The 115,343-nt window shown below is 55.3% G+C and carries 78 protein-coding genes and 1 pseudogene (2 of these 79 running past the window's edge); 53 read left to right on the top strand and 26 right to left on the bottom strand.

All coding sequences use genetic code 11. The features are described 5' to 3' along the window. Positions 1–1,664: the beginning of a CheR family methyltransferase gene (locus PSR63_RS19325; protein ID WP_274327320.1), read on the bottom strand. Its footprint begins 2,779 nt before the window's first position; the window shows 1,664 of its 4,443 coding nt (coding positions 1–1,664); its start codon is at positions 1,662–1,664; its stop codon lies off the left edge, out of view. Between the two features lie 625 nt (positions 1,665–2,289). Between PSR63_RS19325 and PSR63_RS19320 the strand changes: the two genes are divergently transcribed. The 6 genes from PSR63_RS19320 to PSR63_RS19295 all read left to right on the top strand — a co-directional run bounded on the left by PSR63_RS19320 (position 2,290) and on the right by PSR63_RS19295 (position 9,163). Beyond that, the gene (locus PSR63_RS19320) at positions 2,290–2,559 is read left to right on the top strand and encodes a hypothetical protein (protein WP_274327319.1); all 270 of its coding nucleotides are present in this window, start codon (positions 2,290–2,292) and stop codon (positions 2,557–2,559) included. A gap of 111 nt (positions 2,560–2,670) precedes the next feature. Further along, the gene (locus tag PSR63_RS19315) at positions 2,671–3,603 is read left to right on the top strand and encodes a DUF1559 domain-containing protein (RefSeq protein WP_274327318.1); all 933 of its coding nucleotides are present in this window, start codon (positions 2,671–2,673) and stop codon (positions 3,601–3,603) included. A gap of 171 nt (positions 3,604–3,774) precedes the next feature. Continuing rightward, positions 3,775–4,731: an outer membrane protein assembly factor BamB family protein gene (locus PSR63_RS19310; protein WP_274327317.1), complete on the top strand. Its 957-nt coding sequence runs from the start codon at positions 3,775–3,777 to the stop codon at positions 4,729–4,731. A gap of 279 nt (positions 4,732–5,010) precedes the next feature. After that, entirely contained in the window at positions 5,011–5,592 is a 582-nt protein-coding gene (locus PSR63_RS19305) for an RNA polymerase sigma factor (RefSeq protein ID WP_274327316.1), read from the top strand. A gap of 26 nt (positions 5,593–5,618) precedes the next feature. Then, positions 5,619–7,574 carry a serine/threonine-protein kinase gene (locus tag PSR63_RS19300; protein WP_274327315.1) on the top strand — a complete coding sequence of 652 codons (1,956 nt, stop codon included), beginning with the start codon at positions 5,619–5,621 and terminating at the stop codon, positions 7,572–7,574. 143 nt (positions 7,575–7,717) lie between these two features. Beyond that, complete coding sequence (locus PSR63_RS19295; RefSeq protein WP_274327314.1) at positions 7,718–9,163, top strand: DJ-1/PfpI family protein; 1,446 nt, start codon at positions 7,718–7,720, stop codon at positions 9,161–9,163. Between the two features lie 93 nt (positions 9,164–9,256). Here the strand turns inward: PSR63_RS19295 and PSR63_RS19290 are convergent, their stop codons facing one another. The 6 genes from PSR63_RS19290 to PSR63_RS19265 form a co-directional block, all read right to left on the bottom strand. Further along, positions 9,257–14,095, bottom strand: a complete 4,839-nt coding sequence (locus PSR63_RS19290) for a PVC-type heme-binding CxxCH protein (protein WP_274327313.1) — start codon at positions 14,093–14,095, stop codon at positions 9,257–9,259. A 372-nt stretch (positions 14,096–14,467) separates the two neighbouring features. Continuing rightward, the gene (locus PSR63_RS19285) at positions 14,468–15,745 is read right to left on the bottom strand and encodes a DUF1552 domain-containing protein (RefSeq protein ID WP_274327312.1); all 1,278 of its coding nucleotides are present in this window, start codon (positions 15,743–15,745) and stop codon (positions 14,468–14,470) included. 35 nt (positions 15,746–15,780) lie between these two features. After that, complete coding sequence (locus PSR63_RS19280; RefSeq protein ID WP_274327311.1) at positions 15,781–18,183, bottom strand: DUF1592 domain-containing protein; 2,403 nt, start codon at positions 18,181–18,183, stop codon at positions 15,781–15,783. Positions 18,184–18,340: 157 nt separating this feature from the next. After that, positions 18,341–19,777, bottom strand: coding sequence for an L-serine ammonia-lyase (locus PSR63_RS19275; protein WP_338000651.1), 1,437 nt, complete (start codon positions 19,775–19,777; stop codon positions 18,341–18,343). Between the two features lie 145 nt (positions 19,778–19,922). Then, on the bottom strand, positions 19,923–21,401 hold the full coding sequence (locus PSR63_RS19270; protein ID WP_274327310.1) for a DUF1501 domain-containing protein: 1,479 nt from the start codon (positions 21,399–21,401) through the stop codon (positions 19,923–19,925). Between the two features lie 52 nt (positions 21,402–21,453). Then, the gene (locus PSR63_RS19265; protein ID WP_274327309.1) at positions 21,454–24,507 is read right to left on the bottom strand and encodes a PSD1 and planctomycete cytochrome C domain-containing protein; all 3,054 of its coding nucleotides are present in this window, start codon (positions 24,505–24,507) and stop codon (positions 21,454–21,456) included. A 254-nt stretch (positions 24,508–24,761) separates the two neighbouring features. Between PSR63_RS19265 and PSR63_RS19260 the strand changes: the two genes are divergently transcribed. The 3 genes from PSR63_RS19260 to PSR63_RS19250 all read left to right on the top strand — a co-directional run bounded on the left by PSR63_RS19260 (position 24,762) and on the right by PSR63_RS19250 (position 31,932). Then, the gene (locus PSR63_RS19260; RefSeq protein WP_274327308.1) at positions 24,762–25,274 is read left to right on the top strand and encodes a sigma-70 family RNA polymerase sigma factor; all 513 of its coding nucleotides are present in this window, start codon (positions 24,762–24,764) and stop codon (positions 25,272–25,274) included. Next, positions 25,271–26,824 carry a LamG-like jellyroll fold domain-containing protein gene (locus PSR63_RS19255; RefSeq protein ID WP_274327307.1) on the top strand — a complete coding sequence of 518 codons (1,554 nt, stop codon included), beginning with the start codon at positions 25,271–25,273 and terminating at the stop codon, positions 26,822–26,824. Before PSR63_RS19260 ends, PSR63_RS19255 begins: the two co-directional genes overlap by 4 nt. 185 nt (positions 26,825–27,009) lie before the next feature. Then, entirely contained in the window at positions 27,010–31,932 is a 4,923-nt protein-coding gene (locus tag PSR63_RS19250; protein WP_274327306.1) for a DUF7133 domain-containing protein, read from the top strand. A gap of 71 nt (positions 31,933–32,003) precedes the next feature. Here PSR63_RS19250 and PSR63_RS19245 read toward each other — a convergent pair whose 3' ends face one another. Then, positions 32,004–33,035: a hypothetical protein gene (locus tag PSR63_RS19245; RefSeq protein ID WP_274327305.1), complete on the bottom strand. Its 1,032-nt coding sequence runs from the start codon at positions 33,033–33,035 to the stop codon at positions 32,004–32,006. A gap of 11 nt (positions 33,036–33,046) precedes the next feature. Further along, a complete protein-coding gene (locus PSR63_RS19240) occupies positions 33,047–34,048 on the bottom strand; it encodes an SPFH domain-containing protein (protein WP_274327304.1) in 1,002 nt (333 codons plus the stop codon). 243 nt (positions 34,049–34,291) lie between these two features. Between PSR63_RS19240 and PSR63_RS19235 the strand changes: the two are divergent. Then, a pseudogene (locus PSR63_RS19235) lies at positions 34,292–34,855 on the top strand (HAD family hydrolase). Positions 34,856–34,919: 64 nt separating this feature from the next. Here the strand turns inward: PSR63_RS19235 and PSR63_RS19230 are convergent. Together PSR63_RS19230 and PSR63_RS19225 are read right to left on the bottom strand one after the other, a co-directional pair. Next, positions 34,920–36,869, bottom strand: coding sequence for a glycoside hydrolase family 32 protein (locus tag PSR63_RS19230; protein ID WP_274327303.1), 1,950 nt, complete (start codon positions 36,867–36,869; stop codon positions 34,920–34,922). Between the two features lie 106 nt (positions 36,870–36,975). Continuing rightward, positions 36,976–38,424, bottom strand: coding sequence for a Gfo/Idh/MocA family protein (locus PSR63_RS19225; protein WP_274327302.1), 1,449 nt, complete (start codon positions 38,422–38,424; stop codon positions 36,976–36,978). Between the two features lie 387 nt (positions 38,425–38,811). Between PSR63_RS19225 and PSR63_RS19220 the strand changes: the two genes are divergently transcribed. The 3 genes from PSR63_RS19220 to PSR63_RS19210 are packed head-to-tail and all read left to right on the top strand — an operon-like array spanning position 38,812 to position 43,674. Then, positions 38,812–41,133: a DUF1592 domain-containing protein gene (locus PSR63_RS19220; RefSeq protein ID WP_274327301.1), complete on the top strand. Its 2,322-nt coding sequence runs from the start codon at positions 38,812–38,814 to the stop codon at positions 41,131–41,133. A gap of 3 nt (positions 41,134–41,136) precedes the next feature. After that, entirely contained in the window at positions 41,137–42,531 is a 1,395-nt protein-coding gene (locus PSR63_RS19215) for a DUF1552 domain-containing protein (RefSeq protein WP_274327300.1), read from the top strand. A 6-nt stretch (positions 42,532–42,537) separates the two neighbouring features. After that, positions 42,538–43,674 (top strand): hypothetical protein, encoded by a 1,137-nt coding sequence (locus tag PSR63_RS19210; RefSeq protein ID WP_274327299.1) that lies wholly within the window; start codon positions 42,538–42,540, stop codon positions 43,672–43,674. An 82-nt stretch (positions 43,675–43,756) separates the two neighbouring features. Here the strand turns inward: PSR63_RS19210 and PSR63_RS19205 are convergent, their stop codons facing one another. Both PSR63_RS19205 and PSR63_RS19200 read right to left on the bottom strand, forming a co-directional pair. Beyond that, positions 43,757–44,641 carry an alpha/beta hydrolase family protein gene (locus tag PSR63_RS19205; RefSeq protein ID WP_274327298.1) on the bottom strand — a complete coding sequence of 295 codons (885 nt, stop codon included), beginning with the start codon at positions 44,639–44,641 and terminating at the stop codon, positions 43,757–43,759. Between the two features lie 111 nt (positions 44,642–44,752). Beyond that, the gene (locus PSR63_RS19200; RefSeq protein ID WP_274327297.1) at positions 44,753–45,862 is read right to left on the bottom strand and encodes a hypothetical protein; all 1,110 of its coding nucleotides are present in this window, start codon (positions 45,860–45,862) and stop codon (positions 44,753–44,755) included. Positions 45,863–45,994: 132 nt separating this feature from the next. Between PSR63_RS19200 and PSR63_RS19195 the strand changes: the two genes are divergently transcribed. The 8 genes from PSR63_RS19195 to PSR63_RS19160 all read left to right on the top strand — a co-directional run bounded on the left by PSR63_RS19195 (position 45,995) and on the right by PSR63_RS19160 (position 55,264). Beyond that, entirely contained in the window at positions 45,995–47,482 is a 1,488-nt protein-coding gene (locus PSR63_RS19195; protein ID WP_274327296.1) for a metallophosphoesterase, read from the top strand. Between the two features lie 174 nt (positions 47,483–47,656). Then, positions 47,657–47,998: an ArsR/SmtB family transcription factor gene (locus PSR63_RS19190; protein WP_274327295.1), complete on the top strand. Its 342-nt coding sequence runs from the start codon at positions 47,657–47,659 to the stop codon at positions 47,996–47,998. Positions 47,999–48,098: 100 nt separating this feature from the next. Continuing rightward, complete coding sequence (locus PSR63_RS19185; protein WP_274327294.1) at positions 48,099–48,920, top strand: sulfite exporter TauE/SafE family protein; 822 nt, start codon at positions 48,099–48,101, stop codon at positions 48,918–48,920. Positions 48,921–48,937: 17 nt separating this feature from the next. Next, on the top strand, positions 48,938–50,362 hold the full coding sequence (locus PSR63_RS19180; protein WP_274327293.1) for an MBL fold metallo-hydrolase: 1,425 nt from the start codon (positions 48,938–48,940) through the stop codon (positions 50,360–50,362). 47 nt (positions 50,363–50,409) lie between these two features. Next, a complete protein-coding gene (locus PSR63_RS19175; RefSeq protein WP_274327292.1) occupies positions 50,410–51,168 on the top strand; it encodes a DUF1641 domain-containing protein in 759 nt (252 codons plus the stop codon). Positions 51,169–51,179: 11 nt separating this feature from the next. Further along, the gene (locus tag PSR63_RS19170; RefSeq protein WP_274327291.1) at positions 51,180–52,364 is read left to right on the top strand and encodes an NAD(P)/FAD-dependent oxidoreductase; all 1,185 of its coding nucleotides are present in this window, start codon (positions 51,180–51,182) and stop codon (positions 52,362–52,364) included. Between the two features lie 86 nt (positions 52,365–52,450). After that, a complete protein-coding gene (locus PSR63_RS19165; RefSeq protein ID WP_274327290.1) occupies positions 52,451–53,554 on the top strand; it encodes a DsrE family protein in 1,104 nt (367 codons plus the stop codon). Positions 53,555–53,617: 63 nt separating this feature from the next. Next, on the top strand, positions 53,618–55,264 hold the full coding sequence (locus PSR63_RS19160; protein WP_274327289.1) for an FAD-dependent oxidoreductase: 1,647 nt from the start codon (positions 53,618–53,620) through the stop codon (positions 55,262–55,264). Positions 55,265–55,330: 66 nt separating this feature from the next. Here the strand turns inward: PSR63_RS19160 and PSR63_RS19155 are convergent, their stop codons facing one another. From PSR63_RS19155 to PSR63_RS19140, 4 genes are all read right to left on the bottom strand, one after another. Continuing rightward, complete coding sequence (locus PSR63_RS19155) at positions 55,331–56,602, bottom strand: class I SAM-dependent methyltransferase (RefSeq protein ID WP_274327288.1); 1,272 nt, start codon at positions 56,600–56,602, stop codon at positions 55,331–55,333. Between the two features lie 14 nt (positions 56,603–56,616). Continuing rightward, positions 56,617–57,834, bottom strand: coding sequence for a glycosyltransferase family 4 protein (locus PSR63_RS19150; RefSeq protein WP_274327287.1), 1,218 nt, complete (start codon positions 57,832–57,834; stop codon positions 56,617–56,619). A 48-nt stretch (positions 57,835–57,882) separates the two neighbouring features. Next, positions 57,883–60,075 (bottom strand): serine/threonine-protein kinase, encoded by a 2,193-nt coding sequence (locus PSR63_RS19145; protein ID WP_274327286.1) that lies wholly within the window; start codon positions 60,073–60,075, stop codon positions 57,883–57,885. 461 nt (positions 60,076–60,536) lie between these two features. Beyond that, a complete protein-coding gene (locus tag PSR63_RS19140) occupies positions 60,537–61,181 on the bottom strand; it encodes an ester cyclase (protein ID WP_274327285.1) in 645 nt (214 codons plus the stop codon). A gap of 481 nt (positions 61,182–61,662) precedes the next feature. On the opposite strand from PSR63_RS19140, the gene PSR63_RS19135 reads away from it, so the two are divergent. Together PSR63_RS19135 and PSR63_RS19130 are read left to right on the top strand one after the other, a co-directional pair. Further along, a complete protein-coding gene (locus PSR63_RS19135) occupies positions 61,663–64,377 on the top strand; it encodes a DUF1592 domain-containing protein (protein WP_274327284.1) in 2,715 nt (904 codons plus the stop codon). Positions 64,378–64,450: 73 nt separating this feature from the next. After that, positions 64,451–65,854, top strand: coding sequence for a DUF1552 domain-containing protein (locus PSR63_RS19130; protein WP_274327283.1), 1,404 nt, complete (start codon positions 64,451–64,453; stop codon positions 65,852–65,854). On the opposite strand, the gene PSR63_RS19125 is transcribed toward PSR63_RS19130, so the two are convergent. Both PSR63_RS19125 and PSR63_RS19120 read right to left on the bottom strand, forming a co-directional pair. Continuing rightward, the gene (locus PSR63_RS19125; protein WP_274327282.1) at positions 65,851–67,101 is read right to left on the bottom strand and encodes a PQQ-binding-like beta-propeller repeat protein; all 1,251 of its coding nucleotides are present in this window, start codon (positions 67,099–67,101) and stop codon (positions 65,851–65,853) included. The genes PSR63_RS19130 and PSR63_RS19125 overlap by 4 nt on opposite strands. A 382-nt stretch (positions 67,102–67,483) precedes the next feature. Beyond that, positions 67,484–68,149: a hypothetical protein gene (locus PSR63_RS19120; RefSeq protein ID WP_274327281.1), complete on the bottom strand. Its 666-nt coding sequence runs from the start codon at positions 68,147–68,149 to the stop codon at positions 67,484–67,486. 236 nt (positions 68,150–68,385) lie between these two features. Between PSR63_RS19120 and PSR63_RS19115 the strand changes: the two genes are divergently transcribed. From PSR63_RS19115 to ccoS, 22 genes are all read left to right on the top strand, one after another. Further along, positions 68,386–68,709, top strand: a complete 324-nt coding sequence (locus PSR63_RS19115; protein WP_274327280.1) for an ArsR/SmtB family transcription factor — start codon at positions 68,386–68,388, stop codon at positions 68,707–68,709. Positions 68,710–68,719: 10 nt separating this feature from the next. Further along, entirely contained in the window at positions 68,720–69,589 is an 870-nt protein-coding gene (locus PSR63_RS19110) for a phosphate ABC transporter substrate-binding protein (RefSeq protein WP_274327279.1), read from the top strand. Beyond that, positions 69,576–70,427, top strand: a complete 852-nt coding sequence (pstC, locus tag PSR63_RS19105; RefSeq protein WP_274327278.1) for a phosphate ABC transporter permease subunit PstC — start codon at positions 69,576–69,578, stop codon at positions 70,425–70,427. The genes PSR63_RS19110 and pstC overlap by 14 nt, the downstream gene beginning before the upstream one ends. Then, the gene (gene pstA, locus PSR63_RS19100) at positions 70,414–71,310 is read left to right on the top strand and encodes a phosphate ABC transporter permease PstA (protein ID WP_274327277.1); all 897 of its coding nucleotides are present in this window, start codon (positions 70,414–70,416) and stop codon (positions 71,308–71,310) included. The genes pstC and pstA overlap by 14 nt, the downstream gene beginning before the upstream one ends. Further along, positions 71,307–72,065 (top strand): phosphate ABC transporter ATP-binding protein, encoded by a 759-nt coding sequence (locus PSR63_RS19095; RefSeq protein ID WP_274327276.1) that lies wholly within the window; start codon positions 71,307–71,309, stop codon positions 72,063–72,065. The genes pstA and PSR63_RS19095 overlap by 4 nt, the downstream gene beginning before the upstream one ends. Before the next feature lie 101 nt (positions 72,066–72,166). Further along, positions 72,167–72,688 carry a sigma-70 family RNA polymerase sigma factor gene (locus tag PSR63_RS19090; protein ID WP_274327275.1) on the top strand — a complete coding sequence of 174 codons (522 nt, stop codon included), beginning with the start codon at positions 72,167–72,169 and terminating at the stop codon, positions 72,686–72,688. A 2-nt stretch (positions 72,689–72,690) separates the two neighbouring features. Then, positions 72,691–74,328, top strand: coding sequence for a LamG-like jellyroll fold domain-containing protein (locus tag PSR63_RS19085; RefSeq protein ID WP_274327274.1), 1,638 nt, complete (start codon positions 72,691–72,693; stop codon positions 74,326–74,328). After that, positions 74,309–77,212, top strand: coding sequence for a PSD1 and planctomycete cytochrome C domain-containing protein (locus tag PSR63_RS19080; RefSeq protein ID WP_274327273.1), 2,904 nt, complete (start codon positions 74,309–74,311; stop codon positions 77,210–77,212). The genes PSR63_RS19085 and PSR63_RS19080 overlap by 20 nt, the downstream gene beginning before the upstream one ends. A gap of 31 nt (positions 77,213–77,243) precedes the next feature. Further along, positions 77,244–78,650, top strand: a complete 1,407-nt coding sequence (locus PSR63_RS19075) for a DUF1501 domain-containing protein (RefSeq protein ID WP_274327272.1) — start codon at positions 77,244–77,246, stop codon at positions 78,648–78,650. Positions 78,651–79,136: 486 nt separating this feature from the next. Then, positions 79,137–79,946 carry an AraC family transcriptional regulator gene (locus PSR63_RS19070; RefSeq protein ID WP_274327271.1) on the top strand — a complete coding sequence of 270 codons (810 nt, stop codon included), beginning with the start codon at positions 79,137–79,139 and terminating at the stop codon, positions 79,944–79,946. Positions 79,947–79,996: 50 nt separating this feature from the next. Continuing rightward, positions 79,997–80,383: a nuclear transport factor 2 family protein gene (locus PSR63_RS19065; protein ID WP_274327270.1), complete on the top strand. Its 387-nt coding sequence runs from the start codon at positions 79,997–79,999 to the stop codon at positions 80,381–80,383. A 200-nt stretch (positions 80,384–80,583) separates the two neighbouring features. Next, positions 80,584–82,668, top strand: a complete 2,085-nt coding sequence (locus PSR63_RS19060; protein WP_274327269.1) for a protoglobin domain-containing protein — start codon at positions 80,584–80,586, stop codon at positions 82,666–82,668. Positions 82,669–82,677: 9 nt separating this feature from the next. Further along, complete coding sequence (locus tag PSR63_RS19055) at positions 82,678–83,064, top strand: response regulator (protein ID WP_274327268.1); 387 nt, start codon at positions 82,678–82,680, stop codon at positions 83,062–83,064. 24 nt (positions 83,065–83,088) lie between these two features. Then, a complete protein-coding gene (locus tag PSR63_RS19050) occupies positions 83,089–84,441 on the top strand; it encodes a sigma-54-dependent transcriptional regulator (RefSeq protein ID WP_274327267.1) in 1,353 nt (450 codons plus the stop codon). 352 nt (positions 84,442–84,793) lie between these two features. Further along, positions 84,794–87,121 (top strand): cytochrome-c oxidase, cbb3-type subunit I, encoded by a 2,328-nt coding sequence (gene ccoN, locus PSR63_RS19045; protein ID WP_274327266.1) that lies wholly within the window; start codon positions 84,794–84,796, stop codon positions 87,119–87,121. 11 nt (positions 87,122–87,132) lie between these two features. Next, positions 87,133–87,306, top strand: a complete 174-nt coding sequence (locus PSR63_RS19040) for a hypothetical protein (protein WP_274327265.1) — start codon at positions 87,133–87,135, stop codon at positions 87,304–87,306. After that, positions 87,303–87,989, top strand: coding sequence for a cbb3-type cytochrome c oxidase N-terminal domain-containing protein (locus PSR63_RS19035; RefSeq protein ID WP_274327264.1), 687 nt, complete (start codon positions 87,303–87,305; stop codon positions 87,987–87,989). The genes PSR63_RS19040 and PSR63_RS19035 overlap by 4 nt, the downstream gene beginning before the upstream one ends. Then, positions 87,982–89,373: a cytochrome c oxidase accessory protein CcoG gene (ccoG, locus tag PSR63_RS19030; protein ID WP_274327263.1), complete on the top strand. Its 1,392-nt coding sequence runs from the start codon at positions 87,982–87,984 to the stop codon at positions 89,371–89,373. Before PSR63_RS19035 ends, ccoG begins: the two co-directional genes overlap by 8 nt. Beyond that, positions 89,352–89,597 carry a FixH family protein gene (locus PSR63_RS19025; protein WP_274327262.1) on the top strand — a complete coding sequence of 82 codons (246 nt, stop codon included), beginning with the start codon at positions 89,352–89,354 and terminating at the stop codon, positions 89,595–89,597. The genes ccoG and PSR63_RS19025 overlap by 22 nt, the downstream gene beginning before the upstream one ends. Before the next feature lie 2 nt (positions 89,598–89,599). Beyond that, entirely contained in the window at positions 89,600–90,385 is a 786-nt protein-coding gene (locus PSR63_RS19020; protein WP_274327261.1) for a sulfite exporter TauE/SafE family protein, read from the top strand. Positions 90,386–90,389: 4 nt separating this feature from the next. Next, positions 90,390–92,882: a heavy metal translocating P-type ATPase gene (locus tag PSR63_RS19015; RefSeq protein WP_274327260.1), complete on the top strand. Its 2,493-nt coding sequence runs from the start codon at positions 90,390–90,392 to the stop codon at positions 92,880–92,882. Continuing rightward, positions 92,879–93,034 carry a cbb3-type cytochrome oxidase assembly protein CcoS gene (ccoS, locus tag PSR63_RS19010; protein ID WP_274327259.1) on the top strand — a complete coding sequence of 52 codons (156 nt, stop codon included), beginning with the start codon at positions 92,879–92,881 and terminating at the stop codon, positions 93,032–93,034. Before PSR63_RS19015 ends, ccoS begins: the two co-directional genes overlap by 4 nt. Before the next feature lie 368 nt (positions 93,035–93,402). On the opposite strand, the gene PSR63_RS19005 is transcribed toward ccoS, so the two are convergent. The 5 genes from PSR63_RS19005 to PSR63_RS18985 all read right to left on the bottom strand — a co-directional run bounded on the left by PSR63_RS19005 (position 93,403) and on the right by PSR63_RS18985 (position 100,341). Then, positions 93,403–94,680 (bottom strand): hypothetical protein, encoded by a 1,278-nt coding sequence (locus tag PSR63_RS19005; RefSeq protein ID WP_274327258.1) that lies wholly within the window; start codon positions 94,678–94,680, stop codon positions 93,403–93,405. Beyond that, positions 94,677–96,020 (bottom strand): DUF1552 domain-containing protein, encoded by a 1,344-nt coding sequence (locus PSR63_RS19000; RefSeq protein ID WP_274327257.1) that lies wholly within the window; start codon positions 96,018–96,020, stop codon positions 94,677–94,679. Before PSR63_RS19000 ends, PSR63_RS19005 begins: the two co-directional genes overlap by 4 nt. Positions 96,021–96,072: 52 nt before the next feature. Next, positions 96,073–98,493, bottom strand: a complete 2,421-nt coding sequence (locus PSR63_RS18995; RefSeq protein WP_274327256.1) for a DUF1592 domain-containing protein — start codon at positions 98,491–98,493, stop codon at positions 96,073–96,075. 295 nt (positions 98,494–98,788) lie between these two features. Next, entirely contained in the window at positions 98,789–99,469 is a 681-nt protein-coding gene (locus PSR63_RS18990) for a response regulator (RefSeq protein WP_274327255.1), read from the bottom strand. Next, positions 99,466–100,341 (bottom strand): sensor histidine kinase, encoded by an 876-nt coding sequence (locus tag PSR63_RS18985; RefSeq protein WP_274327254.1) that lies wholly within the window; start codon positions 100,339–100,341, stop codon positions 99,466–99,468. Before PSR63_RS18985 ends, PSR63_RS18990 begins: the two co-directional genes overlap by 4 nt. 421 nt (positions 100,342–100,762) lie before the next feature. Here PSR63_RS18985 and PSR63_RS18980 point away from each other — a divergent pair, with 421 nt between their 5' ends. Together PSR63_RS18980 and PSR63_RS18975 are read left to right on the top strand one after the other, a co-directional pair. After that, entirely contained in the window at positions 100,763–102,136 is a 1,374-nt protein-coding gene (locus PSR63_RS18980) for an efflux RND transporter periplasmic adaptor subunit (RefSeq protein ID WP_274327253.1), read from the top strand. A gap of 52 nt (positions 102,137–102,188) precedes the next feature. Beyond that, positions 102,189–105,302: an efflux RND transporter permease subunit gene (locus tag PSR63_RS18975; protein WP_274327252.1), complete on the top strand. Its 3,114-nt coding sequence runs from the start codon at positions 102,189–102,191 to the stop codon at positions 105,300–105,302. On the opposite strand, the gene PSR63_RS18970 is transcribed toward PSR63_RS18975, so the two are convergent. Beyond that, positions 105,299–106,756, bottom strand: a complete 1,458-nt coding sequence (locus tag PSR63_RS18970) for a sigma-54-dependent transcriptional regulator (protein ID WP_274327251.1) — start codon at positions 106,754–106,756, stop codon at positions 105,299–105,301. The genes PSR63_RS18975 and PSR63_RS18970 overlap by 4 nt on opposite strands. Positions 106,757–107,072: 316 nt before the next feature. On the opposite strand from PSR63_RS18970, the gene PSR63_RS18965 reads away from it, so the two are divergent. From PSR63_RS18965 to PSR63_RS18950, 4 genes are read left to right on the top strand one after another with little or no spacing between them, the layout of a single operon-like run. Continuing rightward, positions 107,073–107,240 (top strand): hypothetical protein, encoded by a 168-nt coding sequence (locus PSR63_RS18965; RefSeq protein ID WP_274327250.1) that lies wholly within the window; start codon positions 107,073–107,075, stop codon positions 107,238–107,240. 2 nt (positions 107,241–107,242) lie between these two features. After that, positions 107,243–108,259, top strand: a complete 1,017-nt coding sequence (locus PSR63_RS18960; RefSeq protein ID WP_274327249.1) for a fatty acid desaturase family protein — start codon at positions 107,243–107,245, stop codon at positions 108,257–108,259. Next, entirely contained in the window at positions 108,256–109,641 is a 1,386-nt protein-coding gene (locus PSR63_RS18955) for a cytochrome P450 (RefSeq protein WP_274327248.1), read from the top strand. Before PSR63_RS18960 ends, PSR63_RS18955 begins: the two co-directional genes overlap by 4 nt. Continuing rightward, positions 109,638–112,871: a trypsin-like peptidase domain-containing protein gene (locus PSR63_RS18950; protein WP_274327247.1), complete on the top strand. Its 3,234-nt coding sequence runs from the start codon at positions 109,638–109,640 to the stop codon at positions 112,869–112,871. The genes PSR63_RS18955 and PSR63_RS18950 overlap by 4 nt, the downstream gene beginning before the upstream one ends. Positions 112,872–112,956: 85 nt before the next feature. Here PSR63_RS18950 and PSR63_RS28165 read toward each other — a convergent pair whose 3' ends face one another. Beyond that, positions 112,957–113,079: a hypothetical protein gene (locus tag PSR63_RS28165; protein ID WP_338000678.1), complete on the bottom strand. Its 123-nt coding sequence runs from the start codon at positions 113,077–113,079 to the stop codon at positions 112,957–112,959. Between the two features lie 302 nt (positions 113,080–113,381). Between PSR63_RS28165 and PSR63_RS18945 the strand changes: the two genes are divergently transcribed. Both PSR63_RS18945 and PSR63_RS18940 read left to right on the top strand, forming a co-directional pair. Continuing rightward, positions 113,382–114,443 (top strand): integrase core domain-containing protein, encoded by a 1,062-nt coding sequence (locus PSR63_RS18945; protein WP_274327246.1) that lies wholly within the window; start codon positions 113,382–113,384, stop codon positions 114,441–114,443. A gap of 790 nt (positions 114,444–115,233) precedes the next feature. After that, positions 115,234–115,343: the 5' portion of a hypothetical protein gene (locus PSR63_RS18940; protein ID WP_274327245.1), read on the top strand. Its footprint extends 691 nt past the window's final position; 110 of the gene's 801 nt are visible here — the first part of the coding sequence; it begins with the start codon at positions 115,234–115,236; the stop codon falls past the right edge of the window.

Genomic DNA, 115,343 nt, shown 5'->3' with positions numbered 1-115,343 from the left:
TTCAAGAAGCGGTCACCACTTCCACCGACGAACATCGGTTGCAGCTTCTCGTTTAGGATGAGCACGACCGAGCCAGTCGACTTCCAGAACATCTCTGCCGCGAGCTCTCGCAAACTCGGCGGCTGAGGACGACGGAAGTTTGGCCGACGCGGAGCAACCCGCTTCGGAGTATGCGGAGTCGCCAGGCTGAAGTCGTTCGATGCATTGTCGGTCGAACGCTGGAAGATCCGGGCATGTGCCTCGACGGGCTCAAACCCCTGGTCGAAGCGTCCAGCCGTTTCCGAATTGCCCAAGAGCAAATAGCCTTCGGGGTTCAACGCAAAATGGAACTTCCGCAGGATGTTTGCCTGAGCTTCTGGTTCGAGATAGATCAGCAGATTGCGGCAACTGATCAGATCGAGCCGAAAGAACGAAGGATCTCCTTTGAGGTCATGTGCGGCGAAGACAACCATTTCGCGAATCGACTTCGAAACACGATAGATGTCCCCTTCACGCGTAAAATACTTGCGTGCCCATTCAGGCTTGATGTCGGCAGCGATTGTTTCTGGATAGATGGCTGCTCGTGCCGTCTTGAGCGCATGATTACTAATATCCGTGGCGAAGATCTGAATACGAACATCTCGCTTATCGCCGATGGCATCAGAGAGCATCATCGCCATGGTATAGGCTTCTTCACCTGTGGCGCATCCAGGAATCCATACTCGAATGGGTTCGTTGGAACTGCGGTCTTCGATGAGCTTGGGCAACACCAACTCAGATAGCTTTTCCCAAACGTCCGCGTTCCGCATAAACTGCGTGACACAGATAAGTAAATCTTGGGCCAGTGCTTCAACTTCTTCAGGACGATCTTTCAGGCGATGAACATATTCGCGGATGCCAGAGACGCCTGCCAACCCCATCCGCCGCTGGACGCGTCTTAGCAGCGTCGTGTGTTTGTAATTGCGAAAGTCGTACTCAGCATGAAAATGGAGCAGGTGCTGGATCTCTTCCAGCTCCTCCAAAAACTGCGCAGGATCGATGGTCGAATCGTCGAACAGTGAGTTGTGATCGACGTAGCTTTCCAGCGACTTCGCTAATTGAGCGACTGGCTGAACGTAGTCAGCTTGTCCCGTTTCCATCGCATTAAGCGGCATCAAATCCTGACCGGCCTCGTGCGGATGTTGCACCATGACCATGCCGCCACACTCTTTGATCTCACGGATACCAAGTGTGCCGTCGCTACCATTGCCAGACAGAATAATGCCAACGGCATCCTGACGCTGATCTCGCGCTAAGCTGCGGAAGAAGTAATCAATCGGGTGCCGCCAGCCTCGCGACTCTGCTGATGGAGTGACCTGAAATACGCCCGATTGAAGCCCCACGTCCTGCCCCGGCGGAGCAACATACACGTAGCCGTTCTCGATGATCTGTCCTTGTTCGACAGAAACGACTTGCATCTCAGTATGTTTGGAAAGGATCTCGGGCAAGAGACTGTCATGGTCCGGCATCAAATGCTGCACGATGACGAATGCCATTCCCTGCGACTGTTCGAGGGCGCCAAAGAACTTTTTGAGCGACTCGAGTCCTCCGGATGACGCACCGATCCCGATTACCGAAAGCGGTTGTCGACCCTTGCCGGAAGTTCGACCTTCATTTGCGTCTCCGGTCGATTCTGCATGTGCCATAAAGTTCCAATGTTCGAACGACAACAGCCGTTCGTTATAGAGAGAGCCCGGGGAGCAGCGTCAGAATTCATGCTAAGACGGCAGACCTCAGGCTGAGCATAAATCCCCCGATCTAGACTCTCAGACCCTGAACCCGCATTGTGACAAACGCCGCAACTGCTTGCAAGCTTGCCAGTTAGTTTCACGACTGCCGTAAAGCTTGTATGGCAAAGAATATCAAACGATGTTTCGCCGCTGGCTCGGCACCAACTACTGCATAGCAAAAACTTGGATTTTGTTTTTATAAAAGCGCAAACAACGCCCTTACGAATGACTTAACATGATATGCCCGAAAGCATACACTTGAGGGAACTTATCTCCCCCAAATTGTTTATATCTTTAATAGTTGGCAGCGACAGATTTCCCCTTCCATTGCCGCTTCGGCAAGTCCCCATTCTTAGATCTCATTTTAGTTGAACTAATTCTTCCTTACGGAACCGAGGACACAGGCATGCGAACGCACCCATCATGCGCGCTATGGATTTTTTCATTTCTCGCTATATCACTACTTGGATGTGGCGGGTCGGGCAACCCAGTGGCTCCTGTGCAAGGAGTTGTCACACTCGACGGGAAGCCGGTCACAGACATGGTCGTCACCTTCACACCTGTGAAGGGAAAAACGGCTTCGGTGGGCGATGAAAACGAGCCCGGCAAGAGTGCAACCGGAAATACCGACTCCGAGGGCAAATTCACTTTGTCGACCTACGAGCGTAACGATGGCGCCTTAGTAGGTGAGCATATGGTGTCGGTGTTCGGCTCTGGCCCAGATCCAACGCCCCCGGGCAATCTACCTAAAGACTACACCTTGGAAGTTAAATCGGGATCGAATGATTTCGAGATCAAACTCACGAAGTAAATAACGCTTTCCACACGAGGCCTCAGTGAGAGAGACATCGTGCGAATACCTACAGCTATAATTCAGTCCTAATTTCTTCTTCTGTTTTCATATCTTCTTGGAGCAAAACTCATGAGCATCTCGATCGAGCGCAAGCGTGGCTTTACGCTTGTGGAATTGTTGGTGGTGATCGCCATCATCGGCGTTCTCATCGCTTTACTGTTGCCTGCGGTGCAGCAAGCCCGAGAGGCGGCCCGCCGCATGCAGTGCAGCAACAACCTGAAACAACTTGGTTTGGCTCTGCACAACTACCACGATACGTTCCTTAAGTTTCCGCCGGCAGCCATTAAAGAAAAGGTTCAGGACGGAAGCGGTAGCGCTCAGTCGACTGTCTGGAGTGCATTCATTCTCCCTCAGATTGAACAGGGCGCCCTCTACGACAAGATCAACGGTATGGGCTTTGGGATCGTCTGGGACGACGATGGTAACAACGAAGATATTCTTCGTGTTCGTTTGGATGCGTTCGAGTGCCCTTCGTCACCCGATACGGGGCAGGTGTTTGATGACGGTGGTATCACGGGTCGCCCGCGAGGCAGCTATGGTGTGGTCGTAACCGGGACCGTGGGCTATACCATTTCTAGCAACTCAACCAATAGTGAAAGCAAGCATCACATGGACGACGGTGGCGTTGGTCACTCTCGCCATAATGGTCCGTTCTATTACCAGAACATCTCGACCAATTTCCGTGACATTACCGACGGTTCTTCGAACACCCTTTTCGTTGGCGAACGTTATTCCGACAAGATCTCGAATCGAGCTCACATCTATGTTGGTACTTCCAACGGTCAAGACTCTCACTGCAAGTGGGGTGCATCGACGGGTATCCAGTTGAACACGCTCGATTCTGGCACCCAAGGGATGGCCGGCTTCCACAGTGCTCACCCAGGCGGCGCCCTATTCATGTTGGGTGACGGTGCGACTCGTTTCGTCAGCGAAAACATCGATCGCCTGATTTACGCCAGCATGGGTACTCGCAACGGCGGGGAAGTCGCTCAACTGCCGTAAACGCAAGGGCTCTCAATTTGACCACGAAAGAGGCGTTTTTCTGCGAGAAAGACGCCTCTTTTTCTTTGGACCCATGGAAGTTCTACTATGGCGGTCGGACTGCGTGTCTATACTCGAAACAGCACTTGTGCCCCCTCCCCTTCCCCCCTCGTGCCCATTAAGGAGAACTTCATGTTGCGAACGACGCTGCTTGTTACTCTGATTGCCATTGCTTTTTCTTTGTCCACGTCGATCCTGGAAGCAGGCCCGTTTCGCCTGGTGATGCAGGGCAACAATAAGCTGGCCATCGTTAACGAAGAGGGAGCGATCGAGTGGGAAATGCCCTGGGGCGGGATTCATGATATCCATGTCTTGGACAATGGCCATATCATGGTTCAACAGGGTGCCGCCCAAGTTGCTGAAATCGATCCCGATGCGAAGAAGGTCGTTTGGTCCTACGACTCGGCCAAGAGCAACGGCAACGAAGGGAAACGGATCGAAGTCCACGCGTTTCAGCCGTTGGCAAATGGCAACGTCATGATTGCCGAGTCAGGCGCCGGCCGAATCATTGAAGTCAATCGCGACGGCAAACTGGTCAAGAAAGTTCCCCTGAAGTTGGACAACCCGCATCCTCACTCCGATACGCGACTGGTCCGAAAGCTGGACAATGGCAACTATCTCGTCGCTCACGAAAACGATGGGCATATCCGCGAATACGACGGTGAATCGGGCAAAGTGATCTGGGACTATGAAGTCCCCATGTTCGATCAGGAGCCACGCGGCGGTCACGGTCCGGAAGCCTTCGGCAACAAAGCCTTCGCGGCCGTTCGTCTGGAAAACGGGAACACCTTGATCGCCACCGGCAACGGTCATAGCGTCATCGAAGTTACACCAAAGAAAGAAATCGTCTGGAAGATTGCTCAGAACGACCTGCCTGGGATCACGCTCGCCTGGGTCACCACCCTGGAAGTTCTGCCCAACGGTCACTATGTCATCGGCAACTGCCACGCAGGCCCCGACAACCCCCTGCTGGTCGAAGTCGATCCCAAGACAAAGAAGGTCGTTTGGCAATTCGACCAATTCAAAGTCTTCGGCAACTCGGCTCCCAACTCGCAGCTACTTAGCGTCGAGGGAGACGTGATTCGTTAACGGCGATCACCAATAGCTTGAATCTATCGCGGCTTGGACATCTTGCTCCGGCCGCTGACGATCATCGCCTGGGCATCTTCTTTAGCCCACCGGTTTACCATTCCGCGATCACCTTGGCTGTCGCGGAATTTCTTCTATAGACGCCTATCTTTCTCAGCGTGCGCAAGATCTCCGGTCTCTTCAAAAATTAAAGGCCGTCGGGGGGCAGGCCTTCAATAAGAAGTGTACGATAAAGGCGACATTCGATGATTCGCCCTGGCGTTATGTAGAATCCGCAAAATGGAAACCTCGGTCAGCTTTCTCGACTCGCTGCAACATACCTCCGACGAAGAGGCATGGGGGCGATTGGTGGGCATGTACTCGCCGCTGATTCGAGGTTGGCTCAAGCGGTACGGAGCCTCGCTGGATGACATCGAAGATATCACACAGGAAGTATTGACGGTTGTGTTCCGACGCTTCCCTGAGTTTCGACGCGAACCCCGGCCCGGTGCGTTTCGTGCGTGGCTGCGAACCATCGCCGCAAACTGCCTGAGAGATCATTGGCGCAAGAAGAACAAGCAGCCACCGGGGATTGGCGGAAGTGACTTTGGCCAGGTGGTTGCTGAACTTCAAGATCCCGAAAGTGGTTTGAGCGCCCAATGGAATCGAGAGCACGATCGCCACGTGATACAATACTTGCTGCAGGAGGTCCGTCCCGCGTTTACAGACAAAACGTGGTCTGCGTTCCAGCGATTCGCCCTGGACGGCCTCAGTGCCGACGACGTTAGCCAGGAACTCGGGATTTCTGTGAATGCCGTCTTCGTGGCCAAGTCGCGGGTACTTTCCCGCCTACGTCAACGCGGACTAGGGCTCATTGACTAAACACCAATACCATCGGCAATCGGCTCATGAACGAGACTAGCGCGACGCACCCCACGCGACACGAGCTCGAATCATTCTTTCATGGCACCCTTGCTGAGGCCGATCGCCAGCGGATTGAAGACCACGTGGGCCAGTGCGATACGTGCTGTGATGTCTTACGCACGATACCGCATGATCCGCTGGTGGAACGAATCCACGCTGCGACCAGCAGTATCGACGATGGCCTGACCCCGGTTGCCAGTACCACCCCGCTTTTCCAGGAGGAAGATGCCGGGACGATTCCCACCGCATTGCTCGACCATCCAAGGTACCGCATCATTCGGCAACTTGGCCAAGGGGGCATGGGTATTGTCTATCAGGCCGAGCACAAACTGATGGAGCGGCCGGTCGCACTGAAGGTAATCAGTTCGCGTCTGATGAAGAATGAACTGGCCGTCGAGCGTTTTCACCAGGAAGTAAAAGCGGCTGCCAAGTTATCCCATCGCAACATTGTGGCTGCTTACGATGCGGAACAAGCAGGCGACATGCACTTTCTGGTGATGGAATACATCGATGGCATCAGTCTTGATCAGCTGGTTGCCCGCCGAAAGCCGCTGCCGGTGTTGCATGCGTGTAACTACGTTTTGCAGGCTGCTCAAGGCTTGCAGCATGCCTTCGAGCGAGGCACGGTTCACCGAGACATCAAGCCGCATAACTTGATGCGGACCACGCGTGGAACGATCAAGATTCTCGATTTTGGATTGGCACGCTTCGCGACTCAGTCTGACCAATCTCCGGACGACCCGGGGCTGACGGCCGACTTTACCGCGCTTGGAACGCCAGACTACATGGCCCCCGAACAAGCACGTGATTCCAAGCGAGCCGACATTCGCGCAGACCTCTATAGCTTGGGCTGTACGCTCTATTTTCTGCTGGCCGGACAGCCTCCGTTTCCTGAGGGAACTGCATTTGAAAAAGTCCTTGGTCACTGCGAACGCCAACCGCAACCTCTGTCGGAACTTCGCGACGACATCCCGCCGGAAGTAATCGTCATTGTCGAAAAGCTAATGGCTAAGTCGCCGGATGATCGCTATCAGACCCCAGCGGAAGTTGTCGAGCAGCTCAAACCCTTTGGTCATCCAGACTCCCCCTACGCAAGCGAAGCCGCGTCGACTCAGCCAAGTATCCCGAACACGTTGCTCTCGGCCCCCAAAGTCGAGCAGAACAAAGAGAGTCAGACGCAGCGTCCGCAGTCTAAATCCCGACCGAAGGTCAGCCCCTTTTCCGCGTGGGTCCAAAAGAATCGGCTTTTGATCGGAGGCGGTGGTGCAATCCTCGGAGCCATCGTAGCTTTGCTGGTCCTGGGTGAATTTGGAAACGAGAACACGCCGACACCTACACCACCCAACCCGGATCCCATTACATCATCTGAAGGGAATGGTTCTCCGGTCCCCTCAACCTCTGAGGAGTGGATCAATCTTATCTCTCGGATCGATCTTCCAGCAAACGCCGTGGCAGGAAACTGGGAAGTGACGCCCGATGGACAATTGCACGCCGATGCAGCCGCCGGTGCCCGAATCATGTTGCCGTTCCTTCCGCCACGAGAGTATGACCTGGAAGTGCAATTTACGCGGAACAGCGGCGCGCAATCGATCGCGTTACACTTTCTCGCTGGTGAAGGAAACGCATCCTTCGATATCGACGGGTGGACCGAGAACCTCGGCGGCATTCAGAATATCGACGGCGAGAACATCCGCACCAATCCTACCCGCGTTGATAGCGTCGTCCTGGAAAATGGACGCCGTTACAGGGCAGAAGTCCGTGTTCGCCGCGATCAAGTCCAGGCATATCTCGACGGCCAGTTGCTGGCGACCTATGAAGGAGACGGCTCGAATCTGACACTTCTCGAGCTTTGGACTCTACCCGAAAAGTCTTTGGGGCTAGGGGCTTACGATAGCGACACGACCTTCCACCAGGTCCGTCTCCGGCCTGTTTCCAACTAAGAGCGCCCTGCCTTTTTGGGCGTCTTTCGTGTTTCTTTCATTTTTTTGCGTCCTGCGTGAAAGGTTTTCCGCCGGCTTGCCATTTATCCAGTAAGCCAGCGGAAACGCAACCATCATCACGGGAACAGACTTGGAGAAACACAATGTCACGATTCAACCTTTTCACTACCAGGAAGCCAGGTAAGAAGGCTTCTGCCCACCGCAAACATCGTCGATTGGGTCGCAACCTGCAGAGCCTGGAAGACCGTCGTATGATGGCCGGCGACGTTGCCACCGCCGAATTGATGCCGCTCGAGTCGGAGTATGTCGAAACATCGACAATCGACCCGGCCGCTCAGGAAAACTGGACAATCGACCCGATCGCTGATCTGGAAGCAACCAGTGGACAGACGCTTGAAACGATGTTGACCGTCAGCGGTGACGTAGAAACGGAAGCCCTTATTTTCTCGGCTTCTATTGTTTCGACCATCGAGCAGCAGCTGGATGCCCAGTATGACCTGGTCGAGTCCGACGACTATCACACCAATTGCCTTGGCAATAACGAACGCTGGATTCGCTCAGGCAACGGGGGCTGGTTCTACGTTATGCCATCAGGCGAGTTCTATCAGTGGCAAGGTTCCTTTGCCCATAGCACTCTGCTGGCGAACTTTGACTCAACCCATTACGACAATCCCGACCTGATCGCCGAGCCCGAAACGATTGACGCCAGCGTTCATGTCGATGGGGACGTTCTGGTGATCACCCCTGACGCCGACTACACCGGCAGCTTCCAGATCGAAATCGGTGCGACCGATGGGAACCATGCGACGAGCCAAACGGTGATGGTAGCCGTCGCCGAGTCGATCCCGGAAGAGACCGACACACCTGACGAAACGCCAACAGCCAACCAACCCCAACCAGTTTTGATGGTGATCGCCAATCAAGACTTCTACTACCAGGAATACGGCGACACGCGACAATCCCTCGAAGCACAGGGGCTAGAAGTTGTTGTGGCAGCAACCACGACGGAAGTAGCACGTCCGCATGCGAATTCCGGCCAGGGTGCCGACGGTGGATTTGTCACGCCTGACTTGGCTCTGACGGACGTTGAAGCGGAAGACTACTCCGCGATCGTCTTTGTCGGCGGCTGGGGAGCTTCCAGCTACCAATACGCATTCGAGGGAACCTACGACCACGGTGCCTACAACAGCACCGAGGCACTTAAGACCACGGTTAACGACCTGATCAACGACTTCGTCGAACAGGATAAGTACGTCGCTGCCATCTGCCATGGTGTTTCGGTGTTGGCCTATGCCGAAGTAGACGGCACGAGCCTATTGGAAGGCAAAACGGTCTCTGCATGGGCAGGCTCGGCTCCGAGTTCCGATCAGCAGATCTACACGACACGCCAGACCATTGAACTTAATGGTGGCACGATGGTCCAGTCCGGCTCGATCGGTGATCCAACGACTGTCGAAGATGACGTGATCGTCGATGGTCGCATCATCACGGCCGAAAACTATGACTCGGCGGCCATGTTCGGACGCGTGATCGGAGAATTAGTCAGCGAACCGGAATACGTCGATGCCATGTTCGCCGAGTGGGAATAGGAAGCGAGGGCAGCGTTGATCGCTGAGCCCTGTCAGACCGATGCGGAGGTAAGCAGCAAGACTTCGCATTGCCTGGCAGGGCTTTTTTCGTTGCTACTCAGCCTGACCATGATTGCCATGATTATGCAGATGCTTCAGATGCTCCGGCATCTCGTATCCGCCAGCTTCCAGGTAGGAATGAAGATCGTAGATCTCTTCCTTGGTCAGCGTGTTGAGCAGGCCGCCGGGCATCGGCGAGATCTTCGACGGAGCCATCTGCTCGACGTCATCCTTAGGAATGGTCGTCAAGCTGTTAGGCGTCAGAAGGTTGGTCGCCAGATGGTATGCCTGCTTGTCCTCTTTCACAATGACGCCGGTAATCACGCGGCCGCCGATGGTGAGGAACTGCACGTTTTGGAACTTCTCGTTGATCTGACTCGATGGATCAACCATCTGCTGTAAAAGGTCTTTACCCTTCAGCTTCTTAACCGACTCGGTCAGATCAGGACCCAGGTTGGTTCCATGACCGGCCACGACATGACATTGGTTACAGCGGGCTTTCACGAAAGCGGTCATCCCTCGAACGAGCGTCGCATCGTCTTTCTTCCGAGGATGGTCCGCAAAATCAGCGAAGTCCGTCATTTTCCATTCTTTGATCACCTGAGGAACGCTCGCATCCATAAGGGCCTGGGCACTGGCGTCATCTCGTGCGACGACCATCACGCCGTTCATGACCACCCAGTGACCTGGGAAGGTGCAAACGTAAGGATAGATGCCTTCCTCTTTGGGAGCATTGAATCGGAGCACAGCGATTTGCGCGGCCCGGGTTGGACCGATCATGGGAGTGTTCTCGATGATCAGATCCATCTTCTCTCGAGGGATGAAGTCTGAGTCGGCGTTGGTCGGATCCTTCGCCATCTCGTTCGCTGCCATACCCACCTCGGCTAGGGAGCCGGGCTGCACGATCACGAAGTTGTGGTCAGTCGCATCAGGGTTCGTAAAAACGATCTTCAGCGGCTGACCAGGCTTGACCATGAAGTGCTTGACGTCGAACAGCATTCGCTCTTCCAGACAGGCAATCTTCACTTCGCGAAGATCTTTCTGGGCGTCGAACTTGGCTTGGGCAACGGTTGGCTTCGGCTCTTTGATCTCGGTATCCTTCGCGGACTGCTTAAGGATACGAGCAATCCCGTACCGAGGATTACCTTCCCAGTGAGCCCGCATTGGCTTGGACATCAAGGCACACGTGATCGCGTAGGCCACGTGCCCTTCACGTGGATGCTTCAGGACATCCAACATCGCGGTAAACGCCGGCTTGCTTCCAATGTAAGTCGCGGCGACCGCGGCTTGCATGCGGACGATCCCATTCTCGTCGTTGGCTGCCGCCTTGAGACGCTGCTCCCACTGCGGTACATAGGGATACCAGTAGCGCAGCTGCTTGGTCGCGGCGGCTCGGGCATGATGATCGTCACATGCCAAGAGATCTTCAAGCACGCTAACCGCCACCGAAAGGTCTCCCTCAGGGGTTCCATCATCGGTCGGTACCATGCCGACCGCATCGATCCAGCGATAGGTCCAGATCGCTTCGATCTGATGATGGCGGAACTCGGAATCATTGGGATCGAGCTTCGTCACCCAGGTATCAAGCTGGCTTTTCACCTTCGCAGGGTCACGCTCGCCGAGTTCTCGCTTGGCCATGAAGCGTACGGCGTATTCAGGTCGTTTGAGAAGTTCGAGCAACTCCTCAATGGAAGCGTCTGCGATCTTGGGTGGATCTTGAAGGGGCATATCCTTGGCCGTAATTCGCCAGATACGACCGGAGTGGCGATCGCGACGTTCGTCACGCAAAGAATACTGCGCGTGTCCTTTGATAGGGTTGTACCAATCGCAAACGTAGAGTGCGCCACGAGGCCCCCATTGCAGGTCGACCGGAATGAAACTGAGGTTCCGCGAGAACAACAAATCGCCAACGTATTCCTCGGTGAAACCGAAGGGACCTTCTTTCCACTTCAAGATCTCGACACGATTGGTCGGCTTGTAGCGAACCTTGATAAAGCTGTCGTGCAGGTCATTCGGGAATGTCGACCAATCGACGATGTGGTGACCACAAACACCCGAGTAAGCTTGCAGTCCGTTCGGGCGATCGTTTTGCAGCGGATAAGGCGGATCAACCGCTTGATGGGCTTCGGCAAAAACCGGATGACTGGCCATGTGCTGGCCCCACTTGTCGAACGACACGCCCCAAGGGTTCGTACTGGGATACGATCCGAAACTGATCAAACGCTGCGTCTTCGGATCGAAGCGGAACCAGCCACTGTTCTGCTGCCGCACCGGGCCGTAGGGTGTCTCAACTTGCGAGTGATGAAAAATCGATTCGCGGAAGATCAAGTCACCATCCGGCGTCCAGGTAAAGTCGTGCAGCGAGTGATGCGAATCCTCGGTGCCAAAGCCGCGAAGGACGGTCTTGTGGACGTCTGCCTTGTCGTCCCCATCGGTATCTTTCAGGAAGGACAGGCACGGTTGCTCGGAAACGTAGACCCCACCATCGCCAAACTCGAAGGAAAGAGGAATGTGCAGGTTCTCAGCGAAAACAGTTGACTTGTCTGCCTTGCCGTCGCCGTCGGTGTCTTCCAGGATGACCAACTTATCGTTGGGCTCGTTACCTGGATAAACGTGAGGGTAGGTAGTCGAGCAACTGACCCACAGACGTCCCTTGGAATCCCACCGCATTTGGATCGGATTCACGATATCGGGAAATTCCTCTTCCCCAGCAAACAGATTGACCTCGAAACGAGGATCGACGTCAAACGCCTTCTTTTCGTCCTGCGCCGACATCCATTGGTTCGCACCGCGACTCTGCTTGGTCATCGGCAATGGTGGGACATTTGAGTCATCAACCTCCGCAGGCACTTGCTTCCCTTGAGCGAGAGCCCAGATGCGCTGATCGCGATTGGCAACCATCATGTCGAAGTTGCGCATCGCTGGCAGAAAGTCGAGGTAGCCGTAGTCCTTGTTGCGACCACCGGTGTAATAGAACGTGTTCAGCGGACGAAAGCGGCGGAAGAATTGGGTGTTCTTATTAACAATCGTGTTGAGCAGCGTCTTGCTGACTTCCGGTGGCTTCTCTTGGAATAGTTGCTCGAATAGTGCCGCGGAAAAGACCTGATCGCCTGCTTCGTTCAAGTGCACGCCGTTGATCGTCAGATCGGTACCTGGACTATCCATTTCGGCTGCCGTCGTCGGAAAGACATTCGCGAATGCCACGTTCTGCTCGGTGGCAACTTCACGCATGACATCGACATAAAGCTGAATGTTAGCGTTGTTCAGCGAGGCGGCAGGCACATTGTCGATGTTCTCGTTGGCGATCGGCGAAACCAAAACGATTCGTGCGGCAGTCTCGCCGTTGAATGACTTCGACTTGAGATCAGCCAGGTACTGCGACAGCTTTTGTCGGAACTCAGCCAAGCCAGCTGGTCCGGCAAAGGATTCATTGAAACCAAACGCCGCCAGGATGACATCCGCTTTCTCGTGAACCAGGTGCTGCTGCGTGTCGGCAAAGTTATCTGGCCGCGGTTGAACGTCGATGGCGTCGGCCGACCAAGCCAGGTGACGCACCTTCAATTGATGCTGCGGAAACTTCTTCTGCAACATCGCTTCGAAGTGGCCAAAATCTTGCGAACGCTCAAACAGTGTGTTCCCGATGAGAGCAACGCGATCTCCCTTCTCCAGTTTCAATGGAAGGGACGTAGGAACTGGTTCGGCGGTTTTGGGTCGGGGGGCCGTTTTCTCATAGATGGCGAACCCCGAGAAGTCTTCGTCGGTGAGCTTCCGTTGATTATCTAACTTGGTGTTTTTGGCATCTTTAACATTTTGCTTGCTGGCATCGCGTCCCTTATCACGACGCGGGGCCTTCATCGCTGTTTCTTTTTTTTTAACGTCCTGGGAATGATCCGGCAGGATCGGCGAATCCCATCCTTGAAGCTCCGCTGGCTTGACTTCCTTACGATGACCACCGAACCGGAACGTAACTGGTTGATAAGGGCCAACGAAATCAACGTTCAGGTCCGGCTTGATCTGTTGCTCCATGCCTGCTGCCCACAGGCAGCCGTTGACCATCATCCGGCGGAAGCCGTCGTTGAGTAGGTCTTCGGAAGCTCCATAGGTGGTCGTAAAGACACGTCCCGACTTGCCGCTTTTGGATTGGTAATCACGAACCCACACGCCCGGGCAAGGCTTCTTATCTTTGGCGGCCGGCGAATCTGGCTTCATGGTTTCCAGTGGCTGGGCCATCGCCAGGGTCGTGCTGTCTTCCATGGGTTCGGTCCAATAGCCACCAGCCTGAACCCAGGGATTCTTCACGCCACGCAGGACGGGATGATCCTTCTGATCGGGAACGATATCAAGCCGCGTGCTCATCACGTGGTTCTTGCCGTAGTGACCAGCCCACGTTTCTCCCAGAACCTGGCGACCAAATCCCAGAGGGTAGTCTTCCCCTTTGTAGTTGTAGCTGAAGCGAGCGAATTCCGAGTTGCCTGGAATCTTGAACGCATGAGTCGACGTTCGCATGCCAACCACAGGACCGCCTCGCTCCAGGTAATCGACGATCGGCTGCATCTGCTCTTTGGGAAAGTCCTGGAAACGCAGGAAGATGACCATCAGGTCAGCCGTTTCCAACGCCTCGGTCCCCGGCATGTAGCTGGAACCTGGCAAGATATCGCCTGACTTCTTGTCGATCGAGAACAGCACGGTGCATTTAAAGCCGTGATGCTTAGCGAGAATTCGAGCCAATGCGGGAAGCGATTCCTCCGAGCGGTACTCATGATCGCCGGCCAGGAAGACGATATGCTTCCCTTTGCCGATGCCCGAATCCCCTTCGTAAACGAGTGGATTGGCGTGAGAGAAAGTAACGCAAGAAATGACAAACGCAACTGCCAATAAAAGAGTGCGAATCATGCTGCAATCGAGGGGGTAATGAGTAGTTGGAAACAGAAGGCTAACGGTGGGAAAGCCGGCGTGAGTCGTTTTGTCAGCCGGGCTCAGGTTCATACTACCTGTGAAACGAGCATCCTGCCGAACTTTCTCGCGAAATTGTCAAATCAGCGGCATAACATCCCGTTAGAGGTCCGTTTTGCAACATGATTTTCGTATCTAAGCAACTTTTTGCTACTTGACCGAAATGCTCGCAGTAGAACCAGACTCAACCGGTGAATAGAATCATCGCCAAACGAACATTAGCCTGCAAACTGAGGGGCTCTCTTAGTGGCGGAATTGTGGCCCCAAATTAAAGACGAATTCAATAATCTCTATCTTGCCCTCAGCCGAGCGTTAAACGGCTGGCAGTTCCGTAAGGGTTCCGTTACCGGAAGAGAACTGATCCGCTTCAACGCCGACGTGCTGCAGGTAGCTGACCAGCAAATTGCAAAGAGGTGGAGCCTTACCTTCTTCGTAAGCGATATGCTGTCCGTGACGGAAATGCCCACCGGCGGCGACGATAGGCAAGTTGGTGTTATTGTGACTCGAGGCGTTGCCAAGATTGGAACCGAGCAGAATGGCCGTTTGATCCAACAACGAACGACCACCCTCTTTGGAGTCTTCCAGCTTTTGCATCAACTCGGCAAAAAGCCGCATCTCTTCCAGCTCGATAATCGTCAGCATTTCGATCTTGTCTGGGTCGCGACCATGATGGCTCAAGTTATGCCAACCGTCGTCGACACCATCGAGTGAAACCACCTCGTTGCCGCCGGGCGCGACGAGTGAAATGAACCGTGTCGAGTCGGTCTGAATCGCCAGGAAGATCATCTCGTACATCAAGCGTAGACGCTGAGTCAGTTCGGCCCGGTCATTGATGTCTTCGGGCTGCTTGCGGTCGACCATAGGCTTGGGCCGTTTTGCCCAAGACTCGGCTTGAACCAGACGCTGTTCCAGTTCACGCACGCTGGTGAAGTATTGGTCCAGCGTTTGATTGTCCTCACGGCCTACCTTTTTGGTGACCTTCTTCGTCTGGTCTTGAACCAGGTCCATGATGCTCTGGCCATCTTCGATGCGGCGCATCTGCTCTTCTTTTTCCTGCTGCGATCCTTCGAGAAAGAGCTTTGCAAAAAGCTTCGACGGACGGTTCTCTGCCGGAATCTGCACGCCACTGCGTGTGTAGGAAAGACTGTTATGGTCGACGGCCAACGTCAGCGAACCGAAGCGAGTCTTGTAGCCGAGTTGTTCGGCAGCCAGTTGATCGACCGAAATCGTGTTTTGAAAACTCGGCTGCCCTGGATGTGCGGCCCCAGTCAGGAAGCTCTTTTCCGCCGCGTGACCACCATCGACGTTCGGATGCATAATCCCCGAGATGACCGAGAACTTATCCCGCAGGCTCGCCATTGGCTTGAGGTAAGGAGTCAGCTCGTAATCTTTGCCGGCCTTCTCGGGAAACAGATTGGGCGTGTGAATCCCCAGCGGAGCACAGATGGCCAACATGCGACGGACGTCGCTCTGTTCACCTGATTCGTCTTTGGCCAGTAATCGAGTCGCCCCCATGCTGCTAAGCAGCGGCAGCCCCATCGCAATCCCAGAGGCACGCAAAAACGTTCGACGGCTAAGTTGGTTCGACATAGCGAATCCTTTAATTGCTCAGTGAGCCAAAAACTTTAGGGAGCGAGGAACAGGTCACTATCCACCACGGCCTGAATCATCGACTTGAGGCCATGGTCGTTCTTACTCGATGCGGCAACGATCTGCTCGACGGAATCTCGCTGGGGAAGTCCCATCCGGCGGCCGGTCGCGTAGATCAAGAGCTTCTCAGCGATTGCCCGAGCCACAAGGGACTCGTCATCGACCATTTGCTGACGAAATCCGGCGAAGTTATCGAACTCGCGTCCATCGGCCAACTCGAAGGAGGACTCCACATCGGGACCTCTGCGGTATGACTTCTGGTCCGGAATCCGCTCGCCTTCGCCAACCGATCGATAAAAATCACGATGCCCGCCAATGGCGTCGAATTCTTCCAGCGCGAATCCTGGGGGATCGATCCGCTTGTGACAACTCGCACAGGCAGCAATGCTACGATGCTTGTCCAACTGCTCGCGAATGGTTGTCGCACCACGAATATCGGGTTCCACCGCAGGCACCCCAGGAGGTGGTGGCGGAGCCGGGCGACCGAGCATCTTATCGAGTACCCACACGCCGCGAATCACCGGAGATGTGGTCGTGCCGTTGGCAGTCACCTTCAGCACACTGGCATGCGTCAGCACGCCGCCGCGGATACTTTCTTGCGGTAACGCCACCTTCTGGAAATGCTCGTGCCCTTCAACTTTCGGCAGACCATAATGCCCAGCCATGCGTTGGTTGAGGAACGTCCAGTCCGAGTCGACGAAGTTCACCACGCTCAAATCTTCCGTCAAAACGTGTTGGAAGAAGTGACGCGTTTCACCAAGCATTCCCTCTAAAAGCAGCGGGTCGTACTCGGGATAGAGCTTCTTGTCGGGTGTGGTGAATTCGATGTCGCGCAGGTCGAGCCATTGAGCAGTGAAGTCGTTAACCAGGTTCTCGATTTTGGGATCGGCAATCATGCGATTGACTTGCTGACGACGAACGGCCGGATCGCTCAACTTTCCTTCGGCAGCCAGTTTCAACAGCTGCTCGTCCGGCATCGTTGACCAAAGAAAGTACGACATGCGCGAAGCGATTGTGTAGTCGTCGACAACCGGCTCTCGGTTGAGAAGCAGGAACTGCGGTGAACAGAGCACGGACGTGACTCCCGTTCTTGCAGCCTGTTCAAAGGTACGGCCGCTGTCCAGTCGATTCTGAGCAAGGTCGATAAATGGCTGCATTTCTTCGTCGGATACCGGGCGACGAAATGCTCGCGGAATGAAGTCTTTCAGCATCCGCTCAAGGTCTTCTTTCGGCTGGGTCGACTCGACAATGTGCCCTTTGACATTCTTGCGGTGCCGCATCCAGATCGGCCAATGTTCTTTCATCGAGATGCTCTCGACGTCTCCAAACAGTTTCTTGGTTGCTTCAGAAGGAAACGCCTGATCGAGCGGACCGTACGTTTCGACCCAAGCGATTCCGACCCCGGGTCGTTTCTCATGTTTGTCGCGCCAAGTGACATGTTCTGGCCAAATGCGAGGAACGATATGAATCGTATCGCCTGCTTCCATGCGGCAAGTAAACTCGACAACTCGTGATTTTTCAGGAGTGCCCGTCGCATCGAAGATGCCAATAAACTCCTGCGTGTCTGGGCCAAAGAGAGACCCGACATACAAAGCGACGGAGATTGTTCGATCGTTTGGATCATGCGGCCAAATCGCCACGCGGCAACGGTAGACACCATCTTCAATTGGGTGCGCGTCATCAATCCGGGCCGGGGGCCAGCCTGGGGTGAACTTGACCAACGAACCGTCAACCTCGATGACGCCCCCTTTGTTCTTCTTGACCGAGTCGATATTCTCTTTGATCTGCATGAGCTCAGCACGGCGAGTTTCGGGCGAGAGAGGTTCGATCCGACGAATCGTCGCATCGAACGCGACATTGGCGGCCTTCAAGTACTCTTCCAACAGCACCGAGGAAAAGCTGAGTCCATCGATCCCTTTGTCGAATCCCTGGACCTTGCCATCTTCCGGCAACAGATCGACCAGAGGGACATCGATCCCCAGCAGGTCGTGCACCGTGTTTTCATATTCCTGGCGATTAAGTCGACGCAGTGAAATGGGCCGCGGAACAGCTTGAGTCACCGTTTCGACAATCTGCCCAATCAGTTGCTTCTTTTCATCAGCGGTGGGTTGTTCCTGATAGTCAGGCGGCATTTCTCCCCGCTCGACGGCATTGACGACACGCGACCAGACATGGGCGTTATCGAGCGACGCGGTTGGAAACTCGAGCGTATCGAGGCGAAGGCTCGCCTCCTGGGTTTCGGCGCCGTGGCACTCGACGCAATGGGTTTTGAAGATCGCGCGGACCTGCGCATTGTCAGCCGCAGCGACATAGTTTGTTTGGAATGCGAGAGCAGAAAGCCCCAGCAGGCAGGATGCGAATAGGTGGAGGTTCTTCATAGTTGAAGTATAACGGCGAAAAGGCAATTTCCTGACGTTTTTTGCCAGCAGATTGATAAGCTTTCCCACCTATGACGTGACCATAGAGAAGGTTACGTCAATTTTTCGCCGAGAATTTGCCGTCCGGGGCCATTTGGCCGATATCGCGAGACTCCTTTTAGCACTCGCTGATATTCACGGCCAAACCACCTCGCGACGTCTCTTTGTAGCGAGAAGACATGTCCGCGCCGGTGCGTTTCATTACACGAATCACCCGATCGAGCGAGACAAAGTGGCTTCCGTCACCACGCAGGGCCAACCGACAGGCATTGATGGCCTTCACCGCCCCCATCGCATTGCGTTCGATACAAGGGACCTGGACGAGGCCTTTAATGGGATCGCAGGTCAGACCCAAGTTGTGTTCCATCCCGATTTCTGCGGCTTCTTCGACCTGCCGCGGTGACCCACCACGCACTTCGGTCAGGGCACCTGCGGCCATGCTGCACGCGACACCCACTTCCCCCTGGCAACCGACTTCGGCACCCGATATCGAGGCATTCTTCTTATACAGAGCTCCGATCGCCGCGGCCGTAAGCAGGAACTGCTCGATCTTTTCCGGTGAAGACTCGGGACAGAAGCGGTCGAAGTAGCAAAGCACTGCCGGAATGATCCCTGCCGCCCCGTTGGTTGGCGCGGTCACGACCCGGCCGCCGGCGGCATTTTCTTCGTTCACGGCAATCGCATAGAGATCGACCCAGTCGAGAATATTGAGCGGATCGCGCATGTTCGCCTCAGGGCGACTGCAAAGCGTTTGATAGAGACTTGGGGCGCGACGACGCACATTCAGCCCGCCCGGCAAGATTCCTTCGTTTCGGCACCCTTGGTCGACACAGGACTGCATGGTCGCCCAGATCTTCTGGAGACCTTCACGAATCTCGGCCTCCGAGCGAAATGCCTTTTCGTTCTCCAAGGCAATTTGACTGATTCCACAGCCCTGCTCTGCTGCCAGCTTCAACAGCTCTGCGGCCGAACTGAACGGAAACGGAACCGCCGACATAGGCTGGGTAATCCCCTTCCCTTCATCCCCTTCCTTCACGACGAATCCACCGCCGATCGAGTAGTAGGTCTCGGCTGCTAGGGGCTCACCACTTTCCCGCGAGGCAAACGCACAAAAACGCAGGGCGTTGGGGTGGCCTTCCAGGAACGTCTTTCGCTGAAAAAGCAGATCTTCTTTCTCGAGGAAAGGAATCTTCCGCTGACCGGCCAGGTTCAGCTCGTTTTGACCGCGAATCACTTCCAACTTGCCGGCGACCGTTTCGGGATCGATCTGATCCGGGACTTCTCCCTGCAATCCCATCAGAACGGCAATATCGGTCGCGTGACCGATGCCCGTCAGCGCCAGCGAGCCATACAAGTCGACCTCAACGCGCCCTACGGCGTCGAGTAAGCCGCTATCGGATAGCGACGCCAGAAACATCTCGGCCGCGCGCATGGGACCAACACTGTGCGAGCTGGAGGGCCCAATGCCGATTTTGAACAGATCGAAGACCCCAACAAACGCCTGTTGCTCAGTGTTTTTCGGTGAATTAGCAAGCTTTGCTGGCTTAGTTGCCACGGGGAATTCCTACAGAAAACGAATGAAGCGCCTCTAGGAATTGTGGACTATCGCGCAGTTTTCGTGAAGGGTCATTTCCACGAAAACTCGATTCTTCATCTGAGAAAAATCCGAAAACGAGCGAAACCGACTTGGCAAAGCACCATTAGGCCAAGAGGTCTTTCACGATGTGACCATGCACGTCGGTCAGACGGAAATAGCGGCCCTGGAAGCGATAGGTCAGCTTTTCGTGATCGATTCCCAACAGATGCAGCATCGTTGCGTGAAGGTCATGCACATGCATGGGATTCTCAACCACATTGTAGCAAACGTCGTCCGTCTTTCCGTAGGTAAAGCCGCGTTTGATGCCGGCCCCGGTCATCCACAGCGAGAAACAGCGAGGATGATGGTCTCGCCCGTAGGTCTGGGCATTGAGCGTTCCCTGGCAGTACGAAGTTCGCCCGAATTCCCCACCCCAGACAACCAGGGTATCGTCCAACATGCCGCGCTGTTTCAGATCGTTGACCAACGCTTTGGTCGGCTGATCGGTATCTCGACATTGCCCCGGCAACTGTTTGGGAAGGGTGAAGTGCTGGTCCCAACCCATGTGGAACAACTGAACGAAACGAACGTCTCGCTCGGCAAGGCGGCGTGCCAGCAGACAGTTGTAAGCGTACGTTCCTCGCTTAGTGACGTCCGGGCCGTAGGCGTCGAGCACATGCTGCGGTTCGTCCGAGAAGTCCGTCAAGTCAGGCACCGATGTTTGCATACGGTAAGCCAGTTCGTATTGCTGAATCCGCGTGTGGATTTCGGGATCGCCAAACTCTTGCAGCTTCTTTTGGTTTAGCTTGGCCAGATCGTCCAGCATCCGACGACGGGCCGTCGGGTCAAAACCTTCCGGATTGCTGAGGTAAAGAACCGGGTCCCCGACGCTCATCAGCTTTACGCCACTGTAGGTCGACGGCAGAAAACCGCTTCCCCAAAGACGATCGTAAAGCGGCTGGCAGTTCGGTCGCCCGGTACCGCGCGAGACCATGGTGATGAACGTAGGCAGGTTCTGGTTCATCGTCCCCAGACCGTAATGCAGCCACGAGCCGAAGCTGGGGCGGCCTGGCAATTGGTGCCCTGACTGGAAGAAGGTCATCGCCGGATCATGGTTGATCGCCTCGGTTTGCATCGAGCGAATCAGGCACATGTCGTCGGCTAGCGAAGCAATGTGCGGGATCAGTTCGCTACCGATCTCGATACCTGACTGGCCGTTTTTAGTGAACTTATAACGCGAGCCAGCAAGCGGAAATGACTTCTGCCCTGCGGTCATCCCGGTGACGCGCTGGGTCATTTCGACAAAGTCGGCCAGCTCTTTGCCTTCGTTTTCTCGCAAGACTGGTTTCGGGTCGAAGAGCTCTTGCTGCGAAGGGGCTCCACTTTGAAACAAGTAGATCACGCGTTTCGCTTTGGGTGGCTTATGAAACGCCTTCATCGCCCCCGTCGGAGCAGGAATCTCCGTCTCCTTCGACTCGCCGAAAGCATCCTTTCCTAGTAGCGAAGCAAGCGCCGCGACACCTATCCCGGACGCCGACTTACCGAAGAAGTGTCGGCGAGTCAGCATCATGCGATGTTGGTTAGCGTCGTTCAAAGGATTCATATTCAATCACTCCGTGAGCTTGTCACGTGGAACTATTTGGAGGCAATGGGAACTATTCGATCGTGACGAATTCGTCCAGGTTCAAAATCAAGTGGGCTACGCTCGTCAGTGCCGCGTGCTCGACAGGATCAAGCGAACTATCAGCCGGCGTCTCTCCGACGGATAGCAGTTTCTTCGCCTCATCCGGCGAGTCCGCAAAATGCTTGCGGAAGAACTGCAGGTTATCGACCAGGATACTCAACGTTTCCTCATCCGCCGGACGAGCGATCGCCAATCGATACATGCTGGCCACGCGGTCACGATCATCCTTGGCTTCTGCTTGCAGCGACTCCTTCGCCAAATGCCGGGCACTTTCCAGGAATGTTTTATCGTTCATCAAAACCAACGCCTGAAGCGGCGTGTTGGTTCGGGTTGCGCGAACAGTACAAACTTCTCGGCTACCGGCGTCGAAGATCGTTTGACGCGGCGGATTGACGGCTCGCTTCCAGTAGGTGTACATACTCTTACGATAGAGACTGTCGCCTGCGTCCTGCTTGTATCGAATGCCGGCACTCGAAGCGACGGTCGACCACAGACCGGTTGGCTGATACGGTTTGACCGATGGCCCACCCGCTTTCTCGCTCAGCAGTCCACTGGCTTGCAGCGCTACGTCACGGATGGAGTAACCATCGGCTCGGTAACGTGGGCCGCGGGCAATCAGGCGGTTCTCTGGATCACGCTGCTTAAGCTCAGGCCGATGAACCGACGATTGGCGATAAGCGGCACTGGTCACAATCAAGCGGTGCATGGCCTTCATGTCCCAGCCAGACTCGATGAACTCGACTGCTAACCAATCCAAAAGTTCAGGATGGCTGGGCACTTCGCCTTGCAGCCCGAAATCTTCAACCGTTTTCACCAGGCCAACGCCAAAGTGATCTTGCCACATGCGATTCACAATCACTCGAGCGGTCAACGGGTTTTCTCGCGAGACCAACCACTGGGCCAACTCCAAACGATTGCTCGGCTGAGCCGAAGGATCTCCGGAAAACAACTCGGCAGGCACGGCTCGGCTGAGCGGCTCGTCCTTCACCGGCTCGTTGTATTGACCACGATTGAGCAAGTAGATTGGGGCATCGTCACCTTGCCGCTCGTTCATGACCATGACACTCACCTCAGGGCCGGCCTCGCTGCGGTACTGCTTTTCCGCTTTGGCAAGTTGACGCTGGGCCTTGAGTAGTGGCTCATCGATCGACTCGTAGTATTTGCGAATGACTTCCAGCTCTTTGGGCTTTCGCTCCTTCGCCGATTTCGCCAAGGCGGCTTGAACGTCCGCGTTAAGACCTTCTTCGGTAATCTTGCCCGCGTCGGCATGGTCGGAGAAGGCAATCTTGGCTTTGCCAATCGCATGATTCGCATACTGGCTCTCAAACTTCAGTTCAATGGTAAGTGACTCGTCACCTTCAAGAGAGACGGGTTCCGCGAATCGAATGATAGCGGTCACCGGTTCTGGCTTCACATCAGGACCGAACACGGCCCAACCAGTGTTCGCTTTGTCATCCAGAATATTCTTCACCGGGTAGCTATCTTGCTCGAAGGATGCCGTCGCCGATTGCAGTGCAATCGGTTTTCCCTTTCGAAGAACATTCAGTCTCGTCAGTACAAAGTTTCCATTGACACTTGGAGCAAGCTGTCGAGGCTTGGCAAACGCATCGTCCGGAAGTGCTTCGATTTGCAAAGCGGTTAGCGACTTCTGCTTCGGCTGAACAGTGATGTTGTAAACAATCTCGCTCGCCTTATTGCCGCCGGAGTAGCGAATGGTGCCGTCTCCTTCGATTGCCAGATCTCCATCACCTTTGAGCTGGGCATCTTTTAGCGTCGCCGAGGCCCAGGTAATCGAGTCCTCTTTTTGAGGTCCCTGGTAGTCAGCAAGCCACCGCTGCATACGCTCGGGTATGCCGGCCTTGGCAACTTCCAATGCTTTCTGGGCTTCGTCACGGCTGGCAATCGTTTCGGGCGAGACGCTGGCCAGTGGTGAGTTCGCTTTGATCGTCGGGTTAGCGCTGATGCCTCGTCCGATCCCTCGTTCGCCGATGTTGTTGAAGTATCCGTAGAACTGGTAAAACTCGCGCTGGCTCAGCGGATCGTATTTGTGATCGTGACAACGCGCACACCCCATGGTGAGCCCTAGCCAGACAGTCGAGGTCGTCTCGACTCGGTCGATGACGTTTTCCACCAGGAACTCGTCGGCAAGTGCGCCCCCTTCGGCATTCTGGCGATGGTTACGATTGAAAGCGGTTGCCAGTCGCTGCGAATCGGTTGCGTTGGGCAACATATCGCCTGCCAGCTGCTCGATCGTAAACTGGTCGAACGGCATGTTCTGGTGCATCGCCTGAATCACCCAGTCGCGCCACGGCCAGTTGGTACGTTCGTTGTCGTTCTGGTACCCATCCGTGTCGGCATATCGCGCCGCATCGAGCCAACGTAGCGATTGGTGCTCGGCATAGGCCATGGAATCGATCAACGTGTCGACCGCTTCGACATAGGTAGAATCGCTCGGATCGGCGAGAACTTTTTCTTGCAGTTCCGCAGGAGGCAACAGCCCAGTGAGCGTCAGAGATGCTCGCCGCAGTCGAGTCGCGGCGTCTGCTTCCGGCGAGGGCGAAAGACCTTCTTCGATCAGACGCTGGGCAACGAACTGATCGATCGGATTGGCCGACCAGCGGGCCTTCACTTCCTCCGGCCATGCGGAAGACTTGAGGGGCTCGTCGGGGACTTCGGGCCGCTGGGGCACTTCGAATGCCCAGTGACGTTGGTACTCGGCTCCCTGTTGAATCCACAAATCAAGGATCCGCTTTTCCCTCTCCGATAGCGATCGGTTGCTGTCAGGCGGTGGCATCTTGGCGAATTCGTCCTCGCTATGAATCCGCGCGTGCAATTCGCTCGCCTCTAAATCCCCGGGGACGACGCCTGCGTATCCCCCAAGATCGGCGAGGATATTCTCTTGGCTATCCAATCGGAATTCAGATTCTTGATTCTTGGCGTCTGGTCCGTGGCAATGAAAACAGCGATCAGAGAGGATCGGCTGGACCTGGGAGCGGAAATCGATTTTCTCTTCGGCCTGACCCATTCCTGGAATTCCGAGGAATATCAGTAAGCCTAGAGTATTGATCACGTTACGCCCAAAATACCGTAAAATGAACATGAAGCTTCTTGCGTGGGATTTTATGGGAAATCAAGGCAGGTATGCCTATCATACTCCCGATTTGCCATTAACCTGCCGCGCAATTTCGTAAGATCGTATTTTCCGAGAATTTGCGGCAGGTAAGCTCCCAGCTGGGAGTATGTAGACGAGCAATAACGACCTGAAATAAAGGCTCCCAAGTGGAAAAAGATCGATTTCTCACTCTATTTTTGAAACACGAGCGCGAGCTGGCGGCCATTGCCAGAGCGTCGCTGCCCGATTGGAATGCCGTCGACGACGTTCTGCAGGAAGCCAGTCTGGTGATGTGGAGAAAGATCGATCAGCTTCAGGCCGATGACGAGTTCATCCCCTGGGCACGCATGGTGTTACGGTTCGAGGTACTTAAGTATCGCCGAAACTGTAGTCGCGATCGCCTCCTGCTGGATGATGACCTGGTGGCGCTGATCGCCATTGAAGCCAAGGACGAGCCGTCGGAATACGTTCAAGAACAGCGATCGGCGATACGTGCCTGTCTCGGAAAGTTCTCCCCAGAACATCAGAAGCTGCTGCTGGCCCCTTACACGCGGGAAGAAGCAGTGAAAGAAATGGCAGAAGCGGCTGGAAAGACAGCCAACAGTCTCTATAAGCGACTGGGACGTTTACGAACCAAATTGCATAACTGCGTTCGGATGGAATTGGGAACCACGTCATGAGCAACGAACCTTCCCAACTTACCGATGAATTGATCGAGCGTTACTTTCTCGATCCTCAATCCTTGTCCGATTCCGAGCAAGCGACACTCGTTCGTGCGCTGAAGGAAGACCCGAGCGTCCGCAGCCGTTTTCGCGTGGCAGCATTCATCGATGCCGAATTGCGATTCGAGTCGAGCGGCGAAGAGTCGTCTCCAGCGCCGATTGCCTCGTCATCTTCTTCACTAGGAGATGCCTGGCCAAAGTGGATCCTGGCAATCGCAGCAACGCTATTGCTTGTCGGCATCTTGGGTTATTTCAATCGTCCAGCCAAACCCCAGCAAACCCAACAGGAGATCGCTGAGCAGCCTGTTCCATCCACCGAACCGGAAGTGGTCACGGCGATCGCCCAACTCGATGTCGGACACAATCAAAGATTCGAGCCAGGATTCGCCCCCAGCGGTAATGAGTTTCACCAAGGCGAATATCATTTGAGCGAGGGGGAAGTCACGCTGACGTTCCAGAACGGTGTAGCCGTTTCGCTCGAAAGTCCGGCCCGCTTCTCGATCATCGACTCCATGCGAATGCAGCTAGATCACGGACGTGCAAGGGCGATTGTGCCTGAGTCGGGGCATGGGTTCGTGATCGAAACCGCGACGATGGTGGTCGAAGACTTGGGAACCGAGTTTGGCATTGTGGTCGACGACAATCAAAACCAGGAACTACACGTCTTTGCAGGAGAAGTACGTCTTCACGATAAGGACTTACCTCCCGAACTTCTTACCGAGAACTCCGCACTTGCCTGGGACGCCGATACCCAGCGTCGCTCGATCACTCCGGATGACATGGCATTCGCCACCAGCATGTCGATTGGCTACAAACGGTGGTTGGACCATAGCCTGAAATTACGACAAGACCCATCGGCATTATTCTACTTCGACTTCGAGACCGATTCGCGGAAGAGCGAAGAGGTCATCAACCGGGCCACGACAGGAGTTGTCGACAACGGGCAACTGACCAATGGCATTTGGGCGACCGGACGCTGGCCTGAAAAAGGGGCGATGCTCTTTGAGAATACCGGCGACCGCGTCGAGCTAAACATTCCAGGGAAGTATGACCAGATCACGATCATGGCGTGGGTCCAGATCAATCGCTATGACTTCGCGTTGCAGACGGTGTTCAACTCGATCGATTACTCGCCGGGCCAGCATCACTGGAACCTTACCCGGGGTGGCAGTTTGCGAATGGGTCTTTCCAGCCAATACGATTTAACAAGCAAACAGACGCTGCCACGCAATCTTTGGACGCATGTCGCTGCTCAGATCGATTCCAAAGCAAAGGAATCGGTGTATTACATCGACGGCAAAGTAGTCGGCCGCAGGAAGTGGAGTCAATCGATCCCCATCCATTACGGCCCGAGCACCATCGGTGCTTGGGGTCATACCAATCGCGCGGGCGAGGTTGTTTACTCGCGTGACTTGCGAGGACGTATCGACGAAATCGCCCTGTTCAGCCGCGTCCTCTCGGCGGATGAGATTCGCCAGGCCTACGAGGCTGGAAGTAACTTTCAATAGTTATTTAACTTGTTTCGCATGCCGCCACACATTTTCGAAAATATAAATATACGAAATCGCGTAAGGCCTAGTCGCGTTCAGACACTATAGTTAGTATGAACCTGCGCTTCTCACGTGATCCCACCTAGACCAATCCCTCCCCCCCTCGGAACACCGTATTTAAAGTCCTCGGTATTTAGGATCCCATGCGTTACACAATCCTCTCGCTTGTTGTTTGTCTCGGCCTGTGCTGGTCGGGGCAAGGTAATGCCCAGACGTTGCAGCTTGAAAAGGGAGATCACATCTCCGTCATCGGCAATACGACCGCCGATCGCATGCAACATCACGGCTGGCTGGAAACGTTCATTCATGCGACTCATCCAGAACTAAATCTGACGTTTCGCAACCTGGCCTTCCCTGGCGACGAATTGAAGGTTCGTCCCCGTGAAGACAATTTCGGCAGTCCCGATCAATGGCTCGCCAAAAACGAGACCGACGTCGTCTTTGGATTCTTTGGATACAACGAAGCCCTTAAGGGTCCCCAAGCGGTCGACGGATTCAAGAAGGATTTGGCCGACGTCATCGATGGGATGCGTGCCCAGAAGTACAACGGCGAGTCGGCTCCGAAGATCGTGATGTTCTCGCCAATCGCTCACGAAAACCTCTACAACCGACATCTGCCAGACGGTTCGAAGAACAACCCAAATCTGAAGCTCTACACCGAAGCAATGGCCGAAGTGTGCCAGGCCAAGGATGTCTTGTTCGTCGACCTGTTCACTCCTTCGCAGAAACTTTACGCCGACGCTGACAAGCCACTGACGATGAATGGCATTCACCTGCTGGATCATGGCAACCGAGCCATCGCCGAAGTGATCGCTGGGCAGTTGTTTGACAAGCCTGTGCCGGACGCCGAGTCGGACAAAATCGCCAAGCTTCGCGAAGCCATCCTCGAGAAGAACTACTATTGGTTCAGCCGATATCGCGTGGTCGATGGTTACAACGTTTTCGGTGGTCGTTCCAAGCTCGCTTGGTTTGGGCAATCAAACGCCGATGTCATGCTCCGCGAAATGGAGATCTTCGACGTCATGACTGCCAATCGTGACAAGCGCGTGTGGGCAGTTGCTCAAGGGGGTGATCTGGAAGTCAAAGACGACAACATTCCCGAAGAGCTGGTCGTTAAATCGAACCGCGAAGGTGACCTGGCCGACGGTAGTTTTTCATACCGCACCGCTGAAGAGGGCCTGAAGAAACTGCAATTGCACAAAGACCTTCAAGCGAATGTTTTTGCCTCAGAAGAGATGTTCCCTGAACTGATCAACCCGGTTCAAATGGCCGTCGATCCTAACGGTCATCTGTATGCATCGGTCTGGCCAAGCTACCCACACTGGAATCCAACCGAGCCTCGCGAAGATCGTATCGTCTGCCTGCCGGATGACAATGGTGACGGTGTTGCCGATCGCTGTGTGATCTTTGCCGACGAATTGAATAGCGTGACCGGCTTTGAATTCTGGGGAGGCGGCATGATCGTCGCCGCTTTGCCGGAACTATGGTTCCTGAAGGATACCGACGGCGACCTGAAAGCCGACGTCAAGATTCGTATCCTGCAAGGCCTTTCCAGTGCCGACTCGCACCACTCGGCCAACGCCATGGTGCTTGGTCCCGATGGTTGGATCTACTGGTCCCGTGGTGTGTTTAACGTGGCCACCATGGAAACGCCAACGACGACCTATCGTTCGACGCGAACCGGCGTGCACCGCTTCAATCCGCGAACGTTTGAAATGGAATTCCATTACCCCATCGGCCCAAATCCGCACGGTGATGTGTTCGATCAATGGGGTTATCAGTTCGCCAACGACGGAACGTCCGGTACCGGTTCGTACGTCGACATTGGCAAAGGCATCGGCAACAAGCAGTGGTTCGACAAACGAGTCCGTCCCGTTGCCGCCACTGGCCTGCTTGCCAGTAGCCACTTCCCAGAAGAGATGCAGGGCAACTTCCTGATCTGTAACTGCATCGGTTTCCTGGGCGTCTTGAATCACGAGATCCAGTACAACGGATCCGACATTCGTGCGACCGAAGTCGATCCAATTCTCGTTTCGTCTGACCCGAACTTCCGTCCTAGCGACGTGGAGATTGGTGCAGACGGTGCACTCTATGTTGCCGACTGGGCGAATGCGTTGATCGGACACATGCAGCACAACATGCGTGACCCTAACCGCGACCATCAGCACGGACGCATCTTCCGCGTCACGGCGAAGAATCGCCCACTGATCGAACCGGTTCGCTTGAAAGACAAGCCGCTGGCCGAAGTTCTCGCAGCTTTTTACGCGAAGGAAAACGCAACGCGTTACCGAGCTCGTATTGAACTAAGTGGTCGTGATTCGGAAGAAGTTCAGACCGCGATCGAAAAGTTCGTTGCGGCCAAGGATGTCAACAACCCAGGAGACGCTCAGGCAATGCTCGAGTGCTTGTGGGTTTTGGAAGAACATCGTTTGCCGAACCTCGACTTGGTTAAGACTGTCTTCCAGGCAAGTGAACCACGCGTTCGTGCTGCTGCCATTCGTACTCTGGGCCACTGGGCCAATTCGGTCGATGGTTGGGAACCAACGCTGGTTGCTGCTGCGAGCGATCCTTCGCCGCTGGTTCGTGCCGAGGCCATCAAGTCGGCTGTCGAGTTCACCGGCCCGGCTGCCGCTGAAGTCGTCTTCCAGGCTGCCTCGCAAGAGATGGACCCGGAACTGACGCGTCTGCTGCAATACGCTCAGGGACAGATCGACGTCGATACCATGATTACGGAAGCCATTCGTGCCGGCCGTAAGCTATCGCCTGCGGCGACTACCTACGCCCTGGAGAAAGCCAGTTCGGAACTGCTCTTAAAGCTCGAGCGGACTGACGAGGTTTACACGGCGATCCTCAGCCGTGGTGGCATTGCTCCTAAATATCGCGAAGAAGCCCTTTCGGTTCTGGCTACCAAGAACAATCGCTCGCCGATGGGTGAACTGGTTGCCTGGATCTCGACGGCTGAAAACAAGAACCTGCCAAGTCTGAACGATCTGGCCAGTCTTCTGCCGAAAGCCAAGCAGGCAGATTTGACTAAGTCGCAAGACCTGCTGGAGAAGCTGGCTTCAACGACACAGTCTTCGGTTGTGCGTCGGGCAGTCTATACCAGCTGGATTCAAAGTGGCGGTGCGGAAGCCGCCTGGGCCCACGCATCGCAGGCCCCTGCCCTGATGGGCGACTTGCTGCAAAGTGCTCGCTCGATGAGCAAGTCTGCGGAAGCGGCTCCTCTGTACGCCAAGATCCGACCACTCATGTTTGAGTTGCCGGCCGCCTTGCGTCCAGAAAGTGGTTCCATTGCTGGTGATGGCCCTGCGGTTGCATTCGACTACTACGAACCCAACCCGGCCAAGAACGTGGCGATTGAAACGCTCAATGCGACCAAGCCGAAGTTCTCGGGCCGCATGGAAAACTTCAACAAGTACGTTCCCAAGGGACGCAAGGACGTGTTTGCTACCAAGCAAACCGCTGCCATCGTCGCTCCGTCGGCTGGCGACTACAAGTTCTACATCGCCTCGGACGATGGCTCCCGCGTGTACATCGACGGTAGCCTTCTAATCGACAACGATGGCCTGCATGGCATGTCGGAAAAGGGTAGCAAGATCTCCCTGACGGCCGGAGCCCACGAAATTGTCGTGACCTACTTCGACAATGGTGGTGGTGACGGTCTCCAAGTGAGCTGGGAAGGCCCTGGCATCAAGAAGCAAGTAATCCCAACGTCCGCTCTTCGCGCAGCTGGGCAAGCTGACTTGCGAATTGCAGCAATCCAGGCCATCACGGCTTGGCCTGGTCACCAGGATGAGAAGATTACCGACTTCGCGACGCTGTCGCAGTCGGAAGGACTTTCGACCGCTGGTTTGAATGCGTTGACTAGCCTGCCATCTGGTGCAGTTGCTGAGAAGCTCTCGCCGGAAGTTCAATCGAATGTCCTGGCCACGCTGCTGACGCAAGCCAATAAAGCTACGCCGGTCGAGCGTCAATCGAAGCAGTACGCGAAGGTGCTTGATCTCGGTGAAGCACTCGTCGCCAAGAGCACGGCAAAGAATAGCGGTTCGCTCAATCGTCAGCTCGTCGATCTGCGAAAGAGCATTCCTGTCACTGCCGATCCGAAGGTGATGGCGATGGGGAAAGAGATTTTCCTTCGCGAAAGCCACTGTGCAACATGCCATCAGCCACACGGCCAAGGTATGCCAAACCTTTATCCGCCGATCGACGGCAGTCTCTGGACGACCGGATCGGAAGATCGCTTGATTTCCATGGTCCTGGATGGGATGCACGGCACCATCGAGGTGAAGGGGAAGACTTACAGCAGTCCTCCGCTGCCGCCGATGACCGGCTTCCGTCAACTGTTGAACGACGAGGAAGTCGCCGCAGTGCTGACCTATGTCCGGAACTCGTGGTCGAATCGTGCCAAGCCCGTTACGGCATCGCAAGTCGCCAAGATCCGAGCGATCGACCGTGGCGATGCCACTTTCTGGCACGTCAACGACCTGATGGCCAAGTACCCGCTGGAAGATGGTCGTAAGCCAATCGAAGCCACAGGCGACACTTGGGTTCCCAAGTTCGTCAAACAGTGGAAGTACGAAGACCTCGATCCCAAGAAGGTTGCCGCCAGCAAGCGGAACTTCGTCGTCGGCCAGGTCTACTTCAATCGTCTCGGTTGTGCCCAATGTCACCAGATCAACGACAAGGGTGGCAACTTCGGGCCAGACCTGACCAAGTTGGGTACCAAGAAGGCAACTGCCGAGCACGTCCTGGAATCGATCGCGGATCCTGCGAAGAAGATCGATGAGAAGTACCAAATGCAAACCATCCTGACGATCGACGGCAAGGTTGTCTCCGGGATGGCGATCGCAGATCGTCCTGATCGCCTGGTTCTGATCACCGATCCTGAGCAGCCGGACAAGCCGGTCACGATCATGAAGGAAGATATCGAAGAGCGCTCCAACACGGCCTCCACGATCATGCCAGGCGGCATGCTGAACTGGCTGACCGAGGAAGAGATCTACGATCTCGCCGCATTCGTCCTGTCTGGCGGTGACGAAAAGAACAAGCTCTTCCAAGACAAGTAATCGCTCGGATTGCTTGCAGTGAATCGATCAAGAGCCTGTCGCGTTAACCTCGCGGCAGGCTCTTTTTTTGTTTAACCAACAACCAAGCGGGCCTGTTGTCGCGAGACCGTGAACGTTGCGATATTACCACTGTTGAATTCTATGTAGTCATCCTCGATGCCATCGGAGAAGATCACCCCTTCAGTTGGCATTTGCGATCCGATGACCAGTTCGTCTTCGTCGTTCATGATTCCCATGACATGCTGGGCACCCGAATGTCGGCTGACAAAGGGCTCGCGCACCGTCCACATCAACTGACGATCTTTGCGATCAATCGTGAGAGGGCGAATTTCACTGCCGCTGACAAACCGGCTGACACCAGCGGCCATGTTGAAGATCGACGACATCCAGCCGGTCGCTCCGGCCCCCGTGGAAATCAACACACCGCTGGAAGATTGCGCCTCGCGGGAATGCTGAATGTCGAGCGTATACCGTGCCGACGTGTGTGACTTGCATCCTACGAAGAAATCGTTGAACGCCAGCATCTTCTGCCCGCTAATCGTATTAACCTCGGCCAGGGTGACTTTATCGACCCGGTGCCGCTGCTTGAGCACACGATGAGTAGCAGCCTTGGCTTCGTTGATTTGAAACGGCAGTAAAACGCCGTCGTATTGAACCGGGTCCGGATTCACTCCGATCACCGGCAGGTCGCCGACGTACTTCGCGGCATTCGCCACCAAGCCGTCTTGCCCTAACACAACCACGGCCATGCAGCGGCCGAAATCAAAGTTCGCCAGATAAGACCGATCGATCTCGCGCACCGGAAAACCGAGATCAGATAAATCACGGAACACGCTGCGAACCGCGGCCTGGTAGCGTTGGTCTTCTTCCTCGTACGCATCGCGATCGGTCAAGGCACTAGCCGTATCGACGAAAGCCTGAAGGTCGTCGTCATTGACCAACATGCCCATCTTGGCACGCGACTTGCGCCGTCGTTCAACTTCATGATCGACCGCCGCGTCTAGCAGGAAATCGGCCTGGTTGGCCGTTCCCCACCGCTGCTTGAGTCCTTCCATCCGCGTATTGCGTGTTACGAGGACAATCCAATTTGACCCGAGTCCCATGGGATCACCTCCTACGAGTTGCGACGTCGCTGCTGCCTGGGCCGATCATCACCCGTCGCCGTGTCGGCCAGTAAGGTGGCGAGAAGTTCTGGTGAGATATTCAAATTACCAACCTTCTCGGCGTTGTCGGCCAAGTCTCGAAATGCCAACGCGATCATCTGATTCGCGTTGAGCCCCCCAGGCGAAGCCGCCAGCAGGGTTCGCCAGTCGACATCTTTGATCGGCTCGAGGATTGCCTTCAAAGCGTCGGCCTTCGCCTGCGATTCCTTCCGCTGATTCTCGATCGCGTTATCGACGAGCGTAGCGCGTTCCTGTTCGATGGCGATATCGGCAGCCAGTTTCGTCTCCCGAACTTGACGCTGCTTCTGCTGAACGGCGATCTCGGTGTTCAGCTCGTTCTCCTTAATCTGACGTTCCAACTCCACGGCCGTATTGCGCCGTGCGTAAATCGCTTCGTCAGCTTCCAGCAGCAGTTTCTCGCGGGCCTCGGCCTGCAAGGCTTTTGCCATCTCAGGCGTTGCCTTGATTGACAAGACCGAAAGGTTAATCACCTCGACACCTAACATGGCAACGGCTGGGGACTCCGCCAACTGAGCAAAGACCTGTTCGACCAATTCATCACTGCTGGTTAGCAGTTCACGCAGTGTCTTCCGCAGCGTAAACGCCCTGGCCAACGTTTGCGTTGTGTGAATGAGTCGGTCATTCAGTTTGGAAGGATCGTCCGAGCGATACCGTCCCCAGGCATCGGTACTGAAGTCCAAGATCGACGCCAACTTCCCTGGGCTGTTTACCCGCAGAGTCAGTTCGCCTTGAATGGTCGCGTCCTGAAAGTCGGACGTGACTTCGTTGAAGACGAACGGTACGTCCGTACTGGCCAGGGGAATCTGGACCAGCGTGGCGTTGGGCGAGAAATAAAAGAACGAAAGCCCGGCCCCTTCACACACCGGCTTTCCGCCACGAAAGAGCATGACATGCGTCGACGGAGGGGCCTTGATGTAGCTGATCCCCAACATGATGTGGTTCCTTCAAAGAAAAGAAATGACGGGCTCAAACTCGCCCGACAGACTTAGTGTAGGAACAACACTTTCAAAGGTCAACGACTTTGTTCTAGATTTTTTTGACGATTAAACGGAGCGTTCCCATCAAGCGGAGCTCGATGCACTGCGAACCTGTTGCCGCGAGTATCTGTCCAACACGAAAATCAACCGCGAATCATGCTTCAGCATGAATGGCCTGCACGTTCCTTCTAACACTCCATGGCATCCACCGCAAAACCTTTGTTGATTCTCGATCTTGACGAGACACTGTTTTTCGCCTGCGAATCACCCTTACTCCGTCGGCATGATTGCCGCTTGGGTCCGTACTACGTTTACCACCGTCCGTACCTGAGTGAGTTTCTTCGCCGATGTGAACAGCAGTACCAACTTGCCGTGTGGTCGTCATCGAGTTCAGACTACGTCGCTGAAGCGGTTCATTCGGTCCTTCCACAAGATGTTTCGCTCGCGTTTGCCTGGAGCCGAGATCGTTGTGTCCAGAGGTATCACCCAGAAACCAAGCAGCGTTACTAGATCAAGGACTTAAAGAAGGTCAAGCGACTCGGCTACGATTTGAACCGTATGTTGATTGCCGATGACACACCACTCAAGGTGCAGCGGAACTACGGCAATGCTGTCTATGTGAAAGAGTTTGCTGGGGATACGACCGATGAAGAACTCAAGCATCTCAGTGTGTACTTGAGTTCAATCGCCAGAACAGCCAACTACCGGCGGCTTGAAAAAAGAAACTGGCGAAGCCTGGTCCTCAACCAACTTAACCGGTGAGCCACATTTTCGTTTCGCGTGGATAGCCAGAGAGTGCTATCCATCGCGAACCGAATGAGGCGATCTACCAGGCCGACTTCAGGCGATGCACGATGAGCGAGCGGATCGCCTCGTTACCAGGCGACTTGATTGCCACGGTCTTGTTGCCTGGTTCGATGTCCGCGTTAAAGGTCGCCACGTACTGACCTTCGTTGGTGAACAGTTCCAGCGAGGCCCGATCGACCAGTACGCGCAGCTTGACGACACCATCCACCGCCGGTGCCGGCACTTGGCGGTTCTGGTAATGCACGGCCCCATCCTTAAACATGATCTTTTGGCCTCGCAGATCGATCAGAAGCTCAGTTTCGGTGTTGGCCTCGAAGGCGACACTGAAGTCGATCAGTTCGGCCTGAAAGTCACTGAGCTCATTCCCTGCAGACTTGATGTCCGTGTTCTCCAGAACGATTCCCTCGTCATACAGACTTTCAATTTCCTTCACAGGCCAACGGAAGAGTTGTACGCCGCTGGGTGTCGTCCGCAGTTGCATGGTCTGGGGAAAGCTCATCTGTTGATGGAAGGGCATCCCCTCTCGGCGAAACGGCGTATTCTCGCCTCGCATCCAGCCAATGATCACGGACCGCCCGTCAGGGCTGTCGTTGAACGTTTGGGCGGCGTAGAAATTGGGACCGTAGTCGCCACGATGGACCACCTTATCGGTCTTAAACTCTTTACCGTCGAACTGGCCGATCTCGTACTCGAAGCTTGCATCGTACAAGACCCACTTTTTGTTGCTTGCATCTCCATCGACCGGCAACTGGATCATGTCCATGCATTCGAAGACCCAGTCACGATCAAACTGGCTGACTTCCGTCCAGGATTTCAGATCATCGGAATTGAAAAACAAAACTCGCCCCGGCTTGGCTCGCTTGACCCACAACACCATGACCCACTTCTGTGACGGCTCGTGCCAGAAGATCTTGGGATCTCGTTCGCCTGGGTCATACCCTTGATTGGCCACGACAGGCTTCCCGTCGTTCCATAGCTGAAACGTACGTCCCCGATCGGTGCTATAGGCCAAAGCCTGGTAGAACGGTTGCCGAGCAAAGGTAAACGCGGCAATCAGTGTCGTGGTATCTCCTTGCTGAACCCCCAGGCTATTGTTGTGATCGACCACCGCCGTTCCTGAAAAGATGGTCCCATCGCCATACGGCAAAATGGCATGCGGCAGTTGTTTCCAATGGACCATGTCTTTGCTGACCGCATGTCCCCACGTCATGTTTCCCCACACGTTGGCGACCGGGTTGTGCTGAAAGAAAAGATGGTACTCACCATCCAGAAACACCATGCCATTGGGATCGTTCAGCCAATGTTTGAGCGAGGTGAAATGGAACTGTGGACGATAGGTCTGATCGTAGCCAACCTCCACATACGACGGAAACGTCTGTAGATTCGGTCCCTTCGAGAACTCCTCGGCCGGAATGCCCTGGCTGCGATTGCTGGCATAGATGTCGTCGACATTAATATGGCCCCACCCACCGGTACGCTGATCGACGATCTGCAGGACGCCTCGCTTGCCGACGAAGTCTTGCACGTCCCAGTAAACTCTTGCCAGCTGTTCACTGCCGCCAGGCTTCCGGTTAGGTCCGGTTGCCGTGCGAACGACCTCCCCGTCGACCAACAGGTTCATGCACGTTTCACTTTCGTAACCACCGCCACCAATGAGAAAGTGGAGGTACGGCTGCTTAATCTCAATCGGTGGCGAGGTCAGCGTACCCGTGCTTCGATCACCACCAAGAAACGTGTTGACGAGTTGCTTGCCAGCGAAGCCGCTGACATCCATCTGACCACTCAGCGCACCAGCGGCAGGCCGCGTACCCAGCGCATCGCCTTCGGCTTTCCAGTCGCCGTACGATTCCCCCTCGAAGTCCGCGATCAGTACATCAAGTGGCGGTTTCTCATCGGCAACAACGAAGCCCGGAACAAAGCACAATACCGTGAGAGCACAACAAGACAGCCAAACGCGATTACGATTCATAGCTGGGGCCTTTCAAGGTGGGAAAGACCGCAGCATACAAGAAGAAACGCCGAAGTAAACCTTCGGCGTTTCGCGTTCTTTAAATTGTCGAGAAATCTCAACCGACTTACACTTTCGCGGCGTCGGGGATCTCAAATCCCTTGCGATTCGAGTCCTTGAGAAGGGCATTGGCCACTTCGGCATGGTCACCGGTGTGGCGTTCCGTTTCGGGATCGAAGGTCAGCGTTGGACCAACGGTGTACTTCTCGCTGTCTTTCACGCCGACGCCTTTGGACATGACGTCGTGCAGGCGACCGAAGTGTTCGGCAGCATCTTTGTTGTCACCGAACTTGCCCGCTTTGGCATTGAACGGAACTTCTTCGCCCAGGCGATACGAGTTGTTCATCAAGTGCCCCAGCACACAAGCATAGTGGGCATCGTGTACGTTACCGTTGGCCATGTTCGGATCGTTCGCACGAACGGCCGCGATGAAGCTACCCCAGTTGCCGCCAGGGGTGACGTCACCACGATCGACCTTCACCTTCTCGCCCTTGTCACTTCCCTTGGGATAGTAGACACCACGCACAATACGGCCACCGTCCTCGAAGTAATACTCATTTTCGACCTGGTGTTGGTAGCCCTTGTAGTTCACGTTGCGAACATTAAAGAACACATATTGGCCGTTGGGATACTCGGCCATGGCGAACATCGTATTTGGCGTTTCGCCTTGGTCACCCCACTCGAACCGGCCGCCGATCGCCATCGCACGCACTGGGTGCGTCTGGTCTTTATCGATCGCCCATCGAGCAACGTCCAATTGATGCGTGCCCTGATTGTTTAGGTCGCCGTTGCCGGTCTTCCAGAACCAATGCCAGTTGTAAGGGTGATAGTTGGCGTGGTACTCCTCAAGGTCGGCCGGGCCGCGCCACAGATTCCAGTCCAGGTTTTCCGGCGGCGACGACACCTTGTCGAAACCAATGCCGCCGCGCGGCTTGCAGCAGTAGCCGTAGGAAATCTTCAGCTTGCCCCACTTGCCTGCCTGAATGGCTTCGTGCAGGCCAGCGATACCTGCGTCACTGCGGCGCTGCGTACCGTGCTGAATAACGACGCCATACTTCTTCTGGGCTTCGACGGCGACACGCCCTTCCACAACGTCGTGGCTCATCGGTTTTTCAACGTAAACGTGCTTACCGGCCTGGGCCGCCCAAATCGTGATCAGCGAGTGCCAGTGGTTGGGCGTGGCGACCGAGATGGCATCAAGGTTCGGATCGTCGAGTGCTTCGCGTACGTCGCGAACACCTTTCACCTTGAACTTGCCGTTGGCCTTCTCTTGAACGGCCTTCACCGTTCGAGCGAGGACCTTTTCATCGGGATCGATCAGGTAAGCGATTTCGACATTGTCTTGGCCGAACCAGCCATCGATGTGATTCTTACCACGGCCATTGAGCCCAGCCACGGCAATTCGTACCCGATCATTGGCTCCTTGAACGGCACCGGATGCGGCTGTTCCGGTAAGAATCAGTCCCGCTCCAGCGGCGGAGGACTGCAGAAATGTACGACGATTGACCAATGTCATGGCAAGCTCCGTAAGTGGAAGACGAGGATTGAGAGGGGAAGGACATACTCGTAAGCATGTTCAATGCAGGTGAGTCATATTCTGACCATTCTGCATGATCGCGTCAAATTTCCGTTTCTGCGCATAAGTGTAAGCTGCACACTGAAAAACAGTTCTCAGATGTCTTTTTCAATTGACCTATCCATTGAATCCGATCTAACATAAGGCTTCCCACCCAAAATAGGCCCCTGCCACCTGTCCTTCCTTCTGCTCTCACCCTGCCAAGTGATGATGACTCGACCGCTAGTTTATGCCGCCGCTTGGACGTTGCTTCTCAGCTTGTGGCATCCTGCATTGCTAATCGCAGAACCAACCCATCGGCCGTTTTCTGAGGAAATCGGACCGTTCATGCAGAAGCATTGCGTCCATTGCCATGGCCCTGAGTCGCAAGAGGGGGATTTCCGCGTTGATACGCTTTCCGAAGATGTCGGCGCCGCCAGTGCGGTCAATCGCTGGTTGGAAGTGATCGAGAAGATCAACAACGGCGAGATGCCTCCGGAAGACGAGCCCGAACGCCCCACTGCTGAACAAGGTGCCGTAGTCGTCGAGTGGTTGGCTGCCCGGATTGAAGAAGGTCGTTCGGCTCGCATGGCCAAACGACAGCCCGTTTCTTTCCATCGCCTGACCCGCATCGAATATGCCAATACGGTCGAAGACCTGTTGGGCGTGCGCTACGGCGTTGCCGACCCAGGCGGGCTGAACGAAGACGCCGAATACCATGGTTTCGATCGCATCGGTTCCGTGCTTTCTCTTTCCGCTTCCCATGTCGAGAAGTATTACTCCGCCGCCGAGGCCATTCTGGACGAAGCCTATCCCGACAAACCAATCGAGACAACGATCATCCGCAAGACGGCTCTCGACCTTCGTGGTGGACCAAGCTCCGAACAGCGGAAGGAGCTCGAAGAGCAAGGCTTGGCGGACAAAGTCCGTGTCGATATGTGGCCTGGTCATCAACTGCGTGGCGGTCGTCCAGGTCCTGGCGGCGACATGGTCAAGAACGGTGGCTACTTCAAAGTCCGCCTCCAAGTCAGCGGAATGAAGCCGCCTGGTGGTCGCGCCCCTCATCTGACCTTCTATGCCGAAAAGATCGACCGCCTGTTGTTCGAGCAAGACATCCTCGCTCCGGAAGACAAACCGACGATCGTCGAGTTCACGTGTCACCTTCCGCCTGGGACCACCACGTTTGATGTGACTAACGATGTTCCCGGCCCCTCGAATCTGCCACGATCCGGTCGTTCCGGTGCGATTCCCTTTTTCAGTCTCAAGCAAGGACGCATTCCTTGGCAGATCAAACTGACCGATGAGGAAGGTGTTCCTCTTTATCCGTTCTTGATTGTCGACTGGATCGAGTGGGAAGGTCCGATCATTACCGATGAGGTCCAAGCGAAGCGGGCCCGGTACATGCCGACCGAAGAAGGCAACGTTGATCAGCTTCGGCAATGTATCACGCGTTTCTGTGAAGATGCTTTTCGACGCCCAGTCACCGAAGCCGAGACCCAGCGTTATGTGGCCATCGCTGCCCAGGAACTTGAAGCAGGGGCCGAGCTGAAAGATGCCGTGAAGACGGCGATGCTGGCCGTGATGTGCTCGAAAGACTTTCTTTTCCTGGTCGAAGGAGACTCTGAGAAGCCTACCGACAACCTAAATGACTTCGAGGTCGCCAATCGTCTGTCGTACATGCTTTGGAGCACGATGCCCGACGAAGAACTTTTGTCGATTGCCCACGATGGTACACTGCAGGACAAGGCGATTCTCAAGCAACAACTGGATCGCATGCTTGCCGATCCACGTGCGGCCAAGTTCAGTGTCGAATTCCCACGTCAGTGGATGCAGATGCACAAACTGGGAATGTTCCCGCCGGATCAAAAGCTTTACCCCGAGTACGATCCTCATCTGGAACGCAGTATGAAGGGCGAGACGTCGGCCTTCTTCCAGGAAGTGCTGGACCAAAACTTAAGCCTCCGCGAATTCCTCGACTCCGACTGGACCATGGTGAACCCACGTCTGGCCATCCACTACGAAATGAAAGGCGTCGAACGAGACGGGTTTCAACGCGTTACGCTCGACCAGGAAGATCACCGCGGCGGCCTACTAACCCAGGCCGCGATCCTTTCTCTGACGTCCGACGGAACGCGCCACCGCCCGGTGCATCGCGGCGTCTGGGTGATGGAGTCGATCTTCGGCAAGTCCCCCCCTCCTCCGCCGGCCAATGTCGACCCGATTGAACCTAACCCGGTCGACTCGCCCAAGGCGACGATCCGTATGAAGCTGGAAGCTCACAAGCACGATCCGAACTGTGCGGCCTGTCACCGCAAGATCGACCCGCTTGGTTTGGCCTTCGACAACTTCAATGCAATCGGCCAGTGGCGAACCGAAGAGATTGTCCAGTCCGGCACGGGCGCGAACCCGAAAGTAGACCCCAGTGGCGTGCTGCCGGATGGCCGCGAGTTTGCCGGACCGAAAGAGTTCCGCCAATTGCTACTGGCCAATGTCGATGATTTCAACAACACGTTTATCAAAAAACTTGCTACTTATTCCCTTCGCCGCACGATGACGATCGATGATCGGGATGATCTCGAAGCCATCGCGGCCCAAAGTCGCGCTGATGATTTCCGCGTGCGTGACTTAGTGGAAACGTTCGTTTTGTCTGACCTTTTTCAGAAACGGTGACCCATGGCCAACTTCAACTCACGACGATGGAAGATCAACCGCCGCCACGTGCTGCGTGGCATGGGTGCCAGTATGGCCTTGCCGCTTCTGCAGTGCATGGATCCTGGTCAGCTGATGGCCGAGGAGAAGTCCTCAGCCGAACAGGGACAAGGCAAACCGAAACGGGCCGTCTTCATCTACGTGCCCAACGGCGTCAACACGCTTACCTGGCAGATTCAGAAGTCAGGCGCTGACTACGAGTTGTCCGGCCCGATGAAGTCGCTCGAAGAGCATCGCCAGCAAATAACTCCGATCAGCGGACTCTATCATCCCAACGGGATCGGTCAGGCTCACGAATGCGACAAGATCTGGCTTACTTCCGCCAAGATCAGCCAAGAAGGTGGTGCCTTCCGCAATACGATCTCAGCCGACCAGATGATGGCGGAAGTCACTTCGCGGCATACGCGTTTTCCTTCGCTCGAACTCGCCGTGACCGGCGGTACGCTGGGCTGGTCGCGGGACGGTATTCCTCTGCCGGCCGAACGTCGCCCGCGAGCCATCTTTGATCGGCTCTTTGGCGTGGAAAAGGGTGGCTTGGAAGTCGCCAAGCGCAAGCTCAATCGCCGCGGCAGTGTGCTCGATGCGATCCTCGAAGACGCGAACAGTTTCCGCGGCAAGATCGGAACTGAAGATCGCAACAAGCTCGACGAGTACCTCCACGCGGTTCGCGATGTCGAGCTTCGCACGCAGCGCAGCTACGACTGGCTGGAAGTGCCCAAGCCGGAGGTCGCCGCCGAGACCAAGGCCAAACTGACCCGCGACATTCCGAACACGGAAGCTGGTGATCTCTACCGAACGATCTACGACCTGATGGTGCTCGCGTTGCGTACTGACATGACGCGAGTGATCACGTGCATGAGCGGGAGCGAAAGCAACGGCCTGGCAATTCCTGAGATTGGCGTCGCCCAATCACGGCACGAGCTTTCGCACCACAATGGCGACCCGGAACAGCTCCGCCGACTTACCGAAACGGATACCTTCCTGGTGCAGCAATTTTCGTACTTCCTGAATCGACTGAAGTCGTACCAGGAAGACAACCAGACCCTTCTCGACCGGACGATGGTCCTCTTTGGCAGCGGCATGGCCTATGGTCACAGCCATGGTAACGCGAACCTGCCAATGGTATTGGCTGGCGGCGCGTCGATGGGCCTGAAGCATGGCACGCACGTCGACTACAACCTGCCGACCCTCGGCCAGTACAACATGGAAGAGTCGCAAAAGCATTACCACGTTTGCTCGCGACCAGTCGACAGCGATGCTCACTTGAGCAACTTGCTCCTGACGATGATGCAGCGAATGGATGTGAAGGTCGACCAGTTCGGCGATAGCCACCGTGTGATGACAGAACTTTTGGGATAATTAACGGTGCGTATTCATTTCACCTGGGTATTGCTTTTTGTGGTGTGTCTGACGTCGCCGATTGCGGCGGAGGAAACATTCCGCACGGACACGAGCGAGGACGAGAAACTTCCGTGGTATCAAACCGTACCAGGGCAATTTCCGCCTGAGGGTTCGGCCCACTACTTCACCGGAGAACTCGTCGGCAAGGATCATATCCACCGCACCGGTACCATCCGTGTCTCCCGCACCGACAAGCAGCGCCGTAGTCATTGGGACTTGCCCATCGACTTCCGTATCTTGCCGTATGGCTCGCTGTCGTACCATGGTTCTCCGGCGGCCTTGAAGGACATTCCTATCGGGACGCATCTCCATGGCCTGTGGTACATAAAGGATGAAGGGGAAGAAACCAAATCGCTCTTCTATAACCGTAAGAGCATCGAGTCCGACTTCACCAAAGCGTTTCGGCTGGTTGATGACTTCACCTATTACCAAGAGAAGAACGAATTGTGGCAGGTTGACAACGTTGACCTGAAAGAGATGAAGCTTAAGCTTGTCAGCCAAGCCGAAGGGGAAGAGAAACCGACTTCCATCGAACTCGATCTGACGGCAGCCACGCGGGTATATCAGGGGAAGCAAGTCGCCACGCTGGAAGATATCCAGCCGGGACAGAACGTGCTTTTCAACTTGACCTGGGCAACCCTCTATGGCGTTGGGCGTTGCACCGACTTGTGGCTCGACGAAGAAAGCCGCCAGATCGCCCAGGCTCGGCAATTAGCACAACATCGGCTGCACCAGAAAGACCGAGGCCTGGCTGGCATCATCGACGCCGTCGACAACCAGAAACGTATTCTGACAGTAACCCTTTTTGGCGGAATCGATTCCAGCTTGTACGAAGATTTCAAGCCCAATACGACGGCACAAGTTTGCGTATCGGAACCAACACTACAGATCTACGATCAGGTCAACGACAAAAAAGGGGGACCGATCCTTGCCGTCAATCAAGTCGAGAAGAAGCCAGGCAGTAGCGGCATCCAGATTCAGGTTCAACCATCGCTGCTTTTGGAAGGATTTCGACCTGGCCGAATCGTTCGGATTTTCCCCAGCGGATGGCCAGTCGTTACGCTGCCTGAGGAAGAAACTCTCTGGCCAGAACGCGATTAGCCCACTCGCAGCCAACCACAGTAATGAAAAAAGCCTCGCAACAGCTGCGAGGCTTTTTCATTTCCGATTGAGCGTACCTGAATTACTTCTTCAGCTTCGCGATCAAATATTCCGTCGAGCTGCGATACTCGGGATCCTTCACGCCTGGATGCTTCAGGTAGACGTCGACGCCTACTTCATTCAGTTTCTCGGCGAGTGTCAAACCCATGACGCCTGAGTGGGTAGGATCTTTCGGTGAGGAACCCAGCTCTGGGACTTCGCCGTTGTAGAACATAGCGATCGGTGGATCGTCTTTACTGACGTGCGAGAACGGCGAGTACTCTTTGATCCAGGGCATCACTTCTTCCCGCTTCTCCATCACCACGTCCAAGTTCGGCAAGCCGAATGCGTGGGCACCGTAGCGATAGTTGGGCATCCACTCTCGGAGCTGCTTGGGATCCAGGGAAACCTGGGCACCATTCACAGCCGCACAGAATAGTCGCGTCGACTCGCGGGCAATCGGATCGTCGCTCTTGGGGTCGGCCATGTCATCGTGAAAAGCCAGCCACAGCGAAGAGCAACCACCAGCAGAACCACCGGTGGCACCAATTCGCTCTTTATCCAGGTTCCACTCTTTCGCTTTCGAGCGAACAAACTGCAACGCCCGGGCAGCATCTTCCAGCGGTGCTTTGACCGGTGGCTTCACGCCTTCCTGGACTGCGTTCTTCACATAACGGTAGTTGATGGCAACGACCGAGATACCGTTATCGAGGAAAGCCTTGGGGTTGGTCTTCTTATCGCCGCCTTGCCAGCCACCGCCGTGGATGTAGAAGACCACCGGCGTTGGTTCGTCCGACTCAGCCTGGTAGAAGTCCAGCACCTGGCGTGGATGCTCGCCGTACGGGACATCTTTAAGCTGCTTGGTTTCAGCTACGACGGCCTGTTGAATCAACAACAGGGCAGTAATCGAGAACAACAATCGTTTCATAGAGGTAATTCCTTAGGTGGGAAAGAGAGTAGGTGTCAGGTAGGATCGACTCAAAAATAGCCGCTTTTCATGCCTGTTGCAAGAAAACTCGTGAAGCGATAAACGCGTGAACTACGGGACTTTCGGTGTGGGGAGCTCACCATCAACTTTCGCCCCGGTCGTATTCAGGTCGACGTTGCCAAACTGGCACTCTTCAAACGTAACCTTCCCGCCATCCAGACGCACACGGGCGGGCTGCTCCTTATCCTTCGTTTCGATCGAGACGCGTTCGAGATGCAATACGAACGACTCTTCTCCGGCCCGCGGACCGGCCACCAAAGCCGAAGCGTTTGTCGCGTTAACGATCTCACAATCAACCAGGGCATGCTTACGGCCAATCAAGAGCACGTCGACGTTCACATTCCCAAAGAACCGACAGACTCGATAAATCGTCTCCGCCTGGTTGACGTCGGCCACTCCGTTTTCGTTCCCAAAGAAGGCGCCGCGATCGACCGTACACTGGGCCGATTCATGTGCCGAAAAACCTTCGTCGAAGCAATCGAATCCCTGAATGCCATTAAATTTGAGATCTCGGCAGTCGCCATGGATATTGAAGCCGTCGTTCAGAAAGTTACGGGCACGCAGGTTTCGAACAGCCAGCTTACGACACTCGCCGCTGGTAGCGATCCCGTTGACTCGCGTTGACCACTCCAGCTTCGATATATCACCGCGGACATACAACCAGCCTGACTTCTCATCGATATTCTCGAAGCAGAACTGACGCGGCTTCAGTTTACTGACCGGGGGAAAGTCAGGCGAATTGGAACTTTGCGTTCGCCCCATGCGTTCCATACGTCCGTCAAAGATCAATAGATGCCGGTCCAACGGCGTGCGCTGTAGTTTGCGTCGATAGAGCCCGTCCTCAACCTCTTCCCACCCCGTAGCCGGCAGTGGATCGGCCCCGTCAAGCGTCACGCCGTTTCCTTCGATCGTGATCCCGACTTGCGATCGAAAGTGACCCGATTGCCGGTACACGGCTCCACGAGGATGCAGCTTAATCACATCCCCTTCAACGGCCTTATTGATGGCGGCCTGTAGTGTCTTGAACGGAGCTTCGGACGAACCAACATTCGCGTCGCTGCCAACCAGTGGATTGACGTGCAAATCAGCCGCATGCAAAGGCGCCAGCCCCAGCAGCAAACCATTCAGGCACAGGATTACCGAGAATACGAAAATACGCATAACGAGCATGGAGCACCCAAGAGAATTGGAAGAAGGTAGTCGTTATAGTGTATCCTCTTTATCAAGCGGTGCGAAATCACAGCGGAATCGTCGAACTAATCCAACGTAGTCATCTTGAACGAAACGAATAGCATGAGCAGCGGAAGCCGTCGTTTTGTATTTCTAGTCGTCTTCTCGTTGGTAGCTTGCTTTACCTCGGCGGCGAGGTCAGCCGAGTTCTTGGTGATTTCCGACATACACTTTCAGCCGTTCGCAGGCCTGGACCAAGAGCAGTTCAAGCATCTTGCCGATTTACCAGCCGATCAGTGGGGGGAGTTTCTCGCCGACACGAATCCATCACTGGGCAAGATCGGTAGCGACTCGAACTACCGGCTGATGACCTCGGCTCTGGATGCCGCGAAGTCCCATACCCCCAGTCCTCTCTTCATTCTTTACCCCGGCGATTTCCTCGCGCATCAATTGCAAGAGAGGTATGAGAAGCTTGCCCCGAAGTCGATCTCCGAGGACCCCGCTGCGTACCGAGCGTTCACGATGAAGGCTATCGAAGTCGTTGCTCTTGAGCTACGTAAACGTTTTCCGGATGTGCCTGTTCTGGCTACGCTGGGCAATGATGATTCGTTTTGCGGCGACTACTGGATTCAGCCGGATGGCATGTTCCTGCATCAGTTCGCCGATCGCTGGCAACCAATGCTTGGTGATACCATCGATGCCGATACGTTCCGTCAGTCATTTGCAACTTTGGGAGCCTACCGCGCCGATCTCCCTGGCATCGCCTCCGACCGATTGCTCGTTTTGAATTCGGTTTATTGGTCCGGCAGCTACTGTTCGTCCTATTTCGATCCCAAGGATCAGAACTGCTGCGCGTGTCAAAACCCAGGGGCGAATCCAGGGTACGCCTTAATGGATTGGCTGACTTCTGAACTGGAATTAGCCCGCAAGCAGCAGAAGCGAGTTTGGCTTCTGATGCATGTCCCGCCAGGACTCGATAGTTACCAGGAAGAGAAGGAAGGTGGTCGTAGCCTGGCCGCCGAGATGTGGAAGCCCGAGTTCATGCAGCGATATCTGAAACTGATTGAAGAGTTCCGTGATACGCTTCATGTCTCATTCACCGGGCATACGCACATGGACGACTTCCGGATCGATCGGCTCAACGACAAGCCAGCTTTGCTGCACAAGATCGCCCCAGCGATTAGTCCCATCTTCGGCAACAACCCTGGCTTCCAGTCCTTTGAGATTGATCCTGAGACAGGCGTCATTCCCAACTGGAAAACCTACTCGCTGAATCTTGCCGATCCGCAGAGGCCCACCACATGGCAATTGGAATACGAGAATAGGACCACCTACCAGCTCGAGTCGCTCAATGCCCAGTCGGCCGAGCAGTTATTCCGCTTCATGCATGCCCATCCCGCTTCGGCTTTTGCAACCGCTTTTCGCAAGCACTACGGCATGGGTGCGTTTGTCATTCAAGAGAAGGATCTTCCCATCTATCTGTGTACGATTCTGAATGCCACCTATCCGCAATTTGCGACCTGCCTGCAGAATCATGGCCTGGCCAAGCCTAAGCAGGCCGACGAGCCGGCCCAAGTTCGACGACACGCTGGTGGCATGGCTGCCAAGTAGGGCTAGCAGCCCACTCAGCCCGAGAATTCCAGTAATATCCCTCTCTTTCTTGCCATCGAACTCGATGGACTCCCGACTGGCCTTACTGCGGCTTACCTCATTTTAAATCGTTCCGCCTAACACATGTTGACATATCGCGACCTTGCGATATATTAATATCAAGAGAGGAATGAAATGGCACCGATAAACCAACCATCCGGAAAGCCCCCAGGCGGCGTGCAAGAGTTCGCAGAAGCAGCCGAATGCCTTCGTACGCTGGCCCACCCGGTCCGACTGAGAATCGTTCAGTTGCTGCTTCACGGTCGCTACACAGTTGGCGAGATCGCCAAGGACTGTGAAACGCCCGACAATGTGACTTCAGAGCACCTGCGTCTGCTGCAGCGATGCGGCTTTCTGCAAAGCGAACGAGAAGGACGTTTCGTATACTACCAAGTGGCCGAGCCTCACCTCGAGCACCTGATGGCATGTATCGAAGGGCGTTTTCTCCCGTGCGGTGCCAAGTATCGAACCCCGTAGATTTTTTTTGCGATAACATATCGTCGCATTGCGACATGTCGACCTTTAGACTGTTTTAAGTTTTGCAGCACGAGATCGAAAGGCGGACGGAAGTAGAGCCATGACGGTATTTCTCGCAGTCCTGTTCGGAGCAGTAGTCGGTTTTGCCCTAGGGCTGACTGGCGGCGGCGGTGGCGTGTTCGCCGTCCCTCTGCTCGTGTTTGGACTCGGGGTCGAACCTAGAGAAGCCGTCGGCATCTCCCTGGCGGCCGTCGGAGGCACGGCCATCTCGGGAGCACTTCCCCGCTTGCTGCGAAATGAAATCGAACTGAGAACCGGCCTGCTATTTGCAGTTTCAGGCATGTTAGGCGCGCCGATCGGAGCATACCTTTCCAAGTTTGTACCCGGAAACGTACTGCTCACCTTGTTCGCGTGTTTGATGTTTGTGGTTGCCTATCGCATGTGGCAAAAGTCAAAAAACCCGGCGGTAGTTATCCCTGCTGCAAACTGCGAACCAAGTGCCGACCGCGCCTCGTGTCAGCGAGATGAAGACGGGAAACTGATCCTGACTTCCAAGTGCGCTCGGTTGCTTGTCCTCGTGGGTATCGCCACCGGGCTCCTATCCGGCATGTTCGGTGTCGGTGGTGGATTTGTGATCGTTCCGGCGCTTGTGCTCTTCAGTGGCATGGCCATTCATCGCGCAATCGCAACCTCCTTGTTTGTCATTGTCCTGATCAGCTTGAGCGGATTTACCTCGCACCTGTTCAGCGGCAACGAATTTAACTGGGGACTAACCGTCCAGTTTCTGATCGGCGGCTTCGCCGGCATGGGGCTGGGAAGCATGCTCGCTCGAAAACTTAAAGGACCGACGCTCCAGAAGATTTTCGCGACAGCCGTCGCTCTGGTTGCCGTCTTTGTCATCGCCAAGTCAACACTTCTATAGAAATAAGGACATCTGCCATGTTGCTCAAATACTTTTACGACAAGTCACTCGCTCATGCCTCTTACATGGTTGGCTGCCAGCGTGCCAGTGAAGCCGTGATTGTCGACCCGGGCCGCGACATCCAAAAGTATCTGGACATGGCCGCGCGCGAAGGCGTCAAGATCGTCGCCATTGCTGAAACGCACATACATGCCGACTACGTTTCCGGTGCCCGTGAGCTGGCCGATCGAGTCGGTGCCAAGCTCTACGTTTCGGATGAAGGCCCGAAGGAATGGAAGTACGAATACGCCGATCAGTACTCGCACCAACTGCTTCACGAAGGTGATCACTTCATGATCGGGAAAATCCGATTCGATGTACTGCATACGCCGGGGCACACGCCTGAAAGCATTTCGTTCCTGCTGACCGACCAGGGTGGTGGTGCCCAAGAGCCGATGGGGATCTTCACCGGCGACTTCGTTTTCGTGAACGCCGTCGGTCGACCGGACTTGCTGGAGCAAGCTGCCAAGATCATGAACACCGCCAAAGCTGGTGCGATCGACCTGTTCCACTCGCTCGAGAAGTTCAAAAAGCTGCCGGAATATCTGCAAGTCTGGCCAGCCCACGGAGCCGGAAGTGCCTGCGGTAAGGGATTGGGAGCTGTTCCCTCCTCGACCGTCGGTTACGAGAAGCGTTTCAACCCAGGCCTTCAATTCAACGAAGAAGAAGCATTCGTCGACTACATCCTGGCCGATCAGCCGGAAGTGCCTCCTTACTTCGCCGTGATGAAGCGTGTGAACAAGGAAGGCCCGAAAGTGCTTGGCGAAGACGCCAAGATCAGTAAGCTCGCGGCCAGCAAGTTACCGGCAGCCATCGAGCAGGGGACCGTCGTAGACCTCGTTGCCTCGAAGTCGTTCGCCAAGGCTCATGCCTCCGGCACGATCAACATCCCCATCGGTTCACTCAGCACCTGGGGTGGATGGCTGATCGACTATGATCGGCCTGCCTACCTGGTGGGAAGCTCCGAACAAATGCAAGAGGCGATGCACGTCTTGCTCAGCATCGGAGCGGAAAACATCGGTGGTTACTTCGAGCGTAGTGAAGTCGCTAATGCGGACTTGCTGAACGAAAGCTACGAAACCGTGAATGCGACCGAGTTGTCTGACCTTCTCGCCAACGAGTCGGTCATGCTGGTCGATGTGCGAAGTGATCAGGAATGGAACGCGGGTCACATTCCTCATGCCCAGCATAACTTCCTCGGCAAGTTGCCCGAGACGTTGGATGAGATTCCTCAAGATCAACAGATTGTGGTTAACTGCCGCAGTGGTGCTCGCTCGGCGATCGGAGTTAGCGTGCTCCAGGCTGCCGGACGAAAAGACGTGATCAACCTGGAAGGTGGTTTCACCGGATGGACCGGCAAAGGTTATTCGGTGGTTCACCCTGAGGCCGTTGTGTCCAAGTAACGGGAAAACCATCCGTACCTTTCCTTCCTAGAAATGCAAGGTGAGCCATGCTCGATACGCCGACCAATGCTCGTTCCCAGTCCGTTGAACAGCGTTTGAACGACCCTCAAACGCAAGAGATGTTGCACCGTCTACTGGACCATGCGGAAGTACTGGACAACGTCCTTTCCGTGGCCCAGGACTTGCCGAATCTTGTGGCCGTTGCGACGGACTTGTTCGATTCGCTTGCTCGTCAGGCAGCCGAGAACGACATCGATCTGGAGCAACGAGCAACTCAGTTGCTTCAACTTTTCAAGAAGGCGACCGATCCGCAAAACATTCAAGCCCTGAATGTGCTGGTCGATCACCTTCCGCAATTGCAGAAAGCAGCTGAGATGTCGGACGAACTGCCGAACCTGGTTTCGGTTGCCATGGATGTCTTCGACGAGTGGGCTACCGAACTGAAGCAGGAAGGCGTCGCCCTGGAAGAGAGTGTCCGCAACGGAATTCATGCGGCACTCTACCTGGGTGGTCAAATCCGCCGCGAAGAACTCGATCGGCTCGGTTACCTGCTGCGATCGGACGTTCTCAGTGAACATTCGGTCGAAACCGTCAGCCTGATGGGTTCGGCCCTGTCATCTTGTCGCCAAGGAAGCTGTGAGCAACCCGTGCCGGAACGCCTGGGTTTGCTTGGACTTCTCAGTGCTTCACGAGATTCCAATACGCAACGTGCCCTGGCCTTTGCCGTTCAATTCGGCAAGTGCTTCGGCAACTTACTCGACGAGAAGCACCCCGCTCAATCCGCTCCGCCGGCAGTCAAAAGTTAGGAGACTCGTTCATGGCTCATCATCAAATTGTCATTGTTGGCGGAGGAACGGCCGGTATCACCGTGGCCGCTCGTTTGCGAAATGCCGACCCGTCGCTCGATGTCGCCCTTATCGAGCCTTCGGACAAGCACTACTATCAGCCGCTGTGGACCATGGTGGGTGGTGGCATCTTTCGCCCCGAAGTGTCTGGCCGGGACGAAGCAAGTGTCATTCCGCGAGGTGTGAAGTGGATCAAAGATGCCGTCGCCACGTTTCAGCCCAACGAAAATCAGCTGACGACTCGCGATGGTCAAGCGATTACCTACGAATACCTGATTGTCGCACCCGGCATTCAAGTTAACTGGGACAAGGTCAAAGGCCTGAAAGAGTCGGTCGGAAAAGACGGCGTTTGCAGTAACTACTCGATCAACACAGTCGGAAGCACCTGGAAGTTCATCCAGGGACTGAAAGAGGGAACGGCACTCTTCACCCAGCCTGCCGGGGCCGTGAAATGCGGTGGTGCTCCTCAGAAGATCTGTTACCTGGCCGAAGATCACTTCCGTCGCTCAGGCGTCCGAGACCGCATCAATGTGATCTTCACCGCCGCCGGGCCACGGTTGTTCGCGGTCGAAGAATACCGCGAGGTATTGGAGAAAGTGGCTGCTCGTAAAGGTGTCGAAACTCGCTTCCGCCACAACCTGACCGAGGTTCGTTCCCAAAGCAAGGAAGCCATTTACCACCACATGGATACCGAGGAAGAGATCGTCATCAAGTATGACATGATCCATGTGACACCGCCCATGGGTGCCCCCGACTTTGTTGCCAACAGCGAGTTGGCCGGCGAAGGGGGCTGGGTCGATGTCGATAAATTCACCTTACGCCATAACCGGTTTTCCAACGTCTTCTCACTCGGAGATGCTTCCAGCCTGCCCACCTCCAAAACAGGTGCCGCGATCCGTAAGCAAGCTCCGGTGCTGGTCGAAAACCTGTTATCGGTGATTCAAGATCGTCCCCTGACCGCTCAGTACGACGGATACACCTCGTGCCCCGTGGTTACCGGATACGACAGCCTGGTTCTGGCAGAGTTCAACTACGAAGGTCGCCCGGCTGAAACGTTTCCCTTTGATCAAGCACAAGAACGCTTCAGCATGTTCCTGCTGAAGAAGTTTGGACTGCCGGCTTTGTATTGGCACGGCATGTTGAAAGGTCGCGTTTAAAGCTTCCATTGGTACCAACTTTTTTACTTCTCAGAGACGTACGTGCTTGAAGCACGGACTATCCAACAACTCAAAGGACACCTCCCATGGCCACCATTTCGTCTCGCATCCTGCTTGTTTTATTACTCTCTATGGTTTGGTGCGCCTCAGTAGACGCCCAAGGGTTTGGGCGTGGCCGCATGGGACGCGGTCCCGGCCAAGGTCAGGGCCCTGGTCCCGGTGCAGGACCGGGCCAACGTCAAGGTCAAGGTCCCGGCCACGGCCCTGGTCAAATGCAAGGCCAAGGTCACGGTCACGATGATCAGCATGAAGTCGACATGGAGGTCTTTCACTACCTGTTAGAGAACCATGACAAGATCCGCCGCACAGTGAAAGAACTCGACAATGGCGTCGAGACGCTGACCGAGTCGGATGTGCCCAGTGTCGCGGCACATATCAAGACGCACGTCGAACAAATGACCGTCCGTATCGAAAAGCCGTCCCCCATTCGTATGCGAGATCCCCTGTTTGCGGAAATCTTCCAGCACACCAAGAAGATTAAGATGGTGCATGAAGATACTCCCAAAGGCGTGAAAGTCACGGAAACTTCCGATGATCCTTACGTTGCTACCCTGATCAAAGAGCATGCCAAGGTTGTGTCGAAATTCGTCGAACGAGGCTTCGCCGAAGCCCACAAAAACCACGCTGTGCCTGGTCGTCAGCCAGCCCAGCAAGGCGGAAAGGCATTTCCAAAGGTCAAGCAACATGGCGGCGTCTTCAACATGCCCAATGCCGCGCAGCAGCCTCGTCCTGGTTCCAAAATTGCGGTCGACGTTACTCAGTCTTCCGAGCCGGATCAGCTGAATCCTGCGATTGAAAAGGTTGCCCGGTTCGTTAACCTATACGCCGGTGCCGGCAAAGAGGCAGCAGATGTTGAGATTGCACTCGTCTTTCATGGTGGCGCTACTCTGGCCGTCTTGAATGATGATGCCTATAACGATACTTTCCAAACCACGGAGAACCCTAATCTCGCCTTACTGCGAGACCTCCACCATGCGGGGGTGCAGATGTACGTCTGCGGTCAATCCCTGCAAGGAAAAGGCAAGAGTGCAGAGGACGTAGTCGTCTTTGTCGACACGGCCGTTTCGGCATTGACGACGAATGTTAATCTACAGTCTGATGGCTATACCTACATTCCACTTGGCAACTAAGATTCTAGTTGTCGATAGCCAATGGAAGGCTATCGGCCAGGCGAACATCTGAGAGGGAAACTAATGAAGATTGTCATTGTTGGTGGAGTTGCTGGCGGTGCCTCGGCCGCGGCTCGCGCACGGCGTCTGAGCGAAGAAGCCGAGATCGTGGTGTTCGAGCGTGGTGCTCATCCATCCTTTGCAAATTGTGGTCTCCCTTACTACGTGGGCGGCGAAATCGAATCGCGCGACAAGCTGTTGGTCGCGCCGATTCGCCTCTTGCGAGAGCGTTTGCGTCTGGACGTCCGCGTCCGTAGCGAAGTGACCAAGATCGACCCCGAGTCGAAGACCGTCACCGTCAAGAATTTGGAGTCTGGCGAAGAATACACCGAAAGCTACGACAGCTTAATCATTGCGACCGGTGCGTCTCCCTTTCGTCCTCCGCTGCCTGGGATCGATAACGAGCGTATCGTCAGCCTACGCGATCTAAACGACGCCGATCGCATGCGGGAACTGGCAACCGAGGGTGCCACGCGGGCCGTGATCGTCGGTGCCGGTTTCATCGGAATCGAAGTCGCCGAGAACCTCGTTCGGCGCGGGATCGAAACCACGATTGTGGAACTGGCCAACCAGATTCTTCCGCCGTGGGATCGAGAAATGATCCTTCCGCTGGAAAAGCGTCTCGTCGCCGAAGGGATCGACCTGCGACTGGGTTCTTCCGCGAAGCAGTTCGATTCCGATAAAGACAAAATCAATGTCACGCTCAATGACTCTTCGGTAATCGCAGCGGATTTTGTCGTGCTTTGCATCGGCGTTCGTCCCGAAAGCAAACTTGCCGCCGAAGCAGGCATCGAGTGTGGCCCGCGTGGTGGCATTCGTGTCAACGAACAAATGGAAACCAACATCCCCGATATCTACGCGGTTGGGGATGTGGTTGAAACGACTTGTGTCGTCACCGGCGACCCGATTCAAATTCCCTTGGCAGGCCCCGCCAACCGCCAAGGCCGGATCGCTTCCGACCGCATCTTCCAGCGAGAGTCGCATTACCGCGGAACCGAGGGGACAGCCGTGGTCGGCATGTTCGGTCAGACTGCGGCAATGACCGGGTTGAGCGAGAAGATCCTACTCATGAAAGAGATTCCCTACGAGAAGATCTACTTGCATCCGACCGATCACGCAGGCTACTTCCCTGGCGCCAAGCAAATGCTATTCAAGCTCTTGTTCTCGCCGGATGACGGCAAGATCCTCGGTGCCCAGGCCAGCGGAACCAGTGGTGTTGATAAACGCATGGACGTGATCGCCATGGCCATTCAAGCGAAGATGACCGTCTACGATCTGGAAGAAGCCGAGCTTTGCTATGCCCCGCAATACGGGCACGCCAAGGACCCAGTCAACATGGCTGGCTTTATTGCCTCAGGAGTGATGCGTGGGGATCAGCCGATCATTCATGCGAGCACTCTCAAGGACCCGTCAGCCAATAACCTGTTTCTGCTGGATGTCCGTACGACCGGAGAGTTCGCCAAGGGGCATATCCCCGGAGCGGTGAACATTCCCGTCGAAGAACTCCGCGATCGACTCGACGAATTGCCTGCCAAACAGCCGGTTGCGACGTACTGCCAAGTCGGACAACGAGGCTACCTCGCCACGCGTATCCTCTTGCAACATGGTATAGACGCTCGCAACATCAGCGGCGGCTACCGACTCTGGAGCATCCTGGAAGATCAAAGCTAGTCGCGAGCCATCCAGACCTCGACCAAGCACCAAGAGCCTGCCAGCGGATTCACTTCCGGGGCAGGCTCAGTTGTTTTGGCGATAGATGCACCACACACCATCTTGCAGGATGGTGGGCTGCAGGCCTTGTGCTTTCGCAAATTCATCGACGGCTCGCTGAACTCCCCAGACACCTTCGCCGTCGCGGTGAATGGCGTAATCGTGCCCGCACAGCGCCCCGCCTGGTCGGACCTTGGGCCACCACGCGTTGATGTCGTCGCGGACCGCTTCATACAGATGATTGGCATCGATAAACACGAAGTCGAGTGATGCCGCTTGAAATCGATCGGCTGCCTGAGGGGACCACTCACGAAGCGTAAAACGTCGGTCCTCTGCGAACTTCGTCCAAAACATCGTCTCTTCAAAGGCCCGCTGAAAGTACGCTCGGTCTTGCTTTCCCATATGGCTTTCGCCGCCGTACGGTTGCCATGCATCGACCAACCACAACCGCAAATCGGGAAATGTTCGCAAGAGCACCTCGGCCGTCCACCCGTCGAAGACTCCCACTTCCGCTCCAGTGAGATCACTCCCCAGCGTTCGTAAGATCTCAATCAGCGACTCATGCCGCGACTGGGCCGGGCGTTCCAGCCGCATTACGTCGAGTGATTCGTTGAACCATTGAAAGAGCAGGCACTGGTAATCTAATTGCACGCGAGGATACCACTGAGGCCAAACTCGCATCGCCACGGCCTGTTCTGAGTACGAATATCCAGGCACAGGCTTCTCAGTCGAGAGCGCGCGGAAGTACTCTCGGCAGAACTCCGTGCGACCGAAGAACATGCCGCTGTTGAACCAGTGCCTACCCTGGGCGTTCACCGCCGCAGGTAGTGACGATTGATAGTCAATGTACTCCGGCAGTTCCGGCCAGCAGCGTGATCCGACGGCGTTGTAAACCAGGTCGCAAGTAAAGTGCGACTCGAAACGTTCGACCAGCAGTGCCGGGTCCTGAAAGATAAGCGTATCGGACGAATCACTCCCCATGACATAGGGCGTATCGATCGACTCGAGAGCTTCTGCCGTGAGGGCGAGCTTGTCGATGTTTCGCCAATTGTCCGGTTTCTTGAGCACTAGCGGCTTGATACCGAAACGGGCCAAGCTTTCTTCAAACACGCCGTTGGGCTTCTCCTGACGCGAAGGACCGTGCCAGGTGATGAACGTAATATCGGAAGCCGAGCTGGACTGCTGAGGGGTAAACGCGGCGATGGTCTGTCGCACGCGATACCAACTCGCATGAAGCGGACCAGGGCAATGCAAGGCCAACGGATCGGAATCCCAGAGAAGATTACGGATGCGAAACACGGTGAAAGCTACCTCTATGCTGATCCTGGGCTACGCTTCTGTTTCACCAGCTGTTCCAGCAGCGAGGTATACCGATCGGCCATCTGCCGGGCATGACCATGCTGCATGGCAAACTGCCGAGCTTCGGTCCCCAGCGCATTGGCCCAGGCACGACGTGTTTGCAGCGTCTTGGCCGCCTCCGCGAAGCAGTGCGGATCGCCGTCAACGATCATGCCGCTTTGGCCATGCGTTATCAGTTCCGGAACGGCTCCCACTTCAGTTGCGATGATCGGCAGCCCATGAAACATGGCTTCCAGGACGACCAGCCCAAACCCTTCGTGCTCCGACGTCATGCAGTAGGCATCCATCGCCTGGTAATAGTCACCCAGGTAGTCGGTCGCTGAAACAAACGCATAGCGATTCGGAATCAGGCGATTGGCCATTTCCAGATACTTGGTCAGCTTCGGTCCGAAACCAACGGCCAGCATTTTGAAATTGCGAGGCAGCGAAGCAACCGTTTCGATCAGCAGCTCAAATCGTTTTTCCGATGAGAAGCGGGCCACGATCCCCAGCAAAAAGTCATGAGGACCAAAGCCGAGCGATTCACGAACATCTTTCCGCGACCGTGTGGTAGCCAGTCGTGCAGTATCGATGCCGTTGGGAATCACGGTCGTCTCGAAGCCATCGCACACCAACTTTTTCGCGCGCTGACTGACCGCGATCACGTGATCGGTGATGCGGTGATTTCGCATGAGCGTCGAACGCGTCCAGTCCGCTTCGCCATGGGCAAGAAACACGCACAGCGGCGGCTTCACGTCGGTCAGCCAGTTATCCAGGCCGATTCCCCAATACAGCAGAACGTCCGAGTCCTCGGCCGCTCTGCGCACGGCCTCTTGCTGACCAACTTCAACTGGCAGTCCCAGCTTCTGGCAAAACTCTTGGTTGACAAGATTCGCCTGAGTGACGATGCATCGTTGAATGACGACTCGGCTTGGATCGAGAAAGCGAACCAGGCTCGACAGGTGCTGCTCGACACCACCAGATACAAGACAGGGCCCCACGTGGGTAACCCTTATCGGCCCTGAAGTTTCACCCTGGCGAACCGACTGCAAGGTGACTTGCGGGACGAAGGACTCAGGTTCTTCGCAAGGAGCGTAGTAGGGGCCGCCGCAATCCTCATGAATGAGACTTCGCTGTGCGGAAAGGTAGACGTTTTCAATCGAGGATGGTTCATCATCGTAGGGTCCATTCACAGGCTTGATCCGTACAACAAGTTTCAATGATGTCAAACATGGTGCTTACTAGTTGTCTTTAGGCTTTACAGCCCCGATATAAGATGGAAGCTCTCCACCTGCCCCGCTACGGATGAGCTCTTGTATCTCGGCATTCCCACCGGCGGATGGATCATTCCATTGACTGGCATCAATCGCGCCAGGTGCCAGTTGCGTGGTGACTTGATTGTCGATCTGCTCGATGCGATCGGGGTTATCATCCTCGGGATGCGTAAACACAGGCTGCCAGTAGTTGGCTTGCCAATTCCACAAATCTTTGGCCTGCGTGAGACTCGCTTCGTCTCCCTGCATCCGTCCACAATCGACCAACAGATTGTTCGCCACCACGGCGAAACGCTCGTGCGTGGGAATTGCGCCGTGTAGCCCTAACCAGAAACGTACGCCAACCATCGTATTGTTGGTGATTTCTAGTTGTCTCTCAAAGACTTCGTCGCTCGGTTCGTCGGCCAGGCTCAGGTTAATCGCATTCGCGCCACCTGCGAATTGATTGTGCGTGATCTGACATCCGTCGACCGGTCGCAGGATGCCAATGTGCGTGTTGATCGACTGAAAGTGGTTGTCGTGAATCGCAATCGATTTGGTGACCGGCCCTGATTCAATCCAGATCGCTTGCCCTTGCCCCTGGATATCGAAGGTACAATCCAAGACCGAGAAACTTTCGACCTCGGCATCCTCTTCAATCTGAACGAGGCCGATCGCTGCCCCCTCCGCCGTCTGAGCAAGGGCCAGGCCCTCGAGCATCACATTCTGGCACTTCCCATCCAGACTAAGAAACGGCGCGTCTTCCACCGTGGCTTCAATACTACGGAAGATGATGTTCGAGCCGTCGACCACTCGAAAGATCGGCTGATCAGGACTCTTGGGCTGGAAGCTCACCGGGCCATCGGCCGCTGGTTGAAGGATTAGGTCTTTCACGTTTTCCAACACGATCGGATCGACATACGTTCCTGCGGGTATCTCGACCGTGTCGCCGGGCTTAGCACTTTGCAGCCGGTTTGCCAGAAGCATTGCAGGGTTTGCATTGCCAGGCTGCATCACCCCCATGATCGAATTCTTCGTCGGCCCATTCGGATCGGAATCGAACCAACCGGCCGCCCACCCGCCAAAAGCAACCAACAGCATCAGCGGAATCGTGATCCCCGAGATCCAGGTCCAGTGCGGCGACTGTTTCTTCTTCTGGTTCGCGCCGAACAACATCGCGTCGATCTCGTCGGTCGATGTCTGGTTTAACTCTCGCAGATGACGCAGCAGCAGGTCACGTACTTCCAGCGACGATTGATAACGCTTATCGGGATCTTTCTGGAGCAGTCGATCGACGATATCGGAGAAGAACTCGGGAGCCTGGGTGTTGAGGTCCTTCAGCGATGGCGGTTTGAACTCGGTCACCTTGCGGGCCATCTCTAGCGGGTTCAATCCTTGAAACGGCGAATAGCCGGTATACATCGCATAGAGAACGCAGCCGAAGGAAAACAGATCGGAACGAGCATCGACCGACTCGCCACGTACTTGCTCAGGCGACATATACGCAGGCGTTCCCAGTGGCATTGCTCCCGACGTCAGATTGGCGTTGTCGATCACGGCCCGAGCCAGACCAAAGTCGGTGATCACCACTCGGTCACTGGCATCGATCATGATGTTGGTAAGCTTTACGTCTCGATGCACCACACCACGCACATGAGCCGCCGTCAAGCCGGAGGCAATCTGTGCCGCGATCGAAAGTATCCGCAAGGGCGTCAGTTGTTCTTCGCGTTTGCGGAAGGCCCTGAGCGTGCATCCGTCGATCAACTCCATCACCAGGTAAGGAATTTCTCCGTTCGACTCGACAGCATGAATGGTGATGACGTTAGTATGGCGAATCGCGGCCACAGCTCGGGCTTCTCGAATGAATCTCCGCCGCGCAATCTCGGACGAAGCCAGTTCTCGGCTGACCGACTTGATGGCAACGAATCGCTGCAACGATTCGTCATAGGCTTTATAGACCACTCCCATGCCACCCTTACCAAGGCGTTCCAAGATGCGGAACTTGCCGATCATCTCGGGGTCGCCTGGTTCAAGCAGTGGGACGTGCACCTCGCTGGCAGTGGGTTCTTCTAACTTTCCGACGTAGGTCCTTGTCGCAGAGTCCTGATCGCATTCAGAGATCTGCTTGCGAAACTCGTCTTCGTCGGAGTAGTCGTCAGCGGGATCGTGTGGGGGTATCAACGACGTGCTCCTCGCGTTTGCGAAACCAAGCATACCTGCCTGGTAACTTCGTTGAACTTCTCATCCAAAGAGATTCGCAGGTCATCTTAACAGATGTCACGAACGTATTGAAAAGAAAACCTCATGTTGATCCGGCTGATTTTTCTTCGCTTACAAATCAATTCCAGTGAAGAGCCATGCTAAACATGGCATATCACATAAGAGTTCTACTAATTCCATTTAGTACGGCATAAATAGCACTAATCGATACACAATCGGTTTGCGATGCAGGCGATCGCCGAGCCAGCTTCACCTTCCGCGCATGCCCATCAGGAGATGCAACGCCGCCTGTCTTCGCAATAGGCAGGTCTTTAAAAACTCAGTCTTAACAAAGTTGACATGAACCAAGAGTGCGCCATGCCGCATCGGACAACTTTGTTAACATCCGGTACGAAATCCATCATATGGCAATAGTAAGCTCGTTATTCTTCTGGCGCGACCAGCTGATCAATGAGATCTTGAACATCCCAGTGGTCGCGTACCTGGATAATCTGCCCTTGTTCAACGACGGCGAATGAACTCCCGTTGACCTTCACCCATCGCCCCGTTGCGTCGATTCCGGCGAACGGGCCGACGTGCTTTTTGGTCACGCTCCAATAGGTCACCGCCTGATTTCCGTCGCATACGACATAGTCAACCACGATGGTCAGTGGGTTGAACGCTTGCAGCACCGAACCGACACGCTGATGAATTGCTTCGCGACCTTGGGCCGTATTCCCCTCGGCCAAGAGCTCGACGTTCTCGTGCATCAGTTCATCGATCACGTTCATATCGCGCTGGTTGTAGACCTCTTCAAACCAACGCCGCATCAATGCCTCGAGTTCATTCTTGTTCGATTCCTGACGCAGGACGTCCGACAAGGTGAACTGGGACTCGACTAGCATGTCGTAGGTTTGGAAGACATCACTGGCCGTGCGAAAGTCGACCGGACCACCTCGTTCCAGTTTTCGAATCAAGCGGTCGGAGTAGCCTGACTTGCTCGACGCTTCCTCCTGCGTCAAACCACAGGCTTGTCGCAACTGGCGAAACTTATCGCCGTGTACACGAACCCCGCGTGAACTCACCATCTTGCTGCCTTCCGAGATCTGTCCACTTCGCCAACCACGCTGATCACGCTCAGGGCATTTTACTCCCTAGATGGAGTGGTATTCGCCCTGGTGGTATCGGTTTTTTGGTTGTTGCCCCGTTTTCGTCCGTGTCGCGGCGGCGTTTTTGCCACCTCGTCTTTGTGAGAGGACCACCGCATAGAGTACATGATTCAGGAAAGTTGAAACGGGTTCACCTTCCAAGGAAAATCGGTATGTCCTTGGGACACTTCATTTTGCAACTCATGCCCAAGCGAGTGTACGAAATAGTCAAGCAATTTACGATGCAAAATATGCCGTTTTTGCGCGGCAGATTCCCATAGAAATGCGGGTAGTAAAGTGGTAAGAATGATATTTCGGAATATCAGCATTCCCACCCCCCACCGCAATTCCCCCCTCCCCTTGCCTCCGCTGCTGGTGCATATGCCGGCAGTGCCCGCCTTTACCCTTGGCTTGGTGCCTGATGCCGAAGATTTCGAATCGAATCTGTTCGCTGCTTTTAGCGCTGTGCGCGGCCGCTTTGTTGGTTCCCCTCATGGGTATTGCCAGCGCAGAACCTACGACCACCGACGCCGGTGGCGAACCTCTCACTCTGACCGAGCTCAAAAGCACAGGACTCGAGCGATCACGCTTTCACGCCCACCTCGCGGGTGAAAAGCCGTCGGCGAGCGATGACCAGCCTCCCCAGGCCGATTTGGAAACATTCCAATCAAAGATCCAACCACTGCTCAAGCAGTACTGCTACGATTGCCACGGCCCAGACACGATGGAAGGGAATGTGCAGGTCTCGGCACTCAACCCGGACCTGCTGAGAGGCAGCGATACCGACTGGTGGACCGAAGTTTTCGCGGCCGTCACCAAGGGCGAGATGCCACCGCCGGATGACTATGAAATGGGAGACGCTGAGCGCCGCCAGATCGTCAATTGGCTGTCCGGCCAGTTGGAAGCGGCTTCCGCCCTGCGTCGCCAATCAGGCTCGCACTCGGCCTTCCGCCGCCTGACGCGATATGAATACAACTATGCTCTGCAGGACTTGCTTGGCTTGCCCTGGGACTTTGCCAAAGACCTTCCGCCCGAACCCCATTCTGAAGAAGGCTTCGAGAACAGCTCGGAGCTGCTCCATCTATCCGTGTCCCAGTTCGAGACCTACCATCGCCTGGCCCGCGAAGCCCTTGATCGCGCAACGGTATCCGGCGATCGTCCTAAGCCACTGTACTGGGGTATCGCAATGGAGTCCGCTGCCCAGCGTGAATGGAAGCAGCAAGACTCGCAGCTCGCTAAGAAGAAAAAGGAACTCGCCGAACAACCAGAGAAGCTAGAAGCCGAACTGGCAAAACTCGAAGAGAACTTTCGCAAACCACACGGTAACGCCTACTACAAACAGCTCTCGACAGGACGCACGGCACCCGCCACGTGGAACTACCGCGGAGCATCCTACGCGTTTGCTCCGACCGACACGAAGCCGGAGTTTCCGGAAAGCTTCGACTGCGTCGCGATCCTGCCGCAGTCTCGACGACAGAATCTGATTGTCGAACTGGGCAATCGCTTGCCGGACGAAGGCACGATGCGCGTGACCGTCAGGGCTTCTCGTGTTAGTACGGATAGCCCTGGTCATCCGAGCTTGCAGCTACTATTCGGCTGGCAGGCAAGCAATGAAGGACGAGCGCTGCTCCGCGTTAGCGACGAAGACATTCCCGTCACCGCGACGTCCGACGAGCCCCAGTTGATTCAGTGGGAAGTTCCCCTGGGTGAAATCTACCCACGAAACTCCGTCCGCAAGACATCCAAAATGGGAGCGATCCCAAGTCCGTCTGAATACATCCGCATCGCCAACAGTGCCGCTTCGTCCGGCGATGTCCAAATCGACTACGTCGTCGTCGAGGCTCCTGTCTACACTCAATGGCCACCGGCTTCGCATACCAACATCTTCTTCGCCAGCGAGCACTCCGGCGATGAAGTCGCCTATGCCCGCGAGATCTTGCAGCGTTTCATGTCGCGTGCCTGGCGACGCATCCCTTCGCAGGAAGAAGTCGATCGCAAGCTCAAACTCTTCCAAGTGATGCGGCCCCAGTGCGATCGCTTCGAGGACGCCGTGCTCGAGGTGTTGGCCACCATACTCGCCTCACCTCAGTTTTTATACGTGGCCAAGTCTTCGCCGGCCGACGATGCCCAGCCATCGAAGATTGACAACTACGGCCTGGCATCGCGTCTGGCCCTATTCCTGTGGTGCAGCCTGCCTGATGACGAGCTACTAGCCTTGGCCGAAAGTGGCCAACTGGCCGACGATAAGGTGCTGGCCGCCCAGGTCGATCGCATGCTTAACGATCCCCGCAGCAGCCGACTTTCCGAGCACTTCGTGCATCAGTGGTTGAACCTCGAACTGCTAGGATTCGTCAACTTCAAGCAGCTCGATCCGCTGCTCAAAGAGGCGATGCAGCACGAGCCGATTGCCTTGTTCGATGAAATCCTCGATCAGAATTCCAGCGTCCTCGACTTCCTGCATTCCGATTACACGATGGTCAACCAGCGTCTTGCTCAGCACTACCGACTGCCGGATGTGTATGGCAATCACTTCCGCCGCGTTGAGCTGAAGGATGACTTCCGCCAAGGGGGCTTGCTCACGCAGGCCGGGGTCTTGGCGATGAACTCGGACTACCCCGACTCGCATCCGTTGAAGCGGGCCATCTGGCTATTGGAATGCCTGCTGGCCGATCCGCCGCCACCGCCACCACCGGCCGTGCCGCAGATTGACCTAGCCGATCCTGAGATCGCGAAGATGACCCTCAAGGAACGCATCGAGGATCATCGCAACCACGCCGCGTGCAAGTCGTGCCATGTGAAGATCGACCCATGGGGGATCGCCTTCGAGAACTACGACGCGTTGGGCAAGTGGCGTGACAACATCCGCGGCAAACCGGTCGATGCTTCCAGTCAATTGTTCAACGGGGAAACGCTGGACGGCATGGATGGCCTGAAACGCTTCCTGCTGGAAAACCGCCAAGATCAATTCATGCAAGCCACGGTCCAGAAGCTGGCCACGTTCGCCCTGGGGCGTCCGCTTCGCTTCGAGGACCGAGCCGAAGTCGAAGCCATCACCGCCCAGGTTCGCCAGGATGGGGATGGACTTCGCACCACGATCCACGCCATCGTCCAAAGTGATTTGTTCAAGACACAGTAGTCACGCAAACACCGTAAGCAAGCCTCGCAGGCGGCTGGCCGCTTGCCCAAACCGATGCTGAAAGTAACGAAACATGGGATTGAATTTTCGTAGCCTTGATCGAAGACGATTCTTACGCGGAAGCGGCGTCGCGCTGGCGTTGCCGCTGTTTGGTTCGCTGCTTCCCTCCTCGGCGTTTGGCGAAGCGAAGCCAGCCAATCCCAAACGCCTGGGCTGCTTCTACTTCCCCGATGGCGTTCCCATGCCGCTGCCGGAAGATCCGTCGTACCAGGAATGGGCTTGGTTTCCGCACGGCGATGGCAATGAGTTCACCTTCACCAATTGCATGAAGCCGCTCGAGTCGCTCAAGTCGGAGCTGACCGTCCTCTCTGGCTTTTCGCACCCTCTTTCGCGTGACACTCACGGACACAACAACGCCGATCAGTTTCTGACTGCGGCGCCGACCGGGGGCGGCGATCGCGAATACGCCAACACCATCTCGCTCGACCAGGAATACGTGAAGTATGTCGGCGACCACACTCGGATCGCGTCGCTGGTCATGTCGACCGATGGCGGGACAGGCACCGCTCGCGGTACGCATACGATTTCGTTCGACCGCAACGGACGCCCGATCCCTGCGGAACACCGCCCTAAGCAAATCTTCGACATGCTGTTCGTGAAGCGAAACGGCGACTCGGCACGTCGGTTGGCTCTCAGCCAGAGTGCCCTCGACGAGATGCTGGCCGATGCCAACTCGCTGAAAAAGTCCCTCTCGACGCACGATCGACACCGCCTAGAGGAATACCTCGACTCCGTCCGCCAGGCCGAAGTCAAAGTCGAAAAAGCGAAGCAGTGGCTCAACGTGCCCCTTCCGACCGTCGATGGCGACCAGCTGAATTTAGAGCTGACCACCGATCAGCCGCGTGAGTATTTGCAGACGATGTTCGATCTGATCTATCTCGCGTTCAAGACCGACTCGACGCGGGTAGCCACGTATCAAATCGGTCGTGAAAACGGCGTCGGCCGCAGTGATCACCTAGCCCGAGCCGTGGGCTTCAACCTGGCCCATCAGCTATCACATGAAACGAAGAACCCTGATGGCTGGAAGAACTTCGGCATCTACTGCCAGTTCCTCAACGAAGAGTTCGGACGCTTCCTCACGAAGCTGAAAGACACACCGGAACCGGCCGGCACCGGAAGTATGCTCGACAATACCCTGCTGCTGATGGGCTCGGCCTCGAGTGCTTTCCACCTGTCTCGCAACTACCCACTGATCCTCGCGGGCGGTAAGCAGATGGGCTTCAAGCACGGCCAGTACATCAACCACGCTGGGATGAACTTCCAAGGTGGTCCTTGGCTGGGTAAAGGCGAGCCATGGCAAGACAAGGCCAAGGGAGAGGATATTCCGCTTTCCAACTTGTTCGCCACCATGCTCCAGCGACTGGGCACTGGTGCCGAGTCGTTTGCCGATAGCACCGGCACGATCGCGAACATCTAGTCCGCGATCCGGTACAACGCTTTTTCGGTTCGCAGCAGGATGTCGTTATCGATGACGCCCAGGCTGGACAACGCACGTTCAGCCAAGTCGTTTTCCGCGACCGCTTCATATTCGTTGCCTGGCTTCACCACGGTCGACTTGCCGGCTTCGTCCAGCAGGTAGATCACACCGTCGGCATAAAGCAGCGACGACGAGAAGTTCCCACCGACGCGTTCTCGCCAAACGACCTCGCCTGTCAATCCATCCAGGCAGGTCAGAATTCCATTGTCCGAGATCATGTAGATCGACGTGCCCACCGAAAGCAGCGAAGGATTCAGCGGTACGTTGCGGTCGATAGTGAACGCGATATGCGAATCGGTAACATCTCCCTCGCCATCCGGGCGAACGGCGATCAGCGTCGCGCGGTCGTAACCGGTACACACGTAGACCAAGCCGTTAGCAAAAATAGGCCGCGGCACGACCGAGTACCCTTTGCCGTACCCTGCCCGCCAGATCTCTTTCCCATCGCTCGGATCAACCGCCATCACCACGCCGCTGCCTGCTGAGATGAGCTGTGTCTTACCGTCGACCTCGATCAATAGCGGCGTGCTAAAAGAAAAGTACTTGGGGATGTCCTCCACGTTGCGTTCGGTCTTCCAGGCAAGCTCACCGGTCGCTTTATCGAGGGCAATGACCGCCTGCATGTCGGCGCCGTCAATACTGAAGATCAGGTGATCTCCCCAGATAACGGGCGAACCACCATTGCCATGCGTGGGCCGGTAGCTCAGCTCCTGGGTGCTCCACACGATTGAGCCATCCTTCTGGCGCAAACAAGCGGTGCCCATATGACCGAAGTGAACGTAAACCAGTTCCCCTTCCAGGTAGGGCGTGGGGCTGGCATGGCTGTTCTTACCATGGATCCGCGGAGCCGTTTCGCCATCCTGCAGGAAGACTTCGACATCCCAGAGGATCTTTCCCGTGTCGGCATCCAGGCACAACGTGCGAAGCGACTGGTCCGCCTTCTTCTCTTCACTCTGCGGGACGGCGGTTGTCAGGAAGATTCGGTTGCCAGCCACGACCGGCGACGACCAACCCAGCCCGGGCACTTCCTGCCGCCAAGCGATGTTCTTCTCCGGTCCCCACTCTTTGGGAAGGGTTGCGGTAGCAGCAATCCCCTGCCCTGTTGGACCACGGAACTGAAACCAGTTGGACTGTGCGGTGGCCTGACCGGCAAGCTGCGAACTGCCCAGTAGTACCAATATCAGCATCAAGAGCGAACGATTGCATCGCAACGAAGGGAAACAGATCATGCGGCTGGTATTCATAGCAAGTAGATAGTCGGGGTAGGTCGGAGCGAGGGATGGTGAAGGAGCCTTACTAATTTAACTGAGAGCGCAAGCGAATGACACATGATTTTGGTGCGAAGGGCAAACTGGTTTCCCATAGCGCATTCACGAGCAACCACCTTCCGTTCCCTCTCCACCGTTTGCGGGGAAGAGAATTTGCGTGAGGTGGTATCTCGCCTGTTAACGGCGCATGCGCGAACGGGGTTCCGTTCCGTGCGGAACATCTTCTGCCGATGCAGGGTAAGGGTCGCTCTAGAAACCCTCACCCTAGCCCTCTTCCTGCGAGGGAGAGGGGACCGGACTATTATGGAGGCTCGCGTCCTTTCGCGATCTTGGTCACAGGTGCCATCGTCACGTTGTCATAGGCGTGGCTTCCGGTCTGATGATCACCGGTCCGAAACACTTCCTGTGCGGTTGCCGTCTCGGCAGTTTGACCAGGACCAACGCACGGCCCCGATTGGCTTAAGCGTTTCTTTAGCAGCTTCTTCAGGCGATTGATCTCGCTCCCTTGCCGGTCGAGGACCTTGAGGTGAAACGAGACCCACGCCAGCGCGCGATCCAACTCGTTGGCAGTCGGCACGCGCAGCCCGTCGATCAACTCGCCGGTGAAACATTCCCCCTTGGGCCTCTTGGGACGCTTCGGCCTTAGCGGTCGATGCGACTGCGGGAGGGATGGTGACGGCGACGGTTCGACCGTAACCGCTTGGGTTGGCTTGGTAAGAGAAGCTCGCGCCTCCTCGGCCGGCTCTAGCAGGGAAGGTTCTTCCTGGGCCGGCGACTGGTTGACCTGCGACTCCTGTGGTGATGGATCGACCGCAATCACCAGCTGGCCGACGACATCGGCTGGCACTTCCACCAGCACCCCGCAGGCCGAGCACACGAAGTACTTGTCAGCGCGCACGACAACCTGCGGCTTGCGCTCGGTCGAGAGCTTGCCGCTGTGTTCGGGTTGTTCGTGGGATGATGACATGGTGATGCTCGTTAAAATTGGGAATCGGATGCACCCCGGAGCGAGATGATTCCGAGGACCGTACGAGCAATATATGGGGTAAGCGCTACAGCAAGATAGTGCGCGCGGATTTATTTTTGGAGCCATTTTAGAAGCCTCGATCCGGGCATTTCGTTCGAGCCCAAGGATTGACTTGGCTTCTGGGCGATGATTGAATGGATATTCAATTGAAAGAAGACTCACTTGGGTGAAATGCGATGAAACCTGCACTCAACATTCTGGACCAGCACGATGGCGAGGAGATCTCGTGTGCCAGCGTGCTGAAAGTCCTGGCGGACGAAACGCGACTGGCAGTGGTCGAGCAACTGCTGGGCGGTCCGAAGACCGTTTCGGAAATCAACGAGCAGCTTCATGTCGAGCCAACATTGTTGTCGCATCACCTGAAAGCCCTGCGGGATGCTCAGCTGGTGATCGGCAAGCGGGAGGGACGCTACGTTTCCTATTCGCTCGCCCAAGCACTGCTCAACCGTCGCAAAGGACGCGCGATCGACCTGGGCTGCTGCACGATTTCCTTTTCGTAGGTTTTGCTTCATGACGCGCGTCACCGTATTGATCGTTTCCCTGCTTGTTGCGCTGCCCCTGGCCGGATGCAGCGGCGCAACCCGCGCCGAGCCAAGCTTCGAAGAGGGTGGCGTCCTGCGCGGCAAGCTTTTGCTAACAGGCTCGAGCACGGTGGCTCCCCTGGTCACCGAGATTGCCAAGCGCTACGAGCAGCTGCATCCACAGGTTCGCATCGACGTACAGACGGGCGGCTCCAGCAAGGGGATCGCCGACGCGCGACTTGGCACGGCCGATGTGGGTATGGCAAGTCGTGGACTCAAGCCTGACGAAGCGGATCTAATCGCCCACCAAATCGCTGCCGATGGCGTGGGGTTGATTGTTCACGCCGACAATCCGGTTGGTGAACTGACCACGGAGCAGATCCTGGGTATCTACACCAACAAGATTAACAACTGGAAAGAAGTGGGCGGTGAAGACCAAGAGATCATCGTCGTTCATAAAGCGGAAGGCCGGGCGACGCTCGAAGTCTTTCTGCAGCACTTTGGCGTGGACAACCCGGCGGTGACCCCGGACGTGATCGTGGGCGAGAACCAGCACGCCATCAAGACAGTTGCCGGTTCGCCTGGGGCCATCGGATACGTATCGATTGGTACGGCGGAAGCCGATATCGAAGCCGGGATACCGATTCGATTGCTGCCGCTGGGTGGTGTGGCGGCAAGCACTTCAAATGTGGCCAGCGGTGCCTTTCCCATGAGCCGTCCCTTGAACGTGGTTACGACCACCTCCCCCACTCCCCTGGCGACGCAGTTTATTCAATACTGCCAGTCGCCCGACGTCCACGACCTGGTGAAGTCGCAGTACTTTGTGCCGACAGCAAGTGAGACGGATGCCCAGAAGTGACCAGCTGCTCAAGATCGTTTGCCGCACGCTGGCGATCGGCTCGGCCGCGGTCGTGCTCCTGATATTCTGCTTCCTCCTGCGTGAGTCGTGGCCGGCGATCGCATCGCTGGGGGTCGTTCGTTTCTTTACTGACGAAAGTTGGCATGCCCAGTCAGGCCAGTTCAATCTCACACCGATGATCGTGGCGACGGTTATCACGAGCCTGGGAGCGATCATTCTGGCAGCACCGCTGGGGATTGCCTCGGCGGTGTTCGTTCAGTTCTATGCTCCCCCGGCGCTGGCCACTTGGCATCGGCGACTGGTGGAGCTTCTGGCCGGCATCCCTTCAGTCGTCTTTGGGTTGTGGGGATTGGTCGTTCTGGCTCCACTAGTGGCCTCGCTGGGCGGAAGCGGACAGAACCTGTTGACCGCCTCGATCATTCTCGGGCTGATGATCTTGCCCACCATCGCTCTGCTGACCGATAGTGCGATCGGTTCCGTGCCGCGAACATGGATTCAAGGCGCAGCCGCACTGGGCCTGCAGCGATCGGCCGTCGTGGGCAAGGTCGTCTTACCGGCTGCCGGCCGTGGTATCGGGGCGGCGTTAGTCTTGGCAATAACCCGCGCTTTGGGCGAGACGATGGCGGTCCTGATGGTGGCAGGCAATGTCGCCACAATGCCGACTTCGCTGCTGTCGCCAGGACGAACACTCAATGCGAACATTGCCTTGGAACTCGGGTATGCGACGGCCGATCATCGGTCGGTGCTGTTTGTCAGTGGCTTGATGTTGATGCTGATCGTCAGCGTCCTGGTGATTGCCGCTTCTCGCAGCGGAGGATCGTCCCATGCAAAAGGGTGACTCCTCCGCGTCTGCCAGAAACGAGCTTCATCATCACTGGCGTGAAATCGCGGTGACCGTCGTCGTCTGGCTGGCCGCCGGGCTGGCAATGGCGATTCTGGTGTGGATCCTGGCCGATATTGCCATCCGCGGAATCTCCCAAGTCGATCTTAGCTTCCTGACCCAAGACGTGCAGGATGCCGGACTGGCCGGCGGGATTGCCCCGATCCTTCTCTCGACGACGCTACTTCTCGCGGTGACTATGTTGATTGCGATTCCCCTTTCCCTGGCCACCGCTCTCGAATTGACCGAAGGCGTGGTAGAAGATCGTTGGCTAGCGCGGAACGTCCGCCGCTGCCTCGACATCCTGGCCGGCGTTCCCTCGATTGTGTTTGGCTTGTTCGGCAATGCCCTGTTCGTTGTTACGCTGGGGCTCGGTTATTCGATTCTCTCGGGCAGTTTGACGCTGGCCTGCATGATTCTGCCGCTGATGATTCGCACGTTCGAGCAAGCCATTTCCGCGGTCCCTCACGAATACCGCCAGGCCGCAGCGGCACTGGGCCTTGGACGCACGGCTACCCTGGCACAGGTGGTCTTGCCGGCAGCCGCCCCGGCGCTGGTGGCCGGCATCGTGCTGAGTGTCGGGCGAGCGCTAGCAGAGACGGCTGCGTTGATCTTTACGGCTGGCTATGTCGCGAGAACGCCTGAGTCGTTGCTCGATTCTGGTCGCACGATGAGCGTGCACATTTACGACATGGCAATGAACGTTCCCGGTGGCGGATCGCGGGCCTACGCCACGGCCTGCGTTTTGGTCATCCTACTGCTGGCCATCAACGTCAGTATTGCCTGGCTGCTGCGCATGACCGGTCTATCGAGCCAGACGAAATCGGGAGGCGGCCAATGATCTCGACCGAGAACCTCTCGATCTCGTATCACGGTCGCACCGTCCTACGCAACGTGACCATCGAAGCGCAACCAGGAAAGGTCCTGGCGTTGGTCGGACCTTCCGGCTGCGGCAAGAGCAGCTTCCTGGCCGCGCTGAACCGCATGACCGAGATCACCCCAGGAGCGAACGTCGAAGGGCAGATCCGCTTCGACGGCCAGCCGATCGACCAGGCGTTTGCTTCTTCGGTTCAACTACGCCAGAACGTAGGGATGATCTTCCAGAAGCCCAACCCGTTTCCGATGTCGATCCGACGGAATATCGAGTTAGCACTCAGGGAGCACGGCCAGCGCAATCGAGTCGCCCTACAGCAGATCACCGAGACGGTCCTCAAAGAGGTAGGCTTATGGGAGGAAGTGCACGATCGGATGGATCATTCGGCGCTGGAGCTTTCCGGCGGCCAACAGCAGCGGCTGTGCATTGCCCGAGCCTTGGCCCTTAAGCCCAAAGTGATGCTGATGGATGAACCGTGCAGCGCGCTCGATCCGATTTCCGCCGAACGAGTCGAGCAGTTGATTCAGTCGCTACGGGGCGACTACACGGTCATCATCGTGACCCACAACCTGGCCCAGGCCCGCCGGCTGGCCGACCAGTTGGCCGTCTTCTGGGTACGCGATGGGGTCGGTGAGATCATCGAGCAGGGTGAGACCGAACAGCTGTTCGCTTGCCCTTCGAGTGAGATCGTGAATGCCTACCTTTCAGGTAGAAAAGGCTAACGCAAGCTGCGAGAAACTGGCTAAGCACTCATCGCCAGAAAAATCTTTTTTTCTGTAACCGGGCCTCTTTCTTTGGTAAATACCGGTGGAAAGGAAAATCCATGGCGGAGTTAAGCCCCACCGAGCAGTTCATCCAATTGCTTACCGAGAATCAAAACCGGCTTTATGGCTACATCTTCTCCCTTATTTGTGAGCGGAGCCATGCGGCAGACGTGCTTCAGGAAACGAATGTCGTTTTGTGGCGGAAGATCGAAGAGTTCGATCACCGTAAGCCATTTCTCCCCTGGGCATTCACGATCGCGCGCTACCAGGTGCTGGCCAACCTCCGCGACCGGAAACGGGACCGCGTTCTGCTCGACTCGGAACTTGTCGAAACGATTTCAAGCGAAGCCGAATCGATGGCCGAACAGCTTGACTCGGTCCGCGACGCACTCAGCCGATGTATCGAACGGTTGAATCCATCGAACCGCGAGTTGATTGAGAGTCGCTACTTCGACGCCAAGCCCCTGGATGAGATCGCCCAGGATTCCAGCCGCAGTATGGGAGCGATCAAGGTGGCCCTGCTTCGCATCCGCAAGCGGCTGGGCGAATGTATCCAACATCGACTTGCCGCTGAGAGTTAACCATGAACGAGAAATACTCTGAAATCGAGTCGCTGTTATTCGACTGGGAAGCTGGCACGATCAGCGATGCCGATCTGGTCCGACTTCAGACGCTGCTGAAAGAAGATCCTGAAGCACGCAAGTTCTATGTCCAGTGGCAGATGCTGACGACTGCACTCGATCTGCAGCCCCACGCGGCCCAGCCAAGCTTGCCCGACAACTTGCCGTCGCGTCCATTGCTCCAACAAGCCAAGCCGAGTTCCTTTAGCTGGGCGTCGATCGCCGCGTTTGCCCTGGCCGCTTGCGTGTTGCTTTCAGTCGGATTGCTGTGGTCCTTCTTGGCTGGCGGAAACGGATCAACTCCAATTGCATCCAACGGCGGGACTGAGGTCAAAGAGAACACCTCGCAAGGGATTGCCATCCTGACTCGTCTCGTCGAGCCAGCGTGGCCTGAAGGGCAGCCGTCACGGCAGGTCGGCGAGGCCCTAACCTCCGGTAGGTTTCAACTGGATGAAGGTCTCGCTCAGATCGAGTTCTTCTGCGGTGCAACGATCGTCCTGGAAGGCCCCGCCGATATCGAGTTGGAGTCGTCGACCCAGGCCCTCGTTCGCCAAGGGAAGATCCGCGCGATCGTCCCGCCAGCGGCTCGTGGTTTCTCGCTCGACACCGACAAGATGAAAGTCGTGGACCTGGGTACGGAGTTCGGCATGGCCGTTTCAACCGACGCAGTTGAAGTACAAGTCTTTGACGGCGAGGTCGAACTACAACCGCTATCGAAAGACGTCCGCCGAATCACCACCGGCCAAGGCGTAAGCGTCGGCAAGACAGGCGATTTGACCGACTCGGCCACCCAGCCGGAAGCGTTTATTGGGATTCCGGAACTGGAGTCGCTGAGCCTGCAGCAAAACAAGCAGCGGTATGCCCAGTGGAAGAACTGGTCCGATTCGATTCGCAGCGACCCGCGTCTGGTGACTTACTATGCATTCGACCAACTGACCGACTGGCAGCGCCGCCTGACATGTGAAGTCATGCCGACCAATCGCGACCTCGACGGTGCGATCATCGGGGCAAAGGTCGTCGAAGGGCGCTGGCCCGAGAAGAGCTCGCTTGAGTTCAAGCAGCCGGCCGATCGCGTTCGCGTGAATATCCCTGGCCAGTTCAAGTCGCTGACGTTTTCGTGCTGGACACGGATCGACAGCCTGGACCGGATGTACAACTCGCTCTTTTTGACCGACTCGTACGACAAGGGAGAACCACATTGGCAGATCCTCGATTCGGGCCAGTTGTACTTCTCGGTGCGACCGGTCGATCGCGTGAACAAAGATGGCCCCAGAGACTTCAAAGCGCTTTCCCCATCGTTCTGGAATCCTACCCTGCAAGGGAAGTGGATTCACCTGGCCGTTACGTGCGATTGGGATTCACGCACCATCATTCACTATCTCAACGGCAAAGAACTTAGTCGGCACATCGTTCCCGTAGAGCAGATGCCAGCCTCCGCTCAAATCGGAACGGCATCGATTGGCAACTGGGAACTTCCCACGCTGCCTGACGCCGAATTTGCCGTTCGGAATCTGAACGGTCGGATCGACGAGTTCATGATTTTCTCTTCTGCCCTGACTTCCGATGAAATTCAAGATATTTATGACCATGGTAAGCCCTAAGACGTTTTTGATTCGTCTCGCACTGGCGATCGCCGTGCTCGGCTTCTGGGGACAGTCCCGAGTCGCCAACGCGAATGAGCCCACCGAGACAAGCACGCACGAAGCGGAAACGCTCTTCACTTTGAAGGTTCTGCCTGTCTTGCAGGCCAAGTGCTTTGGCTGCCACGGCAGTGATAAAGAAGACGTGCGCGGCGACTACAATCTGCTGACCCGCGATGGCATGTTAACCGGCGGCGAGTCAGGCGAACCTTCGTTGGTGCCTGGCAAGCCGGAAGAAAGTTCACTCTACCAGGCAGTTCTCTGGAACGGCTATGAAATGCCACCCAAGGAAAACGACCGCTTAAGCGAAACGCAGATTAAGGACCTGCGGATTTGGATCGCGGCCGGGGCTCCTTGGCCTTCGGCCGAGCGACAAACCGAGATCCGCGATGCCGAGTGGGAGAACCTGACCAGCGACCAGGGGCAGTTGGTCAGGACCAGTGGGGGCACCTCCGACGAGTGGACCAATCGTCGCTACGATCCACACGACTTGTGGGCGTTTCAGAAGCTGAGCAAGAAGAAAGAATTGCTGGACGATGACGTAGCGCTTCACCAAGCGATCGATCGGTTCGTCAGCAGTAAGCTGGCAGGCGCCAATCTTCCTGCCGCAGAACAGGCCCAGCCACGACAACTGATCCTTCGTGCTACCTGGGACCTCTTAGGCCTACCGCCGACGCCTGAGGAAATCGACGCCTTTGAAACTGCATGGTCCGTAGATGCCAGTCGTGCTTGGACCGATCTGATCGATCGGCTGCTGGAGAATCCCCGCTACGGAGAACGTTGGGGACGACATTGGCTTGATGTCACACGTTATGCCGACACCGGTGGCATGGCCAATGACTACGAACGTTCCAACATGTGGCGTTACCGCGACTACGTGATTCGTTCGTTCAACGAAGACAAACCGTATAACGAGTTCGTGGTTGAACAGTTGGCTGGTGATGAACTTGCCGACGAATCCGTACGAGAGCGAACCGGCGGCAAGCAAAAGGACGTTTACCAGGTCCAGCAAAGCGGTGCCTATAACGAACAAGAGTCGGAATGGATCGTGGCGACTGGCTTCTTACGGATGGGGCCCTGGGACAACGCGATGGTCGAAACCGAAGAGGCTCGCCAAATCTATCTGGACGACCTGGTAAACATCACCGGGCAAACGTTCCTCGGACAAACAATGCGTTGTTGCAAGTGTCACGATCACAAGTTCGATCCTCTGCCGACTCGCGACTACTACCGGATGTACTCGGCGTTTGCGACGACGCACATGGCCGAACGTAACGTACCGTTCCTGCCAGAAGAGAATCTCGCGCGATTCGATGACCAGAAGAAGCAAGTCGAGCGGATGCTGAAGTTTGCCGTCGACGAGAAGAACAAACTGGTCGACAAACGGGAAGCGGCCGCGAAGCAGTGGTTCGATGAGCATGACCTTCCCTATAAGAACGAATCCGAGCGTCGCAATCTGCCTGACGATGAGAAGCCGCCGCGACATTGTGGCCTGGATCATGTCGAACAAGGACAGCTGAAAGTCCGCGAGCAGGACGAATGGATCTGGACGCGTCGCTTGGAACGCTTCGAGCCGATGGCACAAAGCGTCTACAACGCGCCGGCATCGCAAATTGGTGGCACGTTTGCTCGGAAGCTTCGCATCAAGCGGCCCAAGCCACCAGAGACCGACGTTGTTCAACATATCCTGATCGGTGGTGCACTAACGGCGCTGGGCGATGCCGTGCAACCTGGCGTGCTGAGTGCTGTGGGTCTTCCCGCGAATTCTTCGAGTGAGTCGCCTTACCTGGTCACCTCCGATGTCGATGGACGGCGTCTGGAACTGGCTCGCTGGATTGCTCATCCCGAGAACGGGCTTACGTCACGAGCGATCGTAAACCGCGTCTGGCAGTACCACTTTGGTCAGGCGGTCGCGGCCAACCCAAACAACCTGGGTGCCAAAGGCGGTAAGCCATCGCATCCCGAACTACTCGATTACCTGGCCGCTGACTTCGTCGATAACGGCTGGACGATCAAGCGACTGCATCGCGAGATCATGCTGTCTGAGGCGTATCGCCGCTCCTCGATTCCGGTCGCCCCAAAGGAGATTGCGGAGATCGATCCCAATAATCAATTACTTTCGCATTTCCCCCGCCGAAGGCTGAGTGCGGAAGAAATCCGGGATGGCATTTTATCGATCACTGGCGAACTGGTGCACTGCCAAGGCGGCTTGCCTGTTATGCCGGAGATCACCATGGAAGTGGCCCTGCAACCACGCATGATCCAGTTCTCGCTGGCACCGGCCTACCAGCCTTCGCGCACCTCAGAGGAACGGAACCGTCGGACCATTTATGCCTATCACGTTCGCGGTCAGGCTGATCCTTTTACCGAACTGTTCAACCAACCGAATCCGAATGACTCATGCGAACTGCGTGAAGCGGCCGCAGTCACCCCTCAAGTGTTCACGCTCCTGAATAGCGACACGATGATCGACCGCTCGCTAGCCTTTGCTCTACGTCTGGAAGCATCCGCGGAGACCTTGCCGGATCAGATCGATCTGGCCTTCCGGTTGGCCTTGGGGCGTCATGCCACAGAGCGGGAGAGCGATCGGCTCTCGAAATACGTAGCCCAAATGCAGGTGTACCATGCCGATAAAGCTCCTCGACCGGCAACCTATCCCACGGAAATTACGCGTTCGCTGGTAGAAGAGTTTTCCGGCGATGTCTTTGAGTACACCGAAATCCTCCCGGTGTTTGAGAACTACGAGCAGGACACCAAGCCAGCAGACGTATCAGCTGAGACACGAGCTTTGGCAGACCTTTGTTTGCTGCTGTTGAACTCAAACGAATTCATGTACATCGACTAAACGCCCCTGAAACCATGCCGAAGGCAATCCTATGACTCCCCATCAACTTACCCGTCGTCAGGCTCTTTATGGCCTAGGGGCTTCGCTTGGAAGTGTCGCCTTTTCGTCTCTCTTGAGTGGCAAGGCCGAAGCCGCACCCAGTGCGGATTCGCCCCTTTCGCCGAAGAAGCCGATGCTTCCGGCCCGGGCGAAGAACGTGATCATGCTGTTCATGGAAGGTGGTCCCGGCCATATGGACACCTTCGATCCCAAGCCAGAATTGACCAAGCGGCATAAGCAAGAGTCGAAGCTGACCGGCGGGCTCGAGAAAGGGTTCAAGTTCTTTGTCGGTAGTCCGTTCAAGTTCCGCCAGGTCGGTGACAACGGGATTTCGATGTGCGACCAATGGAAGCACCTGGCTGATCCCTACGTTGCTAACGAACTTTGCAATTACCGAGGCTGCCAGGCCGAATCGCTCAACCATCCCGAAGCACTCTACCACATGAACACCGGAAGCCGCTTGGGTGGCGATCCGGCGATCGGAGCATGGGCCACCTATGGCCTGGGAACCGTCAACCAGAACCTGCCTGGCTACGTGGTGATGACCGAGTTGGCATTGCCGCAAGGTGGTCCAGGCAACTGGAGCAACGGCTTCCTGCCTCCTTACTACCAAGGCACGCGGCTCCGCCCCGAAGGCTCTCCGATCCTCGACCTGGCGCCGCCCGCCTACAAAACTCGCGAGCACCAGCGTCGTGCATTGGACGAGTTGGCGGCACTCAATTCGAGTTACCAGGAGTCTCTCGGTATCGAAGACAAGCGTCTGCTCGCACGGATGGAAAGTTACGAACTCGCGTTCCGTATGCAGGCCGAAGTGCCAGACGTGATCGATCTTCAACAGGAAACCGAAGCCACGCACGAGATGTACGGACTGGATCAACCGGAAACCAAGGCCTTCGGAAGACAATGTCTGATGGCTCGCAGGCTGGTCGAGAACGGCGTTCGCTTCGTGCAGATCTTCAGTGGTGGTTGGGATAGTCACGACTATCTCGAGCGAGGACATACGTCCCGTATCAAAAGTGTTGACAAACCGATCGCGGCATTGATTCGTGATCTCAAGCAACGTGGTCTCTTGGAAGATACGCTCGTCATCTGGACAGGTGAATTTGGACGCACGCCTGACAACAATAGGCGAGGTGGCGTCTACTCGCTGGGGCGCGGGCACAACAATCAGGCGATGACCATGTTGATGGCCGGTGGCGGCGTCCGCCCAGGCGTCGTTGGTGCCACCGATGAACTCGGTCGCTCGGCCATCGAATGTGTCCATCCGATTCGCGATCTACATGTAACGCTGCTCCACTTACTTGGCTTGGACGACAACAAGCTCACCTACTTCCACGGAGGCCGTTTTAAACAACTAAGCCAATTCGGTGGAGAGGTCATTTCGGACTTGATCGCGTGACCGCAACCGAATTTTTTGTGTCGCATTCTAACCAAACCCTGACGAGCTTCGACAATTTCCACCAGCATGTCGCTTTTGTCTTATATCCTATTTTCACGGACCGATACGATTACCTTAGTTTGTTAGCCACTTCATCCCTGGATCGACGACACTTTAGCCCCTGTCTCAAAAACACCAATCAGAGATGGACTTTTCCAACGTTCGATAGACACGATGCAATTGCCTCTTCTGGGGCTTGCGCTGTCGCAATTAGACCAGAGGTCATCATCAACTTTTTATCCATGCCGGAGATCATTCGCACATGCCCATCTCGCGTAGTCGGCGAGAGGAAGTCCCCAAGCTGAAAATCAGCCCCCGTAACAGGACAGGAAACCAATTTCAGTTGTGGTGTCTTGTTGAAGTAACGCTTTGCAATTTGCTCTTCAGTCCAATCGGTCGTCCGTCGTAAGCCGGAACCTTAGTCTCCCTTCGCAGTCAGCAATCCCCATGATCCAAGTGACTCCTCAAAATGCATACAACGGTCCCATCTCTAAGGTTCCTGAGTGGAAGCGAATTCAGTCCGAATTCTTCCAACGCATGGGTGGTGACCAACAACTTCGGCACCTGTTTGAATTGATGCCAGGCACGTTCTTCTTTTTGAAGGACGAAAGGAGCCGGATGATCTGCGCCAGTCGAGCGATTCAGAAGCGGCTGGGCGTCGCCTCGGAAGCGGAAATCGTGGGTCGCACCGACTACGACTTTTTCCCTCCCTCGATTGCCGACAACTTTGTCCGCGACGACCGAAAGGTGATGGAAACCGGGCGGGCCCTCGTGAACCATGTCGAGATCTGGTACAGCGAACAGCGGATCCTCGACTGGTTTGTGACCAACAAGCTACCGGTGTTCGATAAAACCGGTCACCCGATCGGCGTGATGGGAACGGTCCATAGCTACGAAGGAAAGAAGCAGGAACTGTTGCCGTTTTCGCGGGTCAGTACGGCGATCGAATACATCCGCCAGCACTTCCGCCGCACGATTTCTATCAATGAACTAGCCGAACTGTCGGAATTATCGCCTCGGCAACTCCAACGCGCGTTTCGCGAGGCGATGGGAACCGGAATTCACGAATTCATCCTCAAAACTCGGATCGAGAGTGCTTGTCACATTCTGCAAACGACCGAGACGCCCATCGCTGAGATCGCCAAACAGCATGGCTTCTGCGATCAAAGTGCGTTCACCAAGACGTTTCGGCGCTTGACCGGGGTAACACCAGCGCGGTTCCGCAAAGAATCGGTTCTGCGAAAACCGAAGCTTTAGCGTCAGCTCTGATCCGGAGACTAAGCACCTGCAGTTCCCAAAGGCGCATCATGGGCGAGCGCGAAGAGCGAAACAAACAAAACGCCATGGCGTTTTACGAGATGATGTTCAACGACTGCCGTCCGGCCGAGGCAGTCGAGCATTACGTTGGAGAAACGTACATCCAACACAACCCGATGGTTGGCGATGGCAAGCAGGCCTTCATCGACTACTTCGAGCGAATGGCAGCCGAGTACCCAGGCAAACGTGTCCGCGTTGTTCGTGCGATCGCCGAAGGGGACTACGTCGTGCTCCACTGCCATCAAACCTGGCCCGGTGAATCGGACTGGGCTGGCATCGATATCTTTCGCTTTGATGCCAACGGCAAGGTCGTCGAGCACTGGGATGTCCTGCAGACCGTGCCGGACGAGTCGGCCAATGAGAACGGGATGTTCTAACACCGTTCTCCCATAAGCATCTGCCCCGCTGCCTTCTTGAAAACACGCACTTGCGCATTGCTTGACGATCGCCTCGATTTTTACGCGGCATGGATGTCCGCCGCGCGTCTGAATCTGTTAGAAAGTGTTTATAGAGCGAGCTTCTGAGATCAGCTCCCAGCAGCACTACATCGTCATCTCGCAGATGAGCAACTATGGAAATGGACCAACCTTCGTCTTCCGCCAGCGAAGTAAGTTTCGATCAATATGTCGGGCGTCGCTTTGAGGAATTCAAACGGTATATCAATTGGACACCGGACGACGATGACTGTTCCAGGCGATTGCTGGAACTACTTCAGCCCCACTTTGATCATGTGGTCTCCGACTTTTATCAGGAGATCCTCAATCACCCCGCCGCTTTGCGCGTAATCACCGGTGGCGAGCAGCAGATCGAGCGATTGAAGGTAAGCCTTCGCGAGTGGCTTGGCGAGGCTTTACTTGGCCAACATGATGCCGCCTACTTAGAGAAGCGATGGCGTATTGGGCGAAAACATGTCGACATCGGTCTCGATCAGGTTTACGTCAATGCGGCGTTTGCCCGCATTCGAGGGCACCTCGGTAGCGTGTTGGAGAATCTCGAAGAATTGTCCGCGAACGAGCGAGACCTGCTTCAGCGATCGCTCAACAAACGATTGGACTTCGAGTTGGCTTTGATGTCGGACTCGTATTACAAGGAGTACCAGTCTCGTCAGATCCCCGTCAATCATGCCCGACTGGGTCAACAAAAGCGTCTCGCGCTGCTGAGTCGCGATGCCCTGGCCGGAGCCCCGCTAGAAGTGCTCTACGATCAGGCAATCGCCTATTTAACGGAGTCCCTCCAGGCAGACTACTGCGAACTACTGAAGTTCGTCCCTGAGAAAAATACGTTCTTCTTTCGCTCGGCTTCGGGCTGGCCCAAGGAAATCCTGGGGCAATCGATCGGCGATTTGGAGGTCGGATCGTATTTCGACATAATTCTTTCGAGCAAGGACTCGATGGAAGTTGACGATCATGACCTGCAAACAGATTTGGAATATCCAGCGCTGTTCAAGAAGCAGCGGATCGTCAGCAGCATTCAGGTCGCCATTCGCAACGAAAACGAAATCTACGGCATCCTAGCGGTCCATTTTCGACAGCATCGGCAGTTTCAAGCATCCGATCACGACTTTCTGGTATCCCTTGCCAATATTCTGGCCAACGCCATCCATCGCAAGGGGATTGAAAACCAGCAGCGGCAGAGCGAGCACCAACTGCGGCGTCTAATCGATCGGCTACCTGCCGGGGCGGTTTACGTGGTGAATGACATGCTGCAGGTCAATCAGGGCGTCGAGAACATGACCGGTTACACCCGGGAAGAGCTCAATTCGCTGGATGACTGGAAGAAACTGCTCGTCGAGCCGGAAGTTGACGAATCGTCTCCAGGTCCCGCCGATCCGCACGCGGGGAAGATTCAGCAGTCGGAGGTTCGCATTCAGCGGGCCGACCGAGAAATACGAACGATCGCGAAACTCAAATTCGAGTCGGCCATCGATGAGATCTGGCTCTTGCATGACATTACCGACTCTGAGGATCAGCGGCGTCAACAACTTCAGGCAGAACGGCTTGCGGCAATCGGCCAGATGATTACCGGCATCGCCCACGAAAGCCGAAACGCCCTGCAACGCATTCAGGCCTGTACCGAAATGCTGGAACTGGAGTTCGAACCGGCATCGGAGGAAATGAAACTGATCGGTCGGCTTCAGCAGGCCCAAGACGATCTGCAATGGCTTTTTGACGAGGTCCGCAGTTATGCGGCCCCGATCGTCCTCGAAACCAAACCGGTCGACCTGATCGCCACTTGCCGCCGGGCCTGGGACCAAACCGAACCTTTACGAAGAAATCGAGACGCAACTTTGGAAATCTCAGGCGGGCGTGATGTCACGCTTCAAGCGGATGAGTTTCGCCTGATCCAGGTATTTCGGAATTTGCTAGAGAACTCGTTGGCGGCAACCCCAGATCCAGCAAGAATTTGCGCCGAAATTGAGACCGGCGATAGTTCGCACATCGTGATCACCCTGACCGACAATGGACCCGGGTTTGACGAAACGGTTGCCCGAAGAATGTTGGACCCATTTTTTACGACCAAAACGAAAGGATCCGGCTTAGGCATGGCAATTGCTTCGCGAATCGTAGAAGCCCATGGAGGCACCATCACACCGGTCAGCCAAGCCGGTTCTGGGGCCAAGTTTATTGTTTCCATCTCGGCAGGTGGAATTCCGTTGCGTTAGAGGTTCGCAGTGAAAATTATCGTAGCCGACGACGAACAAGACATGCGAGACTACTTCTCCAAGATCTTGCCTCACCTCGGGCACGAGGTCTTGGCGGTTGCTGGTGACGGAAAATCGCTTGTCGAGTCGTGCCGAAAGTCCTCGCCCGACTTGATCATTACGGATATGATGATGCCGGAACTGAATGGCGATATCGCTTTGCAGGAAATCTGGCAACAACAGGCTGTTCCTGCGATTATCATCTCTGCCTATCAGTGTCCTGAATGGCTCGAAAGTAAAACGGGTATACCGGTGGTTCGCTATCTCAATAAGCCCATCAATCGGACCCAACTTCGAGACGCACTGAAGACGTTTGAGGATAGCGATTCCGCTGGAAATCATCCTGCCCAAAAATAATTGAAACGGCGATAAACTTCATCCATGCAGGCACCCAAACCGCAAGCTCCCATCGACCTCCTTTTGGTCGATGACGATCCGTCTCTTCTTGAAGATCTCCAGGCCTACTTCACGCGGTTGAACTACCAGGTTAAGTCGGCCGGCAATGCGGCGGAAGCGCTGGCCCTGATGAAGCATCATGCGTTTCAAGTGGCCGTTTTTGACATGCATTTGCCCGACCTGAACGGGATTGAGCTTGTCAAACAATCTCGCGAGGTCGATAGCGACTGCGAGATTATTATTCTGACCGGAGAAGGCTCGATCGAAACGGCTGTCGAGGCGATGAAACTCGGCACGATTGACTACCTGACGAAGCCTGTTCGTCTCAAAGAATTGGAAGCGGTCGTACGACGGGCTAGCGACACGCAGCTGTTGCGAAAACAGAACCAACAGCTCAAAGGCCTGATTCGGAAACAACAGTCAGAAACGTCGGAAATAATCGGGGAATGCGACCCGATGCAAGGTGTATTTCGCTTGATCGAACGCGTTGGTCCAACCGACCGAAGCGTATTGATTCAGGGGGAAAGCGGAACGGGAAAAGAACTCGTCGCCCAGGCCATTCATCGTGCCAGCAATGTGGCCGAATTCCCCTTGATCACCGTCAATTGTGCGGCGTTGCCGGAGCAACTTCTGGAAAGCGAAATGTTCGGGCACGAGAAGGGTGCATTCACGGGTGCCACCAACGCCAAGCAGGGCCTGTTTGAAGTCGCCGACGGAGGAACGCTTTTCATCGACGAGATCGGCGAACTGGCGTTACCTCTGCAGGCGAAACTGCTGCGTGTGCTGGAAGACGGTTCGTTCCGCCGCGTCGGCTCGATCCAGCAGCGGCGAGCAAACGTTCGCATCATCGCCGCAACGAATCGCGATCTTGCCGAAGCTTCCGACCGTGGGGAATTCCGCGAGGATCTTTACTATCGCCTGAACGTGATCACCATCACTCTGCCTTCGCTACGCGATCGTGGCAACGATCTGCAGTTGTTGGTTCGCAAGTTCGCCGGTACCGATTGGGAGTTGGAACAAGGCTTGATCGAAGCGCTTTCTCGCTATCGCTGGCCCGGCAATATTCGCCAGCTCCGCAACGCGGTAGAACGCGCCAAGATCTTGGCGGATGATCATCTGATTGAGCTGTTGAACTTCCCAGACGAAGTCATTGCCGCTGGCAACACACAGGCTTCTCACGACCTCACAACCACCGATCTTGGCCGACTCACGCGGCAGCATATCGAACAGGTCTACCAAGACCATCAGGGCAACAAAACTAAGGCCGCCCAAGCTCTCGGTGTGAGTCGACGCACTCTCTATCGCCTGCTCGAGAAGTACGATATCGACGATTCCTGAGGCGCGCCATATCGCACTGTGTCGTGCGACTCTGTCACAATTCTTTTGGTAGCAACGCTTTCGACCGCAAACTCCATTGCTGCCCGGAGAAATTCTTTTTCTTTTGCCCGCTGCGGCTTCCCGCTGGGAGGGTCGGATTGTGACACCCCGTTTAGGTTGCATTCCGCTGCTTTGACTAGGCACATAAGCGTTTTCAAACCACGCCAGCTCATTTTAGGCACTTAATTCGCGAAATATCGCGTGAGGCATTTCTGCCCTGTGACGTTCTGTCGCACGTCTCTGGCACACCGCTTGCCAAAGCGGGTGTGCAACGGGAATTCAAATCCACTGGGAATAGTTTACGAGATACGCGATGAGTGCTTCTGACAGTGTGCACGGTGATTCCGCCGATGACGTCAAGAACCTACCTCTTGAGGATGATACCGGTCATCTGGAAACTTTTTCCTATGACGATGGAATTACCCGGCAGTTTATGACCGCGACGGTCATCTGGGGAATGGTCGCATTCCTGGTCGGGTTGATCGTCGCTCTGGAGCTGGTCATACCGTCCCTTTCGATGGGCGTCGAGTTTTTGACCTTCGGGCGATTACGACCTCTCCACACGAACGCGGCAATCTTTGCCTTCGCAGGCAATTCGATTTTCGCGGCGATCTATTATTCGACGCAGCGACTGCTGAAGACGCGGATGTGGTCCGATACGTTGAGCCAACTCCATTTCTGGGGCTGGCAGCTGATCATCCTGTGTGCCGCGATCACCTTGCCGCTGGGAATCACGCAAAGTAAAGAGTACGCCGAACTGGAATGGCCCATCGATCTGCTGATCGCTGTAGTCTGGGCAGGCTTCTTCGGCGTCAACTTCTTTATGACGTTGATCAAACGCCGGGAACGTCACATTTACGTGGCAATCTGGTTCTACATCGCGACCATCATTACCGTCGCGTTGCTGCATATCTTCAATAACCTGGTCGTCCCCACTGGACTGTTCAAAAGTTACCCAGTGTATGCCGGCGTTCAGGATGCGTTCATGCAGTGGTGGTACGGCCACAATGCGGTGGCGTTCTTCCTGACGACACCGTTCCTGGGCTTGATGTACTACTTCCTGCCCAAGGCGGCTAATCGGCCAGTCTTTTCGTACAAACTCAGTATTCTGCACTTCTGGTCGCTGGTCTTCATTTACATCTGGGCCGGCCCGCACCATTTGCATTATACGGCGATTCCTGAATGGGCTTCGTCCCTAGGGATGATCTTCTCGATCATGCTTTGGATGCCATCGTGGGGTGGGATGATCAATGGTCTTCTCACACTCCGGGGTGCCTGGCGAAAAGTGACGGAAGATCCCGTGCTGAAGTTTTTCGTCGTGGGTATCACCTTCTATGGGATGTCGACCTTCGAAGGCCCCATGCTTTCGGTGAAGGCCGTGAACTCCCTTTCGCACTACACCGACTGGACCATTGCTCACGTCCATAGCGGTGCACTGGGTTGGAATGGTTTCATGACCTTCGGCATGATCTATTGGCTGTTGCCACGTGTGTTCCAGACCGAGCTGTACAGCAAGAAGCTGGCCGAATGGCACTTCTGGTTGGGACTGATCGGGATTCTGCTGTATATCGTTCCCATCTATGGCGTCGGCGTTTATCAGGGGCTGCTCTGGTTTGCCATCAACGACATGGGGAACTTGTCGTACCCGAACTTTATCGAGACCACCGTCAACCTGGCACCGTTCTACTGGATTCGTGTGCTGGGTGGAGCATGCTTCATCAGCGGTGGCGTGATGTTATCGATCAACGTCTACAAAACTTGGTGTGCTCGTCCGACGGCCTACGCCGAACCTCAATACCAGGCCGCCCCACTACGCCGCGACTATGTCGATGCCCCACTGGAAGAGTCGAACCTGCAACAGGTTCTCGAAGTCGCCAAGAAGTTGGACGTCTTCACCAAGTTGGGATGGCATCGTCGCTGGGAACGCAAGCCGATTATCTTCAGCGTCTTCGTGGCTCTGGCGGTCATTGCCGCGTCGCTGTTTGAAATCATTCCTACGTTCCTGATTCGTTCTAACGTCCCCACGATTCCATCGGTGCAGCCCTATACACCGTTGGAACTGGCGGGACGTGACATCTACGTCGCCGAAGGTTGCTACAACTGCCACTCGCAGATGATTCGCCCGATCGTCGCGGAAACGAAACGCTACGGCGAATACTCGAAGCCAGGCGAATTCGTCTACGATCATCCATTCCAATGGGGCTCGCGCCGCATCGGTCCTGACCTCGCGCGAGAAGGGGGTCGGCAATCGCACGTCTGGCATATCCTTCACTTCCGAGATCCAGGCGAATTCGTGAAGGGCTCGATTATGCCCAGCTACCCGCACTTTGAAACGCAGGACTTGAACTTCAAGACCATTCCCGAACGCATTCAGGCAGCAGCCTACCTGGGGGCTCCTTACAGCGAAGATGAGTTGACCAACTCGATCGACCTGGCCAAGGCCCAGGCAAAACAGATTGCCGATGAAATCGTTCAGCAAAATGGTCCTGAGGGCATGGAGTCGAAAAAGGTTGTGGCGGTGATCGCCTATCTCCAGCGTTTGGGTACCGACTTGTTCAAGGCTCCACCGACTTCGGAAGAAGAGTCCAATGATCAAGCAGAACCAGAAAACCCAGCGGATGTCGCTCTTACCAGCGAATAAGGATACCTAACATGATTCGCGAATTACTCAACAGTGTGGAGTACGGCTGGATTGCTTCGGCGGCGTTGGTACTTTTCTTCGGCGTCTTCGTAGCAGTCACCATCCGCACCTTGTTAACCGATAAATCGACCATCGATTCTCAAGCACACATTCCCCTTACCGACGGCAAGCGGAGAAATTCATGAGTATGAACACGGAAACGAAGCCGCCTGGTGACGATGGGGCAATTCCGAACGATCCTCTCACCGATCATTCGTACGATGGCATTCAGGAGTTTGACAACCCAATGCCTGGTTGGTGGAAGATGCTGTTCTTCCTGTCGATCCTGTGGTCGATTGGCTACTGGATCTATTACGAGAACGGCATAACGCCCAATCGTTCGATCATCGCCGCCTACGATCGCGCATTCGCAGCCAACTTGCGACAACAGTTTGCCGAGATCGGTGACCTGCAACCCACTCGGGAAACCATTCTGCGATTTTCCGACGATCCCAAATGGCTCAAGGTCGGTCAGGCCGTGTTTCAAACCAATTGTACGTCCTGCCACGGCACGAAGGCCGAAGGTCGCGTGGGTCCTAACTTGACTGACGAAAAATGGAAGAACGTCAAGAAGGTTGAGGACATCGCCAAGGTGATTAACAACGGCGCAGCAGGCAATGCGATGCCAGCCTGGCAAAATAAGCTGCATCCTAATGAAGTAGTTTTGTTGTCGTCATATTTGCTTTCGCTTCAGGGCTCGGTACCATCCGGTGCCGGAATGAAGGCCATCCCGGGAGAGATTCACGAGATTTCCGATCTCACGTCGGCACCTGCTCCGGAAGAAGCCCCAGCAGAGGAAGCAGCCAAACCGGCAGACGAAAATGAGTGACGACTTTTTAACTCCTGACGAACACGTGCTTTCGACGTTGGAATCTGATGGTTCACGTCGCTGGCTGTTCCCGCGTCTTTCGCGCGGTCACTACTGGTACCTTCGTCGCATTGTCGGTTTCCTGTTGATCGCGATCTTCGTGGGCTTGCCCCACCTGTACATCAATGGGAAACCGAGCATCCTGCTCGATATCACGCAGCGCGAGTTCACGATCTTCGGCTACACTTTCTTGCCGACCGATACACTGCTTCTCGCGTTGTTGATGATTGGCATCTTCCTGACCATCTTCCTGTTGACCGCACTGTTCGGGAGAGTCTGGTGTGGTTGGGCATGTCCCCAAACGGTCTATCTTGAATTCGTCTATCGTCCCCTGGAACGCCTCTTTCTGGGAACCAGCGGGCGTGGTGGCGTCCCCAGTCGCAAAGTCCCGGCATACCGACGCGTCGCGTTGTATGCGGTTTATCTCGTTCTCTCGATGGGATTGGCCCATACTTTCCTGGCGTATTTTGTGGGCGTCGAAAGGCTGAGCCAATGGGTCCAGCAGTCCCCTGTCGAGCATCCGGGACCATTCCTTGTAATGGGACTGACCACCGGACTCATGATGTTCGACTTCGTATTCTTCCGTGAGCAGCTGTGCCTAATTGCTTGCCCCTACGGGCGATTTCAATCGGTCCTGCTGGATCGCAACTCGCTGATCGTTGCCTACGATACCCTGCGAGGTGAACCACGCGGAAAACGCAAGAACGAACTGCCGATTGTTTCGGATCCGGTGGATCAAAAGGGAGACTGTATCGACTGTGGTCTTTGTGTGCGAACTTGTCCGACCGGAATCGATATCCGTGACGGGCTGCAGATGGAATGCGTTCATTGCACGCAGTGTATCGATGCGTGCGACGAAATCATGACCAAGATTAATAAGCCGACTGGATTGATTCGCTACTCCAGCCAGGATGCGATCGAAGGTGGAAAGCAAAAGTTTCTTCGCCCCCGCGTCATCGTCTATCCAGCCCTGCTTGCGATCGTGATCTCGATCATGGTCGTCACGTTCGCCAATAAGAAAACATTTGATGTCACATTAATTCGTGGCGTGGGCATTCCCTTTTCGATTGCCCAGGACGGCCACGTCGAAAATGCGTTGCAATTGAAGATTGTGAATCGCCTGGAAACCGAAGATCGGCTGAATGTCACCATTCTGCCGGAAACGTTGCAGTTGGATATTGCCGAGGAAGTGGTCCTTGGTCCGAAAGCAACGAAGACGATTCCTGTCGTTGTGATCGCGAATCGCTCCGACTTCCAGGTAGGCAAGATTCGCGCCACGATTCAAATTCAAAGTACACAATCCAGCGATGTACGGAGTATCGAATGTCAAATCTTCGGACCTTAGAAACACCCCAATCGGTTGAGACCGCGATCGCGGAAGTAAACGCGAAGTGGCTGTGGGGAGGCGTTGTCATCGGATTGCTCGTGATGCAGATCGTGATGTGCGTTGTCGCGGCTATCTTAGCCGTCCAATCCGAGGCGACTAACGTCCTGCCGGACTATTACGAGAAAGCCGTGCACTATGAAAACGCGTCACCGATTCAACCGAACTCAACCCACGCAAAGTAACCATGGAAGCAGTTTCGATCGGCCTGATCATTCTTACCGCGAGCCTCGCCGGCAGTGGACACTGCGTTGGCATGTGCGGACCGTTCGCCATTCTTGCCGGTCAGTCCGAGTCGTCGAGCTTCGTCAAGCGATCATTCGCCGTCGGAAACTACCATGTAGGACGTCTGCTGACCTACCTTCTGCTAGGCCTGATCGCAGGCGGCGCGGGATCGCTGGTCGATGTTGGCGGTAGTGCCTTGGGCCTTCAGCGACTCGCGGCATGGATCACGGGCTCGCTCATGATCGCTTACGGCCTGTTTGCGATCTTGAGATTTTCCCGCCTAGGATCGCTTCACTTTTCCCTACCGGAGAAAGTGGGAAGTCTGGTCCAGAAGGCCTTTCGCTGGACTGGACACTTATCGGGAAGCACGCGAGCTTTTGCTATCGGCGGTATCACGGCGTGGCTTCCGTGCGGTTGGCTGTACGCATTTGTCCTGATCGCCCTGGGCACTTCCAGCCCTTGGACGGGCCTCGCAGTCATGCTGATCTTCTGGCTGGGAACGATTCCGCTGCTCTCGGTATTCGTCTTCGGTATTCAGAAGCTTTCGCAGCCGTGGAAGAAATGGTTACCCATGGCGACGGCCGTGCTGCTGATTGTTAGTGGCGTATTCACCCTGTCGGTTCGTGCCCAGGCCGTTTTCGACTCGCTGGAAGTCAACCTGTCGCAGTCGAAGACGACCACCGATGCCATCCACGAGGCCAGCACGACTCCCCTGCCCTGCTGCCACTGCGAAACGACGTGTGATTAGCACCATGATTGTCAAATCTCAAGAAGTCCGATCGCCGCAGATTGAAACGGAGTGCACGCACTGCGGTCTGCCGGTACCCGCGCACTTGGTTGTCGATCAAAGTGAAGAGCAATTCTGCTGCCATGGATGTGAGACGGCGTATCGGATTCTGCAAGAGTTTGACGGGTTCGATCCAGAGTTCTTAGAGCAGTCGAGAAACGCAGTCAAAAAGCAATCGGCAGCTCAAAGCTACGAGCACCTCGATCATCCTGCCTACCAGGAAAAGTACGTACGAGAGATCTCGCCAGGCGTCTTTCGCACGAAGTTTCTTCTCGGTGGTGTGCATTGTGCCAGTTGTCTCTTTGTGATTGAGAAGCTCCCCGAATTTCTTCCCGCTGTCATCACGACGCGGATGAACCTGACCGCGATGACGGTAACAATCGAATGGCTTGGTGCGTCAACTCGCCTTTCGCAAATTGCCGACACCCTGGATCGGCTCGGCTACCCGCCGTTTCCTCCCTTGGCCGACAAACGTGAGAAGCTCGAACGCGATGAGTCGCATCGGCAACTTATTCGCCTGGCGATTGCTGGTGCCTGTGCCGGGAATACGATGCTGGTAGCGGTGGCTCTTTATTTCGGCTGGTTCACCGGAATGAGCAGCGAGTTCCTACACTTGTTTCGTTGGACTAGTGCTGGACTGGCCTTCGTTAGCCTGGCATGGCCAGGATCCGTATTCTTTCGCGGGGCTTGGCAGGCCATCCGCACACGCACATCGCATATGGACTTGCCGGTTGCTTTAGGGTTATCAGCCGGCGCTGCCATGGGACTCGCGAATACTATTTTGCAGCGGGGCGAAATCTACTTTGACTCGCTCACCGTTTTGGTCTTTCTGCTGCTGGTCGGTCGGCACATTCAATATGGGAAGCAGCGTCAAGCGATTCGACAGGTCTCCCTGCTACACGCAATGCTTCCTCGTGCGGTAACGCGTTTTATCCGTCCTGAACCGGATGCGACTACAGAATCGGTTCCCATCGAAGCGATTCAGCCGGGAGACTGGATCCATGTTCGGGCTGGGGACGTGATTCCTGTGGATGGAAATCTCGTCAGTGGTTCCACGCTGGTTGATCTTTCGATTTTGACAGGCGAATCACGTGGAATTGCGGCCAAGCAGGGAAACCGTGTCTACAGCGGTAGTACCAATATCAGCAGTTCGATCGTAGTGGAAACGGCTCTGGTCGGAACCGATACACGGATTGGCAAGATTTGCGAACTCGTGGATGAAGAAATTCGTAGCCGAACACCGATTGTTCAATTCGCCAATCGAATCGGAAATTACTTTGTCGGCATCGTGCTAATCCTCGCCGCGGTGACGGTGGCACTCTGGGCGTCATCAGGCATGGAAGTTGCCATCAACCACGCGATGGCCTTACTGATTGTTGCCTGCCCCTGTGCATTGGGCCTGGCAACTCCATTTTCTGTCGCGTTTGCCCAGGGAAGGGCCGCCGCCCGAGGAATCCTGGTCAAGTCGGGGGAAGTGTTCGAGTCCCTGGCCCGACCCGGCATGATCTGGCTCGACAAAACCGGAACCTTAACCGAGGGTCGCATGCGACTGGTCGAGTTCGTCGGAGATCACGACATACAACCTGCGATCGAACTGCTGGAGCGACAAACGGTCCATCCGATCGCGTCGGCTTTGATCAGCGATATGAACGTTGCGGAAGCGGACCGCCTACCGCAGTCGGCGTTGAACGACTTCCTCGTTATCCCTGGCATCGGAATTCAAGCCATGGTTCAGGGCCAAGTCATTCAAGTAGGTTCTGAAAAGCTGCTCGACGACACATCCACCTACATCACCGACGACTTCCTAGCAACGATTCAGCACTTCAACCATCGCGGATTGACAACCGTCCTTGTCGTCCGAAATCATGAAGTCGTCGCAGTGGCTGCCTTAGGTGATCACATTCGATCCGACGCGAAGGCGACGATTGCAGAGCTTGCCCGCTTGGGCTGGGAAGTTGGCATCCTTTCCGGCGATCACCAAGATGTGGCTTCGCACGTGGGAAAAGAGATTGGCATCGCGGAGAAAAACATCCGCGGCAACCTGACGCCTGAGCAGAAGCTTGCCGTCATTCAGAATTCCACGGCATCCCAGACGGTGGCAATGGTCGGCGACGGCGTGAACGACAGCGCGGCACTGGCCGCGGCATCGGTCGGTATCGCAGTCAAAGGGGGAGCCGAGGCCAGTCTCAAGGCGGCAAACGTCTATCTAACTCGCGACGGCGTCCAGTCCATTCTAGACGCCATCACCGGATCCAAACAAACCCTGAACACGATTCACACCACGTTTGCCATATCGCTTTGCTACAACGCGTTTGCCGTGTTGTTGGCGATGTCGGGGATGATCAATCCGATCCTCGCTGCGATCTTGATGCCCATCAGTTCACTTTCGGTGCTGGCCGTGGCTGCCTCGAACAGGGCATTTAGAACGACAAACATTCACCTACAGGCAAAACCATGAGCGTAATCTACATCGCCCTACCGATCGCACTTTTCATGGCCGCGCTGGCGGTTGTGGGGTTCGTGTGGTCGGTCCGAGAGGGACAACTCGATGACCTACAGACACCTGCGGTTCGCATTCTGGAAGACGACAAAGTCAAATCGAAACACTAGGCAAGCATCAAGCTTGGCTGCGGAGCGGCTAGACCAGATGGCCTGCTCAGACAGAGCGAAACACTACATTTCGGCGAAGATCTTCATGATATAGTCAACAAGATCTCTGCCTACGAGATCAAGACGCAGGATAGCCCGCGCGATAATATGGCCGATGTCCATGTTTGAGTCCTTGTTTGCTTTGGTCGTTGGCTAAAGAACACTAACACGGCATTATGCATCAGGAGAACTAGGGCGATCAAACAAATTCGAAGCAACTTCGTCGCTTTTACCAATCGGCCGCAAGACGCTTCTCTTGTTGCGCAAATAGACTTCTGAAGCAGTCACGGGCAAGTAGCGTTCTACTAGGCTGCCCGTAGAGGTTCCCGTTATTTGTTTTGGAACAAGTCGGAACTTGGCCAGCGGTCCTCGAAACTGCGGACACGTTCCTCGACCGGCGGTTTGACGTTGGGCCAGCTCTGAGGTCGGACCCGAACAACACGACCCGGACGGAAACCCTCGAGTATGAGCGGAACCTCGAACTGAATTTGAATCCCGCTACTGCCAGTCGCTGGATTGTCTTCCACCTTCTCGACCGAAACGATCTTCCCATCCATGCCGTCATGGTCAGGCCACCAAGTACGCAGGGTGGCTTCCGCGGCAGCCATCTTGCCACCAATGCCTGGCTTGAAGTCGGCATAGAGCGACTCGTCCATTCCACCGAACAAGGTTGCGGTCACGGTTGCCTGACCGAATTTGCCGTACTGGATTTCTTCGACGCGGGCCGGCATCCAACGCGTACGAATGTGTCGGACATGTCGACCGCGTTGACGCTCGGCGGCCACCTTAATGGCCGTCTCGTCGAGCCAAATGTCGGCCACGTGAAACTGCTGATAGAGGTATCGCGGATGCCAGGCAAGCGCGAGCTGAACAGCCTGGCCATCGAACTGCTTCTGTCCGTTGGCAGGCCAAGTTTCTTCTGCCACAAGATCTTTGAGACCAAGTAGCTCGCGGCCTCGCCAGATACGCGTCGAGCCGTCGATGGTAAACTTATGCTCGCCGCCCAGTCCGTCTCCTCCCTCGCTTCGGTCTAGACTCGCAACCAGTTCACCTTCCGAGCCATGAAGATTCACTTCCTTTAGCTTCCAAGCCTTTCCTTCACGAAGACACAAACTCGGACCATCTTCCAGCAGAATTGCATGGTTCTCACGCGGGGAAGTCACGTGATTTCCAGTCACGTTGGGTACTGCGGAAGTCTTCGGGTCAGGCGGTAAGTAGAAGCGTCCGTACATCACCGTCCCGATCGGAATATCACGCAGGTCGGCCGGGGCACCATGATAGTAGATTTCGCCGTAAGGAAGCATGGCAAAGTGGTGAAGGCGTCCTTCATGATAGTGGTCGTCCACATGCAACCGTAGGCTGCCACGTCGGTTCACGTGATCCACAAACACCAATTCACCTCGGTAAGCCTTGGCCTCATCCATCGGCGGAAACTTCTCCGGCGATGGACGAAACGGCTCTTCGGCACCGAGACTACCAACGATTGATAGAAGCGAGCAGGCTGTCAAAGCAAAAACAATAAGAGTCTGCCTCGGAACACTTTCACGCATGTAACCGGCACGACTTACTTGTTGGGGAGCTTCGCCAGGTTTGGTCAGTCGATTCATCCTAGTTCCAATTCCGCATTGCTGTCACCAAAGCGTTCTTCCTCGACACCCATCTTTTGTGCCATCGTCAGTAGAAGATTACTCATGTGGGCGTTCGTGTTGACCGGGCGACTACAGAGGTGATAGTGCTTGCCAGGCGTGTCTAGTTCGTAGCCATCGAAGTGCCCTTGGTTCATATCGATGTGACGACCATGCTTCAGGCCGCAACCTGTTCCCCCTGCCAAGACAAGCGGAAGATTGGCGTTACCATGGCCGTGACCATATGCCATTCCGCTACCGAACAAGGACATGGTTGTTTCGAGTAATGGGCGACCGTTGAGATCAGGCGTCTCGGCTAAACGAGTTAGGAAGTAGCTAAACTGCTCGACACTAAACGTGTCGCTCTGGGTGAGCTTTTCCATGTGCCCGGGATCGCCATTGTGATGGCTTAGTTCGTGTCGCGACTGCGAAATCCCTAGTTCAGGAATCGGCAGGCCTTGTCCTTCGATACCGCTACTGAACGTAACAACCCGAGTAGCATCCGTCTGGAACGCGAGCACGATCAGATCGTAAATCGTGCGGAAGTAATCGCCTGCCTGAGTTTGCGGTACTTCTCGGTCGGTACGACGGCGATCCTGTTCCAGGATTTCCGGACGTGGAACATCGAGCCAGGCATCCGCTCTTCTGGCGCGAACTTCGGTCTCGCGTACGGCCGTCAGGTATTGGTTCATGCGCCCCTTGTCTTCACTCCCCATCTTTCTTTCGAGGGAGCGAACTTCTTCCAAGTTGGCGTCCAACACGCTCTTCTTTCGACGCAAGGCACGCCGCTGAGCAGCGGTACCGTTCTTAGGTTCTTCAAACAGATAAGCGAAGATCTCACTGCATCGGCTCATGCCCGGCAGCCGGATTCCGTCTTCAGTCCAGGCCAGCGACTCGCCCTTGTTGGCGATCTCAAGCGAATGAAAACGAGTATGCGGTGAAGTTACCTGGGCCATCTTCTGGTCGACAGATATGGTGTTGCGATCCGTTGGACCGAGTTGGCCACCGGTGAGCCAGATTTTTTGGCAATTGTGATGATGACCGAGACCGCCTGGATGGTGCAGACCGCTGATCGGTGTGATGACGCCGCGATGCTTCTCCAGCGGCTGGAGCGAACGCGAAAGGGTGTAATCTTCTCCAGGCGTGGTGATCTGATAGTCCAGCGTGTTGACGCCGTTGGGGATGTAGATAAACGCACTCCGCCGCGGCGATTCCAGTTCTTCCCCAAACGCGGGACGCATGCAGTTCAACACGGGGAGCGTGATGAAACTACCAAGCCCACGCAGGACGTGACGTCGGTCGATATGCCAGGATGGTGTCATCGTTTAGCTCTTTAAGGTTTGAGTTAGGTGCTCTTGATAGCCTGCCGGAGTTCTATCGCTTCTTCATGATCTCGGACAAAGCGACAGCCCGCACGATGTCTTTGAGTTGATAATTGTTCTGCTTTGCTTCTTCGACGATCGCATCGATATGTTCTTGATCATCGACCGTCAGCACGCGACGTAACCCGTACGAGCAAAGGTGTTCGACCATTCCCCTGAGGAAGCGATCGCGATCTTCCAGCACAAGTTGTTTGAACTGATCGGCATCGGCGAACGTGCGACCGTCGGGCATTTCCCCACTAGGATCAACCGGCGGATCCGCACCGGTTCCTTTTTCAACACGTTCGTGGGTGCGCCACTGGCCGATCGCATCGAACTGATCGAATGCCAATCCCAGCGGATCGATATTTCGATGACAGGCAGCACAGTTCGCGTTCTGGGTATGTGCCTTAATCTTCTGGCGGATGGTCGCTTTTGGGCTGTCCGGCGGATTGGGTTCGATAGGATCGACATTCGCCGGTGGTGGAGGCGGAGTCTTGCCAAAGATTGCTTCGCTGACCCATACACCACGGTGAACGGGACGATGCCGCGTACCGTCCGAGGTCAGTCCCAATATCGCGCCCATCGTTAGCAGCCCACCACGATGGTCTTCGGGTCGTAGCGACACCTTTTGTACGCCTGACTTTTGCGGTGCAGGGATGCCATAGAATTCGCAGAGCCGCGAATTGGCCATCGTCCAGTCCGATGTGATAAAGCGATCAATACTCAGGTTTTTCGCGAAGACTTCGCGAAAGTACTGAACTACCTCTTCCCGCATACTCGCTTCCAGCCAAACGTCGTAATCCGGATATAACTTGCCATCCGGCGGAAACATTCCCAACCGATGCAACTGTAGCCACTGACGAGGGAAATCCTCGACGAACCGGTCGATCTTCGGATCGGCAAGCATACGATCGACCTGGTCGGCAAGCTGGTCGTTGGTTAGCTTCCCTTGGGCGGCCGCATCGAACAAGGCCTGATCGGGCATCGAGCTCCAGAGGAAATACGACAGTCGCGAGGCCAGTTCCCAATCGTTAAGTCGATCGCGGGACTTGGCATCTCCTTCGACAAGATAGGTAAAATTACGGCTGTTAAGAACACCCAACAGCGCAATCTGGTAAGCCGAAGTCATATCTTCGCCAGCGGCCAGCTCGGCCTCGTAGGCATGCAAATAGGGACGAAGCTCATCGTCGGTTACTGGCCTCCGCCAGGCACGTTGTGCGAAATGATTGAGATGCTGCGTGACAACCGCCAGCGATGCATCTGTAGACGGCTGCACATCCGTACGAGTTGCCCGCTCGGCTTCACTCTCGACAGGGCCCTCCCACTCAATCCAGTCCAATAGCACAAATGAGAAGATACCGTTGCCATCTTCGTCGAAGAGCTTGGGGCCGGTTGGATTCAGCAGAGTCGTTTCACTGGTATGCGTGAACACATAGTTAGATCCACCGAGAATATTACGATGATGGCCACCTTTGTCCCGCGAGATGATGTCGGTGACAACGACGTTGAAATCGAGACTCGTAGGCATTTCCAGAAATACCTCGAACTCAATAATTTCCGGTTCGTCTTCTGTTGCCAGAACATCCAACTCGATCAGGCCTTCGTTTGTCCCTTCCCCGGTGCGTTTACCAATACGCAGGTGAGGTGTTTGTCCACCAGGAGGACGAACACCGCTGACCTGTAACCTCGCTCGGTAGAGACCACTTTGGGATGCACCTGCACCAAACCAATTCGGGCGCAAGGCCTGCAACTCTCTTCCAGGAAAGATCAACGCACGCAGCGGTCGCTTGATCCCGAAGCGATCAAGATAGGCCTGCTGTTGCTGGCCACCGTTATATCGAATTTCCGCCGCTGTTTTGCGAACCGTCTGCGACTCGACTGGCTTCTCCGGAAACGCGCGGCTCAAAACGATTTCAGAAGCGCGATAGTACCGCTCGACATGGGAAGGAGACAGTGAGAGCTGCGAACCGATCCGCTCGAAGCCGTGCCACAGTGGATCCGCATTCAACTCGCCTGGCTGGGCCGGATCGTAGCGGACGCCTAACAGGTCATACACCGTGTTCTGATACTCCTGCCGACTTAGCCGATAGTGAGCCACAGGCGGACGTGCGGCCATGCGTGCCGCTCGCCCTTCCCGGATACGTGTGTCGAGCTGTGCGATGACCTTCGCAATGTCGTCTTCACTTGGTTGGGGTTCATCCTCCGGCGGCATCTCGCCAGCGTTAATTCGTTCTACGATCTCCGCCCACAGATGCGTATCCTTTCCCGATGTGAAATCACGCGACAACTTATCAATTCTCAGGTCTCGCTCGACAGTTTCTGGACCGTGGCAACGGATGCAGTGCGTCTGAAGAAATGCCTCAAATGGTTCTGCGGCGGAAACGATCGACGCACCGGCGAGGAATGCCAGCGTGATGAACAATAAACGCATTCGGGAGGCCTGGTTCGAGGTAGGAAGGATCACGAATCGTGGTTGCTAGGTAGGAAGCAAAAGCAGGTGAAAAGCTTGCCAGCGATTCATACTTTTCGAGCTTGACCATGACCGGAAGGATGGTGATCAGATCAAACCGACTCGACTGTTGTAAGAATATTCTACTTCAATAAGGAATTACTCGCACTGCCGATTCTAGAGAATAAGGCGAGAAGCTCCTTCATTGCAAATTACGGGCAGATTTTCCAACGAAAGAATTGCCCACACCTCCGCTGGACGATGAAAGCTGTTGACTTCAATAGCTGCCTGGTCCGATCAGTCCCAGCTCGACCGCAAAACGCACGAACTCGGCACGCGTACGTAGCCCGAGTTTCACACCAATCCGGCCGCGATAAGTTTCCACCGTCTTTATGCTCAGGTCCAGATCGTCAGCTATCTCTTGATTCGTATGCCCTTTGGCAAGGCTCAGAAAGACTTCTTTCTCCCGAGAACTGAGACTCCCCAGTGGGCCATCCTTTTCTTTGCCGGACCAGTCTTTCTCTGCGGTTAATAGACTGCCTACCTGATTGGCATCTAAATCGAGATCGACGAACACCTTTCCCGTCGCAACGGCTCGAATCGCGGCCACAACTTCGGTGTCCGCTGCCGCCTTGACGACGTAGCCACTTGCTCCACTGGCCAAAGCAGCTCGGACCAGGGTCAGGTCGTCGTGCATGGAGAGAACCAGGATGCGTGTTTCCGGTATCGCTTTGCGAAGTTTCTCAATTAACGGCAGCGTACTTCCGCCTGGCATCGTGAGATCGAGCACGAGCACATCCGGCCGGAGCTGCTTTACCGCGTCCAGCAGTTCATCGGCATCCGAGACCTCTCCCACGACTTCGAGGTCATCATGCGTTTGGAGAAGCAATTTGAGCCCCGCACGAAAGACAGCATGGTCGTCGGCAATCATGAGACGGATATTGTTCTTGTCGTTCATGAGCGGATCGGGATCCTCGCGCGAATGATGGTGCCACCCTGGGGACGTTCCAACACGTTAAATTCACCGGCAAGCAGCGTGGTCCGTTGGATCATCCCAGATACGCCCAAGCCTTGACGGGACCTTGCGTCCTTGTCGAATCCACGACCGTCGTCCTCGATCTCGACAACGACTTCGCTTCGTCGTTGAGCTACCCGAATGAAAACAAGCTTGGCTCCCGAATGCCGAGCAACGTTCGTCAGCCCTTCCTGCACGATTCGATAGATGGTTGTTTGCAGAGGATTGGACAGCTTGTCCCAATCGTTGATTTCGATCGCCAGTTCAATGTCGATATCGTGGATCTGCTCGGCATCCTCAGCCATACGCTCCAGTGCACCTTGCAAACCAAGATGATCCAACGCGGCAGGTCGCAGCCCATTGGCGATCCGTCGTACTTCATGGACCGCGCCGTTGACAACTTCTCGCAGGTTATCGATTCGTTGCCGGTAACTAGAAGGATCTGGCTGATCGCCCAAAGCTCTCAAGCCCATCATCACCGATGTGAGCGATTGCCCCACCTCATCATGCAAATCAAAAGCGATCCGTCGCCTCTCCTCGTCTTGCAACGCAGCGAACTGCTCTAACAGGTTCGCTCGCATATTCGCAAGTTCCTGTAACGGCCGAATGATCGCAAACCACAAGAAGGGAATTAGGATCATTGTCAGCAAAGTGGAGTCTACAGCCGCCTCTTTCCAGGACGTCTGGCTCTCGACCAGGACAAATGGGAGTACGAACATAATCGTAAACTCCGCCACGAAGACAACCAGTAGAATCGCAAATGAGACTCGGACAGGTCGGCTGAGAAGAATCGCTTCGAGTGGAGAATTGTTCATGCTTTCTAGCGTTTCTGAGATTGCCGCAGAGCAACGGCGGCTTTCCAATCGCTGTCGGGGTAACCAGGAATAAGCCTTCGACATTCTTGAAAGCATATCATATCAGCCAAACTCTTCCCCTCAGGTATCTGTGGGCATATTCATCGTATTTCTCTGGGCCACTTTCCGCTTGTCAGGAAAACCCTGACAAGCTGCTCAAGATAAGGGTTTTTCCCGAATTGATACGAGAGCGGGTTCTTACGGACAATGAAGCGTTGTCATTTTAGAGAAGGCAAGAAGTCCCTAACCCGCCTAAGTGTTTCGCATGTCCGACCAAACACCGCAGACCACTCCATCAGGTCTTCTCGCAATCATTTCTAAAGTCGTCCCCCCGATCCTTGTGTTTGGGACACTGGGCGCGGCATGGTTGGCAGTACACCACATGGGTACGGCCCCTGAAGACCACGAGCCGGAAACCCACTCCGAAGCGGAAGCGACCCCTGCGAACAACATCTTGAAACTGCCCCCCGGCAAGGTCAACTCGGCAGAGCTGATCACGCATGCCGCGACGAAGCGTTCCATTCAACACTCGCATTCCGTTCCTGGCCGGACCACCTATGACGAAACGCGTCATGTCGAAGTCCGCACGCCCATCGATGGCGTTCTCGAACAAGTGCTCGTTCAACCAGGCGACCGTGTCGTGGCCGGGCAGTTGTTGGCAACCATCACCAGTCCGGAAATTGGAAGTGCCCGTTCGGAGCTGCTGCGTTGCAAGTCCTACGAAGAACTGCGTGCGATCGAAGCCAATCGAGCTCAGGAAGTGGCGTCGAATGTCCGCCGCTTGGTGGAACTACTAGATGAAGAATTGGCCGCTGCTGAGATCGAAGAGAAGCTTCAAGGCCTCGAACTGGGCGAAGTACGAAAGGTAATCCAAGCCGCCCATACGCGGATGCAATTAGCCGAAGAGCTGCGGGACAACGTCAAGCCGCTCATAGGTTCAGGTGCCATGCCCGAGCGAGTCATTCGCGAACGGCAGTCCGAATTCGAGATTGCCCGTGCCGAATTCGAGGCCGCCCGAGACCAGGCCCTCTTCGATGTTGCTCAGGGTGAACGCGAAGCGACGGCCAATCTGGCAGATGCGAAACGGAAGACGCAGATTGCCCAGCAGTCGCTGCAAAGCTTGATCGGCAACGTAAAGTCCGCCGACACGGAGAATGACGCGTCCATGCTATCCACTCTGCAAATTCGCGCCCCAATGGCAGGGACGATCGAGTCGCGGAGATTTGCTGCCAGCGAACGCGTTTATCGCGCGGATTCACTCTATGTCCTCGCCGACACCTCTTCTCTCTATGTTTCAGCGGAAGTCCGAGAAAAAGACTGGCCTGCTGTTGGCATCCAGGAAGGCACCGAAATCGGAGTGATCGTCCCAGCGGCCGAGAACGAACGACTATCAGCCCGGGTACAGTACGTCGGAAGAGAAGTCGACCCAGATACCAACTCCATTCCGGTGGTAGCGTCGTTGGACAACCCGACTGGCCTGCTGCGTCCCGGCATGTTTGTCCGCGTCATCCTACCGATCGGGCAACCACAGACGTCGCTGGTTGTCCGTCCGGAGTCGATCCTGCGACACGATGACGAGGAATATGTATTCGTCCAGGTTGGTGATTACGAATTCCAAAGGGTGCCCATTCTGACCGGGCTTCAGACCGAGAATTGGATCGAGGTCAAGCAAGGCCTTGAACCTGGCCAACAAGTGGTGGAGCAGGGAGCATTTCTACTCAAATCCGAATGGCTTCTGGAGGGCGAGTCCGAATAGCTCCTGCTGATCGCTGCGTTGTCGACCAAGTCCCCATATTGAATGCCCTCCTATGCTGACTCACGTAATTGAATTCTCGCTTAAGAATCGCGGCCTAGTCATCATCCTGACTTTGTTGATGGCAGGGGCCGGACTCTATTCGGCCGTCAAACTCCCGATTGATGCTGTTCCGGACATGACCAACGTCCAGGTTCAGGTCGTCACCGACGCGGGCTCTCTTTCGCCAGTTGAAGTGGAACGTTACGTCACCTACCCGGTCGAGAACACGATGGGTGGCCTACCTAATGTCGAGGAACTACGCAGCGTTTCGAAGTTTGGCATCTCGGTTGTCACCATTGTCTTTGAGGAAGGCACCGACGTTTACTGGGCTCGTAACTTGGTCGCGCAGCGTCTCACCGAAGCCGCTGACAACATCCCCGAGGGCTACGGGACGCCTTCGCTGGGGCCGCTGACGACGGCACTTGGTGAAATTCTGCAATTCGAGGTTCGTAGTGACCGTCATTCCCCTATGGCTTTACGAACGATGCTCGAATGGGACATCGCACCGAGACTGCGAGAAGTCGCTGGGGTGACCGAAATTAATACGCATGGCGGCTATTACAAAACCTACGAGGTACAGCCGGATCCAGATCGCATGACCAGCTACGGGATCACGCTGCAAACACTTTTCGATCGCGTGAAGAACAACAACTCCACCTCCGGTGGTGGCTATGTCGTGCACTACGGGGAACAACGCTTCGTCCGCGGCATGTCGCTATTGGGCAGCCAGCAAGATATCGAGCAGATCGTCTTGCGACGCGAAAAAGACGGGACCCCGATTCTAGTTTCCGACGTTGCCACGGTCGCGATAGAACCAATGACTCGCCAAGGAGCTGTCACACGGGACGGACGTGGCGAAGCGGTTACCGGGCTCGTGATGATGCTTATCGGTGAGAACTCAAGGGAAGTCGTTGAGGCCTCAAAGGAGCGACTGCGGGAAATTGAGGCAACGCTGCCCGAAGGCGTATGGCTGGAAGTCACGTACGATCGTGCTGCGTTGATCGGAAGAACGTTGAAAACCGTTTTGACGAATCTGACCGAAGGTGGTTTGCTCGTCATCGTAGTACTTCTGTTCATGCTGGGAAGCCTTCGAGCTGGGATTGTGGTTGCCTTGGCCATTCCCCTTTCGATGATGTTTGCCACCAATGTCATGGCGATGACCGGCGTCACGGCAAGTCTTATGAGCCTGGGTGCGATCGACTTTGGGCTGATTGTCGATAGCTCGGTGATCATGATCGAGAATTGCATCCACCGACTATCCCATGGAAGCAATGGCAAGTCACACCTCCAGACAATTCGCGACGCGGCCATCGAAGTTCGCAAGCCGACGATGTTTGGTGAATTGATCATCTCGGTCGTGTTTGTCCCCATCTTGCTGTTGCAGGGAACGGAAGGAAAGCTATTCCGCCCGATGGCTTTAACCGTGCTGTTTGCCTTGGCAGGTTCGCTGGTTCTATCTCTCACCTTCATGCCGGCGATGGCCTCGCTGATGCTCCCACGCAAGATGGACGAGAAGGACGTCTTCCTGGTCCGTTGGATCAAGTACATCTACGAACCGATCGTTGTGCGCGCCATCCGATACTCAGGATTTACCGTCAGCATCGCTATCGCCGTCTTTCTGGCGAGTATTCCCGTAGCGATGAATCTTGGGGCCGAGTTTATGCCGCGGCTGAATGAAGGGGATTTGCTCGTCGAGGCAGTGCGTCTTCCCAGCGCGACCCTCGAAGGGTCGATTTCCATGTCAACTCAAATCGAGTCGATCCTCTGTGAGTTCCCAGAAGTCAAGACCGTGTTCTCGAAGACAGGGCGTCCCGAAATTGCGAACGACGTGATGGGTGTCCATCAAACGGACGTCTGGGTTTTGTTAAAACCCCCGCACGATTGGCCTGAGGAGAAAACTCGTGATGAGTTGATCGAAGAGATGTCACAGGTCTTAAACGACAATGTGCCAGGTGTCGCTTTCGGCTTCACACAGCCCATCGAGATGCGAGTGGACGAACTGGTGGCCGGTGTGAAAGCAGACGTTGCCGTTCTACTGTACGGTGATGACCTGAATGTCCTGGCGCAAAAAGGCAAAGAGATTGAAGCGGTTCTCAGGGACGTCCCGGGAGCGGTCGACGTGAAGGCCGATTACCAGGCCAACCTGTCGACGATCTCGATTCAGACGCAGCCAGAGCAGCTTGCTCGGTATGGGGTCGATGCTCAAACGGTGTTGGATGTCGTGTCCGCCATGGGTGGCATGCCGGTCGGACAGATCTTCGAAGGCCGAGCCCGGTACCCGATCCTCGTTCGCATACCGGCCGAGTGGCGAGAAAACCTCTCGCTTCTGGAGCAACTTCCCGTGGCGGAAGCAGGAGGAAGTCCTATCCCGCTGAAGGAACTCGCGGAAATTCGTCTTGAGGAAACTCCTCCGAGCATCGAACATGAAGCAAATCGCCGCCGCACGTTTGTCTCGGCAAACGTGCGAGGTCGCGACGTCGCTTCCTTTGTTAACGAAGCTCAACAAACCGTCGAGAGCGAAATCGCACTCCCGGCCGGCTATGAAATCGTTTGGGGTGGCGATTTTCAAAACCTGCAGTCGGCTAGTCGGCGTCTAGCTCTTATCCTCCCCATCGTGCTGTTGATCATCCTGCTCTTGCTTCACACGAGCCTCGGCTCACTGAGACTCGCCCTGCTGATCTTCCTAGCCGTGCCCATGGCGGCATCAGGTGGGATCTTCGCCCTCTCGCTACGAGAAATGCCATTCAGTATTTCGGCTGGCGTCGGTTTCATTGCCTTGTTCGGTGTTGCCGTACTCAATGGCCTGGTTTGGGTAAGTGCAGCCGAGCATCAAAGAAAGGCCGGCATGCCGCTCGACCAAATTAGTCATGCTACGGCCCTGGCTCGCCTGCGTCCCGTGCTGATGACGGCACTGGTCGCAAGCCTGGGCTTCCTACCGATGGCCATGTCGACAAGCGACGGAGCTGAAATGCAGCGCCCCTTGGCAACGGTGGTGATCGGTGGTCTGATTACCTCGACGCTACTCACGTCGTTAGTCGTACCGTGCATTTACCCGTGGCTCGCCAAAGGACTACCGGTAATGGAAGATGACGACGAATTGACGGACACAGCTTTCGATGCAGCTTAAGAATCAAGTGCTTCGGCTTTGGTTACATGACTTGCTCGCTCAACGTTTCGTTTCACCGTTCTTTGATCGAGCTTGATGATCTTAGCGGTCGCCGCATAGCTTCCCGTTTTCTGATAGATTTCCAAACAATAGGCAGCGAGTATGTCGCTCGCCGGCACTTGCTGCCTTACCAGTTTGTTGACGAGAGACTCCGCTTCGGTCGACTTCGTCCGAAGCGGCCGATAGCTCTTGCGAATCATGACGTTCCAAACGCATTGCTCCAACTCGCGGAAGTTGCCTGGCCAGGGGTAGTCTTGCCCCAGATTGCTATCGACCCATGCGGCCGTGTCGCAGGCAATTTCATGGGCGGCATCTCGATTAGAGAGTTGCTTCATCGCAAAACGTTCCCCGAAAAACAGGAGCTGGCCCGGATCGCTTTGTAGCTGTCGTGCAAGAGAAGGAGTCGTGATGACATCCGAGCAGATTCGGTAGTATAAATCCTCGCGAAAGGTTCCCTCTTGAATTTCTTTTGCCAGATCGCGATTGGAAGCCACAATCAGCTTTCCATGGAACGAGTGAATCTTCGTTTCTCCGATTCGCTGAAACTCCCGGCTTTGGAGCACGCGTAGCAGTTTGACTTGAATCGCCGGCGATAACTCTCCGATCTCGTCGAGGAATACCGAGTGACCAGGGCGGCACTTGTAGAACCAGCCATGCCTGGCCGACGAAGCTCCTGTAAATGCTCCCTTGGCATGCCCAAACAACTCCGACTCGACAAGTGTCGGTGACAATGCCGAGATGTTAACCGGATGAAAGGAACCGCCAAACGGTTCTCGAAATGCTTGTGCCTTTGGATCAAACGAAATATAGCGAGACATACCGATGGCTCTCGCTACTAGTTCCTTCCCGGAGCCGGATGGGCCGGAGACCAAAGTCGTCACGTTCTCCATTCGGTCATACAGCAAGAGGCCGAATCGACGGAAGTCATGCGTAAAGATCGATTCCCAGATCTGTGCCCGGAGTGTTTGAATTTCGGGTGAGCGTCCCCAGATAAACTCATGAATGTGATGAAACGCACGCCGAATCATAAAGAGGCAGGCAAACGTGTGGGGGCACGAATAAGAAGACTCTCGCTTGACGTGCGACGGGTTCCAACACTTCGTCCAATGACGTTCGAATTCTCGATAGTAACCAACGGCAAGGTCGTCTGGCTTACTCAAAGAGTGCTGGATCGTTGCCTGAAATCTTTCTCGAAAGCGATAGTACGACACGAACAGGACCAGGTCCTGATAAAGACGAAACTCTTCATCGCTCGCGGCGACCTCAATTCCCTGTTGGCATGTTTGATCAAGAACCGATTCGGCTGTGAAGACCACGCGACTCATCAACGAATCGAATTCCCGATTCTCCTGATCGAACGGTAACGCATCTGCAAGCTTGGACGCCTTTTCAACAAGATCCTTCGCATGACGCATCCGAAAAGGGTTCGCAAACCCAATCTCTGAGACAGCCTCAACGAACCTCCGCACTTGGGTTGTCCAGCGAACCATATATCCACTCGCAAGAGATGAGTGATCTGACATCGATGACATTTAGTGTAATCTCGAATAGCACACGATGTAATTCCTGAAACTAACATGAACGGACACTCACTGGGCTACCGCATCACACACATGGACGTAAGTCACTTAACAAAAGCACTTTACAGCACATTGCCCGCATCTCGGCACGTGACTTGCTTTTATCAGTCGACGAATCACAAACGACCTCTTCCTTCTGGAGTTCAGTCGAATGCCCTTCCTACAAACCCATGCGTTTGGCGAGTTGATCCAAATCCCCATTCGTTCTCTCCTGCCCGTAGTCGCGATTCTCGTCATTGCCGGAACTTGGGTCTGGGGACCATGGGGAACGCTGATCGTCGCTTACCTGAGTTGGGATCTCGCGCGAAGGATTGCCTAGAAATGCTCACCCAAACCAAAGACACCCATACTGACCCAACCCTGAACAGCCCTCGTGCTGGTCATTTCGGCATCCTTTCCCACCTCACCGATATTCATAGCATCGTGTTCCATATGCTGGTGCTTGTCGCGTACGGCATCTCGTTTTGGATTTATCAACATCCAGGCTCCTTTGGTATCACAAGTCCTCTTTCCAAGATCGCCTTCGTCCTGGGCGCAGCGATCATGTTGGGCTGGGTTTCCGGAGTCGACGTTGGAGTCAACTTTCACAATCACTGTCATCGGCCCATGTTTCGCCATCGATGGTTGAATCGTTGGTTTGGTCGTCTGTGGACAATCACAGGGGCCTGGCCGTCCTACTTTTGGACCTACGCTCACCTCACCATTCATCACAAGCATCTGCTGGAGAGCGATGATTGGACATTGCCGCGAAGCGACAAGAACGGCAATTGGGAAAACTTCTACGCCTACTGCCTTTTGCATTGGCCTTGGAGATATGTGGTTCACTTTGCCGAGGAGTTTCATCCAAATCGTTGCAAATGGACAATCACCCGGCGGGCACTAGGCGAACTTCTGATCTTCCTGGTGATTTGGACTGCCCCCTTTTGGCTCGACGTGCAGATGGCGTTACTTTTGTGGGTTTTTCCTCAATGGCTCGCCAATGTTGCCGTCATGGGGCCTGGCATGTACGTCCAACATGCTGGGCGTGACAAGCCTTCCGCTGAACATCGCTACCGTCATTCCACCACGTTTGTCTCGCGATTTTTCAACCTGATCATGTTCAACATTGGCTACCACGCCGAGCATCACACCTATCCCTCTATTCATTGGAGCGAGCTCCCAAATCTACACGATCAGATCCGAGACGACTTGATCGAAGAACAAGCTCACGTCGTTCCCTTCGGATACTACCGTGCTGGATATCTTGTCTCTCGGCAATCGGAGGAGTTTGACAAGCAACACCCTCAATATGTGAGCACGAAGCCGAACTACTCTTCTACCTCAGAGGAAAGACCATGACGCGATCCAACAACTTTCCACCAGGCCCATCAGGACATTGGCTGCAAGGCAATCTTCCCGAATATCGCCGCGGGAGACTTCAGTTCCTGGAAAGAATTCGGGCTGAATATGGCACGATCGCCTCTTACCGCCTCGGCTCGATCCCGGTCGTGTTGGTTTGCGAGCCCCAGCACTTACGGGAGATCTTGGTGACCAACAACAAATCGTACGGACGTTCTATTTCTACGAGAATGCTCTCGGAGTTTTTCGGCAATGGACTTCTGATTAGCGAAGGAGAACGCTGGCTTCGTGACCGAAGAATCATTCAGCCAACCTTTGCCAAAGAGCATATCGAGCAATTTGCCGACTGCATGGTGCGAAGAACATCCGATTGCATCGAACTCTGGAATCAAGGAGATCGCCGAGATGCTCTTCTTGACATGCAGTCGCTGACCATGTCGATCGCAGCGGAAACTTTACTGGGAGTCAAGCTGCATGAGGAAGTCGCGGCGATCCATGATCCTCACGAAATCATTCGTGGGCATTTCGACTATCGAATGGAACACCTATGGGTCACACCTAGATGGATTCCAACTCGTCACAATCGGAAAGTCAATGCGGCGTATCATGCGATCCGGAAGATCGTGGATGACCTGATCGCGAAACGAAAGAACGAACATCAGAGTGGTACGGATATTCTCTCGCGATTGATTCAGATCCAACGCTCTCAAGCACACGCAATGACCGATCAGCAGCTAAGAGATCAGGTTCTGACGTTCCTGTTTGCTGGCCACGAAACGACGGCAAGCCTCCTCGGATGGGTTTGGTGGTTACTTGGCAAATTCCCGGACGTAGCCAATCGACTCCATGATGAAATCGATGACACCCTTCAAGGTAAACGACCAACAATTGCGGACGTACCTAAGCTGCGTTACACGGACAAGGTCATTCGAGAGACCCTGAGACTCTTCCCCTCGGCCTACGTCATGGGAAGACAGGCTCTCGAAGACACGCACCTTGGGGAATACGACATTCCGCGTGGGACGAACCTTGTGATCAGTCCCTGGCTGATGCAAAGAGATTCCCGATTCTGGGACCATCCACTCGACTTTGATCCAGATCGCTGGACAGACTCGACCCAGAAGACAATGGATCAATTCGCCTGGTTCCCCTTTGGTGCAGGACCAAGAATCTGCATTGGAAAAGCCTTCGCGATGTTAGAATCGGTTTTAATCGTTGCGACCATCGCTTCGCGATTTAATCTCGTCTTACCCTCAAATCAGGCCATTGAACCGCACGCATCGGTCACCATCCGCCCAAGCCCCGGCGTACAAGTGATATGTCACGAACGCACATCCTTCCGTAAAGAATTCTCGCCGGCCCGACTGGAGACGACCTTATGAATTCACCAAGGCGACATCCGCCACTTCACCTAATTGTTGCTGGAATTGCTGGTCTGGTCGGGATCTGTGTGGTGTTCGCCCTAGGGATGGTTTTTCAACGTCTCCTACTGGCACCGTCGACGCCAAGCCAAACAGATAATCGCATCGCGGACGAACAGACATCGCCCCAGAATGACAGCAACCACATCGGCAATCTCGACGTAGACCAATCGACAGAGAAGGAGTCTCAGGTATCGCCGTTGACTGACGCGTCACCCACCATAGCGCGCACGCCTTTGCGTTATCGCTGGCCCCTCGACGAAGAACCTGAATACACATGCTCATTGCAAGTCGAATTTCCCAACAAACAAGTGAAGGCAACGGGTAATTTCAGCTATACAGCCGAGAAAACTACTGCGGTGCAGTTAGAGAAGTACCGCTCCCGGCAAGCTCCGATTGCTGAACACATTGGCACGGGTACCGGCTTCCTTGTAACCACTGAAGGTCATCTCATCACCAATGCACATGTTGTCGAAGGCGCCGAGAAGATCGAAGTACGCGTTGGTAATCGCTTTGTTGCTGCGACGCCTGTCGATGTCGACTGGGATCATGATCTTGCCTTGCTGGCATTCGATCAACCGCCACACGCCGTACCGCTACAGTTGGCACATTCTGAGCAAGTTCAGGTTGCCGAAGACTTGAGTGTCATTGGTTTTCCACTTTCGGATGTTCTCGGCGAATCATCGGCAACGTTCACGCGGGGCATCGTATCTCGAGTTTTTCAAGAAGACACTCGCCAAATACTACAGACCGATGCGGCCATCAACCATGGAAACAGCGGGGGGCCGATTTTAAATGATCGGGGCGCCGTGATCGCAGTAGCAACCTCCAAGTTGACCGGTAGTGCCGTGTCCAACGTCGGCCTGGGGGTTTCGGTGGCGCACGTTCGTGACCTTCTCGCTGCCAACGAGTTGACATTCTCCGACACAGACGCGTCGCCAATGCCTCCCACCGAAGTTGCCAGCCACGGAATGGCGGCAACTTTTCTGCTCCGCGTCACTCCCGGGCTGCGCGGACTGGGGGCAACGGACTTCTACACCTTGCAATACGAAGCGAATATGGAAATCCCTAGGGCAATGCTTTCGGGATATGCACGTAACCTCTCGCAAATTGACCACGGTGAACTGTTAGTCGACGAGCTCGGTCGAGTCTATCGGGACAGCGATTCGATACAGCTTCCGTACCTCCTCGGTCCCATCGGTCGCCTGGTTTTGAACCCCTTCCCGTTGGGCGCCCGATCTCGTTGGGAAACCCGTCGCGCCGTACAAGTCGGTTGGGGGCTCACAACCAGGGACTTCCGCTTCGAGGCATCGAATATGGGGAAAAAGAACGCGGAAGAGCGGATTGAATATCAGATCCTGGAAGAAAACGGCAGCCAGGTGAAAATATCGCGTACCTACGGCTTGCGTTCGGAATCAGGCGGTGGGATACCTTCCATTGAGTTGGAGCTCCAAGGCGAGGGAATCTTTGATCGAAAACTGGGCCGCTGGAAATCATTTCAACAAGAAGGAACCTTTCGAAGCAACCGAGAAACTTCCGAAGTCAAGCTGCACCTCGAATTTCACGCGGCGCCCGGTCGAGTGCAAAAAACACTTCCCACGGACATGCTCACGGGCTTGTTTTCCGATAAGACGATTAAGTCACTCTCAGCCACGGACGGAACAACTCGAGCCGCAGGAGTAGACGCCCTGCAACGCGAGGTCTCGGCCCAGTTCGCGCGGAAGCAATTGAATGGCGATTCTCTTACACAGGCTATCAAGCGACACGCCATTGCAGTTCGTTTTCTGGTAGCTGCCATGGAAGATCATGACCCACGAGTCCGAGTTGCCGTCGAAAACGGCTGGCAGCAGCTATTGTCTAAACAGGCGACGACACCCGTTGCTAACGAGTCGTTCGACTTGATGACACTCGCGATTATCCGTGGAATCGAAGATGCAGGAATACAACGGACCGAACGAACGCTCGCACTCCTAAATAAATTGGGACCGCGGGCCCGTGCTGCTGTACCGCTGCTCACCGAGATTGTCGCCAATCACGAAGAGCTATCGCTGCGTGTGCAGTCGGCAAAAATGTTGTGCATGATCGGCCCGGCCGCCACCGAATCGCTGCCCACAATCCGCCATTTGATTCAAAATCGACTTGCTAGTGGAGATAACGGGTCAGCGAATGGGATCGTAGCTGAGCTACCTCGGTTCGGCCCTCCTGCGGTGGACTTGCTAATCGCGCTGGCAGCTGATCAGCAAGTCGGCAAACAAGCGTGCGATGGCTTGTCCCAGTTAGGCGGAGTAGCAACCGATGCGGTCGCACCACTGGTGAGTATGGTTGAAATTGAACACTCACCCAATCGGGTTGCCGCGCTATTTGCCCTAGCATCGATCTGTGGGTATCCCGATCCTTCGGGATTTGGAAGCTATCTCAAACAAGAGGCTGCCTTGAAACGCGCCGCCGAGAATCGCAATCATATCGCCGAGCTGAACACTGCATTAATTACGGCGATAACGGATGACGATCTCGGCATGCAAAACGCCGCCGTTCGTTGTCTCGGATTCATGGGCGACGACGCAGCGCCGCTGGCAGTTCGTATTGCCGCGGAGGCGGACCGCGTCCAACCCGATTGCGTCGGTGGGTTGTTCCCTATCTTGAAACAACTCGACGCTCAATCCGCAGACAAGTTCGCAGCAACCGTTGCACCCTCATATGCCAAGGCGCTTCCTTACCATGCGGCGATGAACGCATTAATGCACCTCGGCGAGCCCGCGATCACGCCTCAGCTACTGAGTCGCCTGAATGACGAGAATGATTTTGCCGTACATTCGACGATCGTCACGATCATCCTCCACCACCGGGCAACGCCAACAGGTGGCAAGGTATCGGTAACGCTATTGGCAAACTCAGAGCGTTCCGTCCGTGAGCATGTGCGAAACACGCTGGCCTCGGATGGTGCGCAAGGTGCGTGTTACCCCTTACTATTGGTCGGAATAAAGGCGTCGGACGCCGAGATCCGCGAGGCCTGTATCAAGACGATTCCCGTCGTTTTGGAATCGGCGACGACGCCGGACAATGATCGTTCAAGATTGTGCCAGGAAGCAACGGCCGCACTGAATTCGCTTCGCCAAGACAGCAATAGTGACGTTCGTCGAGTCGTCGAAGATACGCTCAATAGAATCGCCCAATTGCAATCTTCACCTTAAGGTGGATGCGTTCTAATTTCGTTTCAAGGATTGCTCAACAGCAAGACACGAACACGTGACTGCATCAATGCGCGGGCGGTAATCCTTACGGGCTATCAACTCGGATCACAACACGCTGGTACCGGGTTAGGGGCGGGGCGCCGGCATCGGTTACTTCGCAGATCATGTGGATCTCATCTCCTCCCCGTGCAGAACCCTCTTCGTGAATGTTCTCTGTTTGGGATTTCGCGGTATCTGATTCCGGGGAAAGGGGTTAGCGATTCCGAGTCCCTTTCGATCTACCCCTGAGCGAACCGAACCGTTTCCTGAATTGCGGAGGGTTCGGCTCGGACCCCGAAAGCAACCCTCCGCAACCGAGAACATATGCCACATCTGGACTATCTGTTACGACCGTCGATCGAATCTCGACGAAATGTTCTGGGCGAAGATTTTGAATAAGCCCAAGCATACTGCGGGGTGCAAAAAAGAATACATCTCCATTGTCACCAACGACTTCCGCATCATAGCACGATGAAGAATCTGTACCACAATTTGCTGCTCTTGATCGCCGGTTCGCCCCAGAAACAGCTGGCCGCACAGATCCAATACCTCAAGGCTGAGAACGAGGTGCTCCGGGCCAGGCTTCCCAAACGAATCGTGACAACTGTGCAAGAACGAACGCGTCTTGCAAAGCTTGGGGCAAAGCTGGGAAACGCCATCCATGAGATAGTGACGATCGTCAAACCAGCAACCTTCTTGCTCTGGCTTCGTGATGCCGAGAAGCCAACCAACGCTCAGGCCGTTCGCAAAGGACGTCCGCGAACCAAAGAACCTATCCGCGACCTAATCATCCGCATGGCACGCGAGAACGACTGGGGCTACACCCGGATCCTGGGTGAACTCAAGAAGCTCAATATTAAACCTCCCTCGCGGAACACGATCAAGAATATCTTGAAGGAGAACGGGCTCGAGCCAGGGCCGAAACGCGGTGAAGGAACCTGGGACGATTTTTTGAAGAGACATGCCGCAACGCTGTGGCAATGCGACTTCTACGCCAAGCGGGTTCTCACCGTGAAAGGCTGGCGCGATCTGTACTTGTTGATCTTCCTGCACGTTGAATCCCGTCAGGTATACAAATGCCCGTCGACGTTTCATCCGAATGAAGAGTGGGTTACCGAGCAGGCCCTAGCGTTCCTCAAGCACACCGAAGCTGAAGGTATGGTGGTTCAGACGCTCATGCGAGATCGGGATACGAAGTACCAGGCTCCGTTCGATGCCGCGTTCGAATCAGCCGGTACCGAGGTAAAGGTGGGTGCCTATCGTTCGCCGAACACCAATGCCTATGTAGAGCGTTTTATTCAGACGCTGCAGCAAGAGTGCCTGGATCACTTTGTGGTGTTTGGGAAGGAACACATGGACTATCTGGTGAGCGAATTCGTCGACTTCTATCATGAAGATCGACCGCATCAGGGGAAAGAGAACCAACTGCTGACACCGGCTGAATCACAGTCGGAAGTTGTATCGATCGGTTCGGTCACCTGTCGAGAACGGCTTGGTGGCGTGCTAAAGCACTATCATCGCCAAGCTGCGTGATTGGCTTCTCCGAAATCCTTCTCTCGTTCAACAGCAAGTCAAAAGCGGCGGACTTGTAGTGCTGCGCTCGCGATTGAAAGATCTGCCAGAAAGACGGATTCGCAGTCGATAATTCCGGTTCGCATACCTTCAACCGATGTTCAATCAACTAAGCTTCGTCGCTTTTTTGACGTATTCAAATCGACATCTGACTTTTTGCACGGGACAGGAATCTTATTTGCTATTCTCACGGTTATCTTGCGATGCATCTCCCTCACCATGCTCCCACAAAACAAAGGCGTGGTTTCTACAACCGCCGTCGTTCTAGGGAGTTCTACGAATTGTTTTCCGTTGTCTATATCAAGTTCCTATGTCGAGTGGTAGAATTAGGTAGAGGCTGAGAGATCAGAGATGTTTTCCAGCCAAAATTGCTTCTGTTGACTAGATAGCGGGCAAGTTAGATTCTCCAACAGGCCCGATGAAGAGTAAGCCGATGACGTAGGGTACCTCTGGGCAATTGTCCATATCGGTGTTTTCATGCGTTTCAAGGTAGTTAACGCATGCTGGGCGTCAACTTTTCTGGCGATGGCCTTCGCCCATTGTGTCATGAGCGACCTTTGCCGAGTCTGAAAGTAAAGAGCAAAGGTCCACGCCACTTGGTGGAACACAACTCTGTTTCCAAAGCCCAGGCCCGTGAGCTCAGAATCGAAAAGGATTCTCTTCACTGCTAGGGGGCGTAGTCGCCATGCTCTCAGAGCACAACTCACTGCAGGAAGGTGCTTCCGTCCAGCGATCAATGAAAATCGCAATCGTGCGACTGGCAAGCAATTCTCTGCCATACTTTGCAATTAAAGGTAGAACCATGACCCAAGTTTCTCAGGAACATGAAATCAGCCCCGAATGGATCGAGAGTCCTGATAG

Source organism: Bremerella sp. P1 (genome assembly GCF_028748185.1).
Lineage (GTDB): Bacteria > Planctomycetota > Planctomycetia > Pirellulales > Pirellulaceae > Bremerella.
Note: the sequence above shows the minus strand (reverse complement) of the source record. Positions and strands in the feature narration are given on the sequence as shown.

Bases quoted from the DNA above. Each gene is read 5' to 3' on its own strand.
- PSR63_RS19320 (WP_274327319.1), top strand. From the start codon at position 2,290: ATGGTCGTCACCTTCACACCTGTGAAGGGAAAAACGGCTTCGGTGGGC.
- PSR63_RS19315 (WP_274327318.1), top strand. From the start codon at position 2,671: ATGAGCATCTCGATCGAGCGCAAGCGTGGCTTTACGCTTGTGGAATTG.
- PSR63_RS19310 (WP_274327317.1), top strand. From the start codon at position 3,775: ATGTTGCGAACGACGCTGCTTGTTACTCTGATTGCCATTGCTTTTTCT.
- PSR63_RS19305 (WP_274327316.1), top strand. From the start codon at position 5,011: ATGGAAACCTCGGTCAGCTTTCTCGACTCGCTGCAACATACCTCCGAC.
- PSR63_RS19300 (WP_274327315.1), top strand. From the start codon at position 5,619: ATGAACGAGACTAGCGCGACGCACCCCACGCGACACGAGCTCGAATCA.
- PSR63_RS19295 (WP_274327314.1), top strand. From the start codon at position 7,718: ATGTCACGATTCAACCTTTTCACTACCAGGAAGCCAGGTAAGAAGGCT.
- PSR63_RS19290 (WP_274327313.1), bottom strand. From the start codon at position 14,095: ATGATTCGCACTCTTTTATTGGCAGTTGCGTTTGTCATTTCTTGCGTT.
- PSR63_RS19285 (WP_274327312.1), bottom strand. From the start codon at position 15,745: ATGTCGAACCAACTTAGCCGTCGAACGTTTTTGCGTGCCTCTGGGATT.
- PSR63_RS19280 (WP_274327311.1), bottom strand. From the start codon at position 18,183: ATGAAGAACCTCCACCTATTCGCATCCTGCCTGCTGGGGCTTTCTGCT.
- PSR63_RS19270 (WP_274327310.1), bottom strand. From the start codon at position 21,401: ATGAATCCTTTGAACGACGCTAACCAACATCGCATGATGCTGACTCGC.
- PSR63_RS19265 (WP_274327309.1), bottom strand. From the start codon at position 24,507: ATGGGTCAGGCCGAAGAGAAAATCGATTTCCGCTCCCAGGTCCAGCCG.
- PSR63_RS19255 (WP_274327307.1), top strand. From the start codon at position 25,271: ATGAGCAACGAACCTTCCCAACTTACCGATGAATTGATCGAGCGTTAC.
- PSR63_RS19250 (WP_274327306.1), top strand. From the start codon at position 27,010: ATGCGTTACACAATCCTCTCGCTTGTTGTTTGTCTCGGCCTGTGCTGG.
- PSR63_RS19245 (WP_274327305.1), bottom strand. From the start codon at position 33,035: ATGGGACTCGGGTCAAATTGGATTGTCCTCGTAACACGCAATACGCGG.
- PSR63_RS19240 (WP_274327304.1), bottom strand. From the start codon at position 34,048: ATGTTGGGGATCAGCTACATCAAGGCCCCTCCGTCGACGCATGTCATG.
- PSR63_RS19230 (WP_274327303.1), bottom strand. From the start codon at position 36,869: ATGAATCGTAATCGCGTTTGGCTGTCTTGTTGTGCTCTCACGGTATTG.
- PSR63_RS19225 (WP_274327302.1), bottom strand. From the start codon at position 38,424: ATGACATTGGTCAATCGTCGTACATTTCTGCAGTCCTCCGCCGCTGGA.
- PSR63_RS19220 (WP_274327301.1), top strand. From the start codon at position 38,812: ATGCAGAAGCATTGCGTCCATTGCCATGGCCCTGAGTCGCAAGAGGGG.
- PSR63_RS19215 (WP_274327300.1), top strand. From the start codon at position 41,137: ATGGCCAACTTCAACTCACGACGATGGAAGATCAACCGCCGCCACGTG.
- PSR63_RS19205 (WP_274327298.1), bottom strand. From the start codon at position 44,641: ATGAAACGATTGTTGTTCTCGATTACTGCCCTGTTGTTGATTCAACAG.
- PSR63_RS19200 (WP_274327297.1), bottom strand. From the start codon at position 45,862: ATGCGTATTTTCGTATTCTCGGTAATCCTGTGCCTGAATGGTTTGCTG.
- PSR63_RS19195 (WP_274327296.1), top strand. From the start codon at position 45,995: ATGAGCAGCGGAAGCCGTCGTTTTGTATTTCTAGTCGTCTTCTCGTTG.
- PSR63_RS19190 (WP_274327295.1), top strand. From the start codon at position 47,657: ATGGCACCGATAAACCAACCATCCGGAAAGCCCCCAGGCGGCGTGCAA.
- PSR63_RS19185 (WP_274327294.1), top strand. From the start codon at position 48,099: ATGACGGTATTTCTCGCAGTCCTGTTCGGAGCAGTAGTCGGTTTTGCC.
- PSR63_RS19180 (WP_274327293.1), top strand. From the start codon at position 48,938: ATGTTGCTCAAATACTTTTACGACAAGTCACTCGCTCATGCCTCTTAC.
- PSR63_RS19175 (WP_274327292.1), top strand. From the start codon at position 50,410: ATGCTCGATACGCCGACCAATGCTCGTTCCCAGTCCGTTGAACAGCGT.
- PSR63_RS19170 (WP_274327291.1), top strand. From the start codon at position 51,180: ATGGCTCATCATCAAATTGTCATTGTTGGCGGAGGAACGGCCGGTATC.
- PSR63_RS19165 (WP_274327290.1), top strand. From the start codon at position 52,451: ATGGCCACCATTTCGTCTCGCATCCTGCTTGTTTTATTACTCTCTATG.
- PSR63_RS19160 (WP_274327289.1), top strand. From the start codon at position 53,618: ATGAAGATTGTCATTGTTGGTGGAGTTGCTGGCGGTGCCTCGGCCGCG.
- PSR63_RS19140 (WP_274327285.1), bottom strand. From the start codon at position 61,181: ATGGTGAGTTCACGCGGGGTTCGTGTACACGGCGATAAGTTTCGCCAG.
- PSR63_RS19135 (WP_274327284.1), top strand. From the start codon at position 61,663: ATGCCGAAGATTTCGAATCGAATCTGTTCGCTGCTTTTAGCGCTGTGC.
- PSR63_RS19130 (WP_274327283.1), top strand. From the start codon at position 64,451: ATGGGATTGAATTTTCGTAGCCTTGATCGAAGACGATTCTTACGCGGA.
- PSR63_RS19125 (WP_274327282.1), bottom strand. From the start codon at position 67,101: ATGCTGATATTGGTACTACTGGGCAGTTCGCAGCTTGCCGGTCAGGCC.
- PSR63_RS19120 (WP_274327281.1), bottom strand. From the start codon at position 68,149: ATGTCATCATCCCACGAACAACCCGAACACAGCGGCAAGCTCTCGACC.
- PSR63_RS19115 (WP_274327280.1), top strand. From the start codon at position 68,386: ATGAAACCTGCACTCAACATTCTGGACCAGCACGATGGCGAGGAGATC.
- PSR63_RS19110 (WP_274327279.1), top strand. From the start codon at position 68,720: ATGACGCGCGTCACCGTATTGATCGTTTCCCTGCTTGTTGCGCTGCCC.
- pstC (WP_274327278.1), top strand. From the start codon at position 69,576: ATGCCCAGAAGTGACCAGCTGCTCAAGATCGTTTGCCGCACGCTGGCG.
- pstA (WP_274327277.1), top strand. From the start codon at position 70,414: ATGCAAAAGGGTGACTCCTCCGCGTCTGCCAGAAACGAGCTTCATCAT.
- PSR63_RS19095 (WP_274327276.1), top strand. From the start codon at position 71,307: ATGATCTCGACCGAGAACCTCTCGATCTCGTATCACGGTCGCACCGTC.
- PSR63_RS19090 (WP_274327275.1), top strand. From the start codon at position 72,167: ATGGCGGAGTTAAGCCCCACCGAGCAGTTCATCCAATTGCTTACCGAG.
- PSR63_RS19085 (WP_274327274.1), top strand. From the start codon at position 72,691: ATGAACGAGAAATACTCTGAAATCGAGTCGCTGTTATTCGACTGGGAA.
- PSR63_RS19080 (WP_274327273.1), top strand. From the start codon at position 74,309: ATGACCATGGTAAGCCCTAAGACGTTTTTGATTCGTCTCGCACTGGCG.
- PSR63_RS19075 (WP_274327272.1), top strand. From the start codon at position 77,244: ATGACTCCCCATCAACTTACCCGTCGTCAGGCTCTTTATGGCCTAGGG.
- PSR63_RS19070 (WP_274327271.1), top strand. From the start codon at position 79,137: ATGATCCAAGTGACTCCTCAAAATGCATACAACGGTCCCATCTCTAAG.
- PSR63_RS19065 (WP_274327270.1), top strand. From the start codon at position 79,997: ATGGGCGAGCGCGAAGAGCGAAACAAACAAAACGCCATGGCGTTTTAC.
- PSR63_RS19060 (WP_274327269.1), top strand. From the start codon at position 80,584: ATGGACCAACCTTCGTCTTCCGCCAGCGAAGTAAGTTTCGATCAATAT.
- PSR63_RS19050 (WP_274327267.1), top strand. From the start codon at position 83,089: ATGCAGGCACCCAAACCGCAAGCTCCCATCGACCTCCTTTTGGTCGAT.
- ccoN (WP_274327266.1), top strand. From the start codon at position 84,794: ATGAGTGCTTCTGACAGTGTGCACGGTGATTCCGCCGATGACGTCAAG.
- PSR63_RS19040 (WP_274327265.1), top strand. From the start codon at position 87,133: ATGATTCGCGAATTACTCAACAGTGTGGAGTACGGCTGGATTGCTTCG.
- PSR63_RS19035 (WP_274327264.1), top strand. From the start codon at position 87,303: ATGAGTATGAACACGGAAACGAAGCCGCCTGGTGACGATGGGGCAATT.
- ccoG (WP_274327263.1), top strand. From the start codon at position 87,982: ATGAGTGACGACTTTTTAACTCCTGACGAACACGTGCTTTCGACGTTG.
- PSR63_RS19025 (WP_274327262.1), top strand. From the start codon at position 89,352: ATGTCAAATCTTCGGACCTTAGAAACACCCCAATCGGTTGAGACCGCG.
- PSR63_RS19020 (WP_274327261.1), top strand. From the start codon at position 89,600: ATGGAAGCAGTTTCGATCGGCCTGATCATTCTTACCGCGAGCCTCGCC.
- PSR63_RS19015 (WP_274327260.1), top strand. From the start codon at position 90,390: ATGATTGTCAAATCTCAAGAAGTCCGATCGCCGCAGATTGAAACGGAG.
- ccoS (WP_274327259.1), top strand. From the start codon at position 92,879: ATGAGCGTAATCTACATCGCCCTACCGATCGCACTTTTCATGGCCGCG.
- PSR63_RS19005 (WP_274327258.1), bottom strand. From the start codon at position 94,680: ATGAATCGACTGACCAAACCTGGCGAAGCTCCCCAACAAGTAAGTCGT.
- PSR63_RS19000 (WP_274327257.1), bottom strand. From the start codon at position 96,020: ATGACACCATCCTGGCATATCGACCGACGTCACGTCCTGCGTGGGCTT.
- PSR63_RS18995 (WP_274327256.1), bottom strand. From the start codon at position 98,493: ATGCGTTTATTGTTCATCACGCTGGCATTCCTCGCCGGTGCGTCGATC.
- PSR63_RS18990 (WP_274327255.1), bottom strand. From the start codon at position 99,469: ATGAACGACAAGAACAATATCCGTCTCATGATTGCCGACGACCATGCT.
- PSR63_RS18985 (WP_274327254.1), bottom strand. From the start codon at position 100,341: ATGAACAATTCTCCACTCGAAGCGATTCTTCTCAGCCGACCTGTCCGA.
- PSR63_RS18980 (WP_274327253.1), top strand. From the start codon at position 100,763: ATGGGTACGGCCCCTGAAGACCACGAGCCGGAAACCCACTCCGAAGCG.
- PSR63_RS18975 (WP_274327252.1), top strand. From the start codon at position 102,189: ATGCTGACTCACGTAATTGAATTCTCGCTTAAGAATCGCGGCCTAGTC.
- PSR63_RS18970 (WP_274327251.1), bottom strand. From the start codon at position 106,756: ATGCGTCATGCGAAGGATCTTGTTGAAAAGGCGTCCAAGCTTGCAGAT.
- PSR63_RS18965 (WP_274327250.1), top strand. From the start codon at position 107,073: ATGCCCTTCCTACAAACCCATGCGTTTGGCGAGTTGATCCAAATCCCC.
- PSR63_RS18960 (WP_274327249.1), top strand. From the start codon at position 107,243: ATGCTCACCCAAACCAAAGACACCCATACTGACCCAACCCTGAACAGC.
- PSR63_RS18955 (WP_274327248.1), top strand. From the start codon at position 108,256: ATGACGCGATCCAACAACTTTCCACCAGGCCCATCAGGACATTGGCTG.
- PSR63_RS18950 (WP_274327247.1), top strand. From the start codon at position 109,638: ATGAATTCACCAAGGCGACATCCGCCACTTCACCTAATTGTTGCTGGA.
- PSR63_RS18945 (WP_274327246.1), top strand. From the start codon at position 113,382: ATGAAGAATCTGTACCACAATTTGCTGCTCTTGATCGCCGGTTCGCCC.